Source organism: Streptomyces sp. Qhu_M48, assembly GCF_051305195.1.
Lineage (GTDB): Bacteria > Actinomycetota > Actinomycetes > Streptomycetales > Streptomycetaceae > Streptomyces.
The window spans coordinates 4,466,826-4,577,978 of sequence record NZ_CP195432.1 but is presented as its reverse complement, the minus strand read 5'-3'; the positions used below and the strand labels follow the sequence as shown (position 1 = coordinate 4,577,978).

The following is a 111,153-nucleotide window of genomic DNA, read 5'->3' as shown; positions in this document are numbered from 1 at the left end:
TGGCTGCTGGTGGGCGCCGCCGTCGTGGGCGGCGCCGTCAAGATGCGCCGGCGCGCCACGGCCGCCGGGAGCCCGGCCTGACCGTCCGTCCGCCGCGTCCCTCCGTCCCCGTCCCCGCGAGGGCGCGGGGACGGAGTGCTTCCCGGCACCGAGCAAAGGCATCGCCACCATGAGGAAAGACTCCGGGACGAGGGCCGGCGGCCCGTCGTCGCGGTACACCCCGTCGTTCAAGCTGCTCGCCTGGACCGCGCTCGCCGGAGCCCTGCTGCTCGCCGACGCATTGCGCGACGACCCTCCGCAGCCAGGGAACCAGGTCCGGTCGGAGGTCGCGCGGACCGCCGTACGAGCCGCCGCGCCGCAGCGCCCGGCCCTCGCGCCGTTGCCCGCGTCGGACCCGCTGCGGATCCGGATCCCCGCCATCGGGGTCGACGCCCACCTGATGCGGCTGGCCCTGGACGAGTCGGGGGCGCTGGAGCCGCCGCCCGTGAACCTCCCCGCCTTCGCCGGCTGGTACGCCGACGGGACCGCGCCCGGTTCCCGCGGGACGGCCGTCGTCACCGGACATCTGGACACCCCCGCCGGTCCCGCCGTCTTCCACGATCTGGGCGCCCTCGAACGGGGCGCCGAGATCGCGATCGCACGCGCCGACGGCCGCACGGCCCTCTTCACCGTCGAGGCGGTGGAGGACCACGCGAAGAGCCGGTTCCCCGACGACAAGGTCTACGGGGAATCCGGCCGCCCCGAACTACGGCTCATCACCTGCGGCGGCGGCTGGTCCGACAGCACGGGATACCAAGCCAACACGGTCGTCTACGCCTCCCTGACCGCCGTGACCGCCGTGAGGTAGCGGCGTGCCGCGTCGCGGCCACGGCCCGGCCGGGGTGCGGCGACGGCAGGCCCGGCCGGGGTGCGGCTACACGGCAGGCCGGGCCCCAGCAGGTGCGCGGCGAGTGGAAGAACCCCAACGGGCCCTGGCAGACCGCTCGGGACCGGGGCTTCCTGGTTTTCCGCATGCTTACGGGGAACGTGGGCAGGCGCGGTACATCCGACGGCTCGACCCCTGGACGGCGTCATGCGAAGCGTGGGCGTGGAAGAAGAACTGCTGCTGGTGGACGCGCGCGGCGGCGCACCGCTCGCCGTCTCCGGAGCGGTCCTGGCGGCCGCGGACCGCCTGGCCTGGCAGCGACCCGGCGGCGGTCCGGAGAAGCACGAGTTCGAGAAGGAACTGCAGAAGGAGCAACTGGAGTTCGCCACCAAGCCGGTGACGGAGATGGGCGAACTCCGGGAGGAGATCATCCGCATCCGGGGCGAGGCCGCCCGCCACGCGGCGACCGCCGGCGCGTCGGTCGCGGCCATCGCGACCTCTCCGCTCCCCGTACGGCCCTCACTGAGCGTGGGCCGCCGCTACGAGTGGCTGGGGAAGCAGTTCGGTCTGACCGCGCAGGAGCAGCTGACGTGCGGTTGCCACGTCCACGTCTCGGTCGCGTCGGACGAGGAGGGCGTCGAGGTACTGGACCGCATCAGGCCCTGGCTGGCCGTCCTGCTGGCGATGAGCGCGAACTCGCCCTTCTGGCAGGGCGAGGACAGCGGGTACGGGAGCTACCGCAGCCGGGTCTGGAACCGGTGGCCGTCGGCCGGCCCGGTGGACATCTTCGGCTCGGCCGACCGCTACCACGAGCAGGTCCGCGCGATGATCGACACCGGGGTGCTGCGCGACGAGGGAATGATGTACTTCGACGCCCGGCTCTCCGCCACGTACCCCACGGTCGAGGTCCGGGTGGCCGACGTCTGCCTCGACCCCTCGGACGCCGTCCTGATGGCCGCGCTCGTACGCGGCCTCGTCGAGACCGCGGCCCGTGACTGGCAGGACGGCGTGCCTCCGGCGAGGGTCGGCACGAGCCTGCTGCGGCTCGCCTCCTGGCGGGCGGGGCGTTCGGGCCTCGACGGTCCGCTCCTGCACCCCGAGACCCTGCGGGAGACGTCCGCGGAGCACGCCGTCTCGGCCCTGTACCAGCACGTACGGGAGGCCCTGGTGGCCGCCGGCGAGGACGAGTGGGTCCGCGAGGGCATCGCCCGCCTGCACGAACGCGGCACCGGGGCCCGCGTCCAGCGGCAGCTGCTGGCCGACGGGGGGTCACTCGCCTCCGTCGTCGGGCGGTGCGCGGAGATGACGACGGCGACCTGAGGCCCGGGAGCGGGCACGGCTCTCCACCCCTGCCTTCGACGGTACGGCCCCACCCTCACCGGCACCGACGCGGGATCACTCCTCCGCGCGGGGCGGGACCGGTTGCCCCGCCGGGACGAGACGGGGAACGAGGCGGACGTAGACCACCATGCCGAGGAGCTCGACGAGGGTCTGCGTGACGACGACGACCGCGGCGACGGCCAGGGTGTCCGGCAGGGCCAGCGCGAGGGGGAGGACCACGAGGGAGTTGCGGGTCGCGCCGGTGAAGACGACCGCCCGCCCGGCCGGGACGTCGAGGCGGAACAGCCGGGCGACGCCCCTCCCCGCGAAGGCCATGATCACGAGGAAGGCCGCGTAGAAGGGGAGCACACCGGCGACGTCGGTGAGGTTGTCGCCCAGCTCGGGGACCTGCGAGGCGACCACGGTCAGCAGGGTCGCGGCCATCAGCGGCACCATCGTGGCCGACGCGGCCGCGGAGACCCTCCGCCCGGCGGGGCGGCGCGCGGCCCACGCCTGCAGGGCCCAGGCGAGCGCGAGCGGGACGACGATCAGGACGAGGAAGGCGTCCAGGAACGGACCGGCCTCCACGACGTCGGCCGGACCGGCGCCCAGGAACAGGTACAGGAACCCCGGGAGCAGCAGCATCTGCGCCACCAGGAGGAGCGGGGTGGCGGCGAGCAGGCGGCGGCCGGATCCACCGGCGAGCCCGCAGAAGACGATCACGTAGTCGACGCACGGGCAGAGCATCACCAGCAGGAACCCGAGGCGGACGGCCTGGTCGGCCGGAAGGAGGGCGAACATCGCGGCGACGACGAGCGGCACCACCACGAAGTTCACCGCCAGCGCGGCGGCCAGGAAGCGGCCGTCGCGCAGGGAGCGGAACAGCGCCGCGGCCGGGACCTGGAGGAAGGTGACGAACAGCAGGGCACCGAGGACGGGGCTGATCGCCTGTTCGAGGCCCGGACCGGCGGCGGGGGCCAGCCACCCGGCCAGCCCGCCCGCGGCCATCGCCGCGAGGTAGATCGCGACCTGGTGGTGCTCCATCCGCTCGACCGCGCCCCGCGGCCCCTGCTCCAGCACTGCGCCCGCTCCCTCGTAACCCGCGGCGGACCCGGCGACCACCTTCCGCCCATCCTCACAGGTCACGCCGGGGCCGACCCTTCCGGCCCGGTTCAGCGCCCGGCCGCGCCGGGTCAGTGCCCGGCCGTGTGCCGGTACGGGTCCCGGGTCAGTGCCCGGCCGTGTACCGGTACGCGTGCAGGTTCAGCGCCCGGCCGCGCCCCGGTACGGGCTCAGCGCGGCCCGGCCGCGGGGTGAGGGGTCGCGTGCGTCCGGAGCTCCCGCTCCGCCACCGTGCGGAAGTCGTTCGGCGGGCGGCCGGTGAGGCGCTGGACGGTGTCGGTGGTGCGGTCCTCGGCGACCTGGGCGATGGCCCGGTCCATCTCGGCCAGCAGGATCGCGAACTCCAGCGGCATCACCGCGGCCGGCCGGTCGCGGCGACGGAGTCGTGGCCGAGCGCCTCGGGACCGGTCAGGACCAGGTCGGTGTCGGGCGCGCGCTCGTCCGTCAGGGCGTGCGCGGCGACGGCGGCGATGTCGTCGGCGACGACGAAGCCGACCCTGCCGTCGCCGGCCGCCGTCCGGATGGTCCCTTCCTCACGGATGCTGTCGGCGTGGGCGTGCGCGCCGGTGAAGTTCTGCGTGAACCAGGACGGCCGCAGCACCGCCCACTCGTCGAACAGCCCGGGCAGGGCACGGTGCACCGCACCCACCTGGCACGTCCGGGGCCGGTCACCCCTCGGCGGCCACGGGGGAGAGGGGGCGCTCGAAGAAGGTCTCCAGGACCACCGTGGCCTGGGTCCCGCTCACCCCGTCGACGGCGTAGATCCGCCGCAGCACGTCCTGCAGTTGCTCGGTGGTCGCGGTCCTGACCTTCACCAGGACCGAGGCGCTGCCGGCGATGACGTGGGCCTCCAGGATCTCGGGGATCGCGGCGAAGTCCGCCGCGGAGTCGCCCATCCAGGAGGTCGAGTCGACCATCACGTAGGCCAGGACGGCGCTGCCCACCGCCGCCGGGTCCACGTCGGCCATGGTCCGCCGGATGACCCCGCGCTCCCGCAGCTTCCGCACGCGCTCGTGCGCGGCGCCCGCGGACAGGCCGACGGCCTTGCCGAGGGCGGCGTAGGGCTGGGTGGCGTCCAGCTGGAGTTGAGCCAGCAGCAGCCGATCGAGGTGATCCACGACTCTCCATTCGCCAAGATCTCGTATGGACCGTATCCCATTCTGCAATGATCACATCTGGCAGGATCGTGTTCGGCAGGCGAGGGTTACGGGAAGGGAAGCGTATGACGACCGACGAGGGCCCCGGGCTGTACGAGATGTTCGACGAGCGGTTCCGTACCGGACGGTGCATGAACGGCGACGAGGCGCTGGAGGTCCTGTACACCGGCTGCCGCTGGGCCGAGGGGCCGATCTACCTCCCCGCCTGGCGGCAGCTGATCTGGAGCGACATACCCAACGACCGGATGCTCCGCTGGGACGAGGAGACGGGCGCCGTCAGCGTCTTCCGCCGCTCCGCCGGCCACACCAACGGCAACACCCTCGACCGCCAGGGCCGGCTGATCACCTGTGAGCAGGGCAACCGACGGGTGACCCGCACCGAACACGACGGCACCGTCACCGTGCTGGCGGACCGGTGGAACGGCAGGCGACTGAACAGCCCGAACGACGCGGCCGTGAAGTCCGACGGTTCGATCTGGTTCTCCGACCCGGACTTCGGCATCACCAGCGACTACGAGGGGTATCGCGCGGAGAGCGAGATCGGCTCCAACAACGTCTACCGCGTCGATCCCGCCACCGGCGAGGTGCGGCTGGTCGCCGACTGCTTCGCCGCGCCGAACGGGCTGGTCTTCTCGCAGGACGAGCGCCGGCTGTACGTCTCCGACACCAGGGCGGGCTTCATCCGCGTCTTCGACGTACGCGAGGACGGCACCCTGTCCGAGGGCAAGGTCTTCGCCGACGCGTCCGCCCGCGAGAAGGCCCGTTTCGACAACCTCCGCTTCGACGACGGCGGTCGGCTCTGGGCCGCCGCGATGAACGACGGGGTGCACTGTTACGACCCCGACGGCACCCTGATCGGCCGGCTCCACGTCCCCGAGGCGGTGGCCAACATCTCCTGGGGCGGCGCCAAGCGCAACCGCCTCTTCATCACCGCGGAGACCAGCCTCTACTCGGTGGTCATGGGTGCCACCGGCACTCACCCGACCGGACCGGGCCACCGGCCCTGGCCGCCCGCGACACCCCGCTGACCACCATTTCCAGGGCTTCCGGGCGCCTGAGGTGCCAGGCGCCCGGGGTCAAGGAGGCGCACTCCCCGTACACCGGTATTCGTTCGCGTGTTCGGTTCATGGACTACGCTGGACCCATGACCGCAGCACGACCCGCTCTGCCCGGACTCCAGGGCTCCCTGTTCGACCAGGGCGACGACATCCGCCTGGGCCCGCTGGACGGGCTCCGGCGGACGGTGCTGGACGGCGGTGCCTGGATCGACCACCTTCCCGGCTGGCTGCACGGCGCCGACGCGCTGTTCGAGGAGCTGGTCGACCGGGTGCCCTGGCGGGCCGAAGAGCGGCCGATGTACGACACCGTCGTCGCCGTCCCCCGGCTCCTGGCCCACTACGGCGAGGGCGTCCCCCTCCCACACCCGGTTCTCACCGAGGCCCGGTCCACCCTCGGCTCCCACTACGCCCCCGAACTGGGCGAACCCTTCACCACCGCCGGCCTCTGCCTCTACCGCGACGGCCGCGACAGCGTCGCCTGGCACGGCGACCGGACCGGCCGTTCCGCCACCCACGACACGATGGTCGCCATCCTCTCCCTCGGCGACCCCCGCGACCTCGCCTTCCGTCCGCGCTCCGGCGGCCCGACGGCCCTCCGCCTGCCGCTCGGCCATGGCGACCTGGTGGTGATGGGCGGCTCCTGCCAGCGCACCTGGGAACACGCCGTGCCCAAGACGAGCCGCGCGGTCGGCCCCCGCGTCAGTGTCCAGTTCCGCCCTCGCGGGGTGCTCTGAGACCTGACACGGGGGCCGCCACAGCTGGATCGGCGTGCCGTCGGCGGTGGACGCGGCGGGGAGTCGAGGCACTTCCCGGCATGTGGGCGAGGGGCGGCGCGAGCGGGGCGACTGCCGCACTGACGAGTGGCGAGCGGCAAGAGGTGAGCGACGGACGGCGGCGGACGGCGGGAACGGCGCGTGCCCCGGCGAAGGTCGCCGGGGCACGCGGGCAGCGCGTCGCTCAGTCCTCCGGGACCTTCTCCGTGACCCGGGTCCCCGGGTGGGCCAGCGCGCACAGGAAGGCGACGGCCAGGGCGATCGACATGCCGTAGAAGACCCACTGGTTCGCCTCGGCGAAGTCCATGCGGATCGCGTCGCCCGCACCCCGCAGCGCCTCGGCCACGGGCCCGTCGCCCGACGGGCCCTGACCGTCCGGGTGGCCGGTGACCGCCTCCGCGACCTTCCCGGCCGTCGCCTCCGCCTCGGCCTGCGACAGGCCGCGTGCCTGGAGGGTGGCGGTGATCTTGTCCGTGGAGACATGGGCGAGGACCGTGCTGAAGACGGCCATGCCGATGGCTGCCGCGTAGTTGCGGATCGTCTGGGTGATGCCGGTGACCTCGCCGTACGACGCGCCGATGGAGCGGTTGACGGCGTCGGTGGAGGCGGGGGCGAGGAGGAAGCCGATGCCGGCGCCCGCCATCGCCGCGTACGGCCACTGGTCGTGCATCGACAGGTCGGTCAGCTTCTGCGCCCAGAGGTAGAAGCCCACCGCGCCGAGCGCGCAGCCGATCTTCATGGCCGGGCGGGCGCCCCGCTTGTCGAGGATCTTGCCGCCCCACTGGGAGGCGATCGCGAAGCCGATGAAGAAGTACAGCAGGAACAGCGCGGCCTGGTTCGGCGAGGCGCTCAACGACACCTGGGCGTACACGGACGAGAAGAAGAACACCGGCACGAAGGCGAGCATCGCGAAGAACAGCACCAGACTGTCGACCGTGAAGGCCCGGTCCCGGAAGACTTCGAAGTCGATCAGCGGGTGCGTGGTGCGCCGCTCGTAGCCGAAGAACAGCACCAGGACCACCAGACCGCCCACGACGCACGCCCAGGTCGCGACGTCGCCCCAGCCCCAGGACGACGCCTGCTGGAAGCCCAGCACGCTCAGCCCCATGCCGACGGCGACGAGCACGGCGCCGACGACGTCCAGTCGCTCGTGGCGGCGGCTCTCGGGGATCCGGGCGAGCACGGTGAGCACGATCGCGACGACGGCGACCGGCACGTTGACCCAGAAGATCGACCGCCAGGTCCACGCGGTCAGCCATCCGCCCAACAGGGGACCCACGGCGGTCAGCGCGCCGGACAGCCCGAAGAAGAGGGCGAGGGCCCGGCCGCGCCGCTCGACGGGGAAGACGGCGATGACCACGGCCAGCGCCGCCGGGAACATCAGCGCGGCGCCCAGACCCTGGGTGGAACGGAAGATGATCAGCCACGTCACTGCGAGGTCACCCGAGGGCACGCAGCCGCACAGCACCGACGAGATGACGAAGACCAGCGTGCCGATCAGCATGATCCGCCGGTGTCCGAACAGGTCGGAGAGCCGCCCGCCGAGTGCGAAGAACGCGGCGAGGGAGAGCAGATAGGCGTTGACGACCCACTGCATGCCGGAGGCGGAGAGGCCCAGTTCGTCCGTGATGCTCGGGGCGGCGATCGACACGATCGTCTGGTCGATGAACGTCATCGACACCGCGAAGAGCATGGCCGCGAGCGCCAGCTTCTGGCGGGGCGCCCGCGAGACGGCGGCGCCGGACGGCGTGATCGGCCCGGACGGCGCGGGTGTGGGGTTACCAGCCATGTACGGATGATCGCCCCGCGCCCCCCGACGTGCATGCCGAGCCCGCCACCCGGGGGCCGGTCCGCAGCTCCCGCCGTCCGGCCGTGGACGCGACGAGCCGACGGGCCGACGGGCCGACGGGCCGACGGGCCGACGAGCCGACGAGCCGACGAGCCGACGGGCCGACGGGCCGATGGGCTGCCCGGGACGGCGCGCCGCCTCGCGCGGCGGGCCCGGGACCGTGGAACCTCCCCGGGAGCCGGGGCGCGGCGCGCGGACGCCTCCGCACCGGCCCCGTACTCCTCAGCCCTCCCCGGACGCCCTCCGGGTCGCCCGCGCCAGCTCCGCACGCAGGGCGCCGAACGGCGCGGCGCCGCGCAGCGCCGCGACATCGACCCGTGAGCCCCGGGGCAGCGGTACGGCGACCTCGTCGACCACCCGCCCCGGGCCCGCTGCCATGACCATGACGCGGGAGCCGAGGAGCACCGCCTCCTCGGCGGAATGGGTGACGAAGACGACGGTCGTACCGGTGACCGCCGCCAGCGTGCGGACCTCCTCCTGCAGCCGTTCGCGGGTCAGGGCGTCGAGCGCCGCGAACGGCTCGTCCATCAGCAGGATCTGCGGCTCGGTGGCCAGGGCGCGCGCGATGGCCACGCGCTGCTGCTGCCCGCCCGACAGCTCCCACGTGCGGCGGCGCGCCATGCCGGGCAGACCGACCAGTTCCAGGAGCTCCTCGGCGCGCCCGGCCCGCTCGGCCCGCGGAACCCCGTGCCCGGCCAGGGCGAAGGCGAGGTTGCCGCCCACGGTGCGCCACGGGAAGAGCCGGGGCTGCTGGAAGACGACACCGGTCTTCCGGCTCACACGGACCGTTCCCGAGGCCGGCCGCTCGAAGCCCGCGACGAGGCGGAGCAGAGTCGTCTTGCCGCACCCCGAAGGACCGACCAGGACGACGAACTCACCGGGTGCGACGGTCAGCGACACGTCCTCGACGGCTGTCACCGGGGCCTTCGCGGTGCCGTAGCGGACGCTCACGCCGACGAGTTCGACGTCCGGCTCCGATGCGGTGCCGACCGCCGCCGTCGGCGCGGACTCCTCACCGGGACGGCGCGCGCCGTCGGCGGCTGGGGCATCGCCGGCGGTCTCCGTCGTCGCGGAGGGTTCGGAGGCATCGGCGGTCTCGGCGGTACCGGTCGTCTCGGCGGTCTCGGCGGTCTCGGCGGTCTCCGTCGCTCCGGCACCCGTGGTGCTGCCCCGCACGTCAGCCGGTGACACGGGACAGCTCCTCGACCGCGAGCGCCTTCTCGAACACCGTCAGGTCGGGCACGGCGTCGACGGCCTTCTGGCCCTTCAGGAACTCCGCGGCGTCCCGCAGGTTCCCCGCCAGCGCCCCGGGCGCGCCCGGCGTGCCCAGGTAGGCCGGTGCCCGCTGCTCCTTCGCCGTCAGCAGGACCAGCTGCGCGAGCTGCTTCCGGGCCTCCTCGGGCTTCAGGTTGAGCTCCGCGCCGATGGAGGCGGCCGCCTTCGCCGGGTCGCTCTTCGCGAGCTTGACCGCCTGGTCCTCCGCCGACAGCCAGGCGTCGACGGCCTCCGGGTGCCGCTCGGCGAACGCGTTCGTCACGATGCCCAGGTCGGCGGTGGGCTTCCCCTGAGCACCGATCTGACGACTGGTGACCAGGACCTTCCCGTCCTTCTGTAGCTCGGTGAGGCTGGGCGTCCACACGTAGGCGGCGTCGATGTCGCCGCGCTGCCAGGCGGCCAGCGCGTCCTGCGGCTGGAGGTCGATCAGGTTCACGTCCGAGGCCTTGAGGCCGGCGGACTCGAGCGCGGCGAGGAGCGAGTAGTGCGCGGTGGACCCGAACGGCGCGGCGATCTTCCGGCCCTTCAGGGCCTGCACGGATCCGAACTCCTTCCTCGCGACCAGCGCCTCGTTGTCGCCGATCACATCGTGGATCCAGAGGACCTTGTACGGGATGTCCAGGGGCGCGGACAGCCCCTTGGTGACGGGGCTGGAGCCGATCAGGCCCAGGTCCACCGACCCGGCGATCACGGCGGTGTTCACGTCGCCGCCCGAGTCGAACTTGACCCAGCGGATCTCGGCCTCGGGCAGCGCCTTCTCCAGCAGGCGCTGGTTCTTGACGACCAGGTCGGCGTTGGGGATGGCCTGGTAGGCGATGCGTATCCGGAGCTTGCCCTTGCCGTTCCCGTCGTCCGTGGCCCCGCCGCCGCAAGCGGTCACGGCCAGGGCGAGCAGTGCGGTGGCGGTCGCGGTGACGACGGTGCGGCGGGGGTGCAGGGGCATGGGACTTCTTCCTTGGCTGTGAGAACGGGAGACGGTGGAGTGGTGGAACGGGCGGACAGGGGCCGGATGGACCGGGCGGGGAGGGTGGCGCGGGCCGGCAGGGTGGACAGCGTCGGCAGGGTGGACCGGGCCTGATGGGCGGCGCGGTGGGGAGCGGCGGGGCCGTGAGCGTCAGAGGGCCGGATCGGCCGGCCGGTCAGACGCGCCCCCGCCACGGAACAGCGGCACGCTCGACCCCCTTGAACAGTGCGTCGAGGACGATTCCCGAGAGCCCGATCGCCAGCAGGCCGGCGATGACGAGATCGGTCTGGTTGTAGCGCTGGGCGTCGCGGATCATGCCGCCTATGCCGGGCACGCCGTTGATCGTCTCGGCTGCGACGACCGAGGTGTACGCGATGCCGACCGCGATGCGTACGCCCGTGAGGATCTCCGGCAGCGAGGCCGGCAACCTGACCGAGAGCAGGACGGACACCGGCCCGGCCCCGAGGGCGTGGGCCGCCTCCACGAGATCGCCCGGCACACCCCGTACCGCCGCCGCGGTGGCCGCGGCGATCGGGGGCAGCGCGGCGATGACGAGCAGCCAGATCTTGGGGGCCTCGTCGATCCCGAACCAGATGACGAGGAGCGAGAGGTACGCCAGCGGGGGCAACGTCCGCAGGAAGGTGACGGCCGGCTCCAGGACGACCGCGAGCGGTCGGACCACGCCGATCAGCAGTCCGAGCGGTACGCCCACGAGCGTCGCGTACCCGGTGCCGATGCCGATCCGGCGCAGGGAGACGCCCAGGTGCTCCACGAGCAGATGGCCGCTGACACCCCGTACGCCGTCGTGGACGGTGGACGCGCGGAGGAAGGCCTGCCAGACGTCGCCGGGGGCCGGGACCAGGACGCGGGGCCACACCCCGGCCGCGACCACGGCCTGCCAGGCCGCGAGCAGGACGGCGAGTGCGAGGAGCCGCAGCGCCGTCCAGCGCAGTACGTCAGCGCCCCGCCGGGACGGGGACGGATGGGTGTCGGAGCGGGGCCTCCGGGTGGCGGCGGCCGCGGCCACCCCGTCGGGGTCCGTCGTCTTCCGCGCGGTGTGGTCGATGACGGTCACGCCGCCTCCCCGGCCGTGCCCGTACCCACGTGGGCGGAAGCGGAAGCGGCGGCGGACGCGGCGGCGAGGGCGCGCAGTCGGGGCGCGACCTCCTCGCCGACCCGGTAGGCCTCCTCCAGGTGCGGATAGCCCGAGAGGACGAACTCCTCGACGCCCAGCCGCCGGTACTCCCACAGGCGTGCGGCGACCTCGTCGTGCGAGCCGACCAGCGCGGTGCCCGCGCCTTCGCGGACGAGCCCGATCCCCGCCCACAGGTTCGGTGCGACGGTCAGGTGGTCGGCCGAACCGCCGTGCAGCGCGGTCATCCGGGCCTGACCGGTGGAGTCCATCCGGGCGAAGCGTTCCTGCGAGGCGCGTACCGCCTCCTGGTCGAGACCGGCGAGGATGCGGTCCGCCTCGCCCCACGCCTCCGCCGCGGTGTCGCGGCTGATGACGTGCAGCCGCAGGCCGAAGCGCGGGGCGCGGCCGAGCAGCGCCGCCTTCTCGCGCAGCCGGCCGATCCGTTCGGCTACGGCGGCCGGTGGTTCACCCCACAGGAGCTGGACGTCCGCGTGATGGGCCGCGACCTCCTCCGCGGCCGGTGACGCGCCACCGAAGTACAGGGGCACGGGCGCGGCGAGCGCCGGATCGTGGAGGCGGGCGCTCTCCACGTGCACGTGCCGACCCGTCAGATCGACCTGACGTCCTTCCAGCAACTCTCGTACCACCTGCATCAGTTCGCCGCTGCGCGCGTACCGCTCGTCCTTGGGAAGGGGGTCGCCGTACGCGCGCTGCTCGGCCGGGTCGCCGCCGGTGACGACGTTGAGTGCGATCCGGTCGCCGAACAGGCGCCGGAAGGTGTCGGCCTGCTGGGCGATCAGGGTCGGCTGGGACAGCCCGGCGCGGAAGGCGACGAGGAAGCCGATGCGTTCGGTGAGCGCCGCGAGCGCCGGAGTCAGGACCCATGGATCGACGCAGCCCAGACCGACCGGGGTCAGCAGCTTGGCGAATCCGGCCCGTTCGGCGGCGCGTGCGACCTGGGCCAGGTAGTCGACGTCCGCCAGGCGCCGGGTCGCGGCGGCGGTGCGTCCCTGAACGGCGGTGACACCGCCGGGGTCACGGCCGTCCCCGCCGGTGGGCAGGAACCAGTGCAGTACGGGCGCGGCGGACAGGGGCATGCTGAAGGCACCTCGCAGGAGTAGGGACGCGGACGTGTGCTGCCGCCGCACGGCGTGGGGCGGGGCGACGACGGGGGAGCCGAACCACCCGGCATGCGGACGGACGACGGGCGAGCCGGCCCACCCGGCGTGCGGAGAACGGCCGGCGGGGCGCTTCGGGACGTGGTCGTACCGGTCCCGGGCCGCGCCGGTACGGCGTACCGACGTGCGGGTGGGGAGGCGTGAAGGGCGATCAGGAGCCGGTGCCGGCACCGAGGGAGACGGTTGCCGCCGCCCCCCGCGCCGCCGCGCTCACGGCCGGTCCGCCAAAGACCGGGCCCGACGAAGGGACACCGGCCTCGGAGAGCCGAGCGGCGGAGCGGTTCAGTGCCTCAGGGCGAGACGGGGGAGCGCGGACCAAGGAGGGTCAGCGGCAGGCGGCGCGACAGCGGCCCGGCCGACACAGCATCCCGGCGACACGCATGAGGTCCACGTGTCGGCGGCGGACGAGGTCGGGGTACATGCCCGCATCCTGACGGCGGCGCCGTCCCACCGACAACTTCGTTCCATCATATGGACATACCGGTTCCGGATCCTGGACGGCGCCCGCGGAGAACACCGATATCCACTGGACAGGTCCGGACGCGGAAGGACAGCGTGGGGAGCATGCAGGAGAAGCTCTGGGACACCGAGACCGCTCAGCGTTACGACACGCCCGGGACCGGCATGTTCGCGCCGGCGGTCCTCGGACCGACCGTCGACCGACTCGCACGGCTCGCGGGGGAGGGAGCCGCGCTCGAGTTCGCCGTCGGGACCGGCCGGGTCGCGGTCCCGCTCGCCGAGCGAGGTGTGTCCGTCACCGGCATCGAGCTGTCCCGTCCCATGGTGCGGCAACTGCGCACCAAGGCCGACGAGACGAAGATCCCGGTGGTCTTCGGCGACATGGCGACGACCACCGCCCCCGGGACGTACAGCCTCGTCTACCTCGTCTACAACACGATCTCCAATCTCCTCACCCAGGCCGAGCAGGTCGCCTGCTTCCGCAACGCGGCCCGCCATCTCGAACCCGGCGGCCGGTTCGTGGTCGAGCTGTGGGTGCCCGAGCTGCGCAGCCTCCCGCCCGGGCGGACGGCCACCGTCTGGCAGTCCGATCCCGGATACATCGGCATGGACACGTACGACGTCCTGGACCAGCAGGTCGTGTCGCACCACTTCCACTTCGACGACGAGACCACCCAGGCCCGTCTCTTCCGCAGCCCGCACCGCTACATCTGGCCGGCCGAACTCGACCTCATGGCGCAACTGGCCGGGTTCGAGCGGGAGACGCGGCACGCCGACTGGGAGGGCACCCCCTTCACGGCCGACGCGAGGTCCCACGTCTCCGTGTACCGGCTGCCGGCCGCCTCGTAGGGGCGCCGGACTGTAGGCGCGTCGGGGGTCCGGGGGTCCGGGGGTCCGGGGGTCCGGAGGTCCGGAGGTCCGGAGGTCCGGAGGTCCGGATGAAGGGTGGTCCTACCATGAAGTCATGTCCATGAAGCCGTCACGGGTCGAACTGAGCCCGCTCACCCTCGCCGACCAGGACGAGTTCTGCTCGCTCGTCAGGGCCAGCGCCGAGCTCCACACGCCGTGGATGCAGCTGCCCACGACCGCGGAGGAGTTCCAGCGCTGGATGACCCGTTTCGAGGACGGCACCAACCGGGGCTTCCTGATCCGCGTCCGGGAGACCGGTGAGGCCGCCGGCGCGGTCAACATCAACTCGATCATCCGGGGCCGCTACCAGGGCGCGTCCCTCGGCTACGCGGCCTTCGCCCCGTCGGCGGCGCGGGGATACATGGTGGAGGGGCTCACCGCCGTCCTGCGGTACGCCTTCGACGACCTCCGGCTCCACCGGCTGGAGGCGAACATCCAGCCGGGGAACAAGGCGTCCTTGGCCGTGGTCCAGCGCCTGGGCTTCCGTTACGAAGGCCTCTCGCCCGCCTATCTCTTCATCGACGGAGCCTGGCGCGACCACGAGCGGTGGGCCGTCACCGCACCCTCTCCCTGGACGCCCGACCCGTCCCTTCCCGAGGTCTAGGCAGGGCATGGACCCTGACGTCCCGTAAGGGAGCCGAGGACATCGGCGGGCGCGTGGGCGGGCCGGGGCCGCGGTGGTGAGCGGCGTCGATGTCAGTGGTGCGCGCTAGCTTCGAGGTGTTCGGAAGTGTGTGCGAAGGGGTGGATTCGTGGGTGTCGAGCATGCGTTGAAGGTCGTCCTCGTCGACGTCAACGACGAGGTGGTGGCGGCCTGGCGGTCCGCGTTCGCGGACACGCCCGAGGTCGAGATCCGGCGGGGCTCCCTTCTGGACGTGGACGCCGACGCGTGGGTCTCCCCGACCAACGCGCGGGGCCGGATGGACGGCGGGGTGGACGCCGTCGTCAAGCGGCACCTCGGCGCCGGGATCCAGGTGCGGGTGCAGCGGGCGATACGCGAGCGGTTCGGCGGGAGCCTGCCGGTGGGCAGCGCGGTGTGTGTCCCGTCGGGCGCGGCCGTGCCGCGGTACCTGATCTCGACACCGACCATGCGCCAGTCCTCGCAGGACATCAGCGAGACCATGAACGTGGCGCTGGCGTGCGCGGCCGCGTTCCAGGCGGTGCATCTGCAGAACAGGGCGAAGCCCGGCAGCATCCGGTCGGTGGCGCTCGTCGGGATGGGCGCGCGGACGGGGCAGGTGCCCGCGCAGGTGTGCGCGAACCTCATGTGGACCGGATACGCCCTGTTCCACGATCACGGGTTCGCGGGCTACGACGAGCTGCGGGCCGCGGTGTGGGCGCAGCTCGCCGACATCGAGGGCGCGGGAGCGACACAGCGCGTGCGGATCGACGTACCGAAGCCGCCTGCTCCGGCCGCCGAGGCCGAGGCGAAGCCCGCGCAGGCGGCGGGGAGTGGCGTCGACGTTCCGGCGGCGGGCGGCGCGGCGGGTTCCCCGGCCGCGGATCCGCTGGGCCTGGCCGAGCTGTTCACCGGTGGCGGGGAGCCGTGGCTCCCCTTGCTGGGCCCGGTGATCGAGGCGCAGCCGGGGGCCGGGGACTTCATCGGACCGAAGCGCGGCCCGGAGGTCGTGCCGGTCCGTGAGCTGACGTTCCAGGCTCTGAAGCCGCATCCGCCGCACAAGTGGAAGGTGGTCGCCTTCGGGCAGAACCCGTATCCGCGCGCGGAGAGCGCGACCGGCATCGCGATGTTCGACAACACCTTCCACGACTGGAAGGACAGCCAGTTCGGACGGGTCGTCAGCGTTCGCTGCATCGTCAAGGCCGCCGCGATGTGGAAGTACGGCATCGCCAGGAAGACCCCGATCGCCGACGTCCGCGCCCTCCTGAAGAAGGAGGACACGGTCCAGCCGCCGGAGTGGTTCCAGGCGATGCTCACCCAGGGCGTACTGCTGCTGAACGCCTCTCTCACGGCGAGCGCGGACGGGGCGATGCCGACCGATCGGCACACGTCGTTCTGGCGCCCCGTGGCCGAGCAGATCGTCGAGGAGATCCTCCGGGCGAAGCAGGACGCCGACGAGGAGGACCGGGGTGTCGTGTTCGCCTGGTGGGGCGCGCACGCCCGGAGCCTGAAGCGTGTCGTGCAGCGGCTGGAGAAGAAGTACCCGGGTGTCGAGGTCCGGCACCTCGACCATGTGAATCCGGCGGCGCAGGGGGACGTCTTCTGCGAGGGGGACCACTTCGCCCAGGTGAACGACGCTCTGGCGGCGGTGGGTGCCGAGCCGGTCGACTGGTTGCCGCGCAAGGGCTGGGACGCGCGGGCGGCAGGGGCCGGAGGCTCGGACGGCGGGGTCGCGGAGCGGATGGGGGCGTTCATCGCGTCCACGATGGAACTGCACCAGCTGTATCTGGAGCGCCTCACCAGCGTCAAGGACGAGGGGCTCGTCCTTCCTCCCCTCACCGGGGTGTTCGACCTGCCGGTGTCGGACTTCCGCAAGGCCGTCGAGCCGGTGTCGCGGGTCCTCGCGCAGCTGGACCGGCACATCGAGCGGTCGAGCCGGTTCGGCGAGGCCAAGGTCGCCGACGCGGAGGCCGTGGGCGGGCCGGCCGGGACGGGGGAGATGGCCTACGGGGAGGGGCTGTCCGCCGACGCGATCGCGGCCCTGTACCTGTACACGTGCGAGTCGGCGTTCTACCGCGAGATCAACGCCGCGCTGCGCCACCCGGACCGTGAGCGGGTCGTGCCCTACCTGCCGTACCTGCGGCTGCTGTTCTCGGCCGTGGAGGCCCTTCCGGCGCAGACGCGTCCGCTGTGGCGCGGCGTGGCGCTGGACCTGCGCTCCCAGTACCCGGTGGGGCGGACCGTGGCGTGGTGGGGCGTGTCGTCGTGCACGTCCGAGCTGAGCGTGGCCAGGGCGTTCCTCGGAAGCCGTGGCAAGCGGACCCTGTTCGAGGTGACGCCGGCGCGGGCGGTGGGGATCCGCCGGTTCTCCGCGTTCACGGGCGAGGAGGAGTACATCCTGACCCCCGGCACCCAGCTGAAGGTGACGGAGGTGAAGGCCGAGCGCGGGGGCCTGTGCACCGTGCGGCTCACGGAGCTGGAGGGGCAGGGCCTGGTCTCCTAGCGGCTGCCCGCCGAGCCGGGGTGGGGGTGTCGGTGTGAGTCCACCGGCACCCCCACCCCGCACGCGCGAGGCGTCCGGATTCCGGACACGGCCTCCTAGTTGAACGGGTCGAGCGTCACGTACGCCTGCTGCGGGTTGCCGTCGTGGACCAGTGACTCGTGGGCGCCGACGTCGTCGAAGGCGAAGCCGTACGCCTTGCCGTCGGTCATCTGGGCGTGGATCTTGCGGGAGTAGTGGTTGGTCACCGCGTCCTGGTAGAAGCCGGCCGACGAGGTGTCCGGCTGGTTCGGGTTGGTGAGGAGGGTGGAGCGGTTGTAACCCGCGCAGAGGGTACGGGAGATGGGGCCGCGCACCTGGTCGTTCGGGGCGTCGAGGAGCTTGTAGCAGCCGAAGACGCTGTCGGAGTCGGGCTTCTGGAAGGAGGTGACGACGGCGCCTGACCCGTTGGTGAAGTTCATGACGTTGCCCGAGACCCGGCCGAAGTACTTCACGTTGGGCTGGTTCGCGAACGGCGTCACGGTCAGGGTCGACGTGGAGTACTTGCTCCAGACGCGGTTGATGTAGTCGTTCATCACCCCCGGCGACAGCGCGCCGGCCTCGATGCCGTGGCCCGGGGCCAGGGCGCGCAGCACCGTGCCGTCGGAGCGGGTCTGGATGAGGTTGGCCCAGCCGCCGGGCTGGCCGCGCAGCGCGTCGAAGAAGCCCCGGTAGCCGCCGGGCTTGAGGCGTCCCGTGTTCGCGACGGTGCCGTTGGGGCGCTTCACGCCGACGGCGTACGGCGCGGAGACCATGTCGACCTGGGTGCTGTTGAGCCAGAGGCCCGAGTCGTTGAGGGTGTATTCGGACCAGTTGAAGAGGATGTTCCTGTTGGGGTCGCTGGGGTTCTGGACGGCGGGCTGCACGAGGCCGCCCGTGGCCACCTTGAAGACGAGTTTCTGTCCGTAGCTGAAGTAGATCCGCCCCGAGAACTTCGGCATCCGGATCGTCATGGACTGACCGTTGGCGGGTCCGGCGATGGAAGCGTCCGGCGCGGGGACGGGGACGGAGCCCCCGGCCGGCCAGGGGTGGAAGGTGCCGTTCGCGTCGGCCCATCCCTGCCGGCCGGTCGAGAGCTCGGTGCCGAGGTTGTAGACGTAGACCTGCTCGCCACGGCCGGAGTTGTTCGCGAACGTGAGCGGGATGGTCGTGGGGACGGCGGCCTGGACCGGGTCCGACGGGACGGCGACGGTGACGGCGGTGCCGATCAACGCGGCGGCGGCCAGCGGAACGAGACGGGCGCGGGTGCGCCTGCGGCGTGCGGACACGTGAGAGCTCCTCGGGGGTGGGGGAGTTCGTGGGGGGAATCCGTTAGGAGACGTGTGTGTGAGAGCGCTCTCAAGAATGGTGAGGCTGGTATGAACCTGTCAATGGTTGCGGGTGATTCGAGGCGGCGGGGTGCTCCGGGCTCAGACGTACGTGACCGTGACCTGTTGGAAGCCCAGCGCGCGCAGCAGTCCCTGCAGCATCGACGTGGTGTTCCGCTCGGCCCGCGCGGTCAGGTCGCTCTCCTTGGCCGCGTCGCCGATGTGGTCGGCCGCCAGCTGGTGTACGGCGCGTTCGTCGGCCGGGTTGTCCGAGAACAGGTCGCCGAGCCGGTCGAGCAGGCCGCGCTGCTTGGAGACCGCGTAGGAGCGCTTGGGGTCCAGCGCGGGTTCCGCCAGCCGCGCGTGCGGCAGGCGGAGGGTGGCCGTGGTGCGGTCCTCGTTCACGCGCACCGAGTCCTGGCCGATGCCGCCGAGGTCCACGTACGCCCGCACGTTGCCGCTCGCCACGTACAGGGTGCGGGTCCCCCGGATCGAACTGGGCAGGAACCGGGCGTCCTTCTCCAGGTCGACGACGACCTGGAAGGTGCCGACGGCCCCCTCGTACCGGTGCATGTCCTGGATCGACTGCAGCAGAGCCGGTCCGGAGCGGTCCTTGGTGTCGGTCCCGAACACGTCCCCCAGTCCGGGGATCTGGACGAACCGCCCCAGCAGCACCAGGATCACGGCCAGGAGGAGGAGCACGGCCGCGCACCCGGGCACCCCGCGAAGTCGCCCGCCGAGCCGTGCCGTCCGGCGGGAGGGTCTGCGTTCCGTTTCTTCTTCTTCTCGCATGTGCATCTGGTGCCCGGCGAGGGACGGCTCATTCTCAACCAGGCTTCTATGACGCTCAGTTCTCGCGCACGGGAGAGCTGTGGCCGTCGCGGCCCCGCCCGCCCGCCCCCGCCCGCCCTGTCGTCATGGCCGGCTTCGTCGTCCCGGGGCGACATCCTGCCCGGGGAGGGCGGTGTGCCCGAGCCCTTCCCGGGTAACCGCACCCCATCGGAGAGCGGCCTCGGACAGTGGGGGACGGATCATGAAGACATTCCAACGCGGACGGGACGCGAGAGCGGCCCGGAAGGCGGAGCGCGAGACCCTCGCGGAGCCCGTTCCGGTGACCGAGGAGGCCGAGCCGCGCAGACCCGCACGGGCCCTGCGGATCCTGGTGGCGCTGATCGCGCTGGTCGGTATGGTGGCGTTCGCGTTCGTCCTGGCGCGGCTGACCCTCGACGCCTCACCGGCATCGGTGCCCCTGACGCACACCAACCTGGAGCCGGGCAGCTCCATCCGCGCCTACCTGGAGCAGCCGGCGTTCATCGAGACGGTCAAGCAGCTGGGTGGCAACGTGGCGCTCGGCGTACCGTTCGGCATCCTGTTGCCGCTGCTGTCCCGGCGGACCCGTGGCACGATCCGGGTGGCCCTGGTCACCATCGGCACGATGTTGCTCGTGGAGCTGATCCAGGGAGCCCTGATCACCGGGCGTGCCTTCGACGTCGACGACGTCCTGCTCAACACGACCGGCGCCCTCCTCGGATACCTGCTCATCGGCCGGCGGCTCGGCCGGGCGGTGCACCCGCGCACCCGTCGGCGCTGGTTCCGCAGGCGCGTCCGCAGGACGGCGGCCACACAGCCCGAGGGCGGCGTATAGAGGCTCCGCCCGGGGCGGATCGGCTGGGCCGTCGGCCCGGGGCCGATCCGCCCCCGGACGGAGTGGGCCTCGGACGGCCCGACCGTCAGAGGCGTGGCCCCGTCGGCAGGTAGTACGGCCGGTTGTGCGCCGCCACCGGGGGCGACTGGTACGTCCAGGCGCCGACCGCCGGTGTGTCGTCGGCGAGGAGGGCGCGGATGTCGCGGCCGAGGTCGCCGTCCGTGGCGTGGACCTCCAGCCGCGTCCGTCCGGAGTGCTCGGGGGCCCCCAGGTCGTACCAGCGGTAGGGCTGGTAGACGTTCATGGGACCGGCGAGCAGGCGCCCCTCGCGGTCGGTCCCGTAGCCCGTGATCGGGGCGGAGTTGGCGGCGGCGCCCGTGAGACCGTCCAGCTTCGCCGTGACGTCGAGCAGGGGCCCGAGACCCTTCTCCAGCGTGTCGTCCGGTCCGATCGCGGCCGCCTTGCACCGTACGGTCCAGGTCTCGCCCGCAGGTCCGTTGAGGGACGGCAGCCCGACCTCGAACCAGCCGGGGGCCTTGGGTTCCGCGTACAGTTCGCGCCCGGCGCTGATCGCGAACGGGTTGTCGCACACGACGTGCAGACGGGCGATGCCGAGCAGCTTCGTCTGGTCCCAGCCCTGCGCGTACTGGGCGTACGTGAGGCGTGGCAGGCGGTCGGCCTCGGCCGTCGGGAACGCGATGACGCTGAACTCGATCTCCTGCGTGACGCCGCCGCCGAACGCGTACTGCGCGAAGTACAGCTGGTAGTTGAGCGAGACCAGCGCTCGCCCGTCCTCGAAGGTGGCCGCCGTCAGATCCGGGTGGTGCTTGGCGAGCAGCTCGCGGGCCGGGGCCGCGTCGACCAGCCAGTCGATGCCGACCTGATGCAAGGCGCCGTAGTGGAAGGGGAGTTGGAAGGGCTCGGGCACGGGCGGCAGCGGCAGGGGTGCGGTCATGCGGAGGCTCCTCGGGTCGTCGACGTTTCGGTGGGATCGGTGAGCTCGGTCGCCTCGGCGTCCTCTGCGGCCTCGGTGGGCCGTGGGGCTGTCGGTGGTGTCCGGTGCGCAGGGGGCACCGGAGGCGCGGGGACCGCCGGTGGTGGACCGAGGGCCGCCGGGCGGTCGCGGGCCGCCAGGTCGGCCTCGACGCGCTCGGCGCTGCGCAGCGCGAGCGCGGCCATCGTCAGCGTCGGGTTGGAGGTGGCCACCGAGGGCATGCTGCCGCACCCGACCGCGTAGAGCCCGGGATGGTCCCAGCACCGCTGCCAGGCGTCCACCACCGACGTGGCCGGGGAGTCGCCCATGATGTGGGTGCCGGCGGCATGGCCGGCCCCGCGGTATCCGTACGTACGCCCGCGGTGCTCGAACCGGCCCGGCCAGGCCTCCACCGGCGCGTAGTCCGTGTGGTCCTCGGCGCCGAGCAGCGCGAAGACCTGGTCCGAGACCGCGCGGGCCGCCGCCATCCCCTCCTTCACGTGCTCGTCGAGGTCGTACGTGACGAGCGGGCGGGGCAGACCCAGGGCGTCGCGCTCGCGCGGATGGAGGGTGACCCGGTTCGCGGGGTCGGCGCCCTGTTCCATCTCGAACTGGAGGGTGAACTGGCGGCGGACCCGGTCCCCGACGGCCCGCCTCAACTCCGCCCCGAACAGGCCGCGTTCCCTGAGGAAGTACTGCACGTCCGTGTCCACGGGCCCCTTGGCCCAGATCCATCCCCACGTCCCGAACTCGACGCGGAACGGGGCCCGGAGCCGCCGCGCCGGGCCGGCACGGAAACCCTCGAAGCCCGACACCGAGCCGGGTCCCCGGTACGGCCCGGCGTCCTCGGGCAGCAGGCCCCAGGTCAGCAGCACCGGATGGTCCATCAGATTGCGGCCGACCTGGCCGCTGCGGTCGGCGAGCCCGGAGAGGAGCAGCAGCCGGGCGTTCTCCACGGCGTGCGCGGCCAGTACGACGGCATCGGCGTGTGCCACGGACACCGCCCCGTCGTACGAGCGGTACTCCACGCCCGTGGCACGACTCCGCCCGTCGACGAGGACACGGCTCACCACGGACCGGTCCCGGAGGGTGACGGTGGCGCTCCAGCGGCCCTGGGTCTTGAGCGGGGTGTACTTCGCGTACGAGGGGCAGTGCGGGATGCAGCTCGCGTTGCCCACGCAGCGGCTGTGCGGGTCCGGCCGGCCGTCGCGCCCGCGCGGTGCGTAGCCGCGGCCGCCGTCGTAGCGCGGGTCCGGGACGCCGTTGCGCGCGTGCGGGGTGCCGACCACCTTCAGTTCGACCTCGTTGAGGGCGACGGGGTCCTTGACACGCCGCCCGTCCACGCGCGCCGCGAGGATCCGGTCCAGACGCGCGGCGGGCAGCGGTCGCATGGGGAAGACGTAGTCGTCGGGGAAGGGCAGACCGACGTGCGCGCGCTGCTCGTCGGCGTCGGCCGCCACACCCAACTCCTCCTCCGCCGCCCGGTAGTGGGGTTCGAGCTCGTCGTACGTGAGCGGCCACCGCCGCCCGTACCCGAAGGGCTCCGTGTCGAAGTCCTCCGGGAGCATGCGGGGCGCGAGGCCGGTCCAGACGTTGCCGGTGCCGCCGTTGACGCGGACGTACCCGCTGGCGTACGGGAGGGGCCCGTCCTGCCGCAGATGGCCGGCCGCCAGGAAGCCGGGGGACCCGCCCGTACCGACGAGGTCCGTCACCTCGGGCCAGGGGGCGGCCGGATGGGCGCGGTAGGGAGGGCCGGGCTCGGCGTCGGCCGGTTCGTGTGCCCCGGGGCCCGCCGCGCCCGCCTCAAGGACCAGGACCCGTCGGCCCTTCAGGCCGAGCCGGTGAGCGACGAGCGAGCCCGCGACCCCGGCGCCGACGACGATCACGTCGTACCGCGTCACCGGCGGTCCCCCTCACTCCGGCCGACCGCGCCGGACGAGCCGACCGCGCCGGACGAGCCGACCGGGCCGGACGAGCCGACCGGGCCGACCGGGCCGGACGAGGCGACCGCGCCGGACGAGCCGACCGGGCCGGACGAGCCGACCGGGCCGGACGAGCCGACCGGGCCGGACGAGGCGACCGGGCCGGACGAGGCGACCGGGCCGGACGAGGCGACCGGGCCGGACGAGGCGACCGGGCCGGAGGAGGCGGACGGACCGGACGCGCCGGACGATCCGGAGGCTTCGAGGCCGGACGGTCCGCCCGCCTCGGCCCAGCTCCCGTACCCGCCGGGCCCCGTGGCCGGGGGTCTCACCCCGGCCGCCTTCCACACCAGGCCCTCGGCGGAGGCGCGCGAGGACACGACGATCGGCGGCGGCCCCGGCCAACTGCCGGTGTACCAGAGGTACGTGACCGAACGCGCCGCCTCCCGCAGCTCGCCGTCCATGGTGTCGTCCGGCTCCCGCAGCTCGCGCAGCAGCCGCGCGTACCGCTCCTCGCCGAGCTGTTCGGCGGCGACCGCCCGGTACACCTCGGTCAGTCCGGTGGCCTCAAGGGCCACCGTGTCGAAGCCGGTCAGCCGTTCCGACAGGGAGGTGAAGCGCTGTGTCTCGTCTGTGATGGGCACCCGGGCATCGGTGCCCCGCTGTCCGGCGGCCCATGCGGCGCGCCCCCGGAACGGCTCGATCGCGACGCCGGGCACTCCCTCACACGGATGGCGGCGTGCGACCTGCAGTTCGACCCGCGTTCATGTGACGACCGGTCCGAAGCCGACCGCCGTTCGGCGTCGGACGTGAGTCTCAGCTCGCCCCACCACCACTCTCCTCAGGACGGACACCGTGCCCGAAGTACGCGCTCCCCGTGGGCGTCGTCGCCTCGCCCCCCTCAGCCTCACCCCTCTCCGCCTGGCTGTCGTCGGCTCCACCCTCGCCGCCGCCGCGACGCTGCTCGCGCCCGTGGCCCTCGCCGCCCCGGCCGACGACATCCGTATCAACGAGGTGGTGACGACCGGCAGCGTCGACGACTCGATCGAGCTGTTCAACAAGGGCACGGCCACGGTCGACGTCTCGGGCTGGATCCTCAAGGACGACAACAACAGCTCGAAGTTCACGGTTCCGTCCGGGACGACGCTGGCCCCGGGAGCGGTCCGCGCGTTCGACGTGGACGGGGCGTTCGGCCTCGGTTCCAGCGACAAGGCCCGCCTCTACCTGCCCGGCGGCAGCACCCTGGTCGACAGCTTCGGCTGGACCGGCCACTCCGCCCCGTCCTGGTCGCGGTGCCCCGACGGAACCGGCGCCTTCGGCAAGGCGGCCCTGACGCTCGGCGCGCCGAACGACTGCGGCACCGGCGGGGGCGGCGGGACGAGCCCGGTCGCCTGGCCCGGCGGCGGCTCCGTGGCGACGGCCGACGGATCCGATGTCTTCGGCGAGGACCTCAGCGGCCTGTACCAGGAGGGCTCCGTGCTGTGGGCCGCCCAGAACTCCGGCAAGCTGTGGCGGCTGGTCCGCGACGGCGCCGGCGGCTGGCGGCCCGACACCACGAACGGCTGGACCTCCGGAAAGACCCTGCGCTACCCCGGTGGCTCCGGCAGCCCCGACGGCGAGGCCGTCACCCTCACGGCCGCCGGTGCGACGGGTGGCGCGTACGTCGCGACCGAGCGCAACGGTGACGCCTCCGGCACCAGCCGCCTCTCCGTCCTGCGCTACGAGGTCGGCACCGGCACGGGCGGCAGCCTGACCGCCACGAAGGAGTGGAACCTGACCGCCGGCCTGCCGGCCGTGGGTTCCAACCTCGGCTTCGAGGCGATCACCTGGATCCCCGACGCGACGCTCGTCGCGGCCGGCTTCAAGGACGAGTCGACCGGCCTGGCCTACGACCCGAGCCGGTACGCCGCCCATACCGGTGGCGTCTTCTTCCTCGGGGTCGAAGGCACCGGAACAGTCTACGGTCACGTCCTCCAGGACAGCGGCGCCGCCACCCGTGTCGCCACGATCGCCAGTGGCCTGTCCGGCGTGATGGAGCTCCAGTGGGAGCCGCAGGCCGCGCGGCTCTGGGTGGTCTGCGACGACACCTGCGGGGGCCGGCACCGGACCATGAGGATCGGCGCCACCGGCGCGTTCGCCCTCGCCGCCGTGTACGAGCGTCCCAGCGGCATGGCCGACCTCAACAACGAGGGCTTCGCGCCGTCCGGGGCCGACGAGTGCGTCGGCGGGACCAAGCCCGTGTACTGGGCCGACGACAGCAACACCGGCGGTCACGCGCTCCGCAGGGGCACCATCAGCTGCTGACCCCGACCGCGTACGGAAAGGGGTGCGGGCCCGGACATCTGATGTCCGGGCCCGCACCCCTGCCTGTACGCGCGCTTCAGGCGAGCGGACCGCCGGGGCCGTAGTAGAGACCGAGGCGCTGACGGTAGGTGGCGTCGCCCAGGTGCGGCTCCCGGTGGAACTCGGGGGACTTCTTCACCTGCTCCCGGGAGGCGTCGACATAGATCTTCCGCTCCTCCGCGTCGATGCGGGACACGAGGCCGGCGGGCAGGAGGACCTCCTTGCCGAAGATCCAGACGCCGGTGTCGACCACCAGATAGGCGTCGTCCACGACGTCGGAGTGCTTGTCGACCTTGCCGATGCTGCCGTCCGTCGCTTCGACCTTGTACCCGGCCAGGACGGCTCCGGCCAGGTGGCCGGAGGTCGAGCGGTAGCTCCACGGCTGCTCAGTCACGCGGGAACAACTCCTTCGGTTGGGGGAGGACGAGCCGTTCACCGCCGTCCACCCGTCCTTGCGTGTGCGCCCTCCGCCTGCCCCACCTCCTCTCCTTCATTCGCCCCGTCCTCCGTGGCACCCCGCGACGGCCGGTTCTTCGGGGCTCCCGCCGGACGTCCCGGCTGTCAATCAAGGTTGACACGCCACGAAGCGTCAACGTAGGTTGACGTCATGACCGATGCGACCGATCTCGCCGCGCGAGCGGGCGACCGCGACCCCCGGGTCGGACTGCGGGCCGTCTCCGCGCTGCGGCGACTGCTGGAACAGCTGGAAGCCGTACAGGTGCGCGGTGCGCGCGACCAGGGCTGGTCGTGGCAGGAGATCGCGACCGAGCTCGGAGTCAGCCGACAGGCCGTCCACAAGAAGTACGGGAGGCAGTGATGTTCGAACGGTTCACGAAAGCCGCACGTGCCGTGGTGAAGGGAGCGGTCGAGCACGCGGAACGGAGCGGCTCGACCGTCGTCACCAAGGAGCACGTACTGCTGGCCCTGCTCGACCGGGAGGGCACCCGGGCCGCGGCCGCCCTGCGCGCCCTGTGCCCGCCCGCGAACCGCCCGTCCCTGGTGGCCGCACTGGCCGACGCCCGGCGCCGGGCGGGACTGTCACGGGCAGACGCGAGCGCCCTCGCCGACCTCGGCATCGACGTCGGCGCGATCGTGGCGCGCGTGGAGGAGACCCACGGCGAGGGCGCGCTGGCCGGCGACCGCAAGGACTCCGGATGGTGGAAGGGCCGCCCGTCCTTCTCGCGGGAGGCCAAGACCGTCCTGGAACAGTCCCTGCGGGTGGCGTTGGCCCGCAAGGACCGGGAGATCGGCGACGAGCACATCCTGCTGGCGCTCACCATGACCGGCGGAGTCGTCGCGGAGGCGCTGGCCGACCACGGCGTGACGTACGCCTCCGTAGAGGCGGCGGTCTCCACCGCGACGGCTCCCTGACCGCCCGGAGCCGGGCGGCCGCCCCTCGGGGGCGGGGCCTCGTCGGCGGTCAGACGCGGTGCACCGTGTGGAGCTTGGTGGCGTACGTCCCCGTGCCGTCCAGGGTGGAGGGGCCCGCCAGGTCCGCCATCGTCGGGCCGTTGCCGGTCTTGCGGCTGGAGAGGAAGCGGCGATCGCCGTTCGCGTCCCTGCCCAGGTAGATGCCGACGTGGTCGACCGTGACGGTCGCCTTGTCGTCACCCGAGTCGGCGTTGAAGAGCACCAGGTCCCCCGGCTGCAGCAGGGCGGCGGTCGGCGGCGTGCCGCCCGTCGCCTGGTCGATACGGGCACCCGGCGCGTACTCCACCATGTCGCGGGACCTGCGGGGCAGCCGCGTCCCCGAGGTGTCGGCGCCGGCCGCCAGAGGCACCTGGTGGTGGTGGCCGAAGACCATGCGGATGTATCCGGAGCAGTCCAGGTTGCCGACCTGCTTGCTGGACGGACCGGTGTGGGTGCCGTCCGGGAAGGTCCAGCCGGAGTTCATGTACTCGTGGAAGTCGGCGCCCTCGTAGCGGTTGCCCCGCGGGTCGAGGTAGCCGTAGCCGGCCTGGCCGAGGACCTGCCTGCCCACCGCGGGGCCCGCGCCCGCGGTCACGGCCGGGGCACCCGGCAGGAACATCGCCGCGTAGGCGAGCACGTCCGGCGCGGTCGAGCCGGCCCAGGCGCGGATCCGGTCCTCCAGCGCCGGGGACCAGGTGCCGTCGAACGGCTGTTCCAGGACGCGCGCCCCGGGCTCCCGTACGCCGGCCCGGTCGGGCTCGGACGCCCGAGCCCTCACTCGGCGGGTGGCTTCCATACGGTCAGCAGTCCCGTGTAGCTCGGTGGGTCGAAGGTCTGGCCCGAGGCGATGACGTCGGTGAGGCGGAGCATGGCCAGGTTGCCGTCGGAGGTGACCGTGCACAGCAGGTCGCCCTTTTCGAGGGCCTTCCCCTCGGCCAGATCGCTGTTCGGCAGCTCGGCGGGGAGCGGGACGCTGTCCACCGACTGGCGGCAGACCTCCGGCGTGCTTCCGGGACTCTTCGCGGTGGGCGTGCGGAAGGTCAGGTACTGGTAGATGTACTGGATCTCGTCGGCCTTCCGTCCGATCTCGCCCCGGGGATTCACCTTGGGCACGTCCATGTCGACGGTGACGATCACGTGGCCCGGCGCGCTGATCTTCAACGGACGCTCCTTGAAGACGAGTTCGTACGTCTTCGGCGCCGGGGTGGGGCTCTTCCCCTGGTCCTTTGCCCCCGGCGTCCCCTGGCTTCCCGGCGGGGTGTCCGCCGGGGGCGCGGAGGTCCCGGTCCGCGGGGGCTTCTGGGCTTCCTCGCCGGAGCCGTACTCCTTGTCGCCGTACAGCGACCAGGCCGTGCCGACCGCGACGACGAGGGCCACGGCGGTGACGGCGAGCGGCACCAGGCGCCTCTTCCCGCCCGCCCTCGGCGCGGCCGATCCGGTGGGGGACCCGGCGGAAGGGGCGGGCGGCGGCGGGGTGGCGGGGCGCGGCGGGGCCGTCTGGGTGGGCGCCTGGTGGGGCGCGTCGCCGGTCTGCGTCGGTACGTAGGTGGCGGCGGGCCGACGGGGCGGCGGGGGAGCGGTGTCCTCGGCGAGGAGGCGGCGCACGGTGGCGCCCCGCTCGTCGACGGCGGCGGTGAGGGCGGCGGGCAGCCAGCCGTCGAAGTCGCGGGTGGAGCGGCCGGAGGCCCGCTCGCACAGCTCCGCCAGCTCCGCCGGGGCGGGGCGGGCCGCCGGGTCGGCGGCGAGGCAGCGCTCCAGGAGCGTCCGCAGCACGTCCGGGTAGCCGGAGAGTTCCGGAGGGCGCAGCGCGGTGTTGGCGATCTGGGTGGCGACGGTGAGCGCGCCGCCGGAGCCGTACGGGTGCCGGCCGGTGGCCGTCACGGCGGCGATCAGACCGAGCGAGAACACGTCGGTGGCGGGGGTGAGCGGGTCACCCATGCCGTGTTCCGGCGACATGAACTGCGGTGTTCCGATGAAGCCGCCGCTGCGGGTGAGGCGGGTGGACTCGGCGGCCCTGGCGATGCCGAAGTCGATGACCCAGGGCCCGTCGGCGCCGAGCAGGATGTTGCCGGGCTTGAGGTCGCGGTGCACGACTCCGGCCGCGTGGACGGCTTCCAGGGCACGGGCGACGCAGCCGACGAGCTGGAGCGTGGTGATCAGGGGCAGGGGCCCGTGGGCGTCCAGCGCCTCGTCGAGCGGGACCCCCGGTACGTAGGCGGAGGCGAGCCAGGGCTGTTCACCGTGGGTGTCGTGGTCGACGACGGGCACCAGCTGGTAGCCCCGCACCTGCTGAGCGGCCGCGACCTCCTGCTGGAACCTGCGCCGGAACTCGGCGTCGCCCGCGTACTCGCGCCGGATCATCTTCAGCGCGACGGGCTGGTTGCCCCGGGTGCGGGAGAGATAGACGGTCCCCATCCCACCCTCGCCGAGCCTGGCCAGCAGCCGGTATCCGGCCAGTTCGCGCGGTTCCGCCGCCGTCAGCGGGCGCAGCGCGCCTCCGGTGTCCGTGATGGGACCCACCCCCGTGATGTCTCGATGAGGCCATGCGGCCTCAAGATCAACATACTGGGAGCCCCCGGACGGCGCGGCACGGGGTCGCCGGACCGGGGGCCTGTCCTGGTTCCCACGGGGAGTACTCCCCTCGACTCGACCGTCTCGCGCGGACGCGCGGCCGTCGATGCCGCCTCGTCCGGTGCCGGCGCCGGGACGCCGTTCGCCGCCATCGGAGCGTGGAACTGCTGCTCGGCGTAGGGAACGCCGGGCGGCAGCGTTGCGAGGTGCCAGTGGAGGTGGGCGTCGCCCTGCCGGCCGCCGACGCGAACAGGCCGCCTACCCGGGGCCGTCCGGAAGGCAGCCGCCCGCGCTCGCCCGCCACCCCGCACGCTCCGCCGGGCTTGGTTGCGGACCCGGGGGGCAGACGGGAGGCATGACCGTTCCCAAGACGTGTGTCCTCGTGCTCGACTCCACCGATCCGGAACCCCTCGCGCGGTTCTACGCGACCCTGCTCGGCGCCACCGTGGATCCCGCTCCCGGCGACCACGACCTGCTGCTCGTCTCCGGCCATTCCGGGGTGGTGCTGGGGATCCGCCGTGACCTCGGCCAGGCGCCGCCGAGCTGGCCCCGCCCCGAGGACTCCCAGCAGGCGCACCTGCAGATCCTCGTGGCCCCGGACCGACTCGACGAGGCGGAGCGCGAGGCGGTGTCGCTCGGCGCACGGCCCGTCGCGGCCGAGCGGGACGGGACCCGGTCCGACCGGCGCACCGACCTGCGCCGCTACACCGACCCGGGGGGCCACTCCTTCGTCCTGGTCTCGAGCGCCCCGCCCGCCTGGTCCCCGCACCGCGAATGAGATCATGACGGCCGGAAATCGTCGCCGTGGGGCGACGCGAGGGAAGGACCGAGCGTGGCCCAGGGGCGGATGACGTACAACGTGCGGTACGGCACGTCCTGGCCGGTCGTCGTCCGCCGCGGCGACGGCGCGGGACGGGACGGGGACACCGCCGTCGGGCTCCTCTGCCGCGTGCCCGACGGTCATGGAGGTGCCGCGCACCCCTCCGCCCGCACCTTCGACCTCGTCGGTGAGGGGCGGACCCCGATCGCCCGGGTGTCGACCGAACAGACCGGCTCGGGCGTCGGCGGTCACCCCGCCGTCTACCGCGTCGACGACCCGTACGGCGCCCCGCTGGGCCGGATCACGTACCGGCGCGGACGCGCCCTGCGCGGTGCCCGGGCGCGCTGGACCGTCGAGTCGGTGACCGGACACTCCGTGCGCGGCTTCCGCGGCCGTCTGTTCTGGTGGGCGGTGTGGTGGCCCGTCGGCCTGCCCGTGAGCCTGGTGTGGCTGATCATGTCCCTGCTCGGTGAGGGCGACGACGCCTTCGGCAAGCCGCGCAGGGTGATCTGGCGGGACTCGTCGCGCCGGGCGCACCTCGTCTTCCGGGGGATCGCGGACGAGTACCGGGTCCTCGACGGAAGCTGGGACCCGCGGCTGGTGGCCGCGCTGCTCGGACTCCACCAGTCGTACGACCCGTCGGAAGGCGGCGGCGCGGACGGCTGGTACGCCCGGGCCTGAGGCGGGCGGAGCGCGAGCGGGCCCGGACGGGCGGGGACCGGCCGGCGGGCGCTGAAGCCTGCCGACCGGTGTGCGAACCCTTCCTCCGGCTCTCGCCGCCGGGACCCCGTCCGGTGCTCCCCTACGGCCGTCGTGCCCGGCGGAACGCGGTCAGCGCGTAGCAGGCGAGCAGGACGACGGTGAAGGCGAGACCGATGCCGGCCGCCTGCCGCATGTCCGGGACCTCGACCGCGGTGGCGGCGACGGCCAGCACCCCGAGCCCGGCCACGACCGCGAGCTTGCTGCCTCCCGGGATGCTGAAGCCCGTGAACTCGGCGGGATGCGCGTCCCGGTGGCGGCGGAAGGCGACGTACGAGGCGAGGATCAGCAGCCAGACGAGCAGCACCGCGAAGAGCGCGATCGACATCAGGATGCCGAAGATGCCGCCGACGTCGTAGAAGGCGAGCAGCGCGGCGGCCGCGATGCCGAGGGTGGAGGCGGCCAGGGCCGTGGCCGGGACGCCGCGCGAGGTGAGGCGGGCCAGGGGGGCCGGGGCCAGGCCGTCGTCGCCGAGGGAGTGCAGGAGCCGGGAGGCGCCGTACAGGTGGGCGTTGGCGGCGGAGACGGCCGCGATGAGCACCACGAGGTTGGTGAGCGTCGCCGCGGCGGGCACGCCGACGTCGGAGAAGACCCGCACGAACGGACTCGCCTCGACGCTGCCGTCCCCCGCGGCCAGGCGCCGCCACGGGATCAGCGCCACGACCAGGGTGATCGCCAGGACGTAGAAGACGCTGAGCCGCCAGGCGAGTTGGCGCATCGCGGTGCGGATGCTGCGCTGCGGGTCGGTGGCCTCGGCCGACGCGATGGCGACGACCTCGAAGCCGGCGTACGCGAACATCACGACGGACATGGCGATCCAGACGGACTTCGCGCCGTGCGGCACGAACCCGCCGTCGTCGGTGAGATGGGCGAAGCCGGTGGCTCCGGTGTCCGGGAGGCCGAAGAAGACCAGGAGCGCCGCGCACAGGATGAACGCGCACAGCGCGGTCACCTTGATGGTGGAGAGCCAGAACTCGGTGGTGCCGAAGGACTTCACGTTGATGATGTTGACCGCGAGCACGACCACCGCGATCGCGAGGATGGCCGCCGACATGGGGACGCCGGGCCACCACCAGCGGATGTAGAGAGCGGAGGCGACGACCTCCGTGCCGATGACGACGACCGCGCTGAACCAGTACATCCAGCGGGTGACGAAGCCGGCCCACGGGCCGAGGTAGGTGTGCGCGACAGCACCGAACGAGCCCTGCACCGGGTGCGCGGCGGACATCTCGCCGAGCAGGACCGCGATGATCGCGACGAGTACGGCTCCGATCGCGTACGAGATGATCACCGCGGGGCCCGCGGCGGATATAGCCGACCCGGAGCCGAGGAACAGCCCGGTGCCGAGCGCGGAGCCCAGGCCGATCATGGTGGTCTGGCGGGGGGTGAGGGAGCGGACGAGGCCCGAGCCCTTCGCCGGTTCACCGGTCGGGGCGGGAGGGGAGACGGGAGCCTGGGCGGGTCTTTCCGGAGCGGCCATGGCGGGTGTCCTTCTGTACGGATGCGGGCGTGGCTGTGGGCGTCGGCGCGCGAGGCCGGGGGCGAGCGCGTGGGCGGGGGAGCGGGCGCGGCTGCGCGCCGAGGGCGTGCACGCGCGGGCGCGAGGATGCGCGGAGGCGGAGGTGCGGAGGGGCGGCGGCTCGTGTCGCCGCCCCCGGCCGACTCGGAGCGCCAGGCTCCGAGGGTTCGGCTCAGCGCGCGCGGGCTCAGAACTCGCTGGTGCGGAAGGGCTTCTCGGGCCGGTTCAGGTCGGGCCTGCCCAGCACCTTCGGGGAGGACAGCGCGTAGATGCCGTGGTTGGTCAGCACCCAGGCGATGTTGCGGTCCCACTCCACGTAGACGCCGTGGGTCTGGTTGCCGTACGCGTAGTCCGGGGTCTCGGCGCCGTACGCCTTCGGGACGAAGTAGGCGTCGATCTTCGGGGCGGCGGGGTCGGAGACGTCGAAGAACTGCACGCCCGCGTTGTAGAAGCCGTAGCCGAGCACGCCCGGGGTGTGCCGGCCCGGGTTGGTGTAGGAGCCGGTGCGCTTGGGGCCGAAGCTGCCGCGGCGCTGGCAGTAGTCCGTGATGCCGGCGGACGGGGGCGGGGTCGGGCGGGGCAGGACGCCGACGACGCGGGGGTTCCTCGGGTCCTTGGCGTCGATCTGGTAGACGTCCTTGTACGGCTCGTAGCAGTCCTCGGTGAGCGGGTAGCCGGAGTAGTAGATCATCCCCGTCCGCTCGTACTGCGAGACGTCGATGTTGTCGCCCTCGGTGCCCGCGACGGACGCCGGCAGGTCCAGGTGGGCGACCGTCCTCAGGTCGGCCGGGTTCGAGATGTCGAGCACCGTCAGGCCGTAGCCGCCCATCGCGGCGAAGGCGTAACGCCCGCCCTTCTCCACCGGCTTGGGGACGAACAGCGGCATGCGCGCGCCCATCCAGCTGGTGCGGTTGCCGCACCGCGGGTTCTTCCGGTAGGCCGCGTCCTCGCCGGTGCGCTGGCCCGGCAGGTGCCAGGTGTCGAGGAGCTTCGGGTGGGCCGGGTCGGCCATGTCCCACGACTGGTAGCCGGCCGAGTGGAGGTTGGTGGGGTACTCGGTGCGGGAGTACGTGTCGTCGGGCGCCGTCGCGACGAACATGTACCGTTCGCCGGTCCAGTACGGCGTGTCGAGGGAACCGGAGCCCTGCTGCGCCGAGTCGGGGTCGCTCGCGAGGGGGTCCTTCTGGGTGGCGTCGGTGGAGACGGTCGCGAGGAGCTTCCAGTCCTTCTTGCGCGGGCCGTCCAGGCGGAAGACCTTGAAGCCCTTGAGCCCGGGCTTCTCGCGCAGCTTCCTGACGCCCTCCGGGTTGTTGTACTTGTCGTGCGCCGGGTCGTCGGTGAGTTCCGAGATCTGTCGCTTGTCCTCGAAGCTCTGGACCATGACGTACGCGCCGAGCCTCCTGTTCCACTGGATGGTGGAGGCGCCCCAGTAGTCGTTGGCCGCCCAGGTGCCGTTCGCCCTCCTCTCGTCGCCGTCCACGTCCTGGCGGCTCATCCTCTCGACGACCTTCACCTTCTTCACGTCGGTGATGTCGTAGACCCGGCCCTCGGAACGGTCGTACTGGAACATGTAGCGCCGGCCGTCGAAGTCGACGATGTTCTGCCAGGTGTGGAAGGGGTCGGGGGTGAAGTCGGCGCCCTCGTAGGCGGCTTCGACCTTCATGTTCCTGATGTACGAGCGGGTGTCGTACTCCTTGTTGCGGCCCGGGAAGGAGTGCTCGTGTCCTTCGTCGACCGGCGTGAGGGCGGGGTGACGGAAGGTGCCGTCCAGCTGCATGCCGTACGCGCCGGGGTCGGCCGGTTCGGGGCGGCGCTCGGCGCAGACCTCGGGGATGTCCGGGTCGGCCGCGGCCGCGGGGGTGGTGGCGCCGGAGCTGCCCGGCACGAGGAGGGTCGCGGCGGTGGCGGCGGCGACCGCCGCGGCCAGGGTCGCTCTTGTACGGAGGGATCGCATGGACGGTCCTAGGGGTCTCGGCGGAGGAGAGTGGACGTGCGAAGGGGCGGTGCGGACCCGGGCGCGCGGCGGTCCGGCGGCTGCCGTGACCTCGGGGATCGCGCGCACCGGGTGGCGGTGGGGCCCGGTCAGGTGACCGTCGGGCGCTGCTGGTACACGTCGGCCCGGTGGGCGCCCGTGGAGGTGATGTCCCGCAACTCCCGTACGGCGTGCAGTACGTCGGCGAACGTGAGGTACAGGGCGTTGAAGCCGAAGCGCAGCAGGTCCGGCGCGCGCATGTCGCCGATGACGCCACGCGCCGTGAGCGCGGCGACCAGCGGGTACGCCTCCGCGTGGCGCAGGGCGACCTGACTGCCGCGGCGGGCGGGCTCGCGCGGGGTGGCCATGGTGAATCCCAGACCGTCGAGGAGCGAGTCGGCGCACTCCTGGAAGAACCCGGTCAGGGCGAGGCTCTTGGCCCGTACGGACTCCATGTCCACACCGTCGTACGCCGTCAGCGCCGCCTCCAGGGCGATCAGCGAGAGCAGGGGCGGGGTGCCGACCCGGGCCCGGGTGATGCCGGGGGCGGGGGTGTACGTACCGGACATGGCGAACGGTTCCGCGTGGCCGTGCCAGCCGGTCACGGGGTGGTCGAAGCCCGCCTGGTGGCGGCGGGCGACGTAGGCGAACGCCGGGGCACCGGGACCGCCCGACAGGTACTTGTAGCCGCAGCCGACGGCGAAGTCAGCCCCGACGGCGTCGAGTCCGACGGGAATCGCGCCCGCCGCGTGGCACAGGTCCCAGTGCGCCAGGGCCCCCGCCGCGTGCGCCGCGGCGGTGAGCTCCGCCATGTCGTACAGCTCGCCCGTGCGGTAGTCCACCGGGGCGTAGGCCGCGACCGCGACGTCCGCCCCCTCGGCGGCGAGGACCGCCGCGGCGTCCCGCGCGGGCACCCGGCGGACCTCGAGGCCGAGCAGCCGGCCCACCGAGTCGGCGATGTACTGGTCGGTGGGGAAGTGGTCGGGGTCCGTGAGCAGCAGTCGGCGGCCGGGGCGCAGCCGGGCGGCGGCGAGCAGCGTGTTGAACAGCTGGACGCTGGTGGAGTCGCCGGCCACCACCTGGCCCGGGGCCGCCCCGATCAGCCGGCCGACGGCGTCGCCCGTCCGTACCGGCGCCTCCCACCAGCCGTTGCCGTTCCAGGAACGGATCAGGTCGGTACCCCACTGGCGGTGCACCGCGTCCTCGACCGCCGGGGGCACGGCGGCCGGAAGGGCGCCGAGGGAGTTGCCGTCGAGGTAGACGACTCCCTCGGGGAGGAGGAAGCGGTCCCGGACGTGCGCGAGGGGGTCGGCGGCGTCGAGCGCGGCGGCGCGCGCGGTGAGCGGTGCGGTGGACTTCTCGGTCAGCATGAGGTCACTCCGTCGTTGGGTGAGAGGGCGGAAGGCCGGTTCGCGGGCCCGGCGGCCCGCGAACCGGTGGTGCCGGGCACGGCCGCGCGCTCTCTCACGACATCGAGCGCGATATCCGTGAGCAGGTCCTCCTGCCCGCCGACGAGCCGCCGCCGCCCCGCCTCGACGAGCAGGTCCCGCGTGTCGAGACCGTGGCGCAGTGCGGTGGCCTCCGCGTGCCGCAGGAAGCTGGAGTACACCCCGGCGTACCCCAGGGTCAGGGTCTCCCGGTCCACCCGAACCGGCCGGTCCTGCGTCGGCCGTACGAGCTCCTCCGCCGCGTCCATCAGCGGGAACAGCGCGCAGCCGTGCTCCCAGCCCATCAGGTCGAACACCGCCACCGTCGGCTCCAGCGGCGCGTTCCCCGCCCCGGCGCCCTGGCCGGCGAGCGAGGCGTCCACGCGGTGGGCGCCCGCCTCCACCGCCGTGACGCTGTTGGCCACGCCCAGACCGAGGTTGTGGTGCGCGTGGATGCCGATCTCGGTGGCGGGGTCGAGGACGTCGCGGTAGGCGCGGACCCGTTCCCGTACGCCGTCCATGGTCAGCCGGCCGCCGGAGTCCGTGACGTAGACGCAGTGCGCGCCGTACGACTCCATCAGGCGCGCCTGGGCGGCCAGTTCGGCTGGCGGGGCCATGTGGGACATCATCAGGAAGCCCGCCACGTCCATGCCCAGCTCGCGGGCGAGACCGATGTGCTGGGCGGCGATGTCCGCCTCCGTGCAGTGGGTGGCGACGCGGACGGACGTGACACCGAGCGCGTGCGCCCGGCGCAGGTCCCGCGCCGTGCCGACCCCGGGCAGCAACAGGGTGGTGAGCCTGGCCCTTTCGAGGACCTCGGCCGCCGCCTCCAGCCACTCCCAGTCGGTGTGCGCGCCGGGGCCGTAGGTCACGGAGGAGCCGGAGAGGCCGTCGCCGTGGGCGACCTCCACGGCGTCGACGCCCGCGGCGTCGAGAGCGGCCGCGACCGCCCGCACCTGGTCGAGGGTGTAGCGGTGCGAGACGGCGTGCATGCCGTCGCGAAGGGTGACGTCCTGGACGTAGACCCTGGTCATCGGGCCGGACTCCGTTCGGCCAGGCGCTCGGCGGTGCGCAGCGCGGCGGAGGTCATGATGTCGAGGTTTCCGGCATAGGCCGGGAGGTAGTGGGCCGCGCCCTCGACCTCCAGGTAGACGGAGACGAGGAGCCGGCCGCCTCCGGCGAGCCGGGACAGCGGATCGCCGTCGGGCAGGGCGCGGAACTGCGGTTCCTGCTTGAGCCGGTAGCCCGGGACGTACGCGGCGACGGAGTCGGCCATGGCGCGCACGGAGGCGGCCACCCGTTCCGTGTCGCAGTCGTCGACGACGCAGTGCACGGTGTCGCGCATCAGCAGCGCCGGCTCCGCCGGGTTGAGGACGATGATCGCCTTGCCCCGGGCCGCGCCGCCCACCCGTTCGAGGGCGCGGGCGGTGGTCTCGGTGAACTCGTCGATGTTCGCCCGGGTGCCGGGGCCCGCCGACCGCGAGGCGATCGAGGCGACGATCTCCGCGTAGTGCACCGGGGCCACGGCCGAGACGGCGGCGACGATCGGGACGGTGGCCTGTCCGCCGCAGGTGACCATGTTGAGGTTCGGGGCGTCGAGGTGTTCGTCGAGGTTGACCGGCGGGACGACGTACGGGCCGATGGCCGCCGGGGTGAGGTCGACGATCCGCTTGCCGTGCGGCGCGAGCGCGGCCGCGTTGCGGTGGTGGGCCCTCGCGGAGGTCGCGTCGAAGACGATGTCGACGGAGTCGAAGTCGTCCAGGGCGAGCAGACCCGCCACCCCGTCCGCGCTGGTCCGCACCCCGAGCCGGCGGGCCCGTGCGAGGCCCTCGGACTCCGGGTCGATGCCGATCATCGCGGCGGCGGTGACCCGCCCCGAACCACGGACGATCTTGATGAGGAGATCGGTGCCGATGTTGCCCGATCCGATCACGGCTGCCCTCATCGGACGGCCTCCTTCAGGAGCTGGGTCAGACCGAAGAACCGGACGGCGTTGCCGCCGAGGACGGCCTCGCGCTCCTCCGGGGTGAGGGCGCTCTCCCGTACCAGCCGGCCGATGTCCTCCTCGCCGAGCGGGAAGGGATGGTCGGAGCCGAGCAGCACCCGCTCCGCGCCCATCACGTCCACGAGGAGGCGCAGCGCGCCGGGGTCGAAGACCGCGGAGTCGACGGAGAAGCGGTCGGTGTAGTGCGAGGGCGGGTGCGGGCTGTCGGCGCGGACGAGGTCGCGGCGGTGCCAGGCGTTGTCGGCCCGGCCCAGGAGGTACGGGAAGCTGCCGCCGCCGTGGGCGAACAGCAGCCGCAGTGACGCCGGCAGCCGCTCGAAGGCACCGGAGAGGATCAGCGACAGGATGGTCAGATGGGTCTCGGCCGCCATGCCCGCCAGCCAGGCCAGCATGTACCGGGAGAAGCGCGGGCCGGCCGGCAGGTCCCAGGGATGGACCAGGACGGCGGCGTCCTCCTCGGCGCAGTGCGTGAGGAACTCCAGGAGCGCCCCGTGGTCGAGGTCGCGGTCGCCGAGATGGTTGCCGATGTGGACGCCGTGGAACCCCTGGCGCATCGCCTCGCTGAGCGTGGCGCAGGCCGCCTCGGTGTCCTGCAGCGGCACCTGGCACAGCGGGGCCAGCCGGTGCGGGGCGTACGAGCCGTACTCCAGGAGCCGGGAGTTGACCGTACGGCACCAGTCGGCGGCGCGCGCGGACTCCAGTCCGTAGCCGAACAGCAGCGGCGTGCTGGACAGCACCTGGACGTCCACGCCGAGCCGGTCCAGGTCGGCGACGCGCTCCGCGGGATCCCACAGGGTGCGCCGCACCGGCCGGTACTCGGCGGCGCCGGCCATCATCATCCCGGCGTCCGGGCCGTCGGTGGTCCGCAGCCAGGGCCCGTCGTCGGAGCCGGTGAGCCGCCGGGACTCGGCGCGGCCGATCTCGGGGAAGACGTGCGCGTGGATGTCGACGACGGTCATGCGCCGCCCGCCTCGTCACGACGGGTGCGCGGACGCAGCTCCTCCGGCCAGTCCCTGCCCGGGTGCACCGCCCCGCAGTGCCCGCAGGTACGGGCGGCCTCGTCACCGTAGAACGCGGCGAACACCGGCGGCAGGTCGTCGACGATCGAGGTGAGCCGCACCTCGCTGCGGTGCACCAGGTGGTGGCACTCCACGCAGTACCACTCGAAGGCGTCCCGCTGCCCGCTCGGCCGGGCGAACTCGACGACCAGGCCGACGCTGTCCTCCTCCGGGCGCTGCGGGGAGTGCCGCACGTGTGGCGGGAGGAGGAAGACGTCACCCTCACGGATGTGGACGTCGCGCGGCGGCCGCCCCGCCTCGTCCATGACGCGCAGCACCATGTCGCCCCTGAGCTGGTAGAAGAACTCCTCGATCGGGTCGTCGTGGAAGTCGGTGCGACGGTTCGGGCCGCCCACGACCGTCACCATCAGATCGGCGTCCTGCCAGATCTGGACGTTGCCGACCGGCGGCTTGAGCAGATGGCGGTGTTCCTCGATCCAGGCCTGGAGGTTGAACGGCTGCATGGTCATCGGCGCGGTTCCTTGTTCGGCGGGACGGGGGTGACGGCGGTCAGGGGATCGGGGGCGGCGCCCCGGGGGATGTGGGCGACGGCGCTGATCTCGATCAGCAGGTGCGGGTGGGGGAGCTGGTGGACGGCGACGGTCGTGCGGGTCGGACCGCTCTCGTCGAAGTACTCGGCGTAGACCTCGTTGTAGCCGCCGAAGTCGTTCATGCTCACCAGGTACGTGGTAACGGACACCAGGTCGTCCAGACCCCCGCCGACGGCGCCCAGCAGACGCCCGACGGTGTCGAGCACGGCTCGGGTCTGGGCGCGGATGTCGAGGTCCGTCACCCCCATCGCGTCGGCGCTCGCGCCGACGAAGGTGCCGTCGGGCCGGCGCGAGCTCGTACCGGACACGAACACCAGGTCGCCCGCGCGCCTGAGGTGGGGGAAACGGCCGCGGGGCGGGGCGGCTCCGGGGACGATCACGCGTTCTCCTCCGTGCTGAACCGGACACCGCCGAGGCCCGCGACCGTGGCCCGGACGTGCGTCCCGGGCGGCAGCGGTACGGCGGCGGTCGCCGCGCCGGCGAGGACCACCGTGCCGGGCTCCAGCGAACCGGCGAGCCGGGCCGCGGCGGCGAGGGCGCGCACCGGGTGTCCGAGGATCGCCGCGGTGGAGCCGGTCTCGGCCGGACGCCCGTCGATCTCAAGCAGGACCCCGAGGTTGCCGAGATCGCCCGGGGCGCTCCAGGGCCCGAGCACGTAGCCCGCCGCGGACGTGTTGTCGGCGACGACCTCGGGCAGGGAGAACCGGAACCCGTCGTAGCGCGAGTCGATGACCTCCAGCGCGGGGGCCACGGCCGCGACCGCCGCCATCGGGTCGCCACCGGGGCGCAGCGTGTCGCCGAGGAGGAAGGCCACCTCGGGCTCGACGCGGGGGTGGATGAGCCCGGAGACGTCGAGCCGACCGCCGTCGGGAATCTCCATCCGGTCCGTGAGCCGCCCGTGGATCAGGTCGGCGACACCCATCTGCCGCATCTTGGCCAGGCTCGTGAAGCCCAGCTTGAAGCCGGTGATCCGCTCACCCCTGGCCAGCCGCCGCCCGACCAGGGCCTCCTGGACGGCGTACGCCTCCCCGGTGTCCCTCAGACCGCTCCCGCCGCCCGGCAGCGGGCGGCCGTGCCGTGCGGCGGAGTCCAGGATCCCGGCCAGTGCCGCGGGGTCGAAGGCCCCGGCCGTCGCCGTCGTGTTCATCGGGCCTCGCCCTCCTCTCCGGTGCGCCCGAAGGCCGCACGTACCGAACCGAGTCCGTCGATACGGGCTTCGAGCACGTCACCGGGCTCGACGGTCGTCATGGGACCCAGCGCGCCGGTGAGCACGGTGTCCCCGGCCCGCAGGGGGCGTCCGAGCCGCACGAGCGTGTCCGCCAGCCAGACGGCGGCGTGCAGCGGATGGCCCAGACAGGCCGCGCCCGCACCGGTGGAGACGGGCTCGCCTCGGCGCTCCAGGACCATGCCGGCGGTCCGCAGGTCGAGGTCCCCCAGCCGTACGGGGCGGGTGCCCAGGACGTACGCGCCGCTGGAGGCGTTGTCGGCGACGGTGTCGACGGCCGAGATGTCCCAGTCGCGGATCCGGCTGCCCACCACCTCCACGGCGGGCAGCGCGAACGCCGTCGCCCTGATCACGTCGGCCACGGTGTGCCGCTCGTGGACGAGATCGTGCTCCAGGACCAGTGCGACCTCGGCCTCGGCCCGCGGCTGCAGCACCGAGCCCCAGGGGATCTCGGCGCCGTCCGGCACCGCGGTGTCGTCCATCAGCGCACCGAAGTCCGGTGTTTCGACGCCCAGTTGCCGCTGCACCGCCGCCGAGGTCAGGCCGACCTTCCAGCCGGTGACGCGGCGCCCCTCGGCGAGACGGCGCTCGCTGAGGACGGCCTGGACGGCGTAGGCGGCCGCGAGGTCGCCGTCGGGGAGGAGGTCGCGGACGGGAGCGCAGGGGACGCCCGTCCGGCGTGCCGTGTCGAGTCGTTCGGCGGCCTTCGCCACCGCTTCGTCCACCGTGGTCACAGTTTCACGCACACATTCATGGGCTCGGAGAAGAAGTCGAGGGAGTGGTCGCCGCCCTCGCGGCCTATCCCGGAGGCCTTCACCCCGCCGAAGGGGGTACGGAGGTCACGCAGGTTCCAGGTGTTGACCCAGGCGGTCCCGACGTCGAGGGCGGGAGCCACCCGGTGCGCCCGGCTCACGTCACCCGTCCACACCGTGGCGGCGAGCCCGTACGGACCGGCGTTGGCCAGGGCCAGTGCCTCCTCCTCGGTGTCGAACGGCGCCAGGTGGACGACGGGCCCGAAGATCTCCTCCCGTACCGCCGGGTGGTCCTCCGGCAGCCCGGCGAGCACGGTCGGCTCCACCCAGAAGCCGCCGTCCCGGTCGTCGGAGAAGCGGGGCACCCCGCCGCCCGCCAGTACGTCGCCGTCGGCCGCCGCCTTGTCGAGGTATCCCCGTACCTTGTCGCGGTGGGCGGCCGAGACCATCGGGCCGTACCCGCTCAGCGCCCGCGCGCCGGCGGCCAGTCTTCCGGCGAACGCGTCGAAGACCGACCGTTCCACGTACACCCGCTCGGTGCACAGGCACACCTGCCCGCTGTGGGTGAAGGACGAGCGGAGGGTGCCCTCCACGGCCTGTTCCAGATCCGCGTCGGCGAAGACGAGGCCGGCGTTCTTGCCGCCCAGCTCGAAGGAGACGGGGGCGAGGCGCCCGGCGGCCGCCCGCATGATCGTCGAACCGGTGCGCGACTCCCCTGTGAAGGCGATCGCGTCCACCCCCGGATGCTCGGTGAGCCACTGCCCGGCGGCGTCCGCGCCGCCCCCGTGGACGAGGTTGAAGACCCCCGTCGGCACCTCCGCCTCGGCCATCACCTCCGCCAGCAGACACGCCGTGCCCGGAGTGAGCTCGGAGGGCTTGGCGACCACCGTGTTCCCCGTGGCGAGGGCGGGGGCGACCTTCCAGGTGAGCAGGAGCAGCGGCAGGTTCCACGGCGAGATCACCGCGACCACGCCGAGCGGCTTGCGCACCGTGTAGTTCAGTGCCCCACGCCCGTCCGGGGTGGCCGTGCGCCAGGACCGCTCGGCGCGTCCGGCCAGGAGGTCGGCGTACGCGCGGAAGTTGGCGACGGCCCGCGGGATGTCGACCGTCGAGGCGAGCTCGCGCGGCTTTCCCGTGTCGGCGCATTCGGCGGCGACGAACTCCTCGAAGCGCCGCTCGATGCCGTCGGCGACCCGGTGCAGCAGCCGCGCACGGTCCGCCGGGCTCCACGAGGCCCACGGCCCGCGCAGTGCCGCCCGCGCCGCGTCCACCGCGCGGTCGACCAACTCCCGCGGCGCGGACGGCACTTCGCCGACGACGTGCCCGCGGGTGGGGTCGACGAGCGGGAACGGCGCGCCCGACGCGTCGAACCCGCCCCCTACGTAATGCCGCACAGGTGAGCGCACCTTGCAGACCTCCGTTGCCAGGCCGGGTGATCGGATCCGGCCCCGGCGCGTGCCGGTATCATGCGCCCATCGAGCTATGCCGAACCAATGCCAAAAAGCGAGATCGCCATACCGAAACTGGTATGGCTCGGTACGGCCCGCCACTCCCACTCCCGGAAGGAGCCCCGGAGATGGACCTCCTGGACGGCCGGCTGAAGTTCCGGCACCTGACGCTGCTCGTCGCCATCGTCGACCACGGCAGCGTGGCCCGGGCGGCCGGGACCCTACACCTCACCCAGCCCGCCGCGACCCGGACCCTCCGCGAACTGGAGGTCATCGCCGACCTGCCGCTCTTCGTCCGGGAACCCCGCGGTATGCGGGCCACGCTCTACGGAGAGGCCCTGACCGAGCACGCCCGCGCCGTGCTCGCCGAGGTGCGGCGGGCGGAGGAACACCTCACCGGGCTGCGGCAGGGCCGGGAGGGCACGGTGACCGTGGGAGCCCTCCTCGCCGGCACCAACGTGCTGCTGCCCCGGGCGGTCGCCCAGCTCAAACGAGAACGGCCCCGGATCACGGTCGTCGTACGCGAAGGGACGCCGGACGTCCTCCATCCCGCACTGCTGTCGGGCGAACTGGACGTCATCGTCGGCAGGGTGGGACCGGCTCCGGGGGAGGGGGACGGACTGCGCCAGACGCGGCTGTACCGGGAGCGCATCCGGCTCGCGGTCCGTTCGGGTCACCCGCTCCTGGAGGCCTCCGAGGTGACGCTCACGGACACCCTCGACTTCCCGTGGATCCTCCCGGTCGAACAGACGGCCCTACGCCAGGAACTCGGCGCCCTCTTCGTGGACCGGGGCCTCACGCTGCCCTCGGACCGCGTCGAGTGCACGTCCATCCTCACGATGCGGGCCCTGCTCGTGCAGACGGACATGGTGGCGCTCCTGCCCGAACTGGTCCTGCGCGCCGACGAGCACCTCGCCGCCCTCCCGGTCGAGCTGCCCTCGGTCGGTCGCACGGTGGGCACCACCGAGGCGGCCCACCGCACCCGCACCCCGGCCCTGCGGGCGCTGCTGCACCACCTCGACCACGAGGCGGCCCTGCTGCGCGAGACGCTGCACGGGGCGCCGGGGGAGGTCTAGGGGGCTCGTAGGGGTCGGCGTCCTCGCGTACGCCTGCGTACCCCTGAACGTCCCCGCGTCCTCGCGTACGCCTCCGTACCCCCTCGAAGTCTCCGTACCTTCAGGGGCGCCGCTGTGTCGCGGCGGCCGGGAGACGTTCGGCGACCTCGTCGCCGAGGCGCTCGAACTCGGCCCTCAGGAACGGTGAGGCGAGCCGCGCCAGCCCCTTGAACCGCAGCGACGCCCGGTAGGTCAGCCGGGTGAGGGTGGCGGACTCGGCCTGGAAGCCGAGATCGTCCGTGGACGTCACCGTCTTGTTCTCCCCGACGAACACCAGCCGGTCGGGCTCGCGCGTCACGAGCCGGTACTCGAGTTCCGTGGTGCGGCCGCGGAAGCGCGAGGTGTTGTGCCACCGGGCGCCGGGCCGGACCGGCCCCTCGTCCAGACGTACGCAGCGCACGGTCCCGGGATCCCACTCCTCGGCATGACCGAAGTCCTCCAGGTACGCGACGAGGTCGTCCAGCGACAGCCCGACGACGAAGCTCCGTTCCACCCTGATCACCGTACCGACCTCAACTTCCCGCGACCGGACCGGGCGGCCCCGCTCGGGACCCCCGCCATGACCATTTCCCGCGCCGGGCCACCGACGGATGCACCTCTCACACCTGCGCGACCCGCAGGGTCCGGTCGGCCGTGTCCGCCGTTCGGGGTGAGGGCACCGCTTCGGCGGAGCGCATTGTGGTGACGTTTCGGGCATCCGCCTGAATCGTTCTCGAATGTCATAGGAGGTGATCGTTTCTGCATGATGCGCTCACCGGCATGAACACACGTACCAGACTCGCTCTGGCGACCGCAGCCCTGACCGCCCTGGCCGTCACCGCCCCCACCGCGACGGCCTCCGCGTCCGCCACGGCCCCGGAGCCGACCCCGGCACCGCTGGTCACCGCGGCCGACGCGGTCCCCGGCGAGTACATCGTGACCCTCGACGAGTCGGTCGACGCGGCCGAGGCCGCGAAGAAGCTGAACCTCAAGCCCACGTTCGTCTACGGGACGGCGATCAACGGGTTCGCGGCGCCCCTGACCGCCCCTCAGCTGGAGGTCGTGAGGAGGACCCTGGGGGTGACGTCGGTCGAGGAGGACGCGGTGGCGCTCGCCCCGCCGCAGCCGTCCGCACCCGCCGGCATCCGCGGCCCGGCCGCCACCTGGGGCCTGGACCGGATCAACCAGCGGAACCTGCCGCTCGACAGCGACTTCACCACCCAGGGCAGCGGCGCCGGGGTGACCGCGTACATCCTCGACACCGGAATCGACTACACCCACGAGGAGTTCGGCGGCCGCGCCACGTTCGGCTTCGACGCGATGGGCGACGGGCGCCAGGGCCGGGACTGCAACGGCCACGGCACGCACGTCGCGGGCACGGTGGCCGGAAGGACGTACGGGGTCGCCCGCAAGGCCGGCCTGGTGAGCGTCCGCGTGCTCGGCTGCGACGGGCGCGGCTCCTACTCGGGCATGATCGCCGGCCTCGACTGGGTCGCCAGGAACGCCAGGCAGCCCGCCGTCCTGAACGGTTCCCTGGGCGGCAGCAGGTCCGTGGCCCTCAACAACGCCGCCACGGCCCTCGCCGACGCCGGCGTGCTGCCCGTCCTCGCGGCGGGCAACGACGCGAAGGACGCGTGCGACGTGTCGCCCGCGTCAGCGGCCGGTGCGGTCACCGTCGCGGCCTCCACTCAGTGGGACGAGGAGGCGTCGTTCTCCAACTACGGCCGCTGCGTCGAGCTCTTCGCCCCTGGTCAGGACATCGTGTCGGCCCGGATCGGCGGCGGCACCGTCGCCCTGAACGGCACCTCGATGGCCGCTCCGCACGTCGCCGGCGTCGCCGCGCTGTACAAGGCCGAGCACCCCACGGCGAGCCCGGCCGAGGTGAGTGAGTGGCTCGACGACACCACGACGAAGAGCGTCCTGACCAACATCAGTGACGGCACGCCCAACAAGCTGCTCTTCACCGGCGGCCTGTAACCAAGGGCCGACCCGCCGCCCGCCGCCCGCCGCCCGCCGCCCGCGGCCCGCCGCCCGCCGCCCGCCGCCCGCGGCCTCCCCCTCGCGGCCCACGCCCCGGACCCCGTACCGGCGCGTGGGCCGCGGGCCGTTCGTCCCCCCGGCGGTCCCGGCCCGGCTCCCCGCCCGCCGCACCGGTGACACTCGAGTGGTTCGGGTTTGGCCACCCGAGAAGCGGCAAGGCGGAACGTCAGGCGCCCAGCAAGCACTGACGAACAGCCCGCCAGGAGTCACCGTCCAGGAAGGCAACCATGTCGACCCTGACCGCAGTTCTCATCATCGCGGCCGTCGTCGTCGCGCTACTGGCGGCCGGTGTCCTGCTCCGGGCCCGCACGGGCTCGGACAACGGCACTCGGTCCCTCAGGCGACGCTTCGGCCCCGAGTACGACCGCACCCTCGAACGGCACGGCGGCGACAGCGAGTCCGCCCACCGCGACCTGAGCGAACGGGTCGAGCGACACGGCGGCATCCGCCCCCTGCCGCTGGAGCCGGCGGTCCGTGAGCACTACACCGCTCAATGGACCATGCTCCAGGAACGTTTCGTCGACGCCCCGCGGCAGGCCGTCGCCGACGCCGACGAGCTGCTCGCACGGATCGCCGCGACCCGGGGATTCCCCGAGCCCGAGCGGCCCGAGGACCAGCTCGCCGCCCTGTCGGTGCACCATCCGCACCATGTGGAGAGCCTGCGCACGGTACGCCGGGCGCTGCGCTCCACCTCCGTCTCCACGGAGGAGCTGCGGGAGGCGCTGGTCGACGCGCGCGCCCTGTTCGAGGGCCTGATGGCGGCCGGGACTCCCGCCGGTACCGGGGGCGCCCGAGCACGCCGGGTGTCCGGGCCGAAGCACGGGCATCTCCTCAATCCGAAGGGAAGTGGTGCGTGATGGCACGCGAGAACCGGGACCGGGGGACAGCGGGCGGGGCCGAGGGAGACGCGCGGTACGGATCCGGAACGCCGAGGACACCGGGCGCGGCGGGGGGTGCCGGCGGACCGGCGCCCGACGCACGCGGGGGAGTCCCCTCCCCGGCCGTGCCCTCCCAGCGCACCGGCCATGCGGCGACACCCCTCTCCGAGCCGTCGGCCAGCGTGCCCCCGCCGCCCACCCCGCCTCCGGCGATGCCGCTGTCGGAGGCGCCGCAGTCCGCCGTCCCGTCCGAGGACCCCGGTGCCACGGGCCGGAGCGGCGGGAGCCGCGCGAACGCTCCCGCCACGCCCCCCGCCGCGCCGCGCGGACGGGACACGACGGGCCGACCGGTCGACGACCGCGGTCCGGTCCCCGGCAACGGTGACGGCCGCGGTCCGGTCCCCGGCAACGGTGACGGCCGCGGTCACGTCCCTGGCGACCGTGGTCAGCACGAGGCCGCCGGTGTGGGCGGTGTGGGCGGTGTGGGCGGTGTGGGCGGTGTGGGCGCCCCTGTGTCCGGTACGGACCAGGGGGCGGCCCCCGACGGCACCGGCCCGGCCGGGCAGCTGCTCGGCGAGGACGAACGCGACCGTCTCGGACAGCGCCTGCACCACGCGCTCGCCGGGTTCGTCGATTCGCCCCGCGACGCGGTGGCCGCGGCGGCCGAGGTCCTCTCCGAGGCGGAGCAGGAGCTCATCGCCGCCTTGAGAGACCGTCGCACCGCGCTGCGGGCGGGCTGGCAGGAGACCGGCGGACCGGACGCCCCGGGCCCCGACACCGAGCAGCTCCGGCTCACCCTGCGGACATACCGCGAGGTGACGGAGCGGCTGCTCCGGGCGTGACCCGGCAGCACCCGCCGCAGCGGACGGAAGCCCCCCGGACCCCGGGGGGTTTCCGTCTGTCCGGGGCCGAAGCCCCCTGGACCCCGGGGGGCTTCCGTTGTCCCGCACCCCGAGCGGTGGCCGACCGGGCCCAAGGCCCCGGGAACCAGGTCGCGCGCGTGTGCGAAGGTAGCCCCGTGACCACTCCGGAGAAGACCGATCACCGCCTCCACCTCGGCTGCATGGGCCTGGGGGGCGGCTGGGACGCGAGCCCCTACACGGCCGCCGACATCGACGCCGCGGAGACCGCCGTCGAGGCGGCCCTCGAGAGCGGCATCACCGCTTTCGACCACGCCGACATCTACCGGCACGGCAAGGCCGAAGCGGTCTTCGGCGAGGTTCTGGCCCGCTCGGCCGGACTGCGCGAGCGGATCACGCTGCAGACCAAGTGCGGTATTCGACTGGCCGAAGGGGACCGGCCGGGCATGTACGACCTGCGGGGCGCCTCCCTCGTCCGTGGCGTCGAACAGAGCCTGGAGCGGCTGCGTACGGACGTCCTCGACGTCCTCCTCCTGCACCGCCCCGACCCGCTGGCCGACCCCGCCGACATCGCCGAAGCCCTGACCTCGCTCCACCGGCAGGGGCTCGTCCGCCGGTTCGGCGTCTCGAACATGAACGCCGCGCAGATCGCCCGGCTCCAGGCCCACTTGGACCTGCCGCTCGTGGCCAACCAGCTGGAGATGAGCCTGCACCGGCGCGCCTGGCTGGAGGACGGTGTCCTCGTCAACACGCCGGAGTCCGCCGCCAACGGGTTCCCCGCAGGAACCGTCGAGCACTGCCTCGCCCACGGCATCGAACTCCAGGCGTGGGGTCCGCTGGCCCAGGGACGCTACACCGGGGCACAGCAGACCCCGCAGGAGACGGCGACCGCCGCGCTCGTGGCCTCGCTCGCGGAGGCCAAGGGCACGACGCCCGAGACGATCGTGCTCTGGTGGCTGCGGCGTCACCCGGCCCGTATCGCCCCCGTCATCGGCACGTCGAACCCGGCGCGCATCCGTGCCTGCCGGGACGCGGCGACGAGCGAGCCCGACCTGAGCCACGACGAGTGGTACACCCTGTGGGTCATGGCCCGGGGTGCCGCGCTGCCGTAGCCGGCCCCGTTCATCTCGCCACCGGGCCGATCCGCCGAGGCGATCCGCCGGGCCGTTCCACCGGCCCGTTTCGGCAACCGGCAACCGGACTTCTCGGTGTGGGCGGTGTGGAACGGGCACACGGGGGAAATCCGACGGACAGGGCGGGAATGCGACAGCCGCGCGGGAGAGAGGGTGGTGGGTGACGTGATCACCAGGGAAAGCACCGGGTACCGGCCGGCACTGTCGGCGAGCGTGTCCTACGACGGCGCCGACACGGGGGACGGGATCATCGCGGCGGCCCGCGACTTCACGGCCGACTTCCTCGCCGCCGCGCCCGCCGGGGGAGCCGGTCCGGTGTCCCGGGACCACCTGGACCTGGCCCGCCTGGTCGTCAGCGAGTTGGTGACCAACGCGGTGCGGCACGCACCGGGCCCCTGCCTGGTGCTTCTCGAACTGTACGAGGACGCCCTGGACATCTCGGTGTTCGACCGGCTCGAAGCCGCCCCCGTGGCCCGTGCCCACGATCCACGGCGCGTCGGCCAGCACGGTCTCGAGATCGTGCTGGCGGTCTGCGAGAGCGTGAGCGTGGAGCCGCAGCGGACCGGGAAGCGCGTCCGGGCCCGTCTCTCCCTCGCGTGACACGCTCAGGAGAAAGGGGATGAATCGGATATTGCGGGCTGGGCATTGTGGAGCGAAGTGGGTCAAAGCGGACTGGGGTGGGATGGCATGACGCACGGTCAGGGATGAGCCGAACGGGCTCGGCCGAGAATATTTTTCATTTCGCCGAGTTTTTTGACATGCTCCGCAGAAGTGGGGGTAGGCGAGGCTCCCACGGGGACCAACGACTGCCGACGGACGAGAGAAGGTCATCAGAGTGCCGACTGCGGTGACGACTGAGAAGAAGACCGATGCCGAGAAGGGTACGGAGGGCCTTCCCGTACTCGAATCTCCCAGCAAGGTCGCTCCGAAGGACGCGCGTGAGCTGTCGAAGCTGTTCTTCGACAGGCTGGCGGCGATGGAGGAGGGGACCCCCGAATACCAGTACGCGCGCAACACGCTGATCGAGATGAACATGTCGCTCGTTCGCTACGCGGCCGGCCGGTTCCGGGCGTCGCGAGCCGACGAGATGGAGGACATCGTCCAGGTCGGCACGATCGGGCTGATCAAGGCCATCGACCGGTTCGACCTCAGCCGGGAGGTGGAGTTCACCAGCTTCGCCATCCCCTACATCGTCGGCGAGATCAAGCGCTTCTTCCGTGACACCTCCTGGGCGGTCCACGTACCGCGCCGGTTGCAGGAAGCCCGGGTGGAGCTGGCCAAGGCGACCGAGGAGCTGAGCTCCCGCCTCGGGCGCGCGCCGACCGTGGCGGAGCTGGCGTCCCTGATGAACCTCTCCGAGGACGAGGTCATCGAGGCGCGGATCGCCTCCAACGGATACAACTCCGCCTCCCTCGACGCCGCCGTCGGCCCCGACGGCGAACAGGACGGCGAGGCCCTCGCCGACTTCATCGGTGTCGAGGACCCGGCTCTCGAGCTCTTCGAGGACTTCCACACGCTCGCGCCGCTGCTCGTAGAGCTCGACGACCGCAGCCGCCGCATCCTGCACCTGCGCTTCGTCGAGGAGCGGACGCAGTCGGAGATCGGCAGCGAGCTCGGCATCTCCCAGATGCACGTCTCGCGCCTGCTCTCCCGCAACCTGGCGCAGCTGCGGAAGGGCATGCTCGACCAGGCCTGAGCACGGTCCACGTCTACGGGACGACCCCGTAGCGGACCCGGAGGAACGGCCTCACCTGAACCAACCGGTGAGGCCGTTCCTCTGTCGTGACGTGATCTCTGTGACGTGTTCTCTGTGGCGTTCTCTCCGAGGTGTCTCGTCGGCGGAGCTGTCCCGTCGGCGACGAGGGGCGTCGTGACAGGGTTCAGCTCGCCTTGCTCGCCTGGCGGCGCATCCGTCGCTTCAACGCCTGTCGCTCGTCCTCGCGCAGGCCGCCCCACACGCCGGTCACCTGGCGGGAGTCGTCCATCGCCCAGCGCAGGCACTCCTCGCGCACGGGGCAGTGACCGCAGATCTCCTTGGCCTCCTCGGCCTGGATGAGAGCCGGTCCGCCGGTCCCCACCGGGAAGAAGAGGTCGGGGTCGACATCCTGACAGGCCGCTCGTTCACGCCAGCTGTCCAGCATCAGTTCCTCCTGTCGTAGGTGTTCGTCTGTCCGTCGCTCGGGAATCCGGTGCCGCGACCGCGCCGCCGTCCGAGCGGCGCCGTACTTCCGCTCGTAACCCCGGACGCGGATTTCACGCCTCCCCTCCGTGAGAGGACGTGAAATAGCGGCCCGAGCCCGCCGCCGAGCCCGTCACCGAGACGGCCACCGGGTCCGACCGCCCCACCGGTCACCGGCCCGAGCCCGGACCCGGATGGCGGACGACCTGAGGTGCGCCCTCCCCTCCGCCCGCATGCTGGAATTCGTCCGCCGGCGCGGAGGAGGCATGGCCTCACGGGCGTGGGGCAGACGGGAGAGGAATCCTGCCGGAAGGGAACCATGGACGCGGCATCACAGCACTCGGCCCCCGTGCCCGCATCGCAAGGAACCGTGACCACGGCGATCCCGGCGCGGTTGGACCGGCTGCCGTGGTCGCGCTGGCACTGGATGATCGTGATCGGCCTGGGCACCGTCTGGATCCTGGACGGACTCGAGGTCACCATCGTCGGCAACATGGCGGGCCGTCTCGCCGAGGAAGGCAGCGGGCTCGACATCACGGCGGCCCAGGTCACCGGAGTCGCGGCCGCCCTGTACGTGGCCGGGGCCTGCTCCGGAGCCCTGTTCTTCGGCTGGCTGACCGACCGTTACGGCCGCAAGAAGCTCTTCATGGTGACCCTCGCCGTCTATCTGGCGGCCACCGCGCTCACCGCGCTCTCCTTCGAGTCCTGGTGGTTCTTCCTCTTCCGCTTCCTCACCGGCTTCGGCATCGGGGGCGAGTACGCCGCCATCAACTCCGCGATCGACGAGCTCATCCCGTCCACGTACCGGGGCCGGGTCGACCTGATCATCAACGGCAGCTACTGGCTCGGGGCGATCGGCGGGGCGCTGCTCTCCGTCGTGATGCTGGACACGGACATCTTCGCCAAGGACGTGGGCTGGCGGCTCAGCTTCGCTCTCGGAGTGGTCCTCGGGCTCGTCATCCTGTTGGTCCGGAAGCACGTTCCCGAGAGTCCACGCTGGCAGTTCATCCACGGCAGGGGCGAGGACGCCGAGAAGCTGGTGTCGACGGTCGAGGAGGAGATCGAGCGGGAACACGGCCGCCCTCTGCCACAGCCGGCCGGTGAGATCACCATCCACGTTCGCAAGAGCATCGGCTTCGGGCTGATCGCCAAGACGGTCTTCCGCCGCTATCCCCGCCGGGCCGTCCTCGGTCTGTCGCTCTTCATCGGCCAGGCGTTCCTCTACAACGCCATCACCTTCGGCTTCGGCTCGATCCTCACGACGTTCTTCGACGTGCCCACCGGCAACACCGGCTACTACTTCGCCGTCATCGCGGCAGGCAACTTCATAGGCCCGCTGCTGCTCGGCAAGCTGTTCGACACGGTCGGACGCCGGATCATGATCTCGTCCACGTACATCCTGTCGGGCCTGCTCCTGTTCGGCACCGCGTGGCTCTTCGACCAGGGCTCCCTCACCGCCACCACGCTCACGGCCTGCTGGTGCGTCGTGCTGTTCTTCGCCTCGGCGGGCGCGTCGAGCGCGTACCTGACCGTCTCGGAGATCTTCCCCATGGAGACCCGGGCGATGGCCATCGCCTTCTTCTACGCCATCGGTACGGCCGCCGGTGGCATCAGCGGCCCGCTGGTCTTCGCGAGCCTCACCGAGTCCGGGGTCGTCTCCGACGCGGTACTGGCCTTCCAGATCGGCGCCGGACTGATGTGCGCCGCGGGGATCGTCGCGGCGTTCCTCGCCGTCAAGGCGGAGCGCCGGTCGCTCGAGGACATCGCCGAGCCCCTCTCCACGGCGCGCCCCCAGGCGTAGCGGAGGCCGCGCCCGGCCGCGGCGCGGTCACGCCCGGCCGCAGGACGGCCCCGGCCCGCCGGTCTTGAAGGCGAAGCCCGCTACGCCGTCGGGGCGGCCCACCTCTCGCGCCTCACGGTCCGCGCCAGAGGTTGGCGAAGGCCGCGTTCTCGATGGTCCGCCTCTGACGTACGGCCTCCAGCTCCATCACCGCGTCGTGGACGGCGGCCACCACGGTCGTCACCGCCTCGTCTTCGAGGCCGGGCTCGTCGCCGGAGCCTTCGCCGTCGAGGCCCAGGACGGAGACGAGGGCGGTCAGGACGGGTTCCCCCTCCGCCCGGCGGGCGGCGGCCCGCCGGCGGGAGGGCGTGTCGGCCGGTTCCACGCGCTCCGAACCGAAGGACAACCGGCCGCTCCGCTTCCGCGTCAGCTCACCGTCCTCCTCCAGCGCGGCCTGGTACGTGGCCGCGAGGTCCCGGCCCCGGCGCCACAGCCAGTCCTCGATCCGCTCGTGGGGCGCCTGCCGGATGAGCCCCGCCTCGGCCTCACCGAGGAGCGGGTCCTCCGGCGCCGGCCGCCCGCCCGGCGCGACGCGGTCGCCGTCCAGGGTGACCGCCCCCGCACCGATGAGGTCGATCAGCTCGGCTCCCGCGAGCGCGAGCGACAGGTCACCCTGGCCGACGGCACGGTCCGGCCGCGGGTCCATGGAGATGAGGAACAGGTCTTTCGCCGTGGTCATGAACGGCTCCCCTCGGAGACATCGACAGAGGCGTGTCCCCACCGGCCGGGCCCGTGTCCGGAGCTCGTACGTCGACGGGGCGACCGCCACGATCAGTATCGCCCCGCCCGGGCGCCCGAGGCCCGCCGCAAGCGATGTTTCCGCCTACGGCATCGGGGGCCTGTGCCCGCCGTCCCGCGGCCCGGGGAGGTTCGACCGGGGGAGACGGGGCACTCGAACCTTCCAAGACCAAGGGGAGTGACCGGACATGACCACAGCAGGTTCGTCCACGGCGGTGGCGAGAAGAGCGGCGCGCGGCGGAGTCGTACGGGCAGGCGCCCGGGTGGGCTTCGCGGCGCGCGGTGTGTTGTACCTCCTGGTAGGAGCCCTGGCCGTACGCATCGGCCTGACCGGCACAAGCGAGCAGGCCGACCGGGGCGGGGCCCTCGCGGAGGTCGTCACGACGCCGTTCGGCGCCGTCCTCCTGTGGGCGCTCGGCATCGGCCTCGCGGGCATGGCGCTGTGGCGCCTGTCGGAGGCGTTCTTCGGCGTCGCCGGGCCCAAGGGCGACCGGCCGGGGAAGCGTGCCCTGTCCGGCGCCCGGTTCGTCTTCTACGCGGTCTCCTCCTTCCTCGTCCTGTCCTTCGCGACGGGCGACCGGGGCAGCGGCGCGGGCTCGACCGACCGGCAGAGCCAGGACGTCACGAGCCGGCTGCTGGAGCTGCCCGGCGGCCCGTGGTGGGTGGGCGCGGTCGCCGCGGGCTTCCTGGGCGCGGGACTGTGGATCGCGGGCCGTGCCGTGCTGCGGAAGTACCGCAAGCGTCTGGCGTGGGAGCGGATGTCCATACCGTCCCGCCGCTTCATGGACGTGACCGGCACGGTGGGCGGCGCCGCACGCGGACTCGTCTTCGCCGCCGTCGGGTTCTTCGGCCTGAAGGCGTCGATCCAGGCCGATCCGGACGAGGCCAAGGGCATGGACGACGCGATCCGCTCGTTCGCGCAGACCCCGGCCGGACCGTGGCTTCTGCTCGCCGTGGCCGTCGGACTCGTCCTCTTCGGGGTGTTCTCCTTCGGCCAGTCCAAGTGGCGCCAGGTCTGACCGGGACGCGTTCCCCGGTCAGGCGAGCAGGTTCACGGCGTGCTGGAACACGAGCGGGAACCGGGCCGCGGCCGGGGCGATCCGGGGCGCCAGCCGGGGCTGGCTCCGGGCCCACAGGAGGGAGCCGGTCAGCAGACGGTACGAGCGGGACAGGCGGCACCACGCACGCTCGTACGCCTGGGGGCGGCCCAGGCGCAGGCAGCGCACCAGCTCCTCGGCCGAGGCCAGGGCGAGCGCGACGCCCTCCCCCGTCAGCGCGTCGACGTACCCTGCCGCGTCGCCCACGAACAGCACCCGGCCGGCCACGCGCGAACAGGCTTGCTGGCGCAGGGGCCCGGCGCCCCGCACCGGTGTCCTCCCGGCCCCCCGAAGCCGGTGGGCCAGGAGGGGGAAGCCGGCCAGCTGCGCGTCGTAGGAGGCGTGCCGGGAGGTGAGGATGGCGACTCCCACCTGCCGGGGCCCCAGCGGGGTGACGTACGCCTCGCCCTCGACGGACCAGTGCACCTCGACCAGATCGCTCCACGGCTCGACGGCGTAGTGGCGCCGCAGCCCGTACCGCGGCAGGTGCCGCCGGGGGTTCGGCCGCACGGTCAGGCCGAGCGCTCGCCGGGTGGGCGAGTGCAGCCCGTCGGCCGCCACCAGGTAGCGGGCGGTCATCCCGTCCGCGTTCACGTGGCCGTCGTGCTGGGTCACCTGGCGGACGCGGTGCGGCACGACCGGAACCCCTAGCTGGGCGGCCCGGGCGGTCAGCGCCTCGTGCAGCAGCGTGCGCCGTACCCCGAGCCCGTACCCCGTACGGAAGACCGCTTCCGCGTGTCGGCCGTCCGCGGCGTCGAGGTACCGGATGCCGCGCAGGACTTGCCCGGACACGCTCACGTCGAGGCTCCCGAGCGCCCGTACCGCCGCGGGCATCAACCCCTCGCCGCAGGCCTTGTCGACGGGGGCGGGCCGCGGCTCGCAGACCACGACGTCGAGGCCGGATCGCGCTCCGTGGATCGCGGTGGCGAGTCCCGCCGGGCCGCCCCCGACGACGAGGAGGTCGATCACAGCGCGGCGCCGGGGGAGGCGAGGGAGCGTGAAGGCGCCAGCGCCGTGTTCTCGCAGCGGATGCGTACGGTCAGGAGCGCCGCGTTCAGGAGCGAGAAGCCCAGGGCCGTCATCCACGCGCTGTGCACGAGGGGGAGGGCCATGCCCTCGACGACCACGGCCACATAGTTGGGGTGCCGCAGGTACCGGTAGGGGCCGGAGGCGACCAGCGGGAGGTCGGGGACGATCAGCACGCGGGTGTGCCAGCGGGGGCCGAGGGTGAGAACGCACCACCACCGCAGGCCCTGGGCGGCGAGGGTGAGGGCGAGCGCGGTCCAGCCGAGGAGCGGCAGGAAGGGCCGGTCGGCGGCCCAGGGCTCGACGAGGCAGCCGAGGAGGAGCGCGGCGTGCAGGAGCACCATGGTCGGGTAGTGCCCGGCGCCGTGTTCGAGGCCACCTCGGGCCCGGCTCCAGGCGCCGTTGCGGCGGGCCACGGCGAGTTCCGCGCCGCGCTCGGCGACGACCAGAAGGACCAGGACGGTGTACGGCGTCATGTCACTCTTCCCAGGCGAGCAGAACGAGTTCGGAGGCGAAGCCGGGCCCCAGGGCGACCATCAGGCCGGTCGTCCCGGCCGGCGGCCGGTCACTAAGGGTGTCGTTCAGGATCTGCAGCACCGACGCGGAGGACAGGTTCCCCGTGGCGGCCAGGGCACGGCGGCTCACGGCCAGGGCCGAGTCCGGCAGTCCGAGCTCCTCCGTGAGCGCGTCCAGGATCCTGGGGCCGCCCGGGTGGCAGATCCACGCCGTGACATCCGTGGGCTTGAGGTCGTGCTCGGCGAGGAAGGACTCGATCTCCTCGGTCACGTGCAGTCGGACGAGTTCGGGAAGTTCAGGACCCAGCACCATGCGGAAGCCCCACTCCCCGACGTCCCAGCCCAGCAGGTGCTCGGTCCCCGGGTACAGACGGCTGCGGGTGGCCACCACCGTCGGTCCGGCGGGGGCGGTCCGGACCGGCGCGGTGGAGGTGGAGTCCCGGCCGCCGCCGGCGGCCACGAGCGCGGCGGCGCCGTCCCCGAACAGACTGCCCGCCACCAGGTTCGCCGCCGACAGGTCCGTGCGCTGCAAGGTCAGTGAGCACAGCTCGGTCGACACCAGGAGGGCGGTGGCATCGGGCCGGACGCCGAGGTGGTCGTGGACGCGGGCCAGCCCGGCGGCCCCTCCGGCACATCCGAGACCGAACAGGGGCATCCGCTTGACGTCGGGCCGCAGGCCGATCCGCGCGGCGACACGGGCCTCCAGGGAGGGGGCCGCGATCCCCGTCACGGTCGTCGACACGACCAGGTCGATCTCCTCCGGGCGCACGCCCGCCTCGACCAGCGCACGCTCGACCGCTTCGGCGGCCAGGTCCGTCGCCAGGTCGATGAAGAGCCGGTTGGTCTCGCCGAAGGTGCCCAGCTCACGGTAGCGATCGAGGGGCAGGGCGAGGTGCCGGGTCTCCACGCCGGCCCCCGCGTGCAGCCGGCGCAGGAGTCCGCCGTCGGCCCCGGCGGGCAGATGGGAGACCAGGTCGTCGGTGATCTCCTGCTGCATGTAGCGGTGCGGAGGGAAGGCCGTGCTCACCGCGAGGACGCGCGTCATTGCTCCAACATAGGGACCGTGGGGCGCCGCCAGCCTGAACCGGGCCGTCACGGGCGCGCCGTCGCCTAGCGTGGTGCGGTGCCCGCGACCACCGATGACGTAGCCGACCGCCCCGCCACCGGAACCGGACGGGGGACCGCCGAACGGTCACCCCTCGTCAGCCTTCTGAAGGCCAGTCACCCCGTGCCGGCGGCGGCGGTCACGGTCCTCACCGCGCTCCTCGCGGGCGCCGTCGGGCTCGGCCCCGCCGCCGGGGCCAGGGCGGTGGCCGCGGTCGCCGTCGGCCAGCTCTCGATCGGCTGGTGCAACGACCGGCTCGACCTGCGGCGCGACCGGGCCGCCGGACGCCGGGACAAGCCCCTGGTCGTGGGTGCGCTCCGGCCGGGCACGGTGGGTACGGCGGCGGTCGTGAGCCTGCTGGTCTGCGTCCCGCTGTCCCTGTCGTGCGGCCTGAGGCCCGGCGTGGTCCACCTCGGCTGCGTCGCGGCCGCGTGGTCCTACAACGGTTGGCTCAAGCACACGGTCGTCTCGTGGCTGCCGTACACCATGGCGTTCGGGCTGCTGCCCGCCTTCCTGACGCTGGCCCTTCCCGGCCATCCGTGGCCGCCCCTGTGGCTGACCGGCGCGGCGGCCCTCCTCGCCACCGGCGCGCACTTCGCCAACGTCCTCCCGGACATCGAGGAGGATCTCGCGGGCGGCGTGCTCGGCCTGCCGCAGAGACTGGGGCGGCGCGCTTCGACGGTGTGGGCCGCCGCCCTGGCGTTCGCCTCCTGTGTGGTGCTGACGGTCGGGCCCACGGGGACCCTGACCCTCGGTGGGGGAATGCTCGTCGCGGTGACCCTGACGTTGTGTCTGGTGGCGGTGTGCGGACCACCCGGCCTCGCCGCCGGCCGCCTGCCGTTCCTGGCCGTCCTGGCCATGGCCGGCGTCGACGCCGTACTCCTCGTCCTTGCCACCCGCCCCCAGACCGTGGGCGGGAGCTGACCGGGGCAGGGGCCGAGGCGCGCGCGTACGGCCCCGACCTCCTCGACGCCGGGGGGACTTCCGCCGTCCCGACTCCTCCGGAGTTCCGCCGCCCTCATATCGGCAGGTGTGTGCAGGAGAGATCGGGGCAGACGGATTCTCGGAGGTTGATAAGCATGGTTCCCCTGATTCTTGTTCTTCTGCTGATACTGCTTCTCTTCGGTGCGGGTTTCGCGCTGAAGGCTCTCTGGTGGGTCGCGGTCATCCTGTTGGTCCTCTGGCTGATCGGCTTCGTCGCTCGCCCGAAGTCCGGCAGGGGCCGCTGGTACCGCTGGTAGGGAGCCCCTCCCCGGCGAAGAAGCGGCATGAATGAGCCGTTCGAAGCGGGGTAAGCGGATTTCGGCGGAACATGAGAGAAGCGCGCGGAGTACGCAGGAGAATCGCTCCGCGCGTCGTACGGAAAGGTAAAGGCGGCGGGAAGTTCCGCGTCGCCCGCGGTTTACCGAAGGAGTTGTTTTCGCGTGACTGAACATACGTGGAGTTACACGTCGACCTCGGGCCACCTGGCCGGTGCCGACCTCACCGGATACAAGGTGGAGGCGACCGACGGGAGCATCGGCAAGGTCGACAAGCACTCCGACGAGGTCGGTGACGCCTACCTGGTCGTCGACACCGGTGTGTGGATCTTCGGGAAGGAGGTCCTCCTCCCGGCCGGCACGGTGACCCGGATCGACCCGGAGGACCGGAAGATCTTCGTCGACCGGACGAAGGAGCAGATCAAGGACGCCCCCGAGTTCCACCGCGACAAGCACCTCGGTGACCCGGGGTACCGCGAGGAACTCGGCATCTACTACGGCCTGCCGTTCGGCGGCCGCCCGTTCTGATCACCCGGCACGACGGCACAGGGGTGTGGGGCCCGAACATCGATGTTCGGGCCCCACACCCCTGTGCCGGTCCCTCTCGGAGGCGCCCGGCGACGCGGCATCCGCGTCGCCGCGCGCCTAACCGGAGATACCTTTCCGAGGGGCCAGCGGGCCACGGAACGGCAGCGTCCGGCTGAGGACGAGATGGGTGGTCGTGCTCCCGAACGCGGCCAGCTCGTCCACGATCTCTTCCAGGTGCGCCATCGACGTGGTCGCCACCTTCATGACGTAGCAGTCGTCTCCGGTGGTACGCAGGCACTCCAGGATCTCGGGGCGCTCCCCGAGCAGCCGGCGCAGCGGCTCGTGCCGGGCCCCCGGCCCCGGGTACTTGAGCCGGACCACCGCCATCACCGGGTATCCGGTCCGCCCCAGGTCCACCTCCGCCCGGTACCCCGTGATCACCCCGGCCGCCTCAAGGCGCCGTACCCGCTCCGTCGTCGCCGAGGTGCTCAGGTTCACCCGCCGGGCCAGCTCCGTGAAGGCCATCCGGCCGTCCCGCTGAAGCTCATCCAGGATCGCCCAGTCCGTGGCATCAAGACTCTCGGTCATCCGGCCAGATTACCGGTGGATCCACGGAGCAACGGCCTCGGCACAGGCAGGAATCCCTTCAGCCTGCCCGTGCGGCCTCACTAGGCTCGGCAGCATGAAGATCGGCGTGAACGTCCTCAACTTCGGCCCCGGAACCGACCCCGGAGTCCTGCGGAACTGGGCCCGGACCGTGGAGGGTCTGGGCTTCGACCTCCTCATGGTCTCGGACCACGTGGCCATCACGCCCGACGTCGCCGAACGCTATCCCGCTCCCTTCTACGAGCCCTTCACCACCCTGTCCTGGCTTGCGGGCCTCACCACCCGTATCCGGCTCGGCACGACCGTCCTCATCGCCCCCTACCGGCACCCGCTGCTCACCGCCCGCATGGCGGCCAACCTGGCCGAGCTGAGCGACGGCCGACTCGTCCTCGGCGTGGGAGTGGGCTGGGCGCGGCAGGAGTTCGCCGCCCTCGGCATCCCCTTCGCCCAGCGGGGACGGCTGACCGACGAGCACCTGCGGGACGTCCGGGCGGCATGGGCGGACACCGCCTCCTACGGAGATCACAGGATCCCGGTCTGGGTCGGCGGCAACAGCGACGCGGGGCTGCGCCGCGCCGTACGGTTCGGCGACGCGTGGCACCCGCTGCGCCCCACCCTGCCGTGGCTGCGCGAAGCCGTCACCAGGATCGAGGCGTACGCGGATGGCCGACGGCTCCCCGTTCCCGCGCTGGCCCCCCGGATCGCGCTCCGGCTCACCCAGGCACCGGTCGACGGACCGGACCGGGTCGCGGGCGAGGGCACCATCGACCAGATCATGGACGACCTCGACCAACTGCGGCTCCTGGGCGCCGAATCCGTCGTCCTCGACCCCTACCACGGCGACCCCCGCACGACCCGCCGCCCGCAGGAGGCCTGGCAGGCCCTCGCCACGGTGGCCGCGCACATCTCACCGTCCCGCACCACGAAGGAGCAGTCATGACCGCACCCGACGACCACGCCCTCCTGCGGCGGGCCATCGCGCTCGCCGTCACGGCGCGCGAGAGCGGCAACCCGCCGTTCGGATCGCTGCTGGCGGGACCGGACGGGACGGTCCTGGCCGAGGAGCACAACACGACCCTCACCGACAGGGACGTCACCGCGCACCCGGAGCTGAAGCTGGCGAGGTGGGCCGCACGGGAACTGGACGCGGGCACGGCGGCGGGCACCACCATGTACACCAGCTGCCAGCCGTGCGGGATGTGCGAGGCGGTTATCCAGCAGGCGGGTCTGCGGCGGGTGGTGTTCGCCCTCTCCAACGACCAGCTCCTGGACATCAGGCCGGGCAGCGGCCGACCGCCCGTGCCGCAGGAAGGCCCCGCGCTGCTCGACGAGGTACGGGCGGCGGTCGAGCCCTACTACCGCTGACCGGCCCGCCGCGCCCGCGGCGAAGCCGGGAGGACGCGGTGCCGTCGATACGGCTTGTGTTCACCGTTGCCGGGCAGACGGGAGACAGGCCTGAGCGACAGGCGTGGCCGGCGGCCGAGGAGGGGCGATGGTGCGGGATCCATCAATGAAAGCAGTCGGGTGGGCGCGTTCGCTGCCCATCAGCAACGGCGTGAAGACGGCGAGGGACTGGACGCGTGAGCATCTGGAGACCCTCGGCTGGGCACGGACGGCGCCTGATCTGATGGACTCGGTCGTGCTGGCCGTGTCCGAGATGGTCACCAACGCCCACGTCCATGCCCGCAGCGACGCCCAGCTCATCCTCGCGTGGGACGAGGAGTGCCTGCACGTGACCGTGCACGACTCCTCGCCCCTGCTGCCCGAACAGCGTCACGCGGGTGACTCGGCCCTCGGCGGGCGGGGGCTGCTGCTGATCGACGCGCTCGCCGACGACTGGGAGACCCGCCCGTGCCCCCGCGGCAAGGACGTCACCGCGTGCTTCCAGCCGCCCCCCTCGACGAAGGGTTAGGCGACCTCGCCCGGTCGGGCAGGTCGTCGCCCCGGGCGTCCGTCGTCAGGCCACGCCTTTGATGCGGCGGACGAGGACGCCGCCGGCCAGGGTGACCAGGGCCGCCGTGGCGTAGAGGCCCGTGTAACCACCGAGGTGGGCGATGATCGGCGAGGCGAGCGCGGGAGCCAGGACCTGGGGGCCGGAGTTGGCGATGTTGATGACGCCGAGGTCCTTGGCGCGGTCGGCGGCCCTCGGCAGGACCTGGGTGACCAGGGCCTGGTCGACGGCGAGGTAGACGCCGTAACCGGCGCCGAGTACGGCCGCTGCCACGAGGGCGGCCGGCCAGGTGTGGACCAGTGCGAGCAGCAGCGCGGCGGCGGCCATGACCAGGGAGCAGAGGACGACGAAGTTCTTGCGGCGCCCGAGGCGGTCGGACAGCACGCCCACGGGGATCGCGGTGAGCGCGGCACTGAGCGTGTAGACCACCGTGAGGATCAGAACGCCGGTGCCGGGGTCGTCGTGGTGGACGGCGTCGGCGAGGAAGTAGAAGAGGTAGAGGGTGCCGAGGGCGTTGCCGAGGTTGACCAGGAACCGGGTGAGCCAGGCCCAGCCGAAGTCGGGGTGCAGCCGGGGGCTCACCCACAACGAGCGGGCGAGAGCGCGGGCGTCGAAGGCGGGACGCGGCGCCCGGGCGAGGGGCGGCTCGGCGTGGCGCAGGACGAAGGGCAGGGCGAGGACGACGGTCAGGACGGCGAGGACGCCATAGCCGGACCGTACCCCGGTGACCAGCAGAGTGGTGATCAGCGCGCCGAGGACCAGGCCGAAGGACTGCATGAGGCCCGTCCAGCCGGAGACCAGCGCGCGCTGGGTGACCGGCACACGGTCGGCGATCGGGGCGGTGACCCCGGCCAGCATCGCGTTCAGGCCCGCCTGAGCCAGACACCAGCCGACGGCCACACCGGCCACGGTGTGCTGGGAGGCGGTGACCGCCAGCCCGGCCGCTCCGGCGAGGGCGCCGCCGAGGATCCAGGGCCGGCGTCGGCCGAACCGGCTCGTGGTCCGGTCCGACCACGCACCGGCGAGCGGGTTGACCACGACCGCGACGAAGGCGCCGAGGCCGGTGACGAGCGAGAGCGCGGTGTTCTTGCCGGCCTGGTCGATGTGCTCCAGCTGGAGGGGCAGCAGGATCTGGATCGGCGTCATGAAGGCCATGAACACGGCGAGCGTGGCCAGCGAGAGGTGCGCCGTCCAGCGTGCCCCGACCGGCGCGGCGGGCTCGGCGAAGTCCACGACGACGGCGCCCACCGCGCCGGCCGGGTCGGCCGTCTCAGCAGGGTCAGCCGCGTCAGCCACGGGGGAGTCCGGCACGATGACTCCCCCTCTCAGGACCGCTGGGAGGCGATCAGGCCTCGGTACCACTCGAAGCTCGCCCTGGGCGTCCGCAGCCCGGTCGCGAAGTCGACCTCGACCAGCCCGAAACGCTGGTGGTAGCCCTCGGCCCACTCGAAGTTGTCGAGCAGCGACCAGGTGAAGTAGCCGCGCACGTCGACCCCGAGGGCCACGGCGCGCGCGACCGCGTCGATGTGCCCCGAGAGGTAGTCGACGCGCGCCCGGTCGTCGAGTCCGGTCGGCTGGGCGCAGCCGTTCTCGGTGATCGTCACCGGTGGAAGGGCGTCGCCGTAGCGGTCCTTGAGGCCGGTGAGCAGCTCGGTGAGGCCGTCCGGGACGACCGGCCAGTCGAACGTGGTCCGCTGGTACGGCTCCTCGGGCTCGGCCAGGTCGAAGGGCAGCAGCGCGGCCGGATCGTTCGGGGCGGTGACCCAGGTCGGGTTGTAGTAGTTGACGCCCAGCCCGTCCAGCGGGGCGGCGATGGCGGCGAGATCACCCTCGCGCACCACTCCTCCCCAGCTCCGGTCGGGCATGCCGTAGGCCGACAGGTCGGGGTAACTCCCGGTCAGGAGTGGATCGTTGAAGAGCCGGTTGTGCAGGACGTCGTAGGCCGACGCCGCCGCCGAGTCCTGGTCCGACCGGGCGTCGGAACGCAGGCGGACGGGCGAGCAGTTGTTCGCGATCAGCACCTGCCCGTCCGGAACGGCGGCCCGCAGCGCCGCCGTCGCGAGGCCGTGGCCGAGCAGTTGGTGGTGGGCGACGGGCAGCGCGTCCAGCATCAGGGCGCGCCCCGGGGCGTGGACCCCGAAGGCGTAGCCGTACGTCATGTGCACGAAGGGCTCGTTGAGGGTGATCCACCGCTTCACCCGGTCGCCGATCCGTTCGCCTGTCACGGCCGCGTACTCGGCGAACCGGTGGGCGGTGTCGCGGTTCAGCCATCCGCCCTCGTCCTCCAGGGCCTGCGGCAGGTCCCAGTGGAAGAGGGTGGGGGTGGGCTCGATCCCGGCGCCGAGCAGCGCGTCGACGAGGCGGTCGTAGAAGTCCAGTCCGCGCGGCTCGACCTTGCCCGTACCGTTCGGCAGGACGCGCGGCCAGGAGATCGAGAACCGGTACGCGTCGAGCCCGAGGCGGCGCATCAGCTCGACGTCCTCGTCGAGGCGGTGGTAGTGGTCGCAGGCGAAGTCGCCGGTGTGGCCGTCGCGGACGGCCCCGGGGCGCCGTACGAACGTGTCCCAGACCGACGGGCCCTTGCCGTCCTCGTCGGCCGCGCCCTCGATCTGGTACGCGGCGGTCGAGGCGCCCCAGACGAATCCGGCCGGCAGCCGGGGGAGGGGGGTGGCATCGATGGGGCTCGTGGTCACAGGCACCTGCCTTCGTTGCTGACGTGAGAGTCGCTCACGTTCCGCCGCCGAGGTGGGCCGCACCGTAACATGAACGTCTGTTCATGTTCTATGGTCCGGGCGCGCCACCGCGTGGCGGACCGCGGCCCGGGGCCGTACGCGCCTCGGAGCGGCTCGACTCACCCCTGCGCGGTCGCAAGCCGCTCGCGGAGGTCCTCCCAGTAGGAGTTCAGCATCCGCTTGAGCTCGTCCACGGTCTCCAGGTCCGGCTCGCCGTCCCCCTTGAACACCTCGTGCAGCACGGCGTTGGCGGCCCAGACCACCATGCGCGTCGCACGCTCCGCGCGCTCACCGCCCGGTCCGCCCGTCAGGTGCTCCACGATGGTCAGCAGGCCCTGGGCGATGAGGGTGTTGCTCGCTTCGTCGGCCCGCGCGAGCTCGGGACTGAGGTGCCGTCCGGCCCAGAGCGTCATTCCGCCCGGCTGGGACCGGAAGACCTCGGCGTAGACATCGACCATCGTGTCGACCAGGTCGGTCAGTTCACCGCCGATCGCCCGCGCGACGAGGGCGTCGATGGCGGCCGCGAAGGCGTCCAGGTACCGCTGTCCGAGGGCGTCCACGACAGCGCTCTTGTCGGGGTAGAACTGGTAGATGCTGCCGACCGGGGTGCCCGCCTCCTCGGCGATCCGCCGCATCGTCAGTGCCTCGTACCCCTCCAGGGAGAGGATCCGGTCGGCCGCGGCGAGGACGGCCTCGACCCGGGCGCGGCTGCGTGCCTGCTGTGGCTGCCTCGGCAGTCGTGACCGCGGCTTCGGCCCCGGTCCCGTCGCTTCCGTCACCCCACGCTCCCGGTCGTCCGACGACGCGAACGTAGCACGCGGCGGGTCGGCCCTCGCGGGGACGGCGCGGCCCTGACCTCCCGGTCAGGGCACGCCGGCGCCGCGAGGCCCGTCCCGCCGGTCCTCGCGTTCCCTCCCCTGCGGTCAGGAGACGGGGGCGGCGAGGGCGTCACGGGCCGCCTGTTCGGCCTTTGCGCGGTCCTCGGGGACGAGGCCGATGCGGGTGCGGCGGTCGAGGAGGTCGCCGGTGTCGAGGGCGCCTTCGTGGCGCACGGCCCACAGCAGTTCGGCGCCGGTGACGGGGTGGCCGGGGACGACGGGTACGGCGAGCGCGGGGTCGTCGAGACCGAGGGCGTGTACGGCCGGTGCCTCGCAGCCGTAGCGGTGGACGAGGCGCGGCGGGACGTCCAGAGCGGCGAGGGTCCGGGGCCGGGCCGCGCCGACGAGGGGCACGGACGTGGTGCGGCACGGGCCGGCGGCGACGCCCCCGGCCGTCACGGCCGCGTCGACGGCGTCCTGGGCCATGCGACGGTAGGTGGTCAGCTTGCCGCCGACGACCGTGACGACGCCGTCGGGCGAGGTGAGTACGGCGTGCCTGCGGGAGATGTCGGCGGTGCGGCCACCGGCGTCCCGGGTGTCGAGAAGGGGGCGCAGGCCCGCGAAGGCCCCGACCACGTCGGCGCGGTGGACGGTGACGTCGAGCGCGGAGCCGAGCACGTCGAGCAGGAAACCGATGTCGGTCTCGGGAACCTCCGGCACGTCGGGGATGTCGCCGTCGACGGGCTCGTCCGTGAGTCCGACGTACACGCGTCCGTCGCCCTGGGGCAGGACCAGGACGAAACGGTTGGCCTCGCCGGGGATCGGGATGTGCAGACCGGCGGAGAGCCGGCCCAGGTCCTCGGAGCGCAGGACGAGATGGGTGCCGCGGGAGGGCCGCAGGCGTACGTCGTCGACGAGGCCGCCCGCCCACACCCCGGCCGCGTTGATGACGGTGCGCGCGCGGATGCGCAGCTGCTCGCCGGTGGTCTCGTCGCGGGCCACCGCGCCGTCGCGGTGGAGTTCGAGGGCCCGGGTGCGGGTGAGGACGCGGGCGCCGTGGGCGGCCGCGGTCCGGGCGATGGCGGTCACCAGACGGGCGTCGTCGGAGAGCCGGCCGTCCCAGGAGAGCAGTCCGCCGCGCAGTCCGGTGGGGCGCAGGGCGGGGGCGAGGTGGCGGGTCTCGACGGCGGTCAGCGTACGAGGTCGGGGGAGTGTGCCGCGCGAGGTACGGGCGCCGACGCGCAGCAGGTCGCCCGCGAGGAACCCGGCGCGGGCGAGCGCTGCCTGGCCGCGGCTGACGAGCGGGGTGAGGGGCAGCACGAAGGGCTGGGCGCGTACGAGATGGGGGGCGGTGCGCTCCATCAGGATGCCGCGTTCGACAGCGCTCTCGTGGGCCACGTCGAGTTGCCCGGAGGCGAGATAGCGCAGGCCGCCGTGGATCAGTTTGGAGCTCCACCGGGAGGTGCCGAACGCGAGGTCGTGGGCGTCGATCGCGGCGACGGTGAGTCCGCGGGTGGCCGCGTCGAGCGCGGCGCCGGCTCCGGTGGCGCCGAGTCCGACGACGAGTACGTCGACGACGGCGCCGTCGGCGAGCCGCTCCAGTTCGGCGCGGCGGCGCTCGGCGTTGAGCGAGGAGCCGGGCAGGGCGGTGTTGCTCGTCGTGGTCATGGCGTCAGGGCCCTCTCCAGCAGGGTGCGCAGCTCGCCGAGGAAGGCGGCTTCGCTCAGGTCGGGATCGGTCTCGTCGGTCATGGTGCGCAGGGAGAGCGTGAAGGACTGGACGATGAGGAGCAGGGACCGGGCCTGCAGCTCCGGCCGGACGCGGCGTACGGAGCCGTCCTCGTGGCCCTCCTCCAGTGCCGTGTGGAGGAGCCCGAGCAGGGCGTCCTGGCTGGCGCCCCGCCGGTCGAGCACGTACGGCAGCAGCAGCTCGGGGTCGACGTCCAGGATCTTGAGGAACAGCGGGTGGGTCCTGAACGCCGCGGCTCCCGCGACGAGCCCTTCGACGATCCGCTCCCGTTCGGGCCGGTCCTCGTCGGAGGGCGGCATGGCGCCCGCCGCGACGCCGATCCACTCACGGGTCATCAGGTCGCCGACGAGGCTGCGTACGTCGGGCCACCGCCGGTACAGCGTCATCCGGGAGACGCCCGCGCGCCGGGCGACATCGGTGAGGGTGGTGCGCCGCACGCCGACGGCGAGCACGCAGTCGCGTGCGGCGTCGAGTACGGGATCTGCGTCCGCATGGTTGTGACGAATGGGCGTCATCTGTCACAGTGTAATACCAGTACGGCCGAGCGGCAGCGCCGTCCGTGAAACAGACCGTGAGGAACCTTTCAACGTGGACATGTTGTGGAGCGGCTGGGGAGACCCGGCCAAGGCGGCGCCGCTGCCCGAATCGGTGACCGGCCTGCTGCGTGACCTGCTCGGCGTCACCCCGCGCGACAGCGGCCCGCCCGCACTCGACGGCATCGAGACGCCCGCTCCGGCACTCACCGACGAGGCCCGGGCCGCGCTGCGCACCGCGCTCGCCGCGCCGGACGGACTGCGGGAGGACGCGGAGAGCCGCCTCCGGCACACCCGGGGCAAGTCCACCCCCGACCTGCTGCGCATCCGCGCGGGCGAGGTCGACGACGACATCCCCGAGGCCGTCGTGCTGCCGAGCAGCCACGACGAGGTCCTCGCCGTCCTGCGCGCGTGCGTCGCCCACGGCCTCGCCGCCGTCCCGTTCGGCGGCGGAACCTCCGTCGTCGGCGGCCTCGCCCCGACCACGAAGCGGTCGTTCGTCGCCCTCGACCTGCGACGCCTCGACGGGCTCCTCGCCCTCGACGAGGTCTCGCGCACCGCGACGCTCCAGCCCGGGCTGCGCGGCCCGCAGTGCGAGGCGCTGCTCAACGAGCGGGGCTGGACGCTCGGACACTTCCCGCAGTCCTTCGAATGGGCGACCGTCGGAGGCTTCGCAGCGGCCCGCTCCAGCGGCCAGGCGTCCGCCGGATACGGCCGCTTCGACGAGATGGTCCTCGCCCTCACCGTCGCCACCCCCGAAGGCACCCTCGAGACCGGCCGGGCCCCGCGCTCGGCCGCCGGACCCGACCTGCGACAGCTGGTCCTCGGCTCCGAAGGCGCCCTCGGAGTGATCACCGCGGTGACCGTCCGCATCCGCCCCCTGCCGACCAGCCGGGTCTACGAGGGCTGGCGCTTCGCCTCCTTCGAGGCGGGCACGGCAGCGCTGCGCCGACTCGCCCAGGACGGCCCCCGCCCCACGGTGCTGCGGCTGTCCGACGAGACGGAGACCTTCGTCGGGCTGGCGCAGCCGGACGCCATCGGCAGCACCGAACTCCCGCGGAACCCGGGCTGCGTGGCCATCGTCGGGTACGAGGGCACCGACGAGGACACGGCCGTCCGGCGGGCCACCGCCCGCGAGGTCCTCCTCGCCTGCGAGGGCGAGTTCATCGGCGAGGAGCCCGGCGACCGCTGGGAGCACGGCCGGTACAACGCGCCCTACCTGCGCGACGCGCTGCTCGACGCCGGCGCGTTCGCCGAGACCCTGGAGACGGCGGCCTTCTGGTCGGCGATCCCCGGCCTGTACACGGCGGTGCGCGACGCGCTGACGAGCACCCTCACCGAGGCCGGCACGCCCCCGCTCGTCATGTGCCACATCTCGCACACGTACGAGAACGGCGCCTCCCTGTACTTCACCGTCGTCTCCGCACAGGGCGAGGACGCCGTCGCCCACTGGGCACCGGCGAAGCGGGCGGCCAACGACGCCATCCTCGCGGCGGGCGGCACCATCAGCCACCACCACGGCGTGGGCACCGACCACCGCGACTGGTACGCCCGCGAGATCGGCCCCCTCGGCATCCGTATGCTGCAGGCCGTCAAGGCCGAGGTCGACCCGTCCGGCGTGCTGAACCCCGGAGTCCTCGTCCCCCTCCGCTGAACCCCCCCGCCCGCGCCGCCCCGCCAGTCCCGCCGTCCCTTCCCGCCGCCCGGAGGCCAGATCCATGCGACAGTTCACCGCAGTCGTCAACCCCACCGCAGGGGGCTCCAGCGGCACGGCCGGTCTGCTTCCGCTGGCCCGGCTGCTGCGGGAGGCGGGCGCGCGGATCGACACCGTCTACAGCCGCAGCCTCCAGCACGCGCGGGAGCTCGCCCAGGACGCCGGAGCGCAGGGACACGTCGTGCTCGCGGTCGGCGGCGACGGGATGGCCGGCAGCGTCGGCGGCGCGCTCAGCGGTACGGACACGGTGCTCGGCCTGGTGCCGGCGGGCCGCGGCAACGACTTCGCCCGCGCGCTCGCGCTGCCCACCGACGCCCCCCGGCTCGCCGGGATACTGCTCGACGGCGCGCCGCGGGCCGTCGACACCATCGAGGTGGAGTCCGCGGCGCACGGCCGGATCTGCGTCCTGGGGAGCGTGTACGCGGGCGTGGACGCCGTGGCCAACCGCCACGCCAACGCCTCGCGGGTCCTGCGGGGCGCCGCGTCGTACTACGCGGGCGGCCTGCGGGCGGTCCTCGCCTGGAAGCCCGCCGCCTACCGCATCACGGTCGACGGGGTGGCGCACGAGCGCACCGGCTACACGGTGATCGCCGCGAACTCGGGCTTCTACGGCTTCGGGAGGAACGTCGCGCCCGGCGCCCGGGTCGACGACGGGATCCTGGACGTCGTGGTGATCAGGCAGGCGCCGAAACGACTCTTCTTCGCGATGATGAACGAGCTGAAGACCGGCGCGCACGTGCACCGTCCCCAGGTCGAGATCCTGCGGGGCAAGGAGATCCGGATCGAGGCCGACCGCCCCCTGCCCTACGGCGCGGACGGCGAGGTCGACGCGGTCCTGCCGGTGACCCTGAGAGTGCGCCCCGCCGCCCTCAACGTCCTGGCCTGACGACGGGACCCGCCGGTACGCCTTCCCGGCGCGCCCCGGTCAGCCCACCAGATCGGGCGCGCGCAGCATCTCGGACGGGATGCCCCACGCGTCGACGAGGTCGACCGCGAGGGGCCGGACCTTGCGGCAGAGGTCGTTCACCTCACGGCTGATCGCCTTCGAACGCTGCACGGTCAGCCGGCCGTGCTCCATGAACCAGGCCCGGTCCGCCTCGATCGTCGAGAGGGCGAACAGGTCGCACAGCAGGGCCAGCGCCACCTTCTCGTCACCCTCCGGCATCGCGCGCACCTTCTCGACGAAGGCCTCCGTCACGAGCCGCTCGACGTGGGCGCGGGCGAGCGCGATGACATGGTCCTGCACCTGCGAGAACACGGCGCCGGGATCGCGCTTCTGGTCGATCCCGCGTTTGATCCGGCGGGCCACGCCGACCAACATGTGCTCCTCCCGGAAGCGGACCATGGCGAGCTGGTACTCGGAGTCGAGCAGACCGGCCTCCCGGTCCCACTCGTCGCCGCCGGGCAGCAGGTCACGCACCCGCTCCAGCAGCTTGTGGACGGAGGCCCGTTCGATGACGGTCTCGACGGCGAGGTTGGTGACGTAGCGGACCATGCCGAGCTGGTCCAGGTCCTCGAACTCGCTCGCGTGGTCGGTCAGCAGCCCCTTGGCCACGAGCTGGAGCAGGACGTGGTTGTCGCCCTCGAAGGTGGTGAAGACGTCGCTGTCGGCCTTCAGCGCGGCGAACCGGTTGACGGCCAGATACCCCGCGCCGCCGCACGCCTCACGGCACTCCTGGACGACCCGGGTGGCGTGCCAGGTGCCGAGCGCCTTGAGGCCCGCTGCCCGTGATTCGAGCCCGCGCCGCGCCCGCTCGTCGTCCTCGACGCCGGAGAAGACGTCGTGCAGCTGGGAGCGCACCACGTCCTGCGCGAAGTGCAGGGCGTACGTCCGGGCGATCAGCGGCAGCAACCGGCGCTGATGCAGCCCGTAGTCGAGGAGCAGCTGCTCCTCGGCCTGCGACGTCGCGAACTGGCGGCGCCGCACCGCGTACTTCGTCGCGACCGCCAGGGCGACCTTGGCGACGCCGATCCCGGCACCGCCGACACTGACCCGGCCCTGTACGAGCGTGCCGAGCATCGTGAAGAAGCGCCGGTGGGGGTTCTCGATCGGGCTCTCGTAGACGCCTTCGGGGCTGACGTCGGCGAACCTGTTGAGCAGCGCCTCGCGGGGCACCCGTACGCCGTCGAAACTGATGCGCCCGTTGTCCACGCCGTTGAGCCCCATCTTGCGGCCGTCGTCCTCGATGCGGACGCCGGGCGCCGGCGCGCCACCCACCCGGACGGGCACGACGAAGGCGTGCACGCCCTCCGACTTCCCGCCCACCTCCAGCTGGGCGAAGACGACCGCGAGCTCGGCGTGGCGGGCCGCGTTGCCGATGTAGTCCTTGCGCGCCTGGTCGCCGTGGGTTGTGATGACGAACTCCTGGTGTGCGGCGTCGTACCGCGCGACGGTGCCGAGGGCCTGGACGTTGGAGCCGTGCCCCGTCTCCGTCATGGCGAAGCAGCCCAGCAGCTCGCCGGTGATCACGTCCGGCAGGTAGGCGTCGTGGTGGCGTTCGGTGCCCAGGTGCAGGATCGCGCCGCCGAAGAGCCCGAACTGCACGCCGACCTTCACCAGGACGGAGAGGTCGCCGAAGGCCAGCGTCTCGAAGGCCGCGATCGAGGCTCCGACGTCGCCGCCCCCGCCGTACGCGGTCGGGAAGCCCATGCCGGTCTGGCCCGTCGCGGCCATGTCGACCACGATCTCCCGCACCCGCTCGCGGAACGCGTCGATGCCGAGCTCGTCGGCCTCTTCGAGGACGGAGGCGTACCTCGCCAGGTTGGTCCGGACGAGCTCGCGGATCTCGCCGTACTCGCCGTCGAGGATCTCGGTCAGTGCCCGGACGTCGATGTCGGGCTGTACGTAGCCGGTCGGGGTGGTGGATGCGTTGTCGGGGGCCATGGGGATTCGCTACCCCGGCGCGGAAGGATCAAGCGCGGAGGGGTGTGAGGGTGCGATCACGGAAGCGGTCCGCGTCGCCTGAGAGCACTCCTGCGGAGACGGCGACGGCGACGGCGCCTCCCTCGGGTGCTGCCCCCGGGGGAGGCTTCCTGCCCCCCGGCGCCTCGGCGGACACCGCGTCACGGCAGAGAAGCGCCCGACGGGCGGAAAGCCCACGTCGGACGCCTCATCCGCTGCCCGGGAACGTACGTCCCCCCGCTCCGTTCCGTACGGTCAGGAGGCGAAGGCCCTTTCCAGCCGGGGGATCAGGTCCCGGAGGTCCTCCTCCCAGCAGCCGGCGCTGTGACGGCCGTCGCACTGGGTGCCCCAGCCCGAACCGTCGCCGTAGTTGACGTAGTAGTACGGCATGCCCAGGGCGTCCATGCGGGCCTTGACGTTCTTGGACGCGCCCGACACCCAGAACTCCATGTCGAGGGGCGAGCCGCCTCCGTCACCCGTGTAGATGGAGACCCCGATCCCGGCGAGCCTGTCCATGTGCTGGGACGGGTCGACCTCGTTCCACCGCCGGTCGATGTTGAACACGGGGTAGGGCGAGCCGAACAGGGCGTCACTGTCCACGCCGGGCTTGTACGCGGATTCATTGGGGTCGCAGTATCCCGACGACGAGGCGCACATCGCGCCGAGCGCGTCGGTGACGGAGGCGACGACGGCGAGGCGCAGGTCCATGGAGTTGGCCGACAGGTCGATGTCTCCCGACAGGGACGCGGTCTGGCTGAAGAGGTCCGGGCGGGCCTGGGCGTAGTGGAAGGCGCCGAAGCCGCCCATGGAGACGCCGGCGACGGCCCTCGACTTCTTGGCCGCGAGGGTCCGCAGGCTCGCGTCGATGAACGGGATGACCTGGTTGAGGTGGAAGGTCTCCCAGTTCTGGGCGCCGAGCACCGTCTTCTGGTTGAGCCAGTTGGCGTACCAGCTCCGTGCGCCGCCGTCCGGGATGACGGTGATCATCTCGTCCGACATGGACAGCGCCGGATACGTCTGCCGGATCGGATCGTCGGGCGATCCGTGCAGGAAGTACAGCACCGGGTATCGCCGGGCCGGGTCGTCGTAGTATCCGCTCGGCAGAATGATCTTTATGTGCTGTTCGCCCGCGACCTGGGGTGTGGTCACCGTCAGGTAGAAGTTGTGGGCGGTTCCCGTCGCCGTGCCGACCTGCGTGAGGCCGAACCCGTCCGCCATCGGCGGCGGCGTGGTGCTGCCGGCGGCCTGCGCCGGACTCGTCGGCGCGACGACGGCCACGGCGGCGACCAGCCAGGCCACCACGGTTCTCCGCCAACTCGATTTCCTTGTCACCACGTTCCCCTTCGTACGATGTGTCTCTGACGTCGTTGCGGTGTGCCTCTGGCTTCGTACGTCGGTGTGTCGCCGACGTCGTGCGCGGCGAACCCGCGGGAGGAGGGCCTCAGTCCAGGACCTTGACCCTCAGGTCCGGCGCGGCCGCGATCTGCTCCTCGGTGAACCGCTCGGTGACCCACTTCCCGGCCGCGAACAGCTTGGTCTGATCGGAGTGGTGCGGGGAGTTCGGGTCGGCCGACTGGGAGTAGGCCAGGACGGAGTACGTCTCCGGCGGCCCCTCGGCGGTGAACCGCACCTGCTGGACGAAGCTGGACCCGAAGACGACGTCCAGCTTTCCGTCGACACTGCCGGGCTCGATCACGTTCAGCACACCCAGCGCGCCGAGCGAGCCGTGGATCGGGATCTGCTCGGCGCCCCGGGTGATCCTCTGGACGTCGGACAGCGGCGCGTTCAGCGGGACGCCCGCCTTGCGCAGCGCGAACACCGCCCGGGCGAGGGCGTCGCGGACGGCCGAACTTCCGGAGTCCAGCGAATTGGGCGTGTGCACCGGGTCCTTCGGGTCGAAGGGAACCCGCCACGGCACCTTCTCGAGCTTCTGTCCGCCCTGCAGGAAGCGCCAGTAGTTCGCGAACAGCCAGGACCCCCGGCTGTCCGCCGTGAAGTCATGGCTCTTCCAGGCGGCCAGGACCGGGCACGCCTCGCTGATGTTGACCAGGTTGCCGTCCACGAGGACGAGCCCGAAGGCCACGTTCTGGCACGCCGTCACCGTGGCGTTGAGGGTGAGATCGGCCGCCCTGCTGTTGTCGGAGAACAGCAGCTTCCCCATGGTCTCCGGCGTGAAGCCCCTGCCCGGCAGCCCGTCGGTGCCGTTGATCCGCTTCTGCGCGGTCAGGATCAGTTCCTGGGTACGCAGTGACCGGGGCGCCGCCATGTCCCCCATGACGCGGGGGAAGGACAGCGGCTGCGCGGGGTTGGCCAGCCAGGGGCTGTCGTTGGCGTTGCCGACGAAGTCCGACCTGATCAGGCGCGGCTGATCGCGCGGGTCGAGGAGGCCCGGCTCGGCCGCGTCGGGATCGACGGGCCAGTCGCACGCGCTCCGCTTGCCGTCGAGGATGGAGACGGGCGGCGTGTTCGACAGCGGGAGCGCCTGGTTGAACAGCAGCTTTCCGGTCTCGGTGAGGCACGACCGCGCGTGCTCGTCCGTGATGTTCGGGACGACCTGGATGTCCGCGTACAGCGCGTCGCCGTTGCGGTCGGCGGCGACCGTGTTGAAGAAGGGCACCCCCTGTGTGGTCTCCAGGACGTCCACCACGTCCCGGACGTCCTTGGCCTGGTCGAGGCCGAACCAGGTGTTCAGCGCGCGCAGGTTGTTCATGTTCGCGTCGCGCACCACGTGGGCGCTGACCACCCAGGGCAACGGGACACCCACGATCGACGTGGTGACCGGGCCGTACCGGGTGCCCCACAGCGTCCTGGTCACCTGGGAGAGGGAGCCGTCCGCGGTGCGGACGTCGACGGTGACCCGCTGCGAGGTCATCTGCTCCCAGGCGCCGTCGACCAGGTACTTGGTCGGGTTGAGCGGATCCACCTGCACGTCGAACAGCCCGAAGGGGGCCACCGTGGCGACGGTGTGGCTCCAGGCGACGTCGTCGTTGTGCCCGATGTTCACGGCCGGCAGCCCGAGCAGGCTGGCCCCGGAGACGTTGAGCTTCCCCGGGATGGTCAGATGGCTCTGCCACATCCGGTTCTTGCCCTGCCACGGGAAGTGCGGGTTGGCCAGCAGCATGCTGGTGCCGCCGGAGACCCCCTGCGAGCCGACCGCCAACGCGTTGCTGCCCATGCTCTGTTGACGGCTGAGCGCGAGCGCTTCGCGGATCCTCTTCGCGGTCTTCGCGGTCTTCGCGGTCTCCGCGGCCCCGGCGGATCCGGCGGCCCCGGTGGTCCCAGCAGTCCTACCGGTCTCCGTCGTCCCTGCGGCCCCGGTGGCCGTCGAGGACTTCTCGGGAGACGCCGCCGGAGTGGCCGCCGCCGACGCTCCCGGGGGTACGGCGTTCACCTGGCCGTCGAGGAGGGCGTCGGCGCTGCCCATGATGATCTCGGCGTGCGCGTGCCGGTAGACGTCCAGCTCGGTGATCGGCCGCACCCAGGCGGCACCTCTGCACGCCGGGTCGGAGAGGTTGCTCGCACCGGTCTCCGCCAGGTACCGGTTGTACCCCTGGACGTAGCCGCGGATGGCGTCCCTGACCTCGGGCTCCGGCCCGTCGGGCGCGGGCCGGTCGAGCAGCCGTTCCACCACCCCGTCGTCCTTGATCCGCTGGAAGTACAGGTCGCTGTTGAGATTGGTGGTGGTGTTCTGGTTCTGCCCCGGGCTCGTCCGGCCGTCGGGCCCCAGGTGCCGGGACCTCTGGGCGTTGACCATCAGATAGGTATCGGCCAGGGTGCAGATGTTGTCCTTGGCCGCCGCGTATCCGTACCCCGTCCCCAGCCCCTCCCAGTCCGAGGCGATGATGTGCGGGATGCCGTACTCGGTGTAGCGGATCGTCGGCTTATCCGGCCCCTGTACGGCCGCGGGTGACACGGGTGCCGGTGCTCCGGCGACCGCCGTCGTGCTCATCACCGCCACGGCGGCCACGACCGCCACGCGCAGCCTCGCGCTGGTTCTCCTCCGTGACATCGAGCTGTCCTCCCTTGGGGTACGGGCCTTCCTCCGGGCGCGGCAGGGCGAGGAGACCCGTGAATCGTGGATGAGGCCGCCGCACTCCGGGGCGCCGGAGCCGCGGAACGGCCTCGACGCCGGGGGAGTTCAGGACCAGCTCTGGAACTCGGTGCTGTTGCAGGCCCAGGTGCGCAGGCCGAGGGAGCTGTCGTCGATGCAGCGCTGGGTGAGCTGGTTCTGGAAGCGGACGGTGCCGTCGTTCCAGACCTTCACCCACCAGCTCTGTTCCGCGCCGGAGTTGCAGGTCACGGTGCGGAAGCCGTTGTCGGTGTCCTCGATGCACCGGCCGGTGTTCTCGTTCCTCAGCTGACGGGTCCCGTCGCCCCACACGTGCACGTTCCACTGCTGTGGCCGACTGCCGTTGCAGCTCCAGGTGCGGAAACCGTTGCTGGTGTCGTCCAGGCACCGGCCGGTGGCCTGGTTCCGGAAGCTCTGGACGACGTCGGCGGCGCCCGCGGGCGCCGCCAGCGCACTGCCGGGAGCCGCGAGGGTACCGAGGACGAGGGTCCCGCCGAGCAGAAGCGATCGCATGGCGCGCATGTCGTTCGTCGTCTCCTTCGTGTGATGCCGGGGGCGGTGGCGGTGGCGGTCCGCAAGCTAGTCGCGCACCACCGCGCCCGGACATCCGTAAGGATCCGGAGTGACAACGAGCGTGCCGACGACGGTCGGTGGGCCGGGGCACCTTGTGTCGACCACCGGTGCCGGACTCGTCGTGGCGGTCGGCCGTTTCGGCGGGAGCGACGAACGCTGGACCTCCGTACCCCGAACGGTGAAGGCGTACAGCTCAGCTCGGCGCCGCCCTCGCCGATCAGGGCGGGCAGGCGGGGGCGGCGAGCCGGTCCTCTTCATGTACGACCGTGTCCCGGCGGACTCCCCGCGGATCGACGGACACGCAGGCCTGTTCGACCTGCTCCGCGCCTGGGAACCGCAGAGTAGGACGCCACGCCACCTCGTACGCCCCTGGGCGTGCCTCCGGCCGACGGCCACCGCCACGCCCGAGCAGGCCACGGCGTCACCGCGCACCGTGGTGAACCCGTCGTCGCTCAGGAAGATGTAGTCGATCTTCTTGTCCGACGTGGTGTGCCCGGAGCAGGCCGTGCTAGGTGATGAAGCGTGGTCTGGGCGCGGTGTCCTTGTCGACGATGTCCGCCTGGGCGGGGGCGGTTCCCGCGGCGAGCAGCAGCCCTAGGGAGAAGAGCGCGGCGAGCAGGGCTCTCAGTGATGCGCGCACAACAGGTCCTTTTCATGGTCGGTGAGAGGACCGTGCATCGCCCCACGCCCCACCCCACCCCCACCCGCCCGACCCGGCCCGGACGACAGAGTGCGTGCCGGTCGCACACGTCGATGACCGGCCGTCAGTTCTTCTTCAGCTCTTCGGCGAGCATCACGAGGATGCCGCTCGGACCGCGGACGTACGTGAGCTTGTAGACGTCCTCATAGGTCGCCACCCCCCGAAGCGGGTGGCATCCGTGCTTCGCCGCTGCCTCAAGGGCTTCGTCGATGTCGTCGACCGAGAAGGCGACACGATGCATGCCGATCTCGTGGGGACGAGTGGGCTGTGTCTCGATCGCTTCGGGGTGGATGTACTCGAAGAGCTCAAGGCGGCCGTGACCGTCCGGCGTCTGGAGCATCGCGATCTTGGCGTGATTGCCATCAAGGCCGACGGCGGTGTCGGTCCACGCACCACTGACCGTGTCTCGGCCGACGACCGTGAGACCGAGGTCCGTGAAGAAGGAGATCGTTGCTTCGAGGTCGCGCACGGCGATGCCGACGTTCTCGAGTCTGATGGGCATGCGCCGCATGCTACCGAGCCGGGCCGATCGGGCCCTTCGGGCAACGCGGCCGGGTACCGTCGACGTCGACCGTGCGCCGTCCACCTGCGGCCCGGGCGGGTGCGCCCGCCTGCCACGGCCCGCCTGGCGAACGGGTCGGACTGGAGCGGGCGCGCGGGTACGGAGTCCGGCCCGGCCGGACGACCTCGCGGACGCTTCGGGGCAGGCGGGCGCTGCCTCGGAGTCAAGGGCGGAGTCCGATGTGTTGGAGGGCGACCCTGCTGAGGTCGGTGATGGCCTGCGGGTCGCCCTGACGCCAGGCCTCGGCCCATCCGCCGGGCGGGGCCGGCAGTCTGGCGAGGGAGCTCGGGGGACCGGTGAGGGCGCGCAGGGCGAGCAGGTCGGCGCCTCCGGGGGCCTCCGCGAGGCGACGCAGGGTGCTGCTGCGCCGGATCCAGAGCAGGCGCGGCGGCAGCCACAGCAGCAGGACGAAGAGCACCGGAATGACGATGAGGGCCGTTGTGATCACGTTGGCGACCTGGCTGACGGTCTCCTGGAGCGACACTCCCGCGTCGGCGAAGCCGGAACTGGCGTCCGCCGCGGACTGGAGCGGCTTCTTCAGGACACCGCCGATCAACGGCACGTCCGACGCGGCGTCTCCCGCGTTCCCGAGCTCCTCGGCGAGGCTGTCGCCGGAACTCTCCACCTTGCGCCCCGGTTCGGCCAGCAGCATGATCGTCTCGCGGACGACGAGGGCCGCCCACACCGCGGCGGCGATGAGGGCCACGGCGATCAGGTCGAAGAGCACCTGGCCATTCCGACGTGCGGGTGTCTGGGCGTAGAGGCGCAAGAGAGGGCTCCCGTTCGGGTCAGGACGTCGAGGGTGCCCGGCCGCCCCAGCCCCGACGCGGCCGACCGGTCGTCGGATTCAACTCTTCCACCGCGCCTCACGTGCAAACGTGCGAGACGCGAGGCCCGGCGTGAGTCCCTGCCGTCGGCGCTCGCGGGGCGGACGCTCAGAGGTGGGCGTCGAGGAACTCCCGTACCTCGGCGGTGGTCATGGGGCCCGTCCCGTGCGCGACCGCCTCGCCCTCCTTCACCAGGACGTAGGACGGGGCTCCGGTGACCCCGTATCGCTCGGTCGCGGCCGGACAGCGCGTGATGTCGGTGCGGACGGCCGTCAGGCGGCCCTTGTACTCGTCGGCGATGTCACCCACGACGAGGTCCATCGCCCGGCAGGGCTCGATCGCCTTGGGCCATGTCCCGGTGAAGTAGGCGAGGACCGGGACTCCGCTCATCCTGAGGATGAAATCGAATTCCGCGTCCTCACGGGGTTGGTGAACCCGCTTCGCCATAAAAGCTCCTGACCTCGCGTTCCGTCGTTCCCTCCCCATCATCCCCCGCGGGCTGCGGCACGCCGGCCCGGCCCCGGAACGCCGGCGACGAGTCGGCCCACCGCGCCGCGAAGAGTGGCGGCCTCGAAGCCGACGCCCGCCCGGTCCCACTCGCTCAGGACGTCGGGCACGCCGTCGAGCGGGGCTTCCTCGCAGCCGACCAGCAGCCCGTCCCGGATGAGGCCGAGTGCGCAGTCGAGGTGCGGGACGCGCTCGTGCAGGCGGACGAGCGCGACGGTGTCTCCGTACGGTCCGAGGTGTTTGGCAAACCAGCGGACACCGAGCGCGTCGGAGGTTGGGCCGGAGCTGCCGCCGAAGACGTGCTCGCCGGGTACGAGCACGTCGCCGCCCTCCGGGGTACGGCCCGGGGCCGAGGGCCGGCTCGCCGGGCGAGGGGACCTCGGGGGCGGGCACGGCAACTCAGCCGGAGTCGGCCGGACAACCTCCGCGCGCATGATCTCGCGCGGTACCACCGTCCGGGCCCGGGGGTCGGACGGGCGCGGACGCTGTCCGTCTCCGCCCGCCTGATCCATCTCACCGCCGTGGGGCTCATCGTCCCGACGACTCGGGACGGGCAGCTGGTCGCCGCCGCGGTCCTCACACTGTCAGGCGTGGCGCCCGGGGCCTCGGCGGGCGCCGCCTGGGCGGCACGGACGGCCTCCGCTGTGGACCCGCCGCCCTGGGGAGGACGTCGCGCCACCCGCACCACGTCGAAGCCTCGGCGCCGGAGGGCGCGTGGACCCTGGAGTTCATCGGGGTACGGCCCGACACGGTGGGGTCATGCGCTGTCTTGCTCTGTCCCGCCTTGTCCTGCCCGGCACCGGTCATCGGGCCCCTGTCAGGGAACCGCCTTCGGCCCCTCACGTAGAGTGGTGCTCGGGCCGTGACTGGCGCTTGAGGTGGATCACCACCGGGGAGCGGCCCGGCGGGAGCGCGCCCCATCTGCGCGCCCGTCCCGATGCCGTGCGCCTGGGCGAACCATTGGTCACAGACGACGCCCAGGAGTTGCCATGTCCACCAGCACCGCCGCCCTCATGGACGGCACGGCCCTCGCCCGCCGCACCGTCGAGGAGACCGCCGCCCGCGCCGCCGAGATCACCCGGCGCACCGGCGTCACCCCCTGTCTGGCGACCGTCCTCGTCGGCGCGGACCCCGCCTCCGTGACGTACGTGAAGATGAAGCAGAACCGCTGCGCGAAGGCCGGAATCCGCTCCAAGCACGTCGAGCTGCCCGCCACCACGACGACCGAGGAACTGGTCGCGGCGATCACCACACTCTCCCAGGACCCCGAGGTCCACGGCATCCTGCTCCAGCACCCCGTCGGCCCGCACATCGACGAGCGTGCCGCCTTCGAGGCCATCGACCCCGCCAAGGACGTCGACGGCGTCACCATGGCCTCGTTCGCCGCCATGGGCTTCGGCCTTCCCGGCTTCGTCTCCTGCACGCCGGGCGGCATCATGCGTCTCCTCGACGCCTACGACGTCGACCCGCGCGGCAAGCGCGCCGTCGTCGTCGGCCGTAGCGCGATCCTCGGCAAGCCGGCAGGCCTGCTCCTCCTCGGCCGCGATGCCACCGTCACCTACTGCCACTCGCGTACCGAGGACCTCGCCTCCGTCGTCCGCGAGGCCGACATCCTCGTGGCCGCCGTCGGCAAGCCCCAGTTCATCAAGGGCGCGGACATCAAGCCGGGCGCCGTCGTCGTCGACGCCGGATACAACCCGGGCAACGTCGGCGACGTCGACTTCGCCTCCGCCGCCGAGCGCGCCTCCCTCATCACCCCCGTCCCCGGCGGTGTCGGCCCCATGACCATCGCCGTGCTCCTGGCCCAGACGGTCGAGGGTGCGGAGCGTCAGCTCGGTCTGTAGGGACGGTTCGTGACGGGGCGGCGGGAGTGGTGGCGGTGGCGGGCGGGAGCCCGGTGGGCGAATGTCGCGGTTCTGTACGGGCAGGGCTCGTCGCCCGAAAAGGGGTGGCCGGGGGGACGCCGACGGGCGAACCTGGACCCCGTGCCACACCCGTCCGCCGCCACCCCGCCGCCCCCGGACCGTCGACCGGTCCCGTCCGCCTCGTCCGGCGCGATCAGCGCGTCCGGCTCGTCCGGCCCGTCCGCGACGCCGGCCCCGCCGGAGGCGTCAGCCCCACCGGCGACGTCAGCTCCGCGGCAGGCGTCAGCCCTGTCCGAGGCGACCGCTCTGCCTGAGACATCTGCGGCGTCCGAGGCATCCGCGGTGTCCGAGGCATCCGCCGCGCCTCAGGCGTCCGGCACGCCCGGGGCCTCTGCCTCGTCTCAGGCGTCCGTCGTGCCCGAGACGCCGAACACGCCTGAGACGACTGCCGTACCCGAGGCGTCTCCCGTACCCGAGGCGTCTGTAATACCTGAGACGTCCGTTGTACGCGAGGCATCTGCCGTGCCCGAGGCGTCTGTAGTGCTTGAGGCGTCAGCTGTGCCTGAGACGTCCGCCGTGCCTGGGGCGTCCACCATGCCTGAGACGTCTGCCCTGCCTGCGGCGTCCGCCCCACCCGGGTCCGTCCCTCCCCAGGCGTCTGGTCCCGGTGGTGGGCCCGTCGCGCGGGACGCATCCGACGCGAGCCCTGGGCCCCGCCCCGCCCCGCCGCTCCGAGTCGGCTCCCCGTCCGGGTGGTCGCCCCGCCTCGTCCGGCTGGGCGCGCCCCGGCCCGGACCGGACGTGCGGCGCGTCCGCCGGTTCGGCGTGCCGCTCGTCCCGCTGCTCGTGGCGACACTCGTGGCGACTGCCTTCCTGGCCGCCCGGGGTACCGACCAGGGCCTCACCACCGACAGGCGCCCCGGCGGCGACGCGATCGGCGCGCCCTCGCCCGTCGTCGCCGGAGACGGCCCGGCCGACGCCTCCCCGTCGCCCGCCGACCCGCCGACCGACACGCCCACGGGCGACACCGCCGGGGCAGCGGACCCGAGCACGGACGACACGCCGACCTCCGACGCGGTCGCGACCACGGACGGCGCGCCGACCCGTGCCGCGCTCCCGCAGCGCTCCGCCCGCCCCGAGAGGAGCGGCTCGCCGTCGCCCACCCGTACAGAGAGCACCGCTCCCACTTCCCGGCCGACCCCGTCCCCGACGCGCGGTGGCGACTCCACCCGGCCCGTCTCCTTCGAGGCCCTGCGGGTCGGCGACTGTTTCGACATCGACCGCGCCGCGCCGGGCACGGCCCTTCGGCGCTCCTGCGACACGCCGCACCATGCCGAACTCGTCGCCAGGCTGCCCCTGACCGGCCGTCTCGTCACCGACCTGGCGATCCGTGAGGCGGCGACGCTGCTGTGCCGTGAGCCCCTGCGCCGGAAGGCCGCACGGCAGCCGGCCGGTACGCGCTGGACCACCTTCGTCCAGTACCCGTACCGCACGAGCTATCTCCTCGGCTCGGACACCGTGGCCTGCAGCCTCGCCGCCTCCTCCGCGAGCGGCGGCAAACTCAGGCACCCCCTCCTGTAACACCCCCTCCTGTAACACCCCCTTCAGCAGCACCCCCCCCAGTAACACCGCCTTCAACAGCACCGCCTCCGGTGGCGACACCTTCCCTGGCCCTGCCTCAGGCGGTTCCGGCGGCCAGGGCCGTGGCCAGGGCCGTCGCCGGGTCGCGGTGCGGCGGACCCGCCGGGGACCAGCGAGCGCCGGACTTCAGGTACGGCCACCAGCGTCCGTCCTCCCCGAGCCGCAGCTGGGCCTCCGCACCCACCACCGTCCACCGTGCGCCCGCCCGCCGCAGTACCGGCGGCTCGTCGTCCTGCCAGGACTCCGCGAGCCGGGCACCGGCACGGGCGAGGGCCTCGGTGTCCGGCACCCACTCCTCCTCCAGTACGGCGAGTGCGGCGGCGCCCCCGAACCGCCACGCGCGCGTGGCGAGGTCCATCTCGCCCCGCGTCCGGCCCGCACCGGAGGCGAGCCGCGCCGCGATCCAGGGCACGGGGGAGTGCGCGGCGAGCCGCACCGCGTCCTGAGCGACCGTCAGCACAGCCCCCGGCCGGGAGGCAGACACAGACGGCGATCCCGGCGGAGCAGCAGACGTCGACCCGCCCGCGGCGAGCACGTCGACCAGCATCCGGCGCGCCCGCGCCGCCGCGTCCGACGCGAGGAACTCCAGCGCCGCCGGATCGACTCCCGGCCCCGGTTCCGCCTCCGTGTCCAGGGACGGTGACCGGCCCGGCGCGTCCGGGGCGGCCGGAGGCGCGGGCAGCGGCGGCAGGAGGAACTCCGCCGCGTAGGCCTCCGCCGCCGACACGCCGGGCATCCCGCCGACCCCCTCGGAGAGGTGGCCGTCCGGCGCGTCGTCCGGTCCCCCTCCGTCGCGCGCGGCGCGCGAGGCGCTGCGGGCCTGCAACTGGTCCAGCAGGGTGCGTTCGCCGCGCCCCCGCATCAGGAGCAGGACGAAGGGATCCTCGTCGAGCAACCGCGCCACCTGGTAGCAGAGCGCCGCCGTGTGCGGGCAGTGGTCCCACGCCTCGCAGCCGCACTCCGGGTCCAGATCCCCGATGCCCGGCAGCAGATCGAGTCCGGCCGCCGCTGCGTCCTCCACCAGGTGCGGCGGCATCTCGCGGTCGAGGAGCGCCGCGATGTGGCCCGCGCTGTCCACGGCGAGGTCGAGCAGCCGCTCCCACTCCTCCTCCGAGAACTCCCGCACCAGGACGTCGCTGCGGTACGCCGAGCCGTCGCGGTCCTTGACCACCGCGGTGATCCGGCCGGGCCGCACCGAAACGGCACCCACCGCGCCCGCCCGTGCGTGCCGTCGGCCCGCCTTGAGCTGCTGGCCGTCGAGTGCCGTGTCCTCCAGCGCCTTGAGCCAGGTGTGCCCCCACCAGGTCCGGGTGAAGGCCCCTCCCCGCGCGGGCGGGAGCGGCGCGAACGTCCGCTCCTCGCCCTCGTGTCCGTAGCCGCTCATCGTCCGTCCCCTCGCAGTCGTACGAGCTCCGCCAGCTCGGCGTCGGTCAGCTCGGTCAGCTCCGGCGGTGTGTCGCCGCCGGTCCCGAGGACGGTGTCCGCCAGCTCCCGCTTCCGGTCGAGCATGGTCGCGATCCGGTCCTCGATCGTGCCCTCGGCGATCAGCCGGTGCACCTGCACCGGCCGGTCCTGCCCGATCCGGTAGGCGCGGTCGGTGGCCTGCGCCTCGACGGCGGGGTTCCACCAGCGGTCGTAGTGCACGACGTGTTCCGCGCGGGTGAGGTTGAGCCCCGTGCCGGCGGCCTTCAGCGAGAGGAGGAAGACCGGTACCTCCCCGTTCTGGAAGCGGGCCACCATCGCCTCGCGTTCCGCGACGGGTGTCCCGCCGTGCAGGAACTGCGTCCGCACGCCCCGCGCGGCGAGATGCGCCTCCAGGAGCCTCGCCATCCCCACGTACTGGGTGAAGACCAGGGTGTGGGCGCCCTCGGCGAGGATCGTGTCGAGCAGTTCGTCGAGCAGCTCCAGCTTCCCCGAGCGGCCCTCGATCCTCGGTCGCTCCTCCTTGAGGTACTGGGCAGGGTGGTTGCAGATCTGCTTGAGCCCGGTCAGCAGCTTCACGACCAGACCGCGCCGCTCCATGCCGTCGGCCTCGGCGATCGCCGCCAGGGTCTCCCGTACCACCGCCTCGTAGAGACCGACCTGTTCCGGGGTCAGGGAGACGGCCCGGTCGGTCTCCGTCTTCGGCGGCAGCTCGGGCGCGATCCCCGGGTCCGACTTGCGGCGGCGCAGCAGGAAGGGGCGGACCAACGCGGCGAGTCGCGCGGCGGCGGCCGGGTCCCGGCCGCCCTCCACGGCGGCGGCGAACCGGGCCCGGAACGCGCCCAGGCTGCCGAGGAGCCCGGGCGTGGTCCAGTCGAGGATCGCCCACAGCTCGGAGAGGTTGTTCTCCACAGGCGTGCCGGAGAGTGCCACGCGCGCGCGTGCCCCGATCGTCCGCAGTTGCCTCGCCGTCGCCGAGTACGGGTTCTTGACGTGCTGCGCCTCGTCGGCGACGACGAGTCCCCAGCTCCGCGCGGCGAGTCGTGCCGCGTCGAGCCGCATGGTGCCGTAGGTGGTGAGGACGAACCCGCCGTCGGAGAGGTCCTCCAGGTCGCGGGTGGCCCCGTGGAAACGTCGCACCGGGGTGCCGGGCGCGAACTTCTCGATCTCCCGCTGCCAGTTGCCCATGAGGGAGGTCGGGCAGACGACGAGCGTGGGTCCGGCGGAGGCCGGGTCGGACTGCCGGTGCAGGTGCAGGGCGATGACCGTGATGGTCTTGCCGAGCCCCATGTCGTCGGCGAGGCAGCCACCGAGGCCGAGCGAGGTCATCCGGTGCAGCCAGTCGAGCCCGCGCAGCTGGTAGTCGCGGAGCGTCGCAGCGAGCGCCGGCGGCTGGGCGACCTCCGGGCGGCCCCGCTCGGGGTCGGCGAGCCGCTCCCGCAGACGTTCCAGCCAGCCCGTCGCCGCCACGTCGACGGGGCGACCGTCGATCTCGGTCGTCCCGGTGAGGACGGCGGAGAGGGCGTCGACCGGGGTCACCTTCCGGTCCTGGTGGGACCGGGCCCGGCGTACCTCGGCCGGGTCGACGAGCACCCAGCGGTCACGCAGCCGCACGAGGGGACGTCCGGCCTCGGCGAGCCGGTCGAGCTCGGCCCGGGTCAGCTCCTGATCGCCGACGGCGAAGCGCCAGTTGAAGCCGAGGAGGGCGTCGGCGGAGAGGAAGGAGGGCAGCGCGGAGGAGGAACGGGCGTCCTCGGCCTCCTCTGCGGTAGACCTCACCCCGGCCTCTCCGGTGGATTGCCTCACCCCGGCGGGCGGCCCCACCTCTGCGGACCGGCTTGCGTCTACCGACCCGCTCTCCTCTGTGCCGTCGTGTCCTCCGTGTGTCTCCCCGCTCACCGGGCCGATCACGGCGCTGGCGGTCATCCGGTCGGCGAGTTCACGCGGCCAGTGGACCTGGACGTCGGCCGCGGCCAAAGCCCTGCCGGCCGGGCCCAGCAGCTCCGCGACCTCCTCGTCCGCGAGTTCGACGGTGTCGGGTACGGCCGCCGTCAGCAGAGGGGCCAGCGGTGGCCAGGCGCGGGCGGCCCGCCGGAGGGCGAGGAGCGCGTCCATACGGACCCGGGGGCCGAAGGCGGCCCCGGTCCGGCCATAGCCCGACCAGACCTCCGCCGCGTCCGCCACCAGGGTCGGGTCGGCGACGGCGTGGAGTTGCAGTACCGCGCGGAAGTCAGGCGCCTCCGTCGCATCGGTGGTGAAGCCGGGCAGTTCGAGCCGGAGCGAGAGCCGGACGCCCGCGTCGTACACGGCGGCGACGTCGGCGGCCCACGCCCGTTGTTCGGGAATCGCCTGCGGTTCTTCGGCCGCGAAGGCGGGCCCGCCGGCGGCGAGCGGCGCCGCGGGGGTACGGGGCAGGGTGTCCGCGACGGCGTCGACGAAGGCGCGGAGCAACGCCTCGGGCTGCGGCAGGAGTACGGGCTCCTCATCCGCGGCCGCCGGTGAGAGCGGCACGGCATGGGCCGTGGGCGGCATCGACGCGGCGAGCGTCCGGAGTTCGGCCAGTTCCTCCGGACCGAGCGGACCGACCCGCCACGCGTCGAAGCCGCCGGGGGTGAGACCGGGCAGCAGGAGCCCGCGCGCGACGAGACCGAGGGCGAGGAGCGAGGCCGCACCCCAGAAGGCGCTCGCGGGAGACGCGGTCTCGGAGAAGGGGGCGCGGGCGAGCAGCGGCAGCGCCTCCCGTACGGAGAGCGTGGACGCGGGAACGGTCACGGGCCGCAGGCTGTCGCCGTCCACGACCGTGATCCCGACGGCGGCCGGAGCGGGCTCGTCCGCGACCGGGGTCCCGACGTCGTCCGGTGACCAGAAGGCGATCCGGCCGGAGCGGGGCGGATCCGCGGGGAGGAAGACGGCGGAGTGGAAGATGAGTTCGCGGGAGGGGTCCTGAACGGATTCGCGGTCCGAATCATCGGATCCGTGCGACAACGACAACGCATTCCTCAAATTTGACTACCTGGCGACTGAGCGGCCGAGGATACCTCGGCGGTGCCTCCGCGCGCGCCTCCTTCGCGGGTGAGCCGCATCACTTTGACGGAGGGTGGGGCCCGCCCTACCTCCCGGCCCCCGGCGCGCCCCCGAAGGGCACGGGTGGTGACGCCATGGCCCTGGACGATCACGGATCCGTAGCTTCTTGGTAGGCGCCCACAGACCCGAACCAGCACGGACCACGGACCGAACCAGCAGGGTCCAGCGACCGAACCAGCAGGGTCCAGCGACCGAACCAGCACGGTCCAGCGACCGAACCAGCACGGCCCCCGACCGACTGAGAACCGGAGCCCGCCATGTCCCAGGCCACCGTCCTGCCCCCGGCCGCCGCCCCCGCCGCGGCGCCCGCCCGCGCCAGGGGCGGCAGCGAGTTCACCCCCCTCCTGCGGACGGTCAGGGAACAGGGTCTCCTCGAACACCGCCCCGGCTGGTACGCCCGGGGCATCGCCGTCAATCTCCTGGGCATCGCCGCCGTGATCGCCGGGCTCGCCCTGATCGGACCCTCCTGGTGGGCCCTGCTCCTGGCCCTTCCCCTCGCGCTGCTCTCCGCCCGCGCCGCCTTCGTCGGCCACGACGCCGGCCACGCCCAGATCACCGGGAACCGTAAGGCCGGCCGGATCATCCAGCTCGTCCACGCCAACCTCCTGCTCGGCATGAGCCGCGAGTGGTGGAACGACAAGCACAACCGCCACCACGCGCACCCCAACCACCTCGACAAGGACCCGGACGTCGCGGCCGACATCCTCGTCTTCGCCGAACACCAGACGGCCGGCCGCGAGGGGCTGCGCGGGTTCCTCACCCGTCACCAGGCCTGGCTGTTCTTCCCGCTGACGACGCTTGAGGGCATCGCCCTCAAGGTGTACGGGGTGCGGTCCCTGCTCGCGGAGGACGGCCCGTGCCGCACCCGGCGCGAGCGGCTCGTCGAAGGCTCGCTGCTGCTCGCCCACTTCGCCGGCTACGCGGCCCTCCTGCTCACCCTCCTCACCCCGGCGCAGGCGCTCGTCTTCGCCCTCGTCCACCAGATGCTGCTCGGCCTGCACCTGGGCATGGCCTTCGCCCCCAACCACAAGGGCATGGAGCGGCCGGACGAGCACGCGGACGGCGACAGCTGGGGTCATCTGCGGCGCCAGGTGCTCACCTCGCGCAACATCCGGGGCGGCGCCCTGACCGACTGGTTCCTCGGCGGTCTCAACTACCAGGTCGAACACCACCTCTTCCCGAGCATGCCGCGCCCCCATCTGCGCCTCGCCCAGCCGGCGGTCCGGGCCCACTGCGCCGCCCTGGGGGTCCCGTACACCGAGACCGGCTTCGTGGACTCGTACCGCCAGGCGCTCGGCCATCTCCACGAGGTGGGCGCACCGCTCCGCTCCGAGCGGGCGGAGTAGGGCCGGGACGGTCCCCCCGCGCTCCGAGCGGGCCGAGTAGGGTCGGTCCCGGTCACGCGTGCGCGTCGAACGCGGAGCGGTAACACGGCAGGATCGGCCGCAGCCGGTCCGGATAGGTGTCGTACAGGCCGTCGGTGTGCGTCCCGCCCCGCACCGTGTAGTACCGGTGCATCCCGCCCCGGCCCCGCGCGTCGACCATCCGCGCGTACACGTCGGAGTCGGTGGCGATGGGCAGCAGGGTGTCCAGGTCGCCGTGGAGCGTGACGAGGGGCTTGCCGATCCGCCCGGTGAGCGCGACCTTCGCGACCGCGCGGTGCACGGACGCGGGCCGTGACGCGTAGTCGTAGGACGCGTCCGAGGCACAGGGCGCGAAGATCTGCTCGACGGTCCCGCCGGCCGTGGAGCCGGGACAGGCCGGATCGTACGAGGGGTCGAACTCGGCCCGGAAGATCTTCTGTGTCAGCCCCCAGTACGCCTGCTCGTGGTACGGCCACAGGAAGCGCGAGTCCGGCGCGAAGCCGGCCCGGACCAGGTCCTCGTCGGTGGCGAGCCCCTGTGACCGGGCGACCGTCACGGGCAGGCTCGTCAGGAGGTTGGGGCCGCGCGCGGTCCACAGCACGCCCTCCCAGTCCACGCCGCCGTCGTACAGCTCGGGCCGGTTCTCCAGCTGCCAGCGCGTCAGGTAGCCACCGTTGGAGATGCCGGTCATGTACGTGCGCTCCGGCGCCCGGCCGTAACGCTGCCGTACGGCCTTCCCGGCCGCCCGCGTCAGCTCGGTCACCCGGCGGTTCCACTCGGCGACCGCGTCGCCCGGTCTCCGTCCGTCGGTGAAGAAGTCCGGTCCGGTGTTGCCCTTGTCGGTGGCGGCGTACGCGAAGCCCCGGGCGAGGACCTGGTCGGAGATCAGCGCGTCCGTGGAGTACTGGCGCCTGGTGCCCGGAGCGCCGGTGACGACGAGCCCGCCGTTCCAGTCGTCGGGCAGCCGGATGACGAACTGCGCGTCATGGGCCCAGCCGTGGGTGGCGTTGAGGCGTGAGTCGTCGGGGAAGTAGCCGTCGATCTGGACACCCGGCACCCCCGAGGGGTTGCGGGTCCCCTTCGCGGCCAGACCCGCCTGGTCCGCCATGTCCGTGTACGGCGTGCCGGCCAGCGCGGCCGTCGTCAGGTCGTCCAGACAGGCGGACCGCTGGTGCTCGGCGCCGGGCACCCGGAGCCGGTCCTGGCGCGCGCAGTGCGCGGCGGCGGTCTCCGTGACCACGGCGGGACCGGCAGGGGCGAGGACGGTGACCCCGGTCAGCAGCGCGGCGAACAGGGAGACGCCTGGGAACAGGCGCATGGTGAACCTCCGATGGGCGAAGGGAAGGGACGGGCGCCACATCGTGCGGCGCACCCCTCCCGGCAGGCCATGTCCCGGGACCACACCTCGGGCCGTCGGCCTATGGGGAGCGTCGGAGCGCGACGGGGTCCGCCCCAGCCGTCGTCGGCGCTCCCGGCCTCCAGCCTCGTCGGCGCCCCTCCGCCGCGAGCCGTCGTCGGCGTCCCCCGGCGGAGTCACTACGCTGCGCGGGTGGACATTCCGTCGGCGGACGAGATACGCGCGATGCACCTCAGGCACGCTCCCCATGAAGAGGCGTTCGAGCTCGTCTTCACGCACTGCGAGATCGTGTGGCAGGTGGCCGAGCGGCTGATGTCACGCTCGGGCCTGGACGTCGACCCGGACCTCGTACGGGCGGGATGCCTGCTGCACGACATCGGGGTGTACCGCCTGTACGACTCCGAAGGGCGGCTCGACGGCCGGAACTACCTGCGCCACGGACTGCTGGGGCACGAGATCCTCGCGGCGGAGGGACTGCCGGAGGCCGTGTGCCGGTTCTGCTCGTGCCACACGGGGGTCGGGCTGACCAAGGAGGACGTGCTCACGCAGGGCCTGCCACTGCCTCCCGCCGACTATGTGGCGATCACCCAGGAGGAGCGGCTCGTCATGTACGCGGACAAGTTCCACAGCAAGAGCACGCCGCCGAGGTTCCTCACCCCGGACACCTATGCGGTGTCCGTGAGCCGGTTCGGCCAGGACAAGGCCGCCGCGTTCGGCGCGCTGCGCGCAGCGTTCGGAGAGCCGGAACTGGACGGGCTCGCCGCCGCGTACGGGCACGCCCTCACCTGACGCGCGCCCCCCGCTTCTCGGAGTGGGTTGCGCCGCGCGCTCTCAGGGCGGGGCGCCCCCTGCTTGCAGGGCGGGCGCCCCGTGGTTTCAGGACGGGCGTACGGCCATCGCGTCGAGGGCTTCGAGGAGGGCCGGGAGCCTCGCCCCCCGGGCCACGGGCAGTACCTCGCGCGGCAGCTCGTCGAGAAGCACGAACGCCATGTCGTCGGCCTTGGCCACCAGCGACCAGCCGGGGCCGTCCGCGCGCAGCATCCGCGCGCCTGCCTCCCCGTCCGACGCGGACCGCACCCGGCCCACCGGCGGCGGGTCATCCAGGTAGCCGCGCAGCTCGTCCAAGGCCTTCCTGACCCCGTCGTACGGGTCGTCGACGGCGGGCGCGGCCGTTGCGTCGGGAGCCGCGGGGCCGTCCGTGTACGTGCCGTCGTCGCCCACCCTGGCCCGCCAGGCGGCCCACTGGAGGGCCACCTCGTCGGCGCCCAGACGGCGCTGGGCCGGGCCCCACTCGTCGCCCGACGGCGGTACCAGCGGGGCGGGATCACCCTCCTCGGGCTCCGGGTCGTGCGGGGCCGGAACACCCGGGGCGCGGCTCATCAGGTCGAGCGGCCAGCCGGGCAGCCCGCTGACCACCGACTCCTCGTCGGGGGAGAGGTCGTAGGCCATGCCGCAGTCCCAGGAGGAGATGGCCACGGCGACCAACGACACGTCGTCGATGACGACCGTCCAGCGCGCGCCGAGCCCGTCCTGCCCGAAGACGAGCCCGTACCCGTCCGCGTACGGCTGCAGCCCCAGCGCCGCGCACGCCGCCGGGTAGTCGTCGCCGAGCACGCTCGGGAAGCGCGCGGGTGTCAGCAGCGCCGCGGTCAGCACGAACAGCGCATCGGCATCGCCTTCGGCCGCTGCCTCGGCGATCGGGTCCGTCCCAGCCACGCAGGCCTCCCCATCTGGTTGTCGGCGCACCTTAACCAGTGAGTAGGGAGACCTGTCCAGAGGTTGGCGCAGTGACCTGTATCGCCGTGCGGATGCGGGTGCGGAAGAGGAAGGGGAGACGGATGGGAGGCGAGGCGGGGGCCGGTGTCGATGCCGGCCCCGGGTCCCGACACCTGTCCCGGTCCGGATGCCTGTCCCGGGTCCGGGTCCGGAAGCCTACGCGTCTCCCGTGGGGCGCCTCGCCGGGTCCTCCCGGAGACCGAGGAGCGAGCGGGCCACGGCACTCGGCGACTCGTTCCGCTCCCGGGCGAGGGTGAGGAGAGCCCGACAGGCCAGTTCGTTGACGCCGAACGACAGCATCCCGGGGGAGACCCGGCTCGCCGCCTCCTCCGCCCGGGCCGGGTCGTTCTCGGCGCACGCGGCCACGTACTCCGCCGCCGCCTCGAAGAGGTTGTGTCCCTGCCGGGCGCGTGGGGGCGCCGGAGCGGCGGCCTCGGACGCCTTCCGGGCGGAGGGCAGGAGCTTGCGCAGTCGTTCCGGTACCCGTGTCACGCTCCACCGCCCTTCCCGGGCAGGACTGCCCGGTACATCCACGGTAGTCAGTGAAGTGCCGGGAAAGAAGGGTGCGTTGACCACAGAGGGGGGAGCGCGGGAATACGGACGTGTCGGTGTGGATCAATCCCGGAGGGGCGGGGTGGCCGTCCGCAGGAGGGGGAGGTTCTTCTCGACGGCTCGCTTCCAGGAGCCGTCGGAGATCATCTTGTCGAGTGCCTTCTGGACCTTGCCCTCCATCGCGCTGCCCTTCGGGACCCCGATGCCGTAGGGCTCCTCGCTGACGCGGAAGCCCGCGAGCTTGAACCTGCCCTTGTACCCGTCCTGCGCCGCGTAGCCGGCGAGGAGCGCGTCGTCGGTGGTGACGGCGTCGACGGTGCCCGAGGCGAGCGCGTCGATGCAGCGCGCGTGACTGTCGTACGTCACGACCTCCGCCTGGGGAGCGAGCCTCGTACGGATCGCCAGCACGCCGGTGGTTCCGGTGGCCCCGCAGACCTTCTTGCCGTTGAGATCGGCCGGGTTCCTGACGGAGGTGTCACCGGCCGCCAGCAGGACGTCCTGGTGAGCCGTGAAGTAGGGGCCGGCGAAGCCGACCCTCGTCTTCCGCTGCGAGGTCATCGTGTACGTGGCCACGACGAGGTCGACATCGCCGTTGGCCAGGAGCGCCTCACGGGTGGAGCTCCGGACCTCCTTCCAGGCGATGTCGGCGGGGCCGTGGCCGAGTGCGCGGGCGAGGTAGGTCGCCACGTCCACGTCGAGCCCCGTGTACGTGCCGTCCGGCCTCTTCCAGCCGAGACCGGGCTGGTCGGACTTGACCCCGATGGTGATCTTGATTCCGTTTCCGGTCGGGGGCGGGGCGGACGCGGCGGTGGAGGAGGAGGGGCTCCGGCCGCCGGGCTTTCCGGCGGTGCGGTCCCCGGTGCCGTCGTCCTTCGCGCCACCGAGCGGAAGGAGGTTCCAAAGGAGCACGCCGCTCAGCACGACGGCGCCCGCCGCTCCCGCGTACACCGCGGCGTGCCGTCTCCGCGCCGTGGGCGGCCGGGTCGGGACCGGGGGGACGGCGCCGAAGGTGGCGGTGGCGGTGTCGGCGGTGGGTGAAGGGGAGGCTGGGGCGGGGACCGGTGAAGCCTCACCGTGAAGTCGAGGGTGAGGGTGGGGCTGAGGTGGAGGAAGAGGCCGGGGCCCGGCGTCCTGGACGGGGCCCTGGGCCTGGGCCGCTTGCTGGGCCTGTCCCGCATCCTGGGCCAGTGCCTGGTCTTGAACTCGGCGCGGGTCTTGAGCTCGGCTCCGGTCTTGAGCCCGGCGCGGGTCTTGAGCCCGGCCCGGGCCTTGGGCCGGTACCTGGTCCTGAACCCTGCCCTGGTCCCGTGGATCGGCCCGGAGCTGGCCCTGAACCTGCCCCGGAGCCTTCGCCGCCCGGACTTCGGCCTCGGCGAGCAGGCGGTCCAGCGCCTCGCCGTCGGGCCGTGCCGCCGGGTCCCGTACCAGCACGTCCGTCAGCACCCCCGTCAGCGGGCCGGCGCGGCGCGGCGCCGGTACGTCCTCACCCAGCACCGCCGCGAGGGTGGCGAGCGTGTTGGCCCGGCGCAGTGGGTGGTGCCCCTCCACCGCGACGTACAGGGTCATCGCGAGCGACCAGAGGTCGGCGGCCGGTCCGCCCTCCTCGCCGGCGACGCGTTCGGGCGCCATGTAGTCGGGCGTGCCGATGATCGAGCCGGCGGCGGTGAGGGCAGTGGCCCCGTGGATCGCCGCGATGCCGAAGTCGGTGAGGACCGGACGTCCGTCGGGCCGCAGCAGGACGTTCGCGGGCTTGATGTCCCGGTGCTGGATGCCCGTCGCGTGGGCGGCCCGAAGGCCCGCGAGGATCCCGCGCCCCAGGGTGGCCGCCTCGCCCGCCGTGAGGGTGCCCCGGGCGAGCCGGTCGTGGAGCGAGCCCCCGGAGACCAGTTCCATGACGAGCCACGGGTACGTGCCCTCGCCGCCGTCCACGATGTGATAGATCGTCACCACCTGCGGGTGGGCCACGCGGGCGAGTGCGCGTGCCTCGCGCAGAACCCGGATGCGGAGTTCGCGGGCGCCCTCGGGGTCGTACTCGGCCAGTGCCGGGTCGGGCGGGCGTACCTCCTTGAGGGCCACCTCACGGTGGAGTGCCAGGTCCCGCGCTCTCCACACGGTTCCCATGCCGCCCCCGCCGAGCCGAGCCACCAGCTCGAACCGACCGTCGATCACCCGTGCCACCCACAGCCCCCTCACCCCGACGCGGTCCCTGGCAGGACGTCATGAGCCCTGCGGCGTCGGACCGTCGACCCCGCCCCGACTCTGCCACATCCGGCCGAGGGGGCGAGCCGGATCGTGAAGAGGGCCTCAGCCACCCGCCTCAGCCCTCGCGTACCGCCATGGCCAGGTAGCGCGTGTCCTCGTCGACGTAACCGACGAGCCTCCACCCTGCCTCGGCGAGCACGAGGCGCAGCCGGGGTTCGGCCCGCAGGTCGTCCGGGGTGATCTGGCGGCCGTGGCGTGCCGCGAGGGCGGCCCGGCCGATCGGGTGGAAGAGCGCGAGCCGGCCGCCCGGCCGTACGACACGGGCGAGTTCGCGCAGACCGGTGACGGGTTCCGCGAGGTGGGAGATGAGCCCGGCCCCGAAGACGGCGTCGAGCGCGCCGTCGTGCACCGGGAGGCGTCCGACGTCGGCGAGCAGCAGCGTCGCGGTGCCGTCCGGACCGCCGCGTCCTGCCCTGACGGCCTGTTCGAGCATCTCCGGGGTGAGATCGGCGCCGAGCACGGTGCCGCTCGGGCCGACGGCGGCACGGAGCGGAGGGAGCGCGCGGCCGGTCCCGCAGCCGGCGTCGAGTACCGCGTCGCCCGGCCGCAGGCCGAGCTCGTGGACGGCGGCCGCGTACGCGGGACCGTCGTCGGGGAACCGGCTGTCCCAGTCGGCGGCGCGAGCGCCGAAGAACTCTCGGACATGCGTGGGGTCATCGCTCATGCGCTCATGATCGCTTACCCGCGGGGGTGAACGACCTTCCCCGGAGGGGTGAACGATCTGTGTGCACGTTCGAGCCCGGCGTGATCGTTCGGGATCAGCTCTCTGTCATATTCCATCAGCTTTCGAAATGCGCCCCTTGTGCGCCCCCTGATGCGCACTAGCGTCCCTGAGCCATGGGACACCTGGACCACGCCACCTTCGGCTGGCTGACACCTGCACTGTCGTACGCGATGGCCTGCGTCGGCGCCGCCCTCGGGCTGCGCTGCACCGTACGCGCCCTCGACGCGACCGGCCGCTCACGGCGGAACTGGTTGCTCACGGCGGCCTCCGCGATCGGCACCGGCATCTGGACGATGCACTTCGTGGCGATGCTCGGCTTCGGGGTGACCGGCACCGACATCCGGTACGACGTACCGCTCACCATGATCAGCCTCGTCATCGCCATGGCCGTCGTCGGCGCCGGTGTGTTCGTCGTCGGCTACGGGCGCGACCGGGTCCGTTCGCTCCTGACCGGCGGTCTGACCACGGGCGTCGGCGTGGCGAGCATGCACTACACGGGCATGGCCGCCCTCCGGCTCCACGGCGAGGTCAGGTACGACCCCGTACTCGTCGGGGTCTCGGTGCTGATCGCCGTCGTCGCCGCCACGGCGGCCCTGTGGGCCGCCCTCAACATCCACTCAACGGTGGCCGTGACCGTCGCCTCGCTCGTGATGGGCGCGGCCGTCAGCAGCATGCACTACACCGGAATGCTCGCGGTGACGGTGGACGTCGTCCCGTCCGGCGCCGCCCTCCCCGGGGCCACCGTCATGCAGTTCATCTTCCCGCTCGCGGTCGGCCTCGGCTCCTACCTCTTCATCACCTCGGCCTTCGTCGCCCTCTCCCCGACGGCCAGGGAACGGGCCGCGTACGCCTCCGCCGGGCGCCTCACCGAGCCGGACGAGCGCGCGGTGGACGTCGCACCCCCCGGCTTTCGCGCCGCCGGGACCGCCCGTACTCCCATCAGCTGAGCCGCACGCGAAGCGAGACACGCACGAACCGATCCGCACGCCGACCGGACCCCCGACGCCGCCCCGCCCCTTCACGCCCACCGCACCTCTGACGCGAACCCCACCCCCGACGCGAGCCGGACCCTCGCACGCCGACCGAACGCACTCCTCCTGCCCCACCCCCTCGCAGGACCCACGCACCGAGAACAGTCGCAGCCGGAACGAGGAGGCCATGCGAACTCCCCGCAAGACCCAGGACGCCGAGGCGACGCGGCCGGCGGCCGCGCGCGGGCGGCGCGCGCACGCCGGGCCGCCCGCCGACGAACCGGGGGAGCACACCCCCGAGGCCGCTCCGACCGCAGGACACCGCTCCACCTCCACGGCGCCGCCGACGCCGACGGCGGACGGCGCCCGCCGTCGCCGCCCGCCGCGTCACGGGCTGCGACCCCGCACCGTCCGCGCGAAGATCGTCTCCCTCCTGATGGTCCCCGTCGTCTCGCTCCTCGCACTGTGGGGCTTCGCCACCGTCACCACCGCCCAGGACGTCGCGCGGCTCCGCCAGCTCCAGCGTGTCGACGCCGGGATCCGCGAGCCCGTGACGGCCGCCCTCGCCGCGCTCCAGGCCGAACGGCGCGCGGCCGTACGGCAGGTCGCCGCCCCCGGCACCGGTCGGGCCACCGAGCTCAAGGACCGGATGCGCCGCACGGACGCCGCCGTCGACCGACTCCGGCTGGACGACACCCACACCGTCGGCGACGCCGGGGACCTGCCCGGCGACGTCGGCGACCGGGTGAGCGCGTTCGTCGGCAGGGTCGAGAGCCTCGCCCGACTCCGTACCGCCGCCGTCGACGGGCGGGCCGACTGGGACCAGGTGTACGAGGAGTACACCGCCGCGGTCTCCACGGCCTTCGCCGTCGGTGGCGCCCTCACCGGCATCCAGGACGCCCCGCAGGGGTCCGACGCGCGCGTACTCCTGGAATTCGGCTGGGCCGGCGAGATGCTGTCCCGCGAGGACGCCCTCCTCACCTCCGCCCACCTCACCGGCCGTCTCACCGCCGAGCGGCTGCGCGCCTTCTCGGGCGCCGTCGAGACCCGGCGCACTCTTGTCGCCTCGGCCACCGCGGACCTGCCCGCCGCCGACCGGGCCGCATGGACCCGGCTCACCGCCGGCGGTGACCACACCAGGCTCACCCGCGCGGAGGAGAAGATCGGCGCCGCGAGCCCCGGCCGCCCCGCCGCCCAGGCGGTCACCTCCGCCGACTGGGACGCCACACTCGCCGCCGTACGGAACGGACTCACCGCGATCGAGACCGACGCCCGCGCCGCGGCGGCCGACCGCGCCGACCCCTTCGCCGGCGGGGTCCTCAGCGCGGGCGGCGCGGCGGTGGTCCTCGGCCTCGCGGCCGTCGCCGCCTCCCTCGTCATCTCCGTGCGCATCGGCCGCGGCCTCGTCGTCGAACTCGTCAGCCTCCGCAACACGGCCCTCGGCATCGCGCGCGGCAAACTCCCCGCGGCCATGCGCCGACTGCGCGCCGGCGAGGAGATCGACGTCCACGCCGAGGCCCCGCCGCGAGCGGTCTCCCAGGACGAGATCGGCCAGGTCGGCGACGCCCTCACGACCGTCCACCGCGCGGCTCTCTCCGCAGCCGTCGAACGCGCCGAACTCGCCAGCGGCATCTCCGGCGTCTTCGTCAACCTCGCCCGCCGCAGCCAGGTCCTCGTCCACCGCCAGCTCAACCTCCTGGACAGCATGGAACGGCGCGCCGACGACCCCGACGAACTCGGCGACCTCTTCCGGCTCGACCACCTCACCACCCGGATGCGGCGCCACGCCGAGAGCCTCATCATCCTGTCGGGCGCCGCTCCCGGCCGTGCCTGGCGCATGCCCGTCCCGCTCACCAACGTCGTCCGCGCCGCCGTCTCCGAAATCGAGGACTACGCGCGCGTGGAGGTCCGCCGGCTCCCCGAGACGGCCGTCGTCGGCGGCGCCGTCGCCGACCTCACCCACCTCCTGGCCGAACTCATCGAGAACGCGGCCCAGTTCTCCCCGCCCCACACCAAGGTGCGCGTCAGCGGCGAACCCGTCGGCAACGGGTACGCCCTGGAGATCGAGGACCGGGGACTCGGCATGGGCCGGGAGACCCTCACCGAGGCCAACGCCCGCATCGCCCAGTCCGAGGCCCTCGACCTCTTCGACAGCGACCGGCTGGGCCTCTTCGTGGTCAGCCGGCTCTCCTCCCGCCACGACATCAAGGTGCAGCTGCGGACCTCTCCGTACGGCGGCACGACGGCCGTCGTCCTGCTGCCGACCGATCTGCTGCAGGGCGCGCTGCCGCCCGGCCGCGGAGCCGACACACCCCCCGCGGGGACCCCGCAGGCGCGTGGTCCGCGTGCTTCCGTCTCTGGCACGGGCGGGCCCGGCGCCGACGACCGGCGCGGTCGCGGTGAACAGCCGACGGCCGACCGCCTCGTCGCCTACACCCGTACGGACGAGGCGCGCGCCGCACGCGAACGTGAGGAGGCGCACCACGCCGAGGCCCGCCGTTTCGGCGGGTCCCAGGGACCCCGCCCTCCGGGCCGCACCGGACCGCCCGCCCCCGGCGCCCACACACTCACCGGTGGCGCTCCGGCCGGGCCCGTCCCGTCCCCCCGCCGGACCGCCCCGCAGGCTCCGGCCGACGCGCGGCCGGGCATCCCGCCCGAGGAGGCGCACGGCCCTCGACCGCCGGTCCCGCCGCAGGCCCCACCGGGCTCCCGCCCGCAGTCCCTGCCGCGCCCGACGGCTGTGTCCGCGCTCGCGGCGCCGCAGCGGTCCGGGCCTCCGCCCGCCGGCGTCACCGAACTGCGCCGCCGCGGACCCTCCGTACCGCCACCGGCACGCGAACAGCGACCCGGCGATCCGGCCGGCCCCGGCGGCCCCGCGGGCCACGGCGATCCGGAGGACGAGCTGCCCCGACGCGTACGGCAGGCGAGTCTGGTCCCGCAGCTGCGGGAGGCACCCGCCCCGGCGCCGGTGTTCGTACCGTCCGCGCCCGGCACGGACGCCCGCACCCCGGAGCAGGTACGGGACCGGATGGCGGCCTACCAGGACGGCTGGCAGCGGGGCGGCGGCGCCGTCCCCGGCGCCCGACGCCCTCTCGGCACCGGCCACGACCTCGGCACCGGCCAGGCCCACGGCTCCGGCCACGTCGCAGGCGCAGGCACCGGCTCCGGTACCGGCACCGGCCAGGGCCAAGGCACCGGACCTGGCACGACTCCCCCCGACGACCACCGTTCTGAAGGAGACCACGCATGATCGACCACGAGAGGATCTCTCATCACCGATCCGGCGAACTCGACTGGCTCCTCGACGACCTCGTCACGCGGGTCCGGGAGGTCCGCCACACCGTGGTGCTCTCCAACGACGGACTCGCCGTAGGGGCCTCCAGCGGACTCAGCCGCGAGGACGCCGAGCACCTGGCCGCCATCGCGTCCGGCTTCCACAGCCTCGCCAAGGGCGCCGGGCGCCAGTTCCACACCGGCGGAGTCCGCCAGACGATGGTCGAGATGGACGACGGATTCCTCTTCGTCGCCGCGGCGGGCGACGGTTCCTGCCTCGCGGTCCTCAGCTCCGTGAGCGCGGACATCGGCCTCATCGCCTACGAGATGGCCCGCCTCGTCAAGCGTGTCGGCGAGCACCTGCACACCCCGCCGCGGCTCACGGTGACCCCGCCGGCCGCCGGCTGACCCGGAGAGACCCATGAACGAGGACAGCACCGGCGGCGGCCCGTCCGTACCGGGCAGCCAGTGGTACGACGCCGACGCCGGGCCGCTCGTACGCCCCTACGCGATGACCGGCGGACGGACCAAGCCGGGGCCCAGCAACGTCCGGTTCGACCTCATCGCGCTCGTCGTCGTCGACGACGACCCGCCGGGGCCGGCCGAGGAGTCCCTCCTCGGTCCCGAGCACCGGTCCCTGCTCAGCCTGTGCCGGGCCGAGACGCAGTCGGTGGCCGAACTCTCCGCCGACGCCGACCTGCCCGTCGGCGTCGTCCGGGTCCTCCTCGGCGACCTCCTCGAATCGGGCTTCGTACGCGTCAGCAGGCCCGTGCCGCCCGCTCAGCTCCCTGACGAAAGAATCCTGAGGGAAGTAATCGATGGCCTACGAGCGCTCTGAGAACACCGGCGACGGCGACGGCGCGGACACCACCGCCCTCGCCCTGAAGATCCTGGTCGCCGGTGGATTCGGCGTGGGCAAGACCACCCTCGTCGGCGCGGTCAGCGAGATCCGGCCGCTGCGCACCGAGGAACGGCTGAGCCGCGCCGGGGAGTCGGTCGACGACACCGGGGGAGTCGACCAGAAGACCACCACGACCGTCGCCATGGACTTCGGCCGCATCACGATCCGCTCCGGACTCTCCCTCTACCTGTTCGGGACGCCCGGCCAGGACCGGTTCTGGTTCCTGTGGGACGAGCTCTCCCAGGGCGCCCTGGGAGCCGTCGTCCTCGCCGACACCCGACGGCTCGAGGACTGCTTCCCGGCGGTCGACTACTTCGAACACCGGAAGATCCCCTTCGTGGTGGCCGTCAACTGCTTCACGGGCGCGCGTACCTACGGCGCGGCCGATGTCTCCCGCGCGCTGGACCTGGACCGGGGCACGCCCGTCGTGCTCTGCGACGCGCGTGATCGCGACTCCGGGAAGGAGGTGTTGATCCGTCTGGTCGAGTACGCCGGGCGGATGCACACCGCCCGTCTCCTGGACACGGTCGGCTGAGCGGCCCGGCCGCGCCCTCGTGGTGACGGCCGCGCCCTCGTGGTCGCGGCCGTGGTCTCAGTCGGCGACGCCGCCCTCGGCGATCACCTTGTGGATGCGTACCCGGACGAGGAGTTCGCCCGGGACCGCGTTCCGCGACCCGAACTCCTCCGCCCGGTCCTCGCCCATGTACCGGGCGCCGAGACGGCCGGCCCAGTGGCGCAACTGCGCGGGATCCTCGCTGAGTTCTGCCCGGCCGCTGAGCGCGACGAAGGCGAACGGCGGGGTGTCGTCGTCGACGCACAGGGACACCCGGCCGTCGCGGGCGAGGTTGCGACCCTTCACCGTTCCCTTGCCCGTGGTGAAGACGAACGTGTCGCCGTCGAGGAGGAACCAGATCGGCACGACGTGCGGACTGCCGTCGTCGCGCACGGTCGCCAGCTTGCCCGTACGGGTTCCCGCGGACACGAAGGTCCGCCACTCATCATCGGTCATCCTCGTCATGCCCCCATCGTGCGGCACACGCGGGCGAGGTGCAGTGCTTGCCCTGTTCACGACAGTGCGTAAGGCTTGCGGCGATACGGCGGACCACGGCGGCACGGACACCACGGAAGTCCGGACCGACGGGGACGCACCACCCAGGGGGAGGACCACTGATGGCGTTGGACAAGGGACTGGACTGGCTTCTCGACGACCTGACCCACCGGGTCGGGTTCATCCGGCACGCGCTCGTGCTCTCGAACGACGGACTGGTGACGGGCGCGAGCAGCGGACTCGCACGCGAGGACGCCGAACATCTCGCGGCGGTCTCCTCCGGACTCCACAGTCTCGCCCGGGGATCGGGCCGGCACTTCCGGGCCGGCAGGGCGCGGCAGACGATGGTGGAGTTCGACGATGCGCTGCTCTTCGTGACGGCCGCGGGCGAGGGCAGCTGCCTGTGCGTCCTGAGCGCGGCGGAGGCGGACGTCGGTCAGGTGGCGTACGAGATGACGCTCCTGGTCAACCGTGTCGGCGAGCACCTCGGCGTGGAGGCGCGGCAGCCCGGGTTTCCTGGCGGCGGCGTTCTCTGACGGCGCGGTGACGTCGTGGCCGACGCCCTGAGGGCGTTGTCCACAGGCGGTTGTCCACAGGCCACACGCAATCCGTCACTCTGCGTTACGTTCTTGGTGTGGGTCCGAGGGATCCACGGCACGCAGAGAACATGACGTACGGGGGAGGGCCGTGGGATGACGGTGGACGAAGGGGCGCGCACGGTGACACCGGGGAGGGCGGCGCAGGAACTGGAGCTGGGACGCGACGAGTTCCGGCTCGCTCTCCAGCTCGGCCTGGTGCGGACGGTGCCGGTGGGGGAGGGCGGGCGGCGGCGGGTCGAGCAGGGAGAGCTCGACCGGCTCAGGGCCGCGCCGGACTTTCCCGCCGGTCTGCGCGACCGGGTGCGCGCGGTCGGCACCGGGGAGGCCGCCGCTCTCCTGGAGATCACCCCGGAGCGTTTCACCCGGCTCGCGCGGACGGGCCATCTCAGCCCGGTGCGCTTCTCTCTCAACCGCTACCGGGCGGTGGTGTGGACCTATCTCGCGGAGGACGTCGCCGAGTTCGGCCTCGCCTGCCCGGCCCTGCTCGCCGGCCGACTGCCACGGGAACTCCGCGAACGCCTCGCCGCGCACGAGGACCGGAGGCCCCGGAACTGGCGGGCCCGCAGGCTCGGCGTGCTGCTCAGGGCCTCGACCGATCCCTGGGCGCGTGCCGCCGCCATCGCCTCCCTGCTCGATCCATTCCAGGTCGCCGAGGTCGTCGACGACCCGTTCGAGCGCGCTCACCTCGACCGGCTGCGCCCACCACCACCGCCGGGGATGCCGGTGCGGGCGACGGCGCACGACATCGCCGAGCGCCTCACGCGGGCCGACGACCCGGACGAGATCCTCTGGCACCGGCTGAGCCTGGCCCTCGCCGTGGACGAGGCCCGGGCGGAACGGTCGGCGCCGTACCCGGGCGGCGGCGGAGCCCTTACGTCGCCCCGGCCGCCCGTCCTGACGATGGCGCCCGTGCCGTCCGTCTCACCCGTGCGGCGGCAGAGGACCGCGCTTCCCGCAGCACCGGTGCCGCTCGGTGCGGCGGCGCCGCCGCCGTGGGGCGGCGGCGAACCGGAGGCCTCGCCGCCGCCCCAGCTGCCCCCGGTGCCATCTGCGCCTCCTGTGCCTCCGGCGGTGCCGCTCCCGGAGGAGCGATCGCAGGGGACCGGGCGTCCACCGGCACGTTCGGGCCGCACCAGACTGCTGGACCGGTTCCGCCGCCGGGGGACGCCGTCGGAAGGCGGGCGCGCGAAGGGGCGGAGGCACCCGGTCTCCTGGCCCTGAGACTGATGTGCCTGCCACCGTCGGCCCCGACGCTGACGTGCCTGACCCTGACGGGCCTGCCACCGTCGGCCATGACCCCGCGGACCCTGGCACCGCGGACCCCGACCCCGCGGACCCTGACGCCGAAGCGTCGTCGGGGTGCGGCGGGGGACGGGTGTGGGGAGGATGGGCCCATGCTGCTCGCCCGTGTCGCCGAGGTGTCCCGGGAGGTGGCCGCGACCTCCGCGCGTTCGCGCAAGATCGGCCTCCTCGCCGAGTTGTTCGTGGAGGCCGATCCCGAGGAGAGCCCCCTCGTCATCGCGTACCTCTCGGGACGGCTCCCGCAGGGGCGCATCGGGGTCGGGTGGAGCGTCCTCAAGGAGGTGGCCCCTCCCGCCGTCCCGCCCACTGAACAGCCGGCGCTGACGCTCGGGCGGGCTGACGAGGTGATGACGGAGCTCGCCGCCGTGTCCGGCGCCGGCTCCCGGGCCGGGCGGACCCGGCTCGTCCACGCCCTGTTCGCCGCCGCAACCCATGACGAGCAGCAGTTCCTGCTGCGGCTGCTCACCGGGGAGGTGCGCCAGGGCGCCCTGGACGCCGTCGCCCTGGAAGGCGTCGCCAGGGCCGCCGCGGTGCCCGCGGGGGAGCTGCGCCGCGCCGTGATGCTCGAAGGGGCGTTGCCACCGGTCGCGCAGGCCGTCCTGGCGGACGGCGCCGCCGCGCTGCAGCGCTTCACCCTCCGGGTCGGCAATCCCGTGCAGCCCATGCTGGCGCACACCGCCGCCTCCGTCACCGATGCGATCGCCGCCCTCGGGCCCTGTGTGGTGGAGGAGAAGCTCGACGGCATCCGCATCCAGGTGCATCGGCAGGGGGACGAGGTCCGTGTCCACACGCGTTCGCTCGACGACATCACCGGCCGGCTCCCCGAGGTGGTCGCCACCGCCCGCTCCGTTCCGGCCGACGCGTTCATCCTGGACGGCGAGGTGATCGCCCTCGATCCGGGTACCGGTCGTCCCGTGTCGTTCCAGTCGATCGCCTCCCGGGTCGGCTCCCGCACGGATGTGGCCGGTGCGCGTGCCACCCTTCCCCTCACACCGGTCTTCTTCGACGTTCTCGCGGTCGACGGAGTGGGCCTGATCGACCGGCCGGGCCGGGAGCGGCACGAGGTCCTGGCCCGGCTGCTCCCCGAGTCCCAGCGCGTCCGACGGATGGTGGTCACCGATCCCGCCGATGCCGCGCAGGGTGGGGCCGCCGAGCGGTTCTTCACCGACACGCTGGCCCGGGGGCACGAAGGTGTCCTGGTCAAGGCGGTGGACGCGCCCTACGTGGCCGGCCGCAGAGGGCGGACGTGGCTGAAGGTGAAGCCCGTGCACACCGTCGACCTCGTCGTTCTCGCCGTCGAGCGGGGCCACGGGCGCAGGACCGGCCTGCTGTCCAACCTCCACCTCGGCGCGCGCACCGCCGAAGGCGGCTTCGCCATGCTCGGCAAGACCTTCAAGGGGCTCACCGACGAGATGCTGCGGTGGCAGAGCGAGCGGCTCGGCGAACTGGCCGTTGAGGACGACGGATTCACCGTGCGGGTACGGCCCGAACTCGTCGTCGAGATCGCCTACGACGGACTCCAGGCCTCGACGCGCTACCCGGCCGGCGTCACCCTCCGCTTCGCCCGTGTCGTACGCCACCGCCCCGACAAGTCGGCCGCGGACGCCGCCACCGTCGAGGAGATCATCGGCGGTGGCTGAGGGGGCCACGGGGGGAGTGGCGGGTTCTCGCGGGTCTTCGCGTACCTTCGCGCGCGTCAGCGGCCTCCGTGGGCCGACGCGGGGTCTCTGAGTCGGACGCGGGATCTCTGAGCCCGACGCGGGGCCCCGGGCCTCGCGGGACGACGCCCCGAGAGGGATGCTGGAGACGTGGCCCACGAGCGCCGGCACGACGAGGCGGGGGCACCGCGAGCGACCGGCGGGCCGCGAGGAGATGAGCGACGTGTACGACTTGCACATCGACACCGACGTCACCGTGCAGCTCAGTGACTGCTGCCGTGAGGACGCCCAGGCCGTCTTCGACGTCCTCGACGGTGTCTACCAGCTGGAGGACATGGGAACCCCGAGCCCGCAGGCGGCCACGGGGCCTTCCCCCACGGTCTGGACGGCCACCTTCGACACGGCGGGCGGACGCCACCAGGAGGTGCGTCCCACACCGCTGACCTCCCCGGTCGGCGCCACGCTCACCGGCGGCTACCGTGCCGTCGACGAGGTCGAGAAGGTGCTCGCCGCCGGCTTCGACATCCAGTCCCTGCAGTCCGTCTCCGGTGACCAGGAGACCGAGGCCCGGCTGCTGCTCGCCTCCCGCTGAGCGGGAGGCGCGAACCCCCCGGACGGAGCGGACGGGCGCCGTCCGGGGTCGACGTGTGCCCGTGAACGGTCGAAGGACCCCGCCGACACCCCCGGTATACACCGTATGTAGAGTGCTTGATCGGCCCTGAGTAACGCCCTGACCAGGCGATTTCCGGCCGTATCGAAGACACCACCGGGGAAAGCGGGTTCCACCATGTTCCGATCCAGGCTGGGCCGACGCAGGAGTAAGGCCACTGTCCTGCTCGCCGCGGCGTCGCTGATGCTGGCCCTCGGCGGTTGCGGAGTCGACACCGTCACCCCGCAGGACGCCCGGGGGGAGGGCGGATCGGACGACAAGGCGGGTGGTACCGCCCGTCGGGTCGACTGCGCCAAGGTCAAGTGCATCGCCCTTACCTTCGACGCGGGGCCGGGCAAGGACACTCCCCGGCTCCTGGACATCCTCAAGGAGAAGCAGGTCCCCGCCACCTTCTTCCTGCTCGGCAGCAAGCACGTCGACCGCTACCCCCAGGTCGTCAAGCGCATAGCCGACGAGGGGCACGAGGTCGCCAACCACACCTGGACGCACCGGATCCTCACCGACCTCGACGAGGCGGAGGTCCGCGACGAGCTGTCCCGCACCCAGGACGCCGTCGAGAGGATCACGGGCCGGAAGCCCACCCTCATGCGCCCGCCGCAGGGCCGCACCGACGGCACGGTGTCGGACGTCAGCCGGGAGCTCGGACTCGCGCAGGTCCTGTGGAGCATCACGGCCAAGGATTACTCCACCACCGACTCGGACCTCATACGGCAGCGCGTGCTCGACCAGGCGCACGGGGACGGGATCATCCTGCTCCACGACATATACGACGGCACGGTCCCGGCCGTTCCCCCGATCATCGACGAGCTGAAGCGGCGGGGCTACACCTTCGTGACGGTGCCGGAACTCCTCGCCCCGGGCAAGGCGGAGCCGGGCGCCGTCTACCGCCCCGAGAAGGACTGACAAGACCTGCCGAAACCGGGTGAGGTGACTCACAGCGCCCAGGCGGGAAGGCTCGGAACATTCGGGAAAGGTCCGCCGTTCTTACCTATGTGACTGCGAAGTGGCCCGGTCCCCAAGGTCCCCCCCAGAGGTGACCGCCCTTCGCGTCACGGCGATCGGCCCCGGTTGGAATCCCCCGTCCAACCGGGGCTTTGTCGTTCCCGCGGTCGCCCTCTCGCACGGCACGCCGACGGCGCCCGAGGGGCGCGTACCCCGGCGCGTTCGACCCGTTCGAGTGAGCCCCGGCATGGTGCCTCCAGCCTCGGGCAGTGATCATCCCGAGCCGTCGAGTCGATCACCCGTCGGCGGCTCCGACCAGGGACGATCAAAGGGGGACCCATGCTCCGCACCACCCCGCGCACCCGCCACGCCCTTCTGACGGCCGCTGCCGCGCTCCTGCTCTCCGGCTGCACCGCCGTCGGTCCCGGAGCGCCCGACGCCCCCGCCGTCCCGTCGGGCGCGGCGGCCCAGGACGCGCTCCTCAAGACGGCCGAGCACCGGCTGGTCGTGGACTGCCTGAAGGGCCGGGGCCTCTCCCTGGCGTCCAGGCCCCGCGCCCCGGACGAGGACCGCACCCTCCAGGCGGCGCTCTTCGGCGCCGGCCCGCGGGAACTCTCCGTCACCCTCGCCACGGGCGCCACCGTCACCGCCCACGAGGACGGCTGCCTCGCCACCGCCCGCCACCGGCTCTACGGCGACCAGCGCCGATGGTTCCGGGCCCAGGTCGTCGTCGACAACCTCCGCGCCGAGGCCCAGGCCCGGATGAGCGACGACCCCGTCCACCGCGCGGCACTAGCCCGCTGGACCCGGTGCGTGACCCCGTCGGGCAGCCCCCGCCCCGACCGCCCCGATCCCGCCGTCGCCACCCGCTGCGCCCGCGAGAGCGGACTCGACGAGGTCCGCGAGCGGCTGGAGACCGCCGAGCTGGCCACGGTGCGTGCCCTGCGCCGCGAGGAGCTCACCACATACCGGCAGCTGCGCGACCGCGCGCTGCGGCGGGCAGCCGAACTGCCCGCGCCCACTCACCCGCAGAAAGGCCCCACCCTCTCGTGAAGCGACTTCTTGTCACCACCGCCGCAGCGTTGTTCGCCGCCACCGCCGGCTTCGCCCTCGCCGGCTCCGCGGCGGCCGCCGAATGCCCCAGCGGCGAGTTCTGCGTCTGGCAGAACTCCGACTTCGGCGGCCAGCGCGCCAACTGGAGCGGGGACGACGGCTGGTGGGAGAGCTGGATCTCCGACACCGACTCCTCCTGGGCCAACCACGGCATCTCGGGACCCGGAATCAAGGACCACGTCAAGGTCTACGAGAGCGCCTGGCAGGGGGGAAGCGTGACCATCTGTCTGGCTCCGGGCCAAGAGGTCGGCTACAACGGCGCCGCCAACGACCGCGGAGACTCCCACACGTGGTCGATGGGCTGCTGACCCACCGCACGACCGACCCGCCCCCCACCTCGCGATCCACTCCGTGACCCCTCCGCGGACCGCCGCCCCACCCGCCCGCCTCCGCAGCCGCCCACGGCGCGGGTCGACGGGTAGGGTGGCGGACGTGGAGCGGGTTGTGGAGGCAGGGCGGTAGTGAGGCACTTCGACGAGGTCGACGCACTTCTCGCGGGCGTCGCACCGGAGGCGGAACTCCCCGCCCCCGAGGAACGGGTACGACTGCGGGAGACCGCCCGGCTGCCCAAGGTCCAGGTGGCCAGAGCGCTGGGCATCAGCCCGGCGACCCTGACCGCCTGGGAATCGGGCCGCGAGCCGGTCGGTGAGGCCCGGACGCGCTACGCCTACCTGCTCGACGGCCTCCGAGCCAGACTCGACACCGCCGACGCGAAGCCGGCAGCCACCCCGGAGTCCCAGACGTCGGCGCCGGGGTCCCCGGACGCGCCGGTCCCACCCCCGTCGTCGACCGCGCCGGAGACCGCTGCCGGGCCCGAGCCGGACGACGACGTCGCCGAGCTCGCCGTACCCCAGCCGTGTGTCCTGTGCGGGCACCCGGCCCGCCACGAGGTCGAGGGGTTCGCCCAGCATCTCGACCCCGCGGAGTGCGGCGGCCCCGCGCGGGCGGACGCGGCCACGGCCCCCGCACAGGCGGCCGCGCCCGCCCCCGGCGAGTCGGCCGCTCCTTCGGCCACCGCCCCCGCCGAGAGGCCTGCCCGGCCGGCTCCGGCCCGCCAGGCTCCCGCGGCAACCGGACGCGCTCCGGCTCCCGCGGGCGCCGAGCGTGCTCCCGCGACGACGAGCCGGCGCGCGTTCCAGGAGCCCGCGCCCACCCCGCTGGGTACCGTCCAGGAAGCCGTCCGGAGCGCGCTGGAGAAGCACGGCGGTGACACCGAGGCCGCGACCGCGGACCTGGTGCGCACCGCCATCCCCGACGCCATGGCCCTGCTGGACATGTGCCGTACCGGCGCCCGCTACGAGATCGTCGGTCACCCGCCGATCCCCGCCGTCCTCCGGAAGAAGACCTCGCGCGGCGCCGACGAGATCTGGGAGGCGCGGCCCAAGTGGACCCGCCCCGCGCTGCCGGCCGGCCCCCAGGAGATCACGGCCCTCGACATCAACGGCGCCTACCTCAGCGCCCTCAAGACCCATCTGCCGCTCGGCGCCCTGGAACACCACACCGGTGGCGCGCACGACCGGCGCAGGGCGGGGGTGCACCTCGTCACCCCGCCCGAGTGGGAGCACGGCGAGTACCTGCCCCATCCGCTCGGCTCCCGTGACGAGCCAGGTCCGCTGTGGATCACCGAGCCGACCCTCCGGCTCCTGCTGCGGCTCTCCTCGCCGGCGTACGGACTGTGCGAACCGCCCGTCGTCCATGAGTCGTTCACCTCCGGTGCCACCGAGAACCTCCTGGAGAAGTTCCGCAACACCCTCCGTGACGCCCGGGCCGAGGCCCTGGTCGCAGAGGACGAGGTGACGATGGAGTACGTGAAGGCCATGTACTCCAAGTTCGTCGCCACCATGGGGGAGTCGAACTTCAACCGGGAGCTGTACCGCCCGGACTGGATGCACATCATCCGCTCCCAGGCCTTCGCCAACCTCTGGACGAAGGCCTACAAGGCGTACGACGCCGGTCTGACCGTGGTCCGTGCCATGGGCACCGACGAGCTGCACGTCATCGGCGACTGGCGGCGGGTCTTCCCCGAGGGCCGTGGCGTCACCGAGGTGAAGGTCAAGGACGTCTACACGGCGCAGGAGGAGGACTGAGAGTCCGGGCGCCCGGGTGACAGACGGCGTCCCGGGTCGTGTCAGCCCCGGGCGAGGGTGCTCCCCGGGTGGCGGAGGGCCGAGGCGAGCATCAGACCGGCGCCGCGGACGACGCTGGTCGACGGGTCGTTCGCCAGGCGGAGGCGGGCGCGGAGGAGATGGGCCAGCCGTCCGGTGACGTCGAGGCGCAGGGCGCCGCCGCCCGTCACCAGGACGCCGCGGCGCAGCGCACCGCGTACGGCACCCGTGCGGTCCTGTCGCCACAGGTCGCTCACCATGTCGGCGGCCGTGCCGACCACCGCGTCGGACCCGCCGCCCGACTCCGGGAGGTCGTCGACCCCCACCTCGGCCAGCCGGGCGTCCTGGACGAGGCCGTCCACGACGAGGGTGACCTCGGTCAGCTGCGCGCCGAGGTCGACGACGAGCAGCGGGCCGCCGCCGGACGGTGCCGCGTAGGCGGCCGCGGCGCGGGCGCTGTCCACGGCGATGACCCGTGCCGGGCCGAGCGCGTCCACGACCCGCCGTGCCGCCGCGCGCTCCTCCGGAGCGGCGAGCACCGGGTGGGTCAGCATGACGACGGTGTCGTGCCCGCCGTCGCCGGGTGCGACGGCGGTGAGGCGGCGGAGCAGCCGGAGCTGGGAGGCGGCGTCGGTCACGCGGCCGCGTCGTACCGGACCGCTCGGCACGTCCGCGAAGACGCCCGCCCCCGGCGACCAGGCGCGGGTACGGGAGCTGCCGATGTCGAGGGCGATCCCGCGCACCGGCCGCCCCGTACGCCGGCCGCCGCCTGCTGATCCGAACGATCCCATCGCTTCCGTCCATTCGCCGCGACCCGCTGTTTGTGAGGCCGACACGGGCCCTCACTATGCAGTATCCGTGGCAGGAACGCTATGGTGCTTATGGATCGAAGGGGCCGTGGTGAAGGCGGGTCAGTTCTCGCCGCCCAGCCACAGGTCGGGGCCGAACACCTCGTAGTGGATGTCGGCGGCGGCGACGCCCCGGCGGACGAGGTCGCCGCGGACCGCGCGGAGGAAGGGCAGCGGTCCGCACAGGTAGGCGGTCGCCCCGGCGGGCAGGT

105 protein-coding genes, 3 pseudogenes and 1 riboswitch (2 of these 109 running past the window's edge) are annotated in these 111,153 nt (G+C 73.0%); of the genes and pseudogenes, 50 read left to right on the top strand and 58 right to left on the bottom strand.

Annotated features, from left to right (window positions below; translation table 11 throughout):
* The 3 genes from ACRRSS_RS20820 to ACRRSS_RS20810 all read left to right on the top strand — a co-directional run.
* Positions 1-81, top strand: partial view of a sortase gene (locus ACRRSS_RS20820; protein ID WP_435972625.1) — the 3' portion only. Its footprint begins 429 nt before the window's first position; only the last 81 of its 510 coding nucleotides appear in the window; its start codon lies off the left edge, out of view; its stop codon occupies positions 79-81.
* An 88-nt stretch (positions 82-169) separates the two neighbouring features.
* Complete coding sequence (locus tag ACRRSS_RS20815; RefSeq protein ID WP_435972624.1) at positions 170-847, top strand: class F sortase; 678 nt, start codon at positions 170-172, stop codon at positions 845-847.
* Between the two features lie 225 nt (positions 848-1,072).
* Positions 1,073-2,185: a glutamate--cysteine ligase gene (locus tag ACRRSS_RS20810; RefSeq protein ID WP_435972623.1), complete on the top strand. Its 1,113-nt coding sequence runs from the start codon at positions 1,073-1,075 to the stop codon at positions 2,183-2,185.
* A 75-nt stretch (positions 2,186-2,260) separates the two neighbouring features.
* Here the strand turns inward: ACRRSS_RS20810 and ACRRSS_RS20805 are convergent, their stop codons facing one another.
* From ACRRSS_RS20805 to ACRRSS_RS20795, 3 genes and pseudogenes are all read right to left on the bottom strand, one after another.
* Positions 2,261-3,229, bottom strand: a complete 969-nt coding sequence (locus ACRRSS_RS20805) for a bile acid:sodium symporter (RefSeq protein WP_435975385.1) — start codon at positions 3,227-3,229, stop codon at positions 2,261-2,263.
* Between the two features lie 248 nt (positions 3,230-3,477).
* A pseudogene (locus ACRRSS_RS20800) lies at positions 3,478-3,956 on the bottom strand (ergot alkaloid biosynthesis protein); the annotation flags it as partial.
* A 19-nt stretch (positions 3,957-3,975) separates the two neighbouring features.
* Complete coding sequence (locus ACRRSS_RS20795) at positions 3,976-4,425, bottom strand: Lrp/AsnC family transcriptional regulator (RefSeq protein WP_435972622.1); 450 nt, start codon at positions 4,423-4,425, stop codon at positions 3,976-3,978.
* 104 nt (positions 4,426-4,529) lie between these two features.
* Between ACRRSS_RS20795 and ACRRSS_RS20790 the strand changes: the two genes are divergently transcribed.
* Together ACRRSS_RS20790 and ACRRSS_RS20785 are read left to right on the top strand one after the other, a co-directional pair.
* The gene (locus ACRRSS_RS20790; protein WP_435972621.1) at positions 4,530-5,492 is read left to right on the top strand and encodes an SMP-30/gluconolactonase/LRE family protein; all 963 of its coding nucleotides are present in this window, start codon (positions 4,530-4,532) and stop codon (positions 5,490-5,492) included.
* A gap of 116 nt (positions 5,493-5,608) precedes the next feature.
* Positions 5,609-6,256, top strand: coding sequence for an alpha-ketoglutarate-dependent dioxygenase AlkB family protein (locus ACRRSS_RS20785; RefSeq protein WP_435972620.1), 648 nt, complete (start codon positions 5,609-5,611; stop codon positions 6,254-6,256).
* Positions 6,257-6,479: 223 nt separating this feature from the next.
* On the opposite strand, the gene ACRRSS_RS20780 is transcribed toward ACRRSS_RS20785, so the two are convergent.
* From ACRRSS_RS20780 to ACRRSS_RS20760, 5 genes and pseudogenes are all read right to left on the bottom strand, one after another.
* The gene (locus ACRRSS_RS20780) at positions 6,480-8,084 is read right to left on the bottom strand and encodes an MFS transporter (RefSeq protein ID WP_435972619.1); all 1,605 of its coding nucleotides are present in this window, start codon (positions 8,082-8,084) and stop codon (positions 6,480-6,482) included.
* 282 nt (positions 8,085-8,366) lie between these two features.
* Positions 8,367-9,095, bottom strand: a complete 729-nt coding sequence (locus tag ACRRSS_RS20775; RefSeq protein ID WP_435975384.1) for an ABC transporter ATP-binding protein — start codon at positions 9,093-9,095, stop codon at positions 8,367-8,369.
* Between the two features lie 226 nt (positions 9,096-9,321).
* Positions 9,322-10,362 (bottom strand): taurine ABC transporter substrate-binding protein, encoded by a 1,041-nt coding sequence (locus ACRRSS_RS20770; protein ID WP_435972618.1) that lies wholly within the window; start codon positions 10,360-10,362, stop codon positions 9,322-9,324.
* Positions 10,363-10,558: 196 nt separating this feature from the next.
* Positions 10,559-11,367, bottom strand: a pseudogene (locus tag ACRRSS_RS20765) (ABC transporter permease); the annotation flags it as partial.
* Between the two features lie 87 nt (positions 11,368-11,454).
* On the bottom strand, positions 11,455-12,615 hold the full coding sequence (locus tag ACRRSS_RS20760) for an LLM class flavin-dependent oxidoreductase (protein WP_435972617.1): 1,161 nt from the start codon (positions 12,613-12,615) through the stop codon (positions 11,455-11,457).
* Between the two features lie 645 nt (positions 12,616-13,260).
* Between ACRRSS_RS20760 and ACRRSS_RS20755 the strand changes: the two genes are divergently transcribed.
* From ACRRSS_RS20755 to ACRRSS_RS20740, 4 genes and pseudogenes are all read left to right on the top strand, one after another.
* Positions 13,261-14,004: a class I SAM-dependent methyltransferase gene (locus ACRRSS_RS20755; protein ID WP_435972616.1), complete on the top strand. Its 744-nt coding sequence runs from the start codon at positions 13,261-13,263 to the stop codon at positions 14,002-14,004.
* A gap of 115 nt (positions 14,005-14,119) precedes the next feature.
* Positions 14,120-14,668, top strand: coding sequence for a GNAT family N-acetyltransferase (locus ACRRSS_RS20750; protein WP_435972615.1), 549 nt, complete (start codon positions 14,120-14,122; stop codon positions 14,666-14,668).
* 130 nt (positions 14,669-14,798) lie between these two features.
* Positions 14,799-15,320 (top strand): annotated as a pseudogene (locus tag ACRRSS_RS20745) (macro domain-containing protein); the annotation flags it as partial.
* A gap of 252 nt (positions 15,321-15,572) precedes the next feature.
* Entirely contained in the window at positions 15,573-17,186 is a 1,614-nt protein-coding gene (locus ACRRSS_RS20740; protein WP_435975383.1) for an ADP-ribosyltransferase domain-containing protein, read from the top strand.
* A 95-nt stretch (positions 17,187-17,281) separates the two neighbouring features.
* On the opposite strand, the gene ACRRSS_RS20735 is transcribed toward ACRRSS_RS20740, so the two are convergent.
* A complete protein-coding gene (locus tag ACRRSS_RS20735; RefSeq protein ID WP_435972614.1) occupies positions 17,282-18,490 on the bottom strand; it encodes a glycoside hydrolase family 64 protein in 1,209 nt (402 codons plus the stop codon).
* Between the two features lie 141 nt (positions 18,491-18,631).
* Positions 18,632-19,321, bottom strand: coding sequence for a DUF4230 domain-containing protein (locus tag ACRRSS_RS20730; protein ID WP_435972613.1), 690 nt, complete (start codon positions 19,319-19,321; stop codon positions 18,632-18,634).
* 241 nt (positions 19,322-19,562) lie between these two features.
* Here ACRRSS_RS20730 and ACRRSS_RS20725 point away from each other — a divergent pair, with 241 nt between their 5' ends.
* On the top strand, positions 19,563-20,174 hold the full coding sequence (locus ACRRSS_RS20725; RefSeq protein ID WP_435972612.1) for a VanZ family protein: 612 nt from the start codon (positions 19,563-19,565) through the stop codon (positions 20,172-20,174).
* An 85-nt stretch (positions 20,175-20,259) separates the two neighbouring features.
* Here the strand turns inward: ACRRSS_RS20725 and ACRRSS_RS20720 are convergent, their stop codons facing one another.
* The 3 genes from ACRRSS_RS20720 to ACRRSS_RS20710 are packed head-to-tail and all read right to left on the bottom strand — an operon-like array spanning position 20,260 to position 23,713.
* Entirely contained in the window at positions 20,260-21,129 is an 870-nt protein-coding gene (locus ACRRSS_RS20720; RefSeq protein WP_435972611.1) for a hypothetical protein, read from the bottom strand.
* Positions 21,126-23,048 (bottom strand): GMC family oxidoreductase, encoded by a 1,923-nt coding sequence (locus ACRRSS_RS20715; protein ID WP_435972610.1) that lies wholly within the window; start codon positions 23,046-23,048, stop codon positions 21,126-21,128. Before ACRRSS_RS20715 ends, ACRRSS_RS20720 begins: the two co-directional genes overlap by 4 nt.
* A complete protein-coding gene (locus tag ACRRSS_RS20710; protein ID WP_435972609.1) occupies positions 23,045-23,713 on the bottom strand; it encodes a hypothetical protein in 669 nt (222 codons plus the stop codon). Before ACRRSS_RS20710 ends, ACRRSS_RS20715 begins: the two co-directional genes overlap by 4 nt.
* 211 nt (positions 23,714-23,924) lie before the next feature.
* On the opposite strand from ACRRSS_RS20710, the gene ACRRSS_RS20705 reads away from it, so the two are divergent.
* The gene (locus ACRRSS_RS20705; RefSeq protein WP_435972608.1) at positions 23,925-25,373 is read left to right on the top strand and encodes a lamin tail domain-containing protein; all 1,449 of its coding nucleotides are present in this window, start codon (positions 23,925-23,927) and stop codon (positions 25,371-25,373) included.
* 76 nt (positions 25,374-25,449) lie between these two features.
* On the opposite strand, the gene ACRRSS_RS20700 is transcribed toward ACRRSS_RS20705, so the two are convergent.
* Positions 25,450-25,806: a PRC-barrel domain-containing protein gene (locus ACRRSS_RS20700; protein WP_435972607.1), complete on the bottom strand. Its 357-nt coding sequence runs from the start codon at positions 25,804-25,806 to the stop codon at positions 25,450-25,452.
* Positions 25,807-26,019: 213 nt separating this feature from the next.
* Here ACRRSS_RS20700 and ACRRSS_RS20695 point away from each other — a divergent pair, with 213 nt between their 5' ends.
* Together ACRRSS_RS20695 and ACRRSS_RS20690 are read left to right on the top strand one after the other, a co-directional pair.
* Positions 26,020-26,229, top strand: a complete 210-nt coding sequence (locus ACRRSS_RS20695) for a helix-turn-helix domain-containing protein (RefSeq protein ID WP_360609349.1) — start codon at positions 26,020-26,022, stop codon at positions 26,227-26,229.
* On the top strand, positions 26,229-26,783 hold the full coding sequence (locus ACRRSS_RS20690; protein ID WP_435972606.1) for a Clp protease N-terminal domain-containing protein: 555 nt from the start codon (positions 26,229-26,231) through the stop codon (positions 26,781-26,783). Before ACRRSS_RS20695 ends, ACRRSS_RS20690 begins: the two co-directional genes overlap by 1 nt.
* Before the next feature lie 49 nt (positions 26,784-26,832).
* Here the strand turns inward: ACRRSS_RS20690 and ACRRSS_RS20685 are convergent, their stop codons facing one another.
* Positions 26,833-27,600 (bottom strand): NlpC/P60 family protein, encoded by a 768-nt coding sequence (locus ACRRSS_RS20685; protein WP_435972605.1) that lies wholly within the window; start codon positions 27,598-27,600, stop codon positions 26,833-26,835.
* A complete protein-coding gene (locus tag ACRRSS_RS20680; protein ID WP_435972604.1) occupies positions 27,597-29,342 on the bottom strand; it encodes a serine/threonine-protein kinase in 1,746 nt (581 codons plus the stop codon). Before ACRRSS_RS20680 ends, ACRRSS_RS20685 begins: the two co-directional genes overlap by 4 nt.
* 406 nt (positions 29,343-29,748) lie before the next feature.
* On the opposite strand from ACRRSS_RS20680, the gene ACRRSS_RS20675 reads away from it, so the two are divergent.
* Together ACRRSS_RS20675 and ACRRSS_RS20670 are read left to right on the top strand one after the other, a co-directional pair.
* Complete coding sequence (locus ACRRSS_RS20675) at positions 29,749-30,171, top strand: VOC family protein (RefSeq protein WP_435972603.1); 423 nt, start codon at positions 29,749-29,751, stop codon at positions 30,169-30,171.
* A gap of 54 nt (positions 30,172-30,225) precedes the next feature.
* Complete coding sequence (locus tag ACRRSS_RS20670; RefSeq protein ID WP_435972602.1) at positions 30,226-30,894, top strand: hypothetical protein; 669 nt, start codon at positions 30,226-30,228, stop codon at positions 30,892-30,894.
* Between the two features lie 121 nt (positions 30,895-31,015).
* Here the strand turns inward: ACRRSS_RS20670 and ACRRSS_RS20665 are convergent, their stop codons facing one another.
* The 11 genes from ACRRSS_RS20665 to ACRRSS_RS20615 all read right to left on the bottom strand — a co-directional run bounded on the left by ACRRSS_RS20665 (position 31,016) and on the right by ACRRSS_RS20615 (position 42,875).
* A complete protein-coding gene (locus ACRRSS_RS20665) occupies positions 31,016-32,452 on the bottom strand; it encodes an amino acid permease (protein ID WP_435972601.1) in 1,437 nt (478 codons plus the stop codon).
* A gap of 226 nt (positions 32,453-32,678) precedes the next feature.
* Positions 32,679-34,445 (bottom strand): hypothetical protein, encoded by a 1,767-nt coding sequence (locus tag ACRRSS_RS20660; RefSeq protein WP_435972600.1) that lies wholly within the window; start codon positions 34,443-34,445, stop codon positions 32,679-32,681.
* Between the two features lie 128 nt (positions 34,446-34,573).
* The gene (gene kynU, locus ACRRSS_RS20655) at positions 34,574-35,833 is read right to left on the bottom strand and encodes a kynureninase (protein WP_435972599.1); all 1,260 of its coding nucleotides are present in this window, start codon (positions 35,831-35,833) and stop codon (positions 34,574-34,576) included.
* Positions 35,827-36,924, bottom strand: a complete 1,098-nt coding sequence (dmpG, locus tag ACRRSS_RS20650; protein WP_435972598.1) for a 4-hydroxy-2-oxovalerate aldolase — start codon at positions 36,922-36,924, stop codon at positions 35,827-35,829. The genes kynU and dmpG overlap by 7 nt, the downstream gene beginning before the upstream one ends.
* Positions 36,921-37,835, bottom strand: a complete 915-nt coding sequence (locus tag ACRRSS_RS20645) for an acetaldehyde dehydrogenase (acetylating) (RefSeq protein WP_435972597.1) — start codon at positions 37,833-37,835, stop codon at positions 36,921-36,923. Before ACRRSS_RS20645 ends, dmpG begins: the two co-directional genes overlap by 4 nt.
* Positions 37,832-38,854, bottom strand: coding sequence for an amidohydrolase family protein (locus ACRRSS_RS20640; protein WP_435972596.1), 1,023 nt, complete (start codon positions 38,852-38,854; stop codon positions 37,832-37,834). The genes ACRRSS_RS20645 and ACRRSS_RS20640 overlap by 4 nt, the downstream gene beginning before the upstream one ends.
* Positions 38,851-39,423: a 3-hydroxyanthranilate 3,4-dioxygenase gene (locus tag ACRRSS_RS20635; RefSeq protein ID WP_435972595.1), complete on the bottom strand. Its 573-nt coding sequence runs from the start codon at positions 39,421-39,423 to the stop codon at positions 38,851-38,853. Before ACRRSS_RS20635 ends, ACRRSS_RS20640 begins: the two co-directional genes overlap by 4 nt.
* Positions 39,420-39,884: a RidA family protein gene (locus ACRRSS_RS20630; protein ID WP_435972594.1), complete on the bottom strand. Its 465-nt coding sequence runs from the start codon at positions 39,882-39,884 to the stop codon at positions 39,420-39,422. Before ACRRSS_RS20630 ends, ACRRSS_RS20635 begins: the two co-directional genes overlap by 4 nt.
* Positions 39,881-40,651 carry a 2-keto-4-pentenoate hydratase gene (locus ACRRSS_RS20625; RefSeq protein ID WP_435972593.1) on the bottom strand — a complete coding sequence of 257 codons (771 nt, stop codon included), beginning with the start codon at positions 40,649-40,651 and terminating at the stop codon, positions 39,881-39,883. Before ACRRSS_RS20625 ends, ACRRSS_RS20630 begins: the two co-directional genes overlap by 4 nt.
* Positions 40,648-41,475, bottom strand: coding sequence for a 2-keto-4-pentenoate hydratase (locus ACRRSS_RS20620; protein ID WP_435972592.1), 828 nt, complete (start codon positions 41,473-41,475; stop codon positions 40,648-40,650). The genes ACRRSS_RS20625 and ACRRSS_RS20620 overlap by 4 nt, the downstream gene beginning before the upstream one ends.
* On the bottom strand, positions 41,460-42,875 hold the full coding sequence (locus ACRRSS_RS20615; RefSeq protein ID WP_435972591.1) for a 2-hydroxymuconic semialdehyde dehydrogenase: 1,416 nt from the start codon (positions 42,873-42,875) through the stop codon (positions 41,460-41,462). The genes ACRRSS_RS20620 and ACRRSS_RS20615 overlap by 16 nt, the downstream gene beginning before the upstream one ends.
* Positions 42,876-43,057: 182 nt before the next feature.
* On the opposite strand from ACRRSS_RS20615, the gene ACRRSS_RS20610 reads away from it, so the two are divergent.
* Positions 43,058-44,005: a LysR substrate-binding domain-containing protein gene (locus tag ACRRSS_RS20610; protein ID WP_435972590.1), complete on the top strand. Its 948-nt coding sequence runs from the start codon at positions 43,058-43,060 to the stop codon at positions 44,003-44,005.
* A gap of 100 nt (positions 44,006-44,105) precedes the next feature.
* Here the strand turns inward: ACRRSS_RS20610 and ACRRSS_RS20605 are convergent, their stop codons facing one another.
* The gene (locus tag ACRRSS_RS20605) at positions 44,106-44,546 is read right to left on the bottom strand and encodes an SRPBCC family protein (protein ID WP_435972589.1); all 441 of its coding nucleotides are present in this window, start codon (positions 44,544-44,546) and stop codon (positions 44,106-44,108) included.
* A 257-nt stretch (positions 44,547-44,803) separates the two neighbouring features.
* Here ACRRSS_RS20605 and ACRRSS_RS20600 point away from each other — a divergent pair, with 257 nt between their 5' ends.
* The 6 genes from ACRRSS_RS20600 (at position 44,804) to ACRRSS_RS20575 (ending at position 50,630) form a co-directional block, all read left to right on the top strand.
* The gene (locus ACRRSS_RS20600) at positions 44,804-46,000 is read left to right on the top strand and encodes a S8 family serine peptidase (RefSeq protein ID WP_435972588.1); all 1,197 of its coding nucleotides are present in this window, start codon (positions 44,804-44,806) and stop codon (positions 45,998-46,000) included.
* A 290-nt stretch (positions 46,001-46,290) separates the two neighbouring features.
* Positions 46,291-46,920: a hypothetical protein gene (locus tag ACRRSS_RS20595; protein ID WP_435972587.1), complete on the top strand. Its 630-nt coding sequence runs from the start codon at positions 46,291-46,293 to the stop codon at positions 46,918-46,920.
* 146 nt (positions 46,921-47,066) lie between these two features.
* Positions 47,067-47,783: a hypothetical protein gene (locus ACRRSS_RS20590; RefSeq protein ID WP_435972586.1), complete on the top strand. Its 717-nt coding sequence runs from the start codon at positions 47,067-47,069 to the stop codon at positions 47,781-47,783.
* 176 nt (positions 47,784-47,959) lie between these two features.
* Entirely contained in the window at positions 47,960-48,913 is a 954-nt protein-coding gene (locus ACRRSS_RS20585) for an aldo/keto reductase (RefSeq protein WP_435972585.1), read from the top strand.
* Positions 48,914-49,099: 186 nt separating this feature from the next.
* A complete protein-coding gene (locus tag ACRRSS_RS20580) occupies positions 49,100-49,534 on the top strand; it encodes an ATP-binding protein (RefSeq protein ID WP_435972584.1) in 435 nt (144 codons plus the stop codon).
* Positions 49,535-49,781: 247 nt separating this feature from the next.
* Positions 49,782-50,630: an RNA polymerase sigma factor SigF gene (locus tag ACRRSS_RS20575; RefSeq protein WP_435972583.1), complete on the top strand. Its 849-nt coding sequence runs from the start codon at positions 49,782-49,784 to the stop codon at positions 50,628-50,630.
* Between the two features lie 184 nt (positions 50,631-50,814).
* Here ACRRSS_RS20575 and ACRRSS_RS20570 read toward each other — a convergent pair whose 3' ends face one another.
* Entirely contained in the window at positions 50,815-51,072 is a 258-nt protein-coding gene (locus tag ACRRSS_RS20570) for a WhiB family transcriptional regulator (RefSeq protein WP_435975382.1), read from the bottom strand.
* A gap of 360 nt (positions 51,073-51,432) precedes the next feature.
* Here ACRRSS_RS20570 and ACRRSS_RS20565 point away from each other — a divergent pair, with 360 nt between their 5' ends.
* Positions 51,433-52,914 carry an MFS transporter gene (locus ACRRSS_RS20565; RefSeq protein ID WP_435972582.1) on the top strand — a complete coding sequence of 494 codons (1,482 nt, stop codon included), beginning with the start codon at positions 51,433-51,435 and terminating at the stop codon, positions 52,912-52,914.
* A 112-nt stretch (positions 52,915-53,026) separates the two neighbouring features.
* Here the strand turns inward: ACRRSS_RS20565 and ACRRSS_RS20560 are convergent, their stop codons facing one another.
* A complete protein-coding gene (locus ACRRSS_RS20560) occupies positions 53,027-53,632 on the bottom strand; it encodes a GOLPH3/VPS74 family protein (RefSeq protein WP_435972581.1) in 606 nt (201 codons plus the stop codon).
* Positions 53,633-53,879: 247 nt separating this feature from the next.
* On the opposite strand from ACRRSS_RS20560, the gene ACRRSS_RS20555 reads away from it, so the two are divergent.
* Positions 53,880-54,710, top strand: a complete 831-nt coding sequence (locus ACRRSS_RS20555; protein WP_435972580.1) for a DUF1206 domain-containing protein — start codon at positions 53,880-53,882, stop codon at positions 54,708-54,710.
* An 18-nt stretch (positions 54,711-54,728) separates the two neighbouring features.
* Here the strand turns inward: ACRRSS_RS20555 and ACRRSS_RS20550 are convergent, their stop codons facing one another.
* The 3 genes from ACRRSS_RS20550 to ACRRSS_RS20540 are packed head-to-tail and all read right to left on the bottom strand — an operon-like array spanning position 54,729 to position 57,374.
* The gene (locus ACRRSS_RS20550) at positions 54,729-55,757 is read right to left on the bottom strand and encodes an NAD(P)/FAD-dependent oxidoreductase (RefSeq protein WP_435972579.1); all 1,029 of its coding nucleotides are present in this window, start codon (positions 55,755-55,757) and stop codon (positions 54,729-54,731) included.
* Positions 55,754-56,290 carry an isoprenylcysteine carboxyl methyltransferase family protein gene (locus tag ACRRSS_RS20545; protein ID WP_435972578.1) on the bottom strand — a complete coding sequence of 179 codons (537 nt, stop codon included), beginning with the start codon at positions 56,288-56,290 and terminating at the stop codon, positions 55,754-55,756. The genes ACRRSS_RS20550 and ACRRSS_RS20545 overlap by 4 nt, the downstream gene beginning before the upstream one ends.
* A 1-nt stretch (position 56,291) precedes the next feature.
* Entirely contained in the window at positions 56,292-57,374 is a 1,083-nt protein-coding gene (locus tag ACRRSS_RS20540) for a type III polyketide synthase (protein WP_435972577.1), read from the bottom strand.
* A gap of 78 nt (positions 57,375-57,452) precedes the next feature.
* On the opposite strand from ACRRSS_RS20540, the gene ACRRSS_RS20535 reads away from it, so the two are divergent.
* The 3 genes from ACRRSS_RS20535 (at position 57,453) to ACRRSS_RS20525 (ending at position 59,221) form a co-directional block, all read left to right on the top strand.
* Positions 57,453-58,358 (top strand): UbiA family prenyltransferase, encoded by a 906-nt coding sequence (locus ACRRSS_RS20535; protein ID WP_435972576.1) that lies wholly within the window; start codon positions 57,453-57,455, stop codon positions 58,356-58,358.
* A 155-nt stretch (positions 58,359-58,513) separates the two neighbouring features.
* Complete coding sequence (locus tag ACRRSS_RS20530; protein WP_435972575.1) at positions 58,514-58,675, top strand: DUF5670 family protein; 162 nt, start codon at positions 58,514-58,516, stop codon at positions 58,673-58,675.
* 183 nt (positions 58,676-58,858) lie between these two features.
* The gene (locus ACRRSS_RS20525) at positions 58,859-59,221 is read left to right on the top strand and encodes a PRC-barrel domain-containing protein (RefSeq protein ID WP_435972574.1); all 363 of its coding nucleotides are present in this window, start codon (positions 58,859-58,861) and stop codon (positions 59,219-59,221) included.
* Between the two features lie 117 nt (positions 59,222-59,338).
* Here the strand turns inward: ACRRSS_RS20525 and ACRRSS_RS20520 are convergent, their stop codons facing one another.
* On the bottom strand, positions 59,339-59,809 hold the full coding sequence (locus ACRRSS_RS20520) for an Lrp/AsnC family transcriptional regulator (RefSeq protein WP_435972573.1): 471 nt from the start codon (positions 59,807-59,809) through the stop codon (positions 59,339-59,341).
* 94 nt (positions 59,810-59,903) lie between these two features.
* Between ACRRSS_RS20520 and ACRRSS_RS20515 the strand changes: the two genes are divergently transcribed.
* The 3 genes from ACRRSS_RS20515 (at position 59,904) to ACRRSS_RS20505 (ending at position 61,739) form a co-directional block, all read left to right on the top strand.
* Positions 59,904-60,767 carry an LLM class flavin-dependent oxidoreductase gene (locus ACRRSS_RS20515; RefSeq protein ID WP_435972572.1) on the top strand — a complete coding sequence of 288 codons (864 nt, stop codon included), beginning with the start codon at positions 59,904-59,906 and terminating at the stop codon, positions 60,765-60,767.
* Complete coding sequence (locus ACRRSS_RS20510) at positions 60,764-61,192, top strand: nucleoside deaminase (RefSeq protein WP_435972571.1); 429 nt, start codon at positions 60,764-60,766, stop codon at positions 61,190-61,192. Before ACRRSS_RS20515 ends, ACRRSS_RS20510 begins: the two co-directional genes overlap by 4 nt.
* A gap of 127 nt (positions 61,193-61,319) precedes the next feature.
* A complete protein-coding gene (locus ACRRSS_RS20505; RefSeq protein WP_435972570.1) occupies positions 61,320-61,739 on the top strand; it encodes an ATP-binding protein in 420 nt (139 codons plus the stop codon).
* A 45-nt stretch (positions 61,740-61,784) separates the two neighbouring features.
* Here the strand turns inward: ACRRSS_RS20505 and ACRRSS_RS20500 are convergent, their stop codons facing one another.
* The 5 genes from ACRRSS_RS20500 to ACRRSS_RS20480 form a co-directional block, all read right to left on the bottom strand.
* On the bottom strand, positions 61,785-63,074 hold the full coding sequence (locus ACRRSS_RS20500; protein ID WP_435972569.1) for an MFS transporter: 1,290 nt from the start codon (positions 63,072-63,074) through the stop codon (positions 61,785-61,787).
* Positions 63,075-63,103: 29 nt separating this feature from the next.
* On the bottom strand, positions 63,104-64,477 hold the full coding sequence (locus tag ACRRSS_RS20495) for a GH1 family beta-glucosidase (RefSeq protein WP_435972568.1): 1,374 nt from the start codon (positions 64,475-64,477) through the stop codon (positions 63,104-63,106).
* A gap of 152 nt (positions 64,478-64,629) precedes the next feature.
* Complete coding sequence (locus ACRRSS_RS20490) at positions 64,630-65,289, bottom strand: TetR/AcrR family transcriptional regulator (protein WP_435972567.1); 660 nt, start codon at positions 65,287-65,289, stop codon at positions 64,630-64,632.
* A 144-nt stretch (positions 65,290-65,433) separates the two neighbouring features.
* Positions 65,434-66,996: a glycerol-3-phosphate dehydrogenase/oxidase gene (locus tag ACRRSS_RS20485; RefSeq protein WP_435972566.1), complete on the bottom strand. Its 1,563-nt coding sequence runs from the start codon at positions 66,994-66,996 to the stop codon at positions 65,434-65,436.
* Complete coding sequence (locus ACRRSS_RS20480) at positions 66,993-67,592, bottom strand: TetR/AcrR family transcriptional regulator (RefSeq protein WP_435972565.1); 600 nt, start codon at positions 67,590-67,592, stop codon at positions 66,993-66,995. The genes ACRRSS_RS20485 and ACRRSS_RS20480 overlap by 4 nt, the downstream gene beginning before the upstream one ends.
* Before the next feature lie 73 nt (positions 67,593-67,665).
* Between ACRRSS_RS20480 and ACRRSS_RS20475 the strand changes: the two genes are divergently transcribed.
* Both ACRRSS_RS20475 and ACRRSS_RS20470 read left to right on the top strand, forming a co-directional pair.
* On the top strand, positions 67,666-69,264 hold the full coding sequence (locus ACRRSS_RS20475) for an FAD-binding oxidoreductase (protein ID WP_435972564.1): 1,599 nt from the start codon (positions 67,666-67,668) through the stop codon (positions 69,262-69,264).
* Between the two features lie 64 nt (positions 69,265-69,328).
* Positions 69,329-70,210: a diacylglycerol/lipid kinase family protein gene (locus ACRRSS_RS20470; protein ID WP_435972563.1), complete on the top strand. Its 882-nt coding sequence runs from the start codon at positions 69,329-69,331 to the stop codon at positions 70,208-70,210.
* 39 nt (positions 70,211-70,249) lie between these two features.
* On the opposite strand, the gene ACRRSS_RS20465 is transcribed toward ACRRSS_RS20470, so the two are convergent.
* The 4 genes from ACRRSS_RS20465 to ACRRSS_RS20450 form a co-directional block, all read right to left on the bottom strand.
* Positions 70,250-72,208, bottom strand: coding sequence for an acyl-CoA dehydrogenase family protein (locus ACRRSS_RS20465; RefSeq protein ID WP_435972562.1), 1,959 nt, complete (start codon positions 72,206-72,208; stop codon positions 70,250-70,252).
* A gap of 273 nt (positions 72,209-72,481) precedes the next feature.
* Complete coding sequence (locus ACRRSS_RS20460) at positions 72,482-73,528, bottom strand: alpha/beta hydrolase (protein ID WP_435972561.1); 1,047 nt, start codon at positions 73,526-73,528, stop codon at positions 72,482-72,484.
* 139 nt (positions 73,529-73,667) lie between these two features.
* Positions 73,668-76,235, bottom strand: coding sequence for a penicillin acylase family protein (locus ACRRSS_RS20455; RefSeq protein ID WP_435972560.1), 2,568 nt, complete (start codon positions 76,233-76,235; stop codon positions 73,668-73,670).
* Between the two features lie 129 nt (positions 76,236-76,364).
* Positions 76,365-76,817 carry an RICIN domain-containing protein gene (locus tag ACRRSS_RS20450; RefSeq protein WP_435972559.1) on the bottom strand — a complete coding sequence of 151 codons (453 nt, stop codon included), beginning with the start codon at positions 76,815-76,817 and terminating at the stop codon, positions 76,365-76,367.
* A gap of 100 nt (positions 76,818-76,917) precedes the next feature.
* On the opposite strand from ACRRSS_RS20450, the gene ACRRSS_RS20445 reads away from it, so the two are divergent.
* Complete coding sequence (locus ACRRSS_RS20445; protein ID WP_435972558.1) at positions 76,918-77,334, top strand: hypothetical protein; 417 nt, start codon at positions 76,918-76,920, stop codon at positions 77,332-77,334.
* Between the two features lie 42 nt (positions 77,335-77,376).
* Here ACRRSS_RS20445 and ACRRSS_RS20440 read toward each other — a convergent pair whose 3' ends face one another.
* The 5 genes from ACRRSS_RS20440 to ACRRSS_RS20420 form a co-directional block, all read right to left on the bottom strand.
* Positions 77,377-77,508: a hypothetical protein gene (locus ACRRSS_RS20440; protein ID WP_435972557.1), complete on the bottom strand. Its 132-nt coding sequence runs from the start codon at positions 77,506-77,508 to the stop codon at positions 77,377-77,379.
* Positions 77,509-77,632: 124 nt separating this feature from the next.
* Positions 77,633-78,070: a VOC family protein gene (locus ACRRSS_RS20435; protein ID WP_435972556.1), complete on the bottom strand. Its 438-nt coding sequence runs from the start codon at positions 78,068-78,070 to the stop codon at positions 77,633-77,635.
* A gap of 223 nt (positions 78,071-78,293) precedes the next feature.
* Positions 78,294-78,857: a hypothetical protein gene (locus ACRRSS_RS20430; RefSeq protein ID WP_435972555.1), complete on the bottom strand. Its 564-nt coding sequence runs from the start codon at positions 78,855-78,857 to the stop codon at positions 78,294-78,296.
* A gap of 208 nt (positions 78,858-79,065) precedes the next feature.
* On the bottom strand, positions 79,066-79,404 hold the full coding sequence (locus ACRRSS_RS20425) for a thioredoxin family protein (RefSeq protein WP_435972554.1): 339 nt from the start codon (positions 79,402-79,404) through the stop codon (positions 79,066-79,068).
* 38 nt (positions 79,405-79,442) lie between these two features.
* Positions 79,443-79,784 (bottom strand): hypothetical protein, encoded by a 342-nt coding sequence (locus tag ACRRSS_RS20420; RefSeq protein WP_435972553.1) that lies wholly within the window; start codon positions 79,782-79,784, stop codon positions 79,443-79,445.
* 532 nt (positions 79,785-80,316) lie between these two features.
* A riboswitch (ZMP/ZTP riboswitch) is annotated at positions 80,317-80,425 on the top strand.
* A gap of 28 nt (positions 80,426-80,453) precedes the next feature.
* On the opposite strand from ACRRSS_RS20420, the gene ACRRSS_RS20415 reads away from it, so the two are divergent.
* Both ACRRSS_RS20415 and ACRRSS_RS20410 read left to right on the top strand, forming a co-directional pair.
* Positions 80,454-81,308 carry a bifunctional 5,10-methylenetetrahydrofolate dehydrogenase/5,10-methenyltetrahydrofolate cyclohydrolase gene (locus ACRRSS_RS20415; RefSeq protein ID WP_435972552.1) on the top strand — a complete coding sequence of 285 codons (855 nt, stop codon included), beginning with the start codon at positions 80,454-80,456 and terminating at the stop codon, positions 81,306-81,308.
* Between the two features lie 822 nt (positions 81,309-82,130).
* Positions 82,131-82,910: a hypothetical protein gene (locus ACRRSS_RS20410; protein ID WP_435972551.1), complete on the top strand. Its 780-nt coding sequence runs from the start codon at positions 82,131-82,133 to the stop codon at positions 82,908-82,910.
* Positions 82,911-83,007: 97 nt separating this feature from the next.
* On the opposite strand, the gene ACRRSS_RS20405 is transcribed toward ACRRSS_RS20410, so the two are convergent.
* Together ACRRSS_RS20405 and ACRRSS_RS20400 are read right to left on the bottom strand one after the other, a co-directional pair.
* Positions 83,008-84,354, bottom strand: a complete 1,347-nt coding sequence (locus ACRRSS_RS20405; protein WP_435972550.1) for an SWF or SNF family helicase — start codon at positions 84,352-84,354, stop codon at positions 83,008-83,010.
* On the bottom strand, positions 84,351-87,377 hold the full coding sequence (locus ACRRSS_RS20400; RefSeq protein ID WP_435972549.1) for a DEAD/DEAH box helicase: 3,027 nt from the start codon (positions 87,375-87,377) through the stop codon (positions 84,351-84,353). Before ACRRSS_RS20400 ends, ACRRSS_RS20405 begins: the two co-directional genes overlap by 4 nt.
* Before the next feature lie 356 nt (positions 87,378-87,733).
* Between ACRRSS_RS20400 and ACRRSS_RS20395 the strand changes: the two genes are divergently transcribed.
* Positions 87,734-88,822: an acyl-CoA desaturase gene (locus tag ACRRSS_RS20395; RefSeq protein ID WP_435972548.1), complete on the top strand. Its 1,089-nt coding sequence runs from the start codon at positions 87,734-87,736 to the stop codon at positions 88,820-88,822.
* Between the two features lie 52 nt (positions 88,823-88,874).
* Here ACRRSS_RS20395 and ACRRSS_RS20390 read toward each other — a convergent pair whose 3' ends face one another.
* On the bottom strand, positions 88,875-90,158 hold the full coding sequence (locus ACRRSS_RS20390; RefSeq protein WP_435972547.1) for a tannase/feruloyl esterase family alpha/beta hydrolase: 1,284 nt from the start codon (positions 90,156-90,158) through the stop codon (positions 88,875-88,877).
* Between the two features lie 231 nt (positions 90,159-90,389).
* On the opposite strand from ACRRSS_RS20390, the gene ACRRSS_RS20385 reads away from it, so the two are divergent.
* On the top strand, positions 90,390-90,986 hold the full coding sequence (locus ACRRSS_RS20385; protein ID WP_435972546.1) for an HD domain-containing protein: 597 nt from the start codon (positions 90,390-90,392) through the stop codon (positions 90,984-90,986).
* 87 nt (positions 90,987-91,073) lie between these two features.
* Here ACRRSS_RS20385 and ACRRSS_RS20380 read toward each other — a convergent pair whose 3' ends face one another.
* From ACRRSS_RS20380 to ACRRSS_RS20365, 4 genes are all read right to left on the bottom strand, one after another.
* Entirely contained in the window at positions 91,074-91,913 is an 840-nt protein-coding gene (locus ACRRSS_RS20380; protein WP_435972545.1) for a hypothetical protein, read from the bottom strand.
* Positions 91,914-92,129: 216 nt separating this feature from the next.
* Complete coding sequence (locus ACRRSS_RS20375; protein ID WP_435972544.1) at positions 92,130-92,465, bottom strand: hypothetical protein; 336 nt, start codon at positions 92,463-92,465, stop codon at positions 92,130-92,132.
* A 123-nt stretch (positions 92,466-92,588) separates the two neighbouring features.
* Positions 92,589-94,703, bottom strand: a complete 2,115-nt coding sequence (locus ACRRSS_RS20370) for a bifunctional serine/threonine-protein kinase/glutamate ABC transporter substrate-binding protein (protein WP_435972543.1) — start codon at positions 94,701-94,703, stop codon at positions 92,589-92,591.
* Between the two features lie 139 nt (positions 94,704-94,842).
* The gene (locus ACRRSS_RS20365; protein WP_435972542.1) at positions 94,843-95,451 is read right to left on the bottom strand and encodes a class I SAM-dependent methyltransferase; all 609 of its coding nucleotides are present in this window, start codon (positions 95,449-95,451) and stop codon (positions 94,843-94,845) included.
* Positions 95,452-95,624: 173 nt separating this feature from the next.
* Between ACRRSS_RS20365 and ACRRSS_RS20360 the strand changes: the two genes are divergently transcribed.
* The 5 genes from ACRRSS_RS20360 to ACRRSS_RS20340 all read left to right on the top strand — a co-directional run bounded on the left by ACRRSS_RS20360 (position 95,625) and on the right by ACRRSS_RS20340 (position 101,191).
* Positions 95,625-96,458, top strand: a complete 834-nt coding sequence (locus tag ACRRSS_RS20360) for an MHYT domain-containing protein (RefSeq protein ID WP_435972541.1) — start codon at positions 95,625-95,627, stop codon at positions 96,456-96,458.
* 211 nt (positions 96,459-96,669) lie between these two features.
* On the top strand, positions 96,670-99,732 hold the full coding sequence (locus ACRRSS_RS20355) for a nitrate- and nitrite sensing domain-containing protein (protein WP_435972540.1): 3,063 nt from the start codon (positions 96,670-96,672) through the stop codon (positions 99,730-99,732).
* Positions 99,729-100,163: a roadblock/LC7 domain-containing protein gene (locus tag ACRRSS_RS20350; protein WP_389681690.1), complete on the top strand. Its 435-nt coding sequence runs from the start codon at positions 99,729-99,731 to the stop codon at positions 100,161-100,163. Before ACRRSS_RS20355 ends, ACRRSS_RS20350 begins: the two co-directional genes overlap by 4 nt.
* Before the next feature lie 13 nt (positions 100,164-100,176).
* Positions 100,177-100,593, top strand: a complete 417-nt coding sequence (locus ACRRSS_RS20345; protein ID WP_435972539.1) for a DUF742 domain-containing protein — start codon at positions 100,177-100,179, stop codon at positions 100,591-100,593.
* A complete protein-coding gene (locus tag ACRRSS_RS20340; protein ID WP_351904942.1) occupies positions 100,574-101,191 on the top strand; it encodes a GTP-binding protein in 618 nt (205 codons plus the stop codon). Before ACRRSS_RS20345 ends, ACRRSS_RS20340 begins: the two co-directional genes overlap by 20 nt.
* A 57-nt stretch (positions 101,192-101,248) precedes the next feature.
* Here the strand turns inward: ACRRSS_RS20340 and ACRRSS_RS20335 are convergent, their stop codons facing one another.
* A complete protein-coding gene (locus ACRRSS_RS20335; RefSeq protein ID WP_435972538.1) occupies positions 101,249-101,674 on the bottom strand; it encodes a PPOX class F420-dependent oxidoreductase in 426 nt (141 codons plus the stop codon).
* A 152-nt stretch (positions 101,675-101,826) separates the two neighbouring features.
* On the opposite strand from ACRRSS_RS20335, the gene ACRRSS_RS20330 reads away from it, so the two are divergent.
* The 8 genes from ACRRSS_RS20330 (at position 101,827) to ACRRSS_RS20295 (ending at position 110,075) form a co-directional block, all read left to right on the top strand.
* Positions 101,827-102,240, top strand: a complete 414-nt coding sequence (locus ACRRSS_RS20330) for a roadblock/LC7 domain-containing protein (RefSeq protein ID WP_435972537.1) — start codon at positions 101,827-101,829, stop codon at positions 102,238-102,240.
* A gap of 156 nt (positions 102,241-102,396) precedes the next feature.
* Positions 102,397-103,524, top strand: a complete 1,128-nt coding sequence (locus ACRRSS_RS20325; protein WP_435972536.1) for a DUF6397 family protein — start codon at positions 102,397-102,399, stop codon at positions 103,522-103,524.
* A 173-nt stretch (positions 103,525-103,697) separates the two neighbouring features.
* Positions 103,698-105,245 (top strand): ATP-dependent DNA ligase, encoded by a 1,548-nt coding sequence (locus ACRRSS_RS20320; RefSeq protein WP_435972535.1) that lies wholly within the window; start codon positions 103,698-103,700, stop codon positions 105,243-105,245.
* A 232-nt stretch (positions 105,246-105,477) separates the two neighbouring features.
* The gene (locus ACRRSS_RS20315) at positions 105,478-105,855 is read left to right on the top strand and encodes a hypothetical protein (RefSeq protein ID WP_435972534.1); all 378 of its coding nucleotides are present in this window, start codon (positions 105,478-105,480) and stop codon (positions 105,853-105,855) included.
* A 195-nt stretch (positions 105,856-106,050) separates the two neighbouring features.
* Entirely contained in the window at positions 106,051-106,836 is a 786-nt protein-coding gene (locus ACRRSS_RS20310; protein ID WP_435972533.1) for a polysaccharide deacetylase family protein, read from the top strand.
* 378 nt (positions 106,837-107,214) lie between these two features.
* Complete coding sequence (locus tag ACRRSS_RS20305) at positions 107,215-107,928, top strand: hypothetical protein (RefSeq protein ID WP_435972532.1); 714 nt, start codon at positions 107,215-107,217, stop codon at positions 107,926-107,928.
* Positions 107,925-108,296, top strand: coding sequence for a peptidase inhibitor family I36 protein (locus ACRRSS_RS20300; protein WP_435972531.1), 372 nt, complete (start codon positions 107,925-107,927; stop codon positions 108,294-108,296). Before ACRRSS_RS20305 ends, ACRRSS_RS20300 begins: the two co-directional genes overlap by 4 nt.
* Positions 108,297-108,449: 153 nt before the next feature.
* On the top strand, positions 108,450-110,075 hold the full coding sequence (locus ACRRSS_RS20295; RefSeq protein WP_435972530.1) for a helix-turn-helix domain-containing protein: 1,626 nt from the start codon (positions 108,450-108,452) through the stop codon (positions 110,073-110,075).
* Positions 110,076-110,116: 41 nt separating this feature from the next.
* On the opposite strand, the gene ACRRSS_RS20290 is transcribed toward ACRRSS_RS20295, so the two are convergent.
* Together ACRRSS_RS20290 and ACRRSS_RS20285 are read right to left on the bottom strand one after the other, a co-directional pair.
* The gene (locus ACRRSS_RS20290; RefSeq protein ID WP_435972529.1) at positions 110,117-110,884 is read right to left on the bottom strand and encodes a rod shape-determining protein; all 768 of its coding nucleotides are present in this window, start codon (positions 110,882-110,884) and stop codon (positions 110,117-110,119) included.
* A gap of 120 nt (positions 110,885-111,004) precedes the next feature.
* Positions 111,005-111,153 carry the final stretch of a globin domain-containing protein gene (locus ACRRSS_RS20285; protein ID WP_435972528.1) on the bottom strand. It continues 1,039 nt past the right edge of the window, so the window shows 149 of its 1,188 coding nt (coding positions 1,040-1,188); its start codon lies off the right edge, out of view; its stop codon occupies positions 111,005-111,007.

Excerpts from the sequence above, each read along its gene's own strand:
- ACRRSS_RS20815 (WP_435972624.1), top strand. The coding sequence starts at position 170 with ATGAGGAAAGACTCCGGGACGAGGGCCGGCGGCCCGTCGTCGCGGTAC.
- ACRRSS_RS20810 (WP_435972623.1), top strand. The coding sequence starts at position 1,073 with ATGCGAAGCGTGGGCGTGGAAGAAGAACTGCTGCTGGTGGACGCGCGC.
- ACRRSS_RS20805 (WP_435975385.1), bottom strand. The coding sequence starts at position 3,229 with ATGGAGCACCACCAGGTCGCGATCTACCTCGCGGCGATGGCCGCGGGC.
- ACRRSS_RS20790 (WP_435972621.1), top strand. The coding sequence starts at position 4,530 with ATGACGACCGACGAGGGCCCCGGGCTGTACGAGATGTTCGACGAGCGG.
- ACRRSS_RS20785 (WP_435972620.1), top strand. The coding sequence starts at position 5,609 with ATGACCGCAGCACGACCCGCTCTGCCCGGACTCCAGGGCTCCCTGTTC.
- ACRRSS_RS20780 (WP_435972619.1), bottom strand. The coding sequence starts at position 8,084 with ATGGCTGGTAACCCCACACCCGCGCCGTCCGGGCCGATCACGCCGTCC.
- ACRRSS_RS20770 (WP_435972618.1), bottom strand. The coding sequence starts at position 10,362 with ATGCCCCTGCACCCCCGCCGCACCGTCGTCACCGCGACCGCCACCGCA.
- ACRRSS_RS20760 (WP_435972617.1), bottom strand. The coding sequence starts at position 12,615 with ATGCCCCTGTCCGCCGCGCCCGTACTGCACTGGTTCCTGCCCACCGGC.
- ACRRSS_RS20755 (WP_435972616.1), top strand. The coding sequence starts at position 13,261 with ATGCAGGAGAAGCTCTGGGACACCGAGACCGCTCAGCGTTACGACACG.
- ACRRSS_RS20750 (WP_435972615.1), top strand. The coding sequence starts at position 14,120 with ATGTCCATGAAGCCGTCACGGGTCGAACTGAGCCCGCTCACCCTCGCC.
- ACRRSS_RS20730 (WP_435972613.1), bottom strand. The coding sequence starts at position 19,321 with ATGCGAGAAGAAGAAGAAACGGAACGCAGACCCTCCCGCCGGACGGCA.
- ACRRSS_RS20725 (WP_435972612.1), top strand. The coding sequence starts at position 19,563 with ATGAAGACATTCCAACGCGGACGGGACGCGAGAGCGGCCCGGAAGGCG.
- ACRRSS_RS20720 (WP_435972611.1), bottom strand. The coding sequence starts at position 21,129 with ATGACCGCACCCCTGCCGCTGCCGCCCGTGCCCGAGCCCTTCCAACTC.
- ACRRSS_RS20695 (WP_360609349.1), top strand. The coding sequence starts at position 26,020 with ATGACCGATGCGACCGATCTCGCCGCGCGAGCGGGCGACCGCGACCCC.
- ACRRSS_RS20690 (WP_435972606.1), top strand. The coding sequence starts at position 26,229 with ATGTTCGAACGGTTCACGAAAGCCGCACGTGCCGTGGTGAAGGGAGCG.
- ACRRSS_RS20675 (WP_435972603.1), top strand. The coding sequence starts at position 29,749 with ATGACCGTTCCCAAGACGTGTGTCCTCGTGCTCGACTCCACCGATCCG.
- ACRRSS_RS20665 (WP_435972601.1), bottom strand. The coding sequence starts at position 32,452 with ATGGCCGCTCCGGAAAGACCCGCCCAGGCTCCCGTCTCCCCTCCCGCC.
- ACRRSS_RS20660 (WP_435972600.1), bottom strand. The coding sequence starts at position 34,445 with ATGCGATCCCTCCGTACAAGAGCGACCCTGGCCGCGGCGGTCGCCGCC.
- kynU (WP_435972599.1), bottom strand. The coding sequence starts at position 35,833 with ATGCTGACCGAGAAGTCCACCGCACCGCTCACCGCGCGCGCCGCCGCG.
- dmpG (WP_435972598.1), bottom strand. The coding sequence starts at position 36,924 with ATGACCAGGGTCTACGTCCAGGACGTCACCCTTCGCGACGGCATGCAC.
- ACRRSS_RS20645 (WP_435972597.1), bottom strand. The coding sequence starts at position 37,835 with ATGAGGGCAGCCGTGATCGGATCGGGCAACATCGGCACCGATCTCCTC.
- ACRRSS_RS20640 (WP_435972596.1), bottom strand. The coding sequence starts at position 38,854 with ATGACCGTCGTCGACATCCACGCGCACGTCTTCCCCGAGATCGGCCGC.
- ACRRSS_RS20635 (WP_435972595.1), bottom strand. The coding sequence starts at position 39,423 with ATGACCATGCAGCCGTTCAACCTCCAGGCCTGGATCGAGGAACACCGC.
- ACRRSS_RS20625 (WP_435972593.1), bottom strand. The coding sequence starts at position 40,651 with ATGAACACGACGGCGACGGCCGGGGCCTTCGACCCCGCGGCACTGGCC.
- ACRRSS_RS20610 (WP_435972590.1), top strand. The coding sequence starts at position 43,058 with ATGGACCTCCTGGACGGCCGGCTGAAGTTCCGGCACCTGACGCTGCTC.
- ACRRSS_RS20600 (WP_435972588.1), top strand. The coding sequence starts at position 44,804 with ATGAACACACGTACCAGACTCGCTCTGGCGACCGCAGCCCTGACCGCC.
- ACRRSS_RS20595 (WP_435972587.1), top strand. The coding sequence starts at position 46,291 with ATGTCGACCCTGACCGCAGTTCTCATCATCGCGGCCGTCGTCGTCGCG.
- ACRRSS_RS20565 (WP_435972582.1), top strand. The coding sequence starts at position 51,433 with ATGGACGCGGCATCACAGCACTCGGCCCCCGTGCCCGCATCGCAAGGA.
- ACRRSS_RS20560 (WP_435972581.1), bottom strand. The coding sequence starts at position 53,632 with ATGACCACGGCGAAAGACCTGTTCCTCATCTCCATGGACCCGCGGCCG.
- ACRRSS_RS20555 (WP_435972580.1), top strand. The coding sequence starts at position 53,880 with ATGACCACAGCAGGTTCGTCCACGGCGGTGGCGAGAAGAGCGGCGCGC.
- ACRRSS_RS20545 (WP_435972578.1), bottom strand. The coding sequence starts at position 56,290 with ATGACGCCGTACACCGTCCTGGTCCTTCTGGTCGTCGCCGAGCGCGGC.
- ACRRSS_RS20540 (WP_435972577.1), bottom strand. The coding sequence starts at position 57,374 with ATGACGCGCGTCCTCGCGGTGAGCACGGCCTTCCCTCCGCACCGCTAC.
- ACRRSS_RS20530 (WP_435972575.1), top strand. The coding sequence starts at position 58,514 with ATGGTTCCCCTGATTCTTGTTCTTCTGCTGATACTGCTTCTCTTCGGT.
- ACRRSS_RS20520 (WP_435972573.1), bottom strand. The coding sequence starts at position 59,809 with ATGACCGAGAGTCTTGATGCCACGGACTGGGCGATCCTGGATGAGCTT.
- ACRRSS_RS20515 (WP_435972572.1), top strand. The coding sequence starts at position 59,904 with ATGAAGATCGGCGTGAACGTCCTCAACTTCGGCCCCGGAACCGACCCC.
- ACRRSS_RS20510 (WP_435972571.1), top strand. The coding sequence starts at position 60,764 with ATGACCGCACCCGACGACCACGCCCTCCTGCGGCGGGCCATCGCGCTC.
- ACRRSS_RS20505 (WP_435972570.1), top strand. The coding sequence starts at position 61,320 with ATGGTGCGGGATCCATCAATGAAAGCAGTCGGGTGGGCGCGTTCGCTG.
- ACRRSS_RS20485 (WP_435972566.1), bottom strand. The coding sequence starts at position 66,996 with ATGACCACGACGAGCAACACCGCCCTGCCCGGCTCCTCGCTCAACGCC.
- ACRRSS_RS20480 (WP_435972565.1), bottom strand. The coding sequence starts at position 67,592 with ATGACGCCCATTCGTCACAACCATGCGGACGCAGATCCCGTACTCGAC.
- ACRRSS_RS20470 (WP_435972563.1), top strand. The coding sequence starts at position 69,329 with ATGCGACAGTTCACCGCAGTCGTCAACCCCACCGCAGGGGGCTCCAGC.
- ACRRSS_RS20465 (WP_435972562.1), bottom strand. The coding sequence starts at position 72,208 with ATGGCCCCCGACAACGCATCCACCACCCCGACCGGCTACGTACAGCCC.
- ACRRSS_RS20455 (WP_435972560.1), bottom strand. The coding sequence starts at position 76,235 with ATGTCACGGAGGAGAACCAGCGCGAGGCTGCGCGTGGCGGTCGTGGCC.
- ACRRSS_RS20450 (WP_435972559.1), bottom strand. The coding sequence starts at position 76,817 with ATGCGCGCCATGCGATCGCTTCTGCTCGGCGGGACCCTCGTCCTCGGT.
- ACRRSS_RS20435 (WP_435972556.1), bottom strand. The coding sequence starts at position 78,070 with ATGCCCATCAGACTCGAGAACGTCGGCATCGCCGTGCGCGACCTCGAA.
- ACRRSS_RS20425 (WP_435972554.1), bottom strand. The coding sequence starts at position 79,404 with ATGGCGAAGCGGGTTCACCAACCCCGTGAGGACGCGGAATTCGATTTC.
- ACRRSS_RS20415 (WP_435972552.1), top strand. The coding sequence starts at position 80,454 with ATGTCCACCAGCACCGCCGCCCTCATGGACGGCACGGCCCTCGCCCGC.
- ACRRSS_RS20405 (WP_435972550.1), bottom strand. The coding sequence starts at position 84,354 with ATGAGCGGCTACGGACACGAGGGCGAGGAGCGGACGTTCGCGCCGCTC.
- ACRRSS_RS20395 (WP_435972548.1), top strand. The coding sequence starts at position 87,734 with ATGTCCCAGGCCACCGTCCTGCCCCCGGCCGCCGCCCCCGCCGCGGCG.
- ACRRSS_RS20390 (WP_435972547.1), bottom strand. The coding sequence starts at position 90,158 with ATGCGCCTGTTCCCAGGCGTCTCCCTGTTCGCCGCGCTGCTGACCGGG.
- ACRRSS_RS20365 (WP_435972542.1), bottom strand. The coding sequence starts at position 95,451 with ATGAGCGATGACCCCACGCATGTCCGAGAGTTCTTCGGCGCTCGCGCC.
- ACRRSS_RS20360 (WP_435972541.1), top strand. The coding sequence starts at position 95,625 with ATGGGACACCTGGACCACGCCACCTTCGGCTGGCTGACACCTGCACTG.
- ACRRSS_RS20355 (WP_435972540.1), top strand. The coding sequence starts at position 96,670 with ATGCGAACTCCCCGCAAGACCCAGGACGCCGAGGCGACGCGGCCGGCG.
- ACRRSS_RS20350 (WP_389681690.1), top strand. The coding sequence starts at position 99,729 with ATGATCGACCACGAGAGGATCTCTCATCACCGATCCGGCGAACTCGAC.
- ACRRSS_RS20345 (WP_435972539.1), top strand. The coding sequence starts at position 100,177 with ATGAACGAGGACAGCACCGGCGGCGGCCCGTCCGTACCGGGCAGCCAG.
- ACRRSS_RS20340 (WP_351904942.1), top strand. The coding sequence starts at position 100,574 with ATGGCCTACGAGCGCTCTGAGAACACCGGCGACGGCGACGGCGCGGAC.
- ACRRSS_RS20335 (WP_435972538.1), bottom strand. The coding sequence starts at position 101,674 with ATGACGAGGATGACCGATGATGAGTGGCGGACCTTCGTGTCCGCGGGA.
- ACRRSS_RS20330 (WP_435972537.1), top strand. The coding sequence starts at position 101,827 with ATGGCGTTGGACAAGGGACTGGACTGGCTTCTCGACGACCTGACCCAC.
- ACRRSS_RS20325 (WP_435972536.1), top strand. The coding sequence starts at position 102,397 with ATGACGGTGGACGAAGGGGCGCGCACGGTGACACCGGGGAGGGCGGCG.
- ACRRSS_RS20320 (WP_435972535.1), top strand. The coding sequence starts at position 103,698 with ATGCTGCTCGCCCGTGTCGCCGAGGTGTCCCGGGAGGTGGCCGCGACC.
- ACRRSS_RS20315 (WP_435972534.1), top strand. The coding sequence starts at position 105,478 with ATGAGCGACGTGTACGACTTGCACATCGACACCGACGTCACCGTGCAG.
- ACRRSS_RS20310 (WP_435972533.1), top strand. The coding sequence starts at position 106,051 with ATGTTCCGATCCAGGCTGGGCCGACGCAGGAGTAAGGCCACTGTCCTG.
- ACRRSS_RS20305 (WP_435972532.1), top strand. The coding sequence starts at position 107,215 with ATGCTCCGCACCACCCCGCGCACCCGCCACGCCCTTCTGACGGCCGCT.
- ACRRSS_RS20290 (WP_435972529.1), bottom strand. The coding sequence starts at position 110,884 with ATGGGATCGTTCGGATCAGCAGGCGGCGGCCGGCGTACGGGGCGGCCG.